This is a genomic window from Pseudorhodoferax sp. LjRoot39, assembly GCF_964253035.1.
Classification (GTDB): domain Bacteria; phylum Pseudomonadota; class Gammaproteobacteria; order Burkholderiales; family Burkholderiaceae_C; genus Pseudorhodoferax.
In genome coordinates, this window is record NZ_CAXUQL020000001.1 from 2,436,829 (window position 1) to 2,547,212 (window position 110,384).

The 110,384-nt window shown below is 69.5% G+C and carries 102 protein-coding genes and 1 tRNA gene (1 of these 103 running past the window's edge); 50 read left to right on the forward strand and 53 right to left on the reverse strand.

From position 1 onward, the window contains the following. Positions 1–28 precede the first annotated feature (28 nt). The 5 genes from ACSQ4M_RS11545 to ACSQ4M_RS11565 all read left to right on the forward strand — a co-directional run bounded on the left by ACSQ4M_RS11545 (position 29) and on the right by ACSQ4M_RS11565 (position 6,001). The gene (locus ACSQ4M_RS11545; RefSeq protein ID WP_436189669.1) at positions 29–1,561 is read left to right on the forward strand and encodes a diguanylate cyclase; all 1,533 of its coding nucleotides are present in this window, start codon (positions 29–31) and stop codon (positions 1,559–1,561) included. A 77-nt stretch (positions 1,562–1,638) separates the two neighbouring features. Continuing rightward, the gene (gene rodA, locus ACSQ4M_RS11550; RefSeq protein ID WP_436189670.1) at positions 1,639–2,793 is read left to right on the forward strand and encodes a rod shape-determining protein RodA; all 1,155 of its coding nucleotides are present in this window, start codon (positions 1,639–1,641) and stop codon (positions 2,791–2,793) included. Between the two features lie 38 nt (positions 2,794–2,831). Then, entirely contained in the window at positions 2,832–4,304 is a 1,473-nt protein-coding gene (tldD, locus tag ACSQ4M_RS11555; RefSeq protein WP_436189671.1) for a metalloprotease TldD, read from the forward strand. A gap of 196 nt (positions 4,305–4,500) precedes the next feature. Next, positions 4,501–5,619, forward strand: coding sequence for a 3-deoxy-7-phosphoheptulonate synthase (locus ACSQ4M_RS11560; RefSeq protein ID WP_436189672.1), 1,119 nt, complete (start codon positions 4,501–4,503; stop codon positions 5,617–5,619). A gap of 70 nt (positions 5,620–5,689) precedes the next feature. Continuing rightward, positions 5,690–6,001 (forward strand): hypothetical protein, encoded by a 312-nt coding sequence (locus ACSQ4M_RS11565; RefSeq protein ID WP_436189673.1) that lies wholly within the window; start codon positions 5,690–5,692, stop codon positions 5,999–6,001. On the opposite strand, the gene mpl is transcribed toward ACSQ4M_RS11565, so the two are convergent. Next, positions 5,995–7,392 carry a UDP-N-acetylmuramate:L-alanyl-gamma-D-glutamyl-meso-diaminopimelate ligase gene (mpl, locus tag ACSQ4M_RS11570; RefSeq protein ID WP_436189674.1) on the reverse strand — a complete coding sequence of 466 codons (1,398 nt, stop codon included), beginning with the start codon at positions 7,390–7,392 and terminating at the stop codon, positions 5,995–5,997. The genes ACSQ4M_RS11565 and mpl overlap by 7 nt on opposite strands. 56 nt (positions 7,393–7,448) lie before the next feature. On the opposite strand from mpl, the gene ACSQ4M_RS11575 reads away from it, so the two are divergent. From ACSQ4M_RS11575 to ACSQ4M_RS11605, 7 genes are all read left to right on the forward strand, one after another. Beyond that, positions 7,449–8,045 (forward strand): hypothetical protein, encoded by a 597-nt coding sequence (locus ACSQ4M_RS11575; protein ID WP_436189675.1) that lies wholly within the window; start codon positions 7,449–7,451, stop codon positions 8,043–8,045. Next, entirely contained in the window at positions 8,042–8,590 is a 549-nt protein-coding gene (locus tag ACSQ4M_RS11580; protein WP_436189676.1) for a TlpA family protein disulfide reductase, read from the forward strand. Before ACSQ4M_RS11575 ends, ACSQ4M_RS11580 begins: the two co-directional genes overlap by 4 nt. Before the next feature lie 123 nt (positions 8,591–8,713). Beyond that, complete coding sequence (accB, locus tag ACSQ4M_RS11585) at positions 8,714–9,166, forward strand: acetyl-CoA carboxylase biotin carboxyl carrier protein (RefSeq protein WP_436189677.1); 453 nt, start codon at positions 8,714–8,716, stop codon at positions 9,164–9,166. 10 nt (positions 9,167–9,176) lie between these two features. After that, positions 9,177–10,526: an acetyl-CoA carboxylase biotin carboxylase subunit gene (accC, locus tag ACSQ4M_RS11590; RefSeq protein ID WP_436189678.1), complete on the forward strand. Its 1,350-nt coding sequence runs from the start codon at positions 9,177–9,179 to the stop codon at positions 10,524–10,526. A 5-nt stretch (positions 10,527–10,531) separates the two neighbouring features. Further along, entirely contained in the window at positions 10,532–11,431 is a 900-nt protein-coding gene (gene prmA, locus ACSQ4M_RS11595) for a 50S ribosomal protein L11 methyltransferase (RefSeq protein WP_436189679.1), read from the forward strand. An 8-nt stretch (positions 11,432–11,439) separates the two neighbouring features. Beyond that, the gene (locus tag ACSQ4M_RS11600; RefSeq protein ID WP_436189680.1) at positions 11,440–12,672 is read left to right on the forward strand and encodes a DUF3426 domain-containing protein; all 1,233 of its coding nucleotides are present in this window, start codon (positions 11,440–11,442) and stop codon (positions 12,670–12,672) included. 23 nt (positions 12,673–12,695) lie between these two features. Next, the gene (locus ACSQ4M_RS11605; RefSeq protein WP_436189681.1) at positions 12,696–13,598 is read left to right on the forward strand and encodes a carbohydrate kinase family protein; all 903 of its coding nucleotides are present in this window, start codon (positions 12,696–12,698) and stop codon (positions 13,596–13,598) included. A gap of 69 nt (positions 13,599–13,667) precedes the next feature. Here the strand turns inward: ACSQ4M_RS11605 and ACSQ4M_RS11610 are convergent, their stop codons facing one another. The 8 genes from ACSQ4M_RS11610 to ACSQ4M_RS11645 form a co-directional block, all read right to left on the reverse strand. Beyond that, the gene (locus ACSQ4M_RS11610) at positions 13,668–14,246 is read right to left on the reverse strand and encodes a histone (RefSeq protein ID WP_436193996.1); all 579 of its coding nucleotides are present in this window, start codon (positions 14,244–14,246) and stop codon (positions 13,668–13,670) included. A gap of 178 nt (positions 14,247–14,424) precedes the next feature. Next, complete coding sequence (locus ACSQ4M_RS11615) at positions 14,425–15,678, reverse strand: ribonucleotide-diphosphate reductase subunit beta (protein ID WP_436189682.1); 1,254 nt, start codon at positions 15,676–15,678, stop codon at positions 14,425–14,427. 150 nt (positions 15,679–15,828) lie between these two features. Further along, complete coding sequence (locus ACSQ4M_RS11620) at positions 15,829–18,780, reverse strand: ribonucleoside-diphosphate reductase subunit alpha (protein ID WP_436189683.1); 2,952 nt, start codon at positions 18,778–18,780, stop codon at positions 15,829–15,831. A gap of 307 nt (positions 18,781–19,087) precedes the next feature. Continuing rightward, positions 19,088–19,681 (reverse strand): 1,6-anhydro-N-acetylmuramyl-L-alanine amidase AmpD, encoded by a 594-nt coding sequence (ampD, locus tag ACSQ4M_RS11625; RefSeq protein WP_436189684.1) that lies wholly within the window; start codon positions 19,679–19,681, stop codon positions 19,088–19,090. Next, positions 19,671–21,104 carry a sigma-54-dependent transcriptional regulator gene (locus tag ACSQ4M_RS11630; protein WP_436189685.1) on the reverse strand — a complete coding sequence of 478 codons (1,434 nt, stop codon included), beginning with the start codon at positions 21,102–21,104 and terminating at the stop codon, positions 19,671–19,673. The genes ampD and ACSQ4M_RS11630 overlap by 11 nt, the downstream gene beginning before the upstream one ends. A 3-nt stretch (positions 21,105–21,107) precedes the next feature. Next, the gene (locus ACSQ4M_RS11635; protein WP_436189686.1) at positions 21,108–22,811 is read right to left on the reverse strand and encodes a sensor histidine kinase; all 1,704 of its coding nucleotides are present in this window, start codon (positions 22,809–22,811) and stop codon (positions 21,108–21,110) included. Between the two features lie 230 nt (positions 22,812–23,041). Further along, the gene (locus ACSQ4M_RS11640) at positions 23,042–23,263 is read right to left on the reverse strand and encodes a PP0621 family protein (RefSeq protein WP_436189687.1); all 222 of its coding nucleotides are present in this window, start codon (positions 23,261–23,263) and stop codon (positions 23,042–23,044) included. Continuing rightward, positions 23,260–24,072 carry a cytochrome C assembly family protein gene (locus ACSQ4M_RS11645; RefSeq protein ID WP_436189688.1) on the reverse strand — a complete coding sequence of 271 codons (813 nt, stop codon included), beginning with the start codon at positions 24,070–24,072 and terminating at the stop codon, positions 23,260–23,262. Before ACSQ4M_RS11645 ends, ACSQ4M_RS11640 begins: the two co-directional genes overlap by 4 nt. Positions 24,073–24,159: 87 nt before the next feature. Here ACSQ4M_RS11645 and ffh point away from each other — a divergent pair, with 87 nt between their 5' ends. Then, a complete protein-coding gene (ffh, locus tag ACSQ4M_RS11650; protein ID WP_436189689.1) occupies positions 24,160–25,551 on the forward strand; it encodes a signal recognition particle protein in 1,392 nt (463 codons plus the stop codon). A 58-nt stretch (positions 25,552–25,609) separates the two neighbouring features. Here ffh and ACSQ4M_RS11655 read toward each other — a convergent pair whose 3' ends face one another. From ACSQ4M_RS11655 to ACSQ4M_RS11710, 12 genes are all read right to left on the reverse strand, one after another. Beyond that, on the reverse strand, positions 25,610–26,398 hold the full coding sequence (locus ACSQ4M_RS11655) for a PEP-CTERM sorting domain-containing protein (protein WP_436189690.1): 789 nt from the start codon (positions 26,396–26,398) through the stop codon (positions 25,610–25,612). A gap of 68 nt (positions 26,399–26,466) precedes the next feature. Beyond that, positions 26,467–28,548, reverse strand: coding sequence for a LamG-like jellyroll fold domain-containing protein (locus ACSQ4M_RS11660; RefSeq protein WP_436189691.1), 2,082 nt, complete (start codon positions 28,546–28,548; stop codon positions 26,467–26,469). A gap of 146 nt (positions 28,549–28,694) precedes the next feature. Then, the gene (locus ACSQ4M_RS11665; RefSeq protein WP_436189692.1) at positions 28,695–29,408 is read right to left on the reverse strand and encodes a class I SAM-dependent methyltransferase; all 714 of its coding nucleotides are present in this window, start codon (positions 29,406–29,408) and stop codon (positions 28,695–28,697) included. 83 nt (positions 29,409–29,491) lie between these two features. Continuing rightward, a complete protein-coding gene (locus ACSQ4M_RS11670; protein ID WP_436189693.1) occupies positions 29,492–30,406 on the reverse strand; it encodes a LysR family transcriptional regulator in 915 nt (304 codons plus the stop codon). Between the two features lie 7 nt (positions 30,407–30,413). Next, positions 30,414–31,475 (reverse strand): purine-nucleoside phosphorylase, encoded by a 1,062-nt coding sequence (locus ACSQ4M_RS11675; RefSeq protein WP_436189694.1) that lies wholly within the window; start codon positions 31,473–31,475, stop codon positions 30,414–30,416. A 159-nt stretch (positions 31,476–31,634) separates the two neighbouring features. Next, positions 31,635–33,680, reverse strand: a complete 2,046-nt coding sequence (gene mdoH, locus ACSQ4M_RS11680) for a glucans biosynthesis glucosyltransferase MdoH (RefSeq protein WP_436189695.1) — start codon at positions 33,678–33,680, stop codon at positions 31,635–31,637. A 223-nt stretch (positions 33,681–33,903) separates the two neighbouring features. Then, a complete protein-coding gene (locus ACSQ4M_RS11685) occupies positions 33,904–35,316 on the reverse strand; it encodes a sigma 54-interacting transcriptional regulator (RefSeq protein ID WP_436189696.1) in 1,413 nt (470 codons plus the stop codon). 1 nt (position 35,317) lies between these two features. Next, positions 35,318–35,992 (reverse strand): hypothetical protein, encoded by a 675-nt coding sequence (locus ACSQ4M_RS11690; protein ID WP_436189697.1) that lies wholly within the window; start codon positions 35,990–35,992, stop codon positions 35,318–35,320. Then, complete coding sequence (locus tag ACSQ4M_RS11695; RefSeq protein WP_436189698.1) at positions 35,982–37,400, reverse strand: ATP-binding protein; 1,419 nt, start codon at positions 37,398–37,400, stop codon at positions 35,982–35,984. Before ACSQ4M_RS11695 ends, ACSQ4M_RS11690 begins: the two co-directional genes overlap by 11 nt. Continuing rightward, positions 37,397–38,749, reverse strand: coding sequence for a tRNA (N6-isopentenyl adenosine(37)-C2)-methylthiotransferase MiaB (gene miaB, locus ACSQ4M_RS11700; protein WP_436189699.1), 1,353 nt, complete (start codon positions 38,747–38,749; stop codon positions 37,397–37,399). The genes ACSQ4M_RS11695 and miaB overlap by 4 nt, the downstream gene beginning before the upstream one ends. A gap of 67 nt (positions 38,750–38,816) precedes the next feature. Then, positions 38,817–39,236, reverse strand: a complete 420-nt coding sequence (locus tag ACSQ4M_RS11705) for a hypothetical protein (protein WP_436189700.1) — start codon at positions 39,234–39,236, stop codon at positions 38,817–38,819. Positions 39,237–39,241: 5 nt separating this feature from the next. Continuing rightward, positions 39,242–40,198, reverse strand: coding sequence for a LysR family transcriptional regulator (locus tag ACSQ4M_RS11710; protein ID WP_436189701.1), 957 nt, complete (start codon positions 40,196–40,198; stop codon positions 39,242–39,244). 114 nt (positions 40,199–40,312) lie between these two features. On the opposite strand from ACSQ4M_RS11710, the gene ACSQ4M_RS11715 reads away from it, so the two are divergent. The 5 genes from ACSQ4M_RS11715 to uraD are packed head-to-tail and all read left to right on the forward strand — an operon-like array spanning position 40,313 to position 45,148. Then, positions 40,313–41,290, forward strand: a complete 978-nt coding sequence (locus tag ACSQ4M_RS11715) for a Bug family tripartite tricarboxylate transporter substrate binding protein (protein ID WP_436189702.1) — start codon at positions 40,313–40,315, stop codon at positions 41,288–41,290. A 25-nt stretch (positions 41,291–41,315) separates the two neighbouring features. Next, positions 41,316–41,771 carry a tripartite tricarboxylate transporter TctB family protein gene (locus ACSQ4M_RS11720; protein ID WP_436189703.1) on the forward strand — a complete coding sequence of 152 codons (456 nt, stop codon included), beginning with the start codon at positions 41,316–41,318 and terminating at the stop codon, positions 41,769–41,771. Positions 41,772–41,783: 12 nt separating this feature from the next. Continuing rightward, positions 41,784–43,283, forward strand: a complete 1,500-nt coding sequence (locus tag ACSQ4M_RS11725) for a tripartite tricarboxylate transporter permease (RefSeq protein ID WP_436189704.1) — start codon at positions 41,784–41,786, stop codon at positions 43,281–43,283. 21 nt (positions 43,284–43,304) lie between these two features. Beyond that, a complete protein-coding gene (locus ACSQ4M_RS11730; RefSeq protein WP_436189705.1) occupies positions 43,305–44,282 on the forward strand; it encodes an ABC transporter substrate-binding protein in 978 nt (325 codons plus the stop codon). Further along, positions 44,282–45,148, forward strand: a complete 867-nt coding sequence (gene uraD / locus ACSQ4M_RS11735; RefSeq protein ID WP_436189706.1) for a 2-oxo-4-hydroxy-4-carboxy-5-ureidoimidazoline decarboxylase — start codon at positions 44,282–44,284, stop codon at positions 45,146–45,148. Before ACSQ4M_RS11730 ends, uraD begins: the two co-directional genes overlap by 1 nt. Here uraD and ACSQ4M_RS11740 read toward each other — a convergent pair whose 3' ends face one another. Next, positions 45,149–46,378, reverse strand: a complete 1,230-nt coding sequence (locus tag ACSQ4M_RS11740) for an MFS transporter (RefSeq protein ID WP_436189707.1) — start codon at positions 46,376–46,378, stop codon at positions 45,149–45,151. It lies immediately after the preceding gene. A gap of 110 nt (positions 46,379–46,488) precedes the next feature. Between ACSQ4M_RS11740 and ACSQ4M_RS11745 the strand changes: the two genes are divergently transcribed. Beyond that, positions 46,489–47,448, forward strand: a complete 960-nt coding sequence (locus ACSQ4M_RS11745; protein ID WP_436189708.1) for a LysR substrate-binding domain-containing protein — start codon at positions 46,489–46,491, stop codon at positions 47,446–47,448. Next, positions 47,445–49,568 (forward strand): FUSC family protein, encoded by a 2,124-nt coding sequence (locus ACSQ4M_RS11750; RefSeq protein ID WP_436189709.1) that lies wholly within the window; start codon positions 47,445–47,447, stop codon positions 49,566–49,568. Before ACSQ4M_RS11745 ends, ACSQ4M_RS11750 begins: the two co-directional genes overlap by 4 nt. A 3-nt stretch (positions 49,569–49,571) precedes the next feature. On the opposite strand, the gene ACSQ4M_RS11755 is transcribed toward ACSQ4M_RS11750, so the two are convergent. The 9 genes from ACSQ4M_RS11755 to ACSQ4M_RS11795 form a co-directional block, all read right to left on the reverse strand. Beyond that, positions 49,572–50,192: a hypothetical protein gene (locus ACSQ4M_RS11755; protein WP_436189710.1), complete on the reverse strand. Its 621-nt coding sequence runs from the start codon at positions 50,190–50,192 to the stop codon at positions 49,572–49,574. A 25-nt stretch (positions 50,193–50,217) separates the two neighbouring features. Next, positions 50,218–51,063, reverse strand: a complete 846-nt coding sequence (locus ACSQ4M_RS11760) for a M48 family metallopeptidase (RefSeq protein ID WP_436189711.1) — start codon at positions 51,061–51,063, stop codon at positions 50,218–50,220. After that, a complete protein-coding gene (locus tag ACSQ4M_RS11765) occupies positions 51,060–51,803 on the reverse strand; it encodes a lysophospholipid acyltransferase family protein (RefSeq protein WP_436193997.1) in 744 nt (247 codons plus the stop codon). Before ACSQ4M_RS11765 ends, ACSQ4M_RS11760 begins: the two co-directional genes overlap by 4 nt. Before the next feature lie 91 nt (positions 51,804–51,894). Continuing rightward, on the reverse strand, positions 51,895–52,482 hold the full coding sequence (gene gmhB, locus ACSQ4M_RS11770; RefSeq protein WP_436189712.1) for a D-glycero-beta-D-manno-heptose 1,7-bisphosphate 7-phosphatase: 588 nt from the start codon (positions 52,480–52,482) through the stop codon (positions 51,895–51,897). A 7-nt stretch (positions 52,483–52,489) separates the two neighbouring features. Beyond that, a complete protein-coding gene (glyS, locus tag ACSQ4M_RS11775; RefSeq protein WP_436189713.1) occupies positions 52,490–54,607 on the reverse strand; it encodes a glycine--tRNA ligase subunit beta in 2,118 nt (705 codons plus the stop codon). A gap of 7 nt (positions 54,608–54,614) precedes the next feature. Next, a complete protein-coding gene (gene glyQ / locus ACSQ4M_RS11780; protein ID WP_436189714.1) occupies positions 54,615–55,523 on the reverse strand; it encodes a glycine--tRNA ligase subunit alpha in 909 nt (302 codons plus the stop codon). A 72-nt stretch (positions 55,524–55,595) separates the two neighbouring features. Next, positions 55,596–57,137, reverse strand: a complete 1,542-nt coding sequence (gene lnt / locus ACSQ4M_RS11785) for an apolipoprotein N-acyltransferase (protein WP_436189715.1) — start codon at positions 57,135–57,137, stop codon at positions 55,596–55,598. Next, a complete protein-coding gene (locus ACSQ4M_RS11790) occupies positions 57,134–58,024 on the reverse strand; it encodes an HlyC/CorC family transporter (RefSeq protein WP_436189716.1) in 891 nt (296 codons plus the stop codon). The genes lnt and ACSQ4M_RS11790 overlap by 4 nt, the downstream gene beginning before the upstream one ends. 90 nt (positions 58,025–58,114) lie before the next feature. Then, positions 58,115–58,834: a GNAT family N-acetyltransferase gene (locus ACSQ4M_RS11795; RefSeq protein WP_436189717.1), complete on the reverse strand. Its 720-nt coding sequence runs from the start codon at positions 58,832–58,834 to the stop codon at positions 58,115–58,117. 185 nt (positions 58,835–59,019) lie between these two features. On the opposite strand from ACSQ4M_RS11795, the gene ACSQ4M_RS11800 reads away from it, so the two are divergent. Continuing rightward, entirely contained in the window at positions 59,020–59,442 is a 423-nt protein-coding gene (locus ACSQ4M_RS11800) for a hypothetical protein (protein WP_436189718.1), read from the forward strand. A 6-nt stretch (positions 59,443–59,448) separates the two neighbouring features. On the opposite strand, the gene ACSQ4M_RS11805 is transcribed toward ACSQ4M_RS11800, so the two are convergent. Together ACSQ4M_RS11805 and ACSQ4M_RS11810 are read right to left on the reverse strand one after the other, a co-directional pair. Then, positions 59,449–59,922, reverse strand: a complete 474-nt coding sequence (locus ACSQ4M_RS11805) for an Lrp/AsnC family transcriptional regulator (RefSeq protein ID WP_056663203.1) — start codon at positions 59,920–59,922, stop codon at positions 59,449–59,451. Between the two features lie 49 nt (positions 59,923–59,971). Further along, positions 59,972–60,862 carry an esterase/lipase family protein gene (locus ACSQ4M_RS11810; protein WP_436189719.1) on the reverse strand — a complete coding sequence of 297 codons (891 nt, stop codon included), beginning with the start codon at positions 60,860–60,862 and terminating at the stop codon, positions 59,972–59,974. Positions 60,863–60,963: 101 nt separating this feature from the next. Here ACSQ4M_RS11810 and ACSQ4M_RS11815 point away from each other — a divergent pair, with 101 nt between their 5' ends. The 3 genes from ACSQ4M_RS11815 to ACSQ4M_RS11825 all read left to right on the forward strand — a co-directional run bounded on the left by ACSQ4M_RS11815 (position 60,964) and on the right by ACSQ4M_RS11825 (position 63,606). Then, positions 60,964–62,652 carry an AMP-binding protein gene (locus ACSQ4M_RS11815; RefSeq protein ID WP_436189720.1) on the forward strand — a complete coding sequence of 563 codons (1,689 nt, stop codon included), beginning with the start codon at positions 60,964–60,966 and terminating at the stop codon, positions 62,650–62,652. A 62-nt stretch (positions 62,653–62,714) separates the two neighbouring features. Further along, positions 62,715–63,494, forward strand: a complete 780-nt coding sequence (locus ACSQ4M_RS11820; RefSeq protein WP_436189721.1) for an enoyl-CoA hydratase — start codon at positions 62,715–62,717, stop codon at positions 63,492–63,494. 35 nt (positions 63,495–63,529) lie between these two features. Further along, positions 63,530–63,606, forward strand: a tRNA-Met gene (locus ACSQ4M_RS11825). Positions 63,607–63,720: 114 nt separating this feature from the next. Here the strand turns inward: ACSQ4M_RS11825 and ACSQ4M_RS11830 are convergent. The 3 genes from ACSQ4M_RS11830 to ACSQ4M_RS11840 all read right to left on the reverse strand — a co-directional run bounded on the left by ACSQ4M_RS11830 (position 63,721) and on the right by ACSQ4M_RS11840 (position 66,185). Beyond that, positions 63,721–63,924: a hypothetical protein gene (locus tag ACSQ4M_RS11830; protein WP_436189722.1), complete on the reverse strand. Its 204-nt coding sequence runs from the start codon at positions 63,922–63,924 to the stop codon at positions 63,721–63,723. A 90-nt stretch (positions 63,925–64,014) separates the two neighbouring features. Beyond that, a complete protein-coding gene (locus ACSQ4M_RS11835) occupies positions 64,015–64,248 on the reverse strand; it encodes a hypothetical protein (RefSeq protein WP_436189723.1) in 234 nt (77 codons plus the stop codon). A gap of 959 nt (positions 64,249–65,207) precedes the next feature. After that, positions 65,208–66,185, reverse strand: a complete 978-nt coding sequence (locus tag ACSQ4M_RS11840; protein WP_436189724.1) for a tripartite tricarboxylate transporter substrate binding protein — start codon at positions 66,183–66,185, stop codon at positions 65,208–65,210. 194 nt (positions 66,186–66,379) lie between these two features. Here ACSQ4M_RS11840 and ACSQ4M_RS11845 point away from each other — a divergent pair, with 194 nt between their 5' ends. The 5 genes from ACSQ4M_RS11845 (at position 66,380) to ACSQ4M_RS11865 (ending at position 72,540) form a co-directional block, all read left to right on the forward strand. Then, positions 66,380–67,264, forward strand: coding sequence for a transporter substrate-binding domain-containing protein (locus ACSQ4M_RS11845; protein WP_436189725.1), 885 nt, complete (start codon positions 66,380–66,382; stop codon positions 67,262–67,264). A gap of 37 nt (positions 67,265–67,301) precedes the next feature. Next, the gene (locus ACSQ4M_RS11850) at positions 67,302–68,054 is read left to right on the forward strand and encodes a hypothetical protein (RefSeq protein WP_436189726.1); all 753 of its coding nucleotides are present in this window, start codon (positions 67,302–67,304) and stop codon (positions 68,052–68,054) included. A 164-nt stretch (positions 68,055–68,218) separates the two neighbouring features. Further along, positions 68,219–69,106: a transporter substrate-binding domain-containing protein gene (locus tag ACSQ4M_RS11855; RefSeq protein ID WP_436189727.1), complete on the forward strand. Its 888-nt coding sequence runs from the start codon at positions 68,219–68,221 to the stop codon at positions 69,104–69,106. Positions 69,107–69,116: 10 nt separating this feature from the next. After that, on the forward strand, positions 69,117–70,967 hold the full coding sequence (locus tag ACSQ4M_RS11860) for an ATP-binding protein (protein WP_436189728.1): 1,851 nt from the start codon (positions 69,117–69,119) through the stop codon (positions 70,965–70,967). 235 nt (positions 70,968–71,202) lie between these two features. After that, the gene (locus ACSQ4M_RS11865) at positions 71,203–72,540 is read left to right on the forward strand and encodes a sigma-54-dependent transcriptional regulator (protein WP_436189729.1); all 1,338 of its coding nucleotides are present in this window, start codon (positions 71,203–71,205) and stop codon (positions 72,538–72,540) included. Positions 72,541–72,598: 58 nt separating this feature from the next. Here ACSQ4M_RS11865 and ACSQ4M_RS11870 read toward each other — a convergent pair whose 3' ends face one another. The 4 genes from ACSQ4M_RS11870 to ftsY all read right to left on the reverse strand — a co-directional run bounded on the left by ACSQ4M_RS11870 (position 72,599) and on the right by ftsY (position 77,295). Beyond that, entirely contained in the window at positions 72,599–73,042 is a 444-nt protein-coding gene (locus ACSQ4M_RS11870; RefSeq protein ID WP_436189730.1) for a peptidase dimerization domain-containing protein, read from the reverse strand. 17 nt (positions 73,043–73,059) lie between these two features. Next, positions 73,060–74,793, reverse strand: coding sequence for a peptidase M20 (locus ACSQ4M_RS11875; protein ID WP_436189731.1), 1,734 nt, complete (start codon positions 74,791–74,793; stop codon positions 73,060–73,062). A gap of 329 nt (positions 74,794–75,122) precedes the next feature. After that, positions 75,123–76,019 carry an amino acid ABC transporter substrate-binding protein gene (locus ACSQ4M_RS11880; protein ID WP_436189732.1) on the reverse strand — a complete coding sequence of 299 codons (897 nt, stop codon included), beginning with the start codon at positions 76,017–76,019 and terminating at the stop codon, positions 75,123–75,125. Positions 76,020–76,203: 184 nt separating this feature from the next. After that, the gene (ftsY, locus tag ACSQ4M_RS11885) at positions 76,204–77,295 is read right to left on the reverse strand and encodes a signal recognition particle-docking protein FtsY (RefSeq protein ID WP_436189733.1); all 1,092 of its coding nucleotides are present in this window, start codon (positions 77,293–77,295) and stop codon (positions 76,204–76,206) included. 29 nt (positions 77,296–77,324) lie between these two features. On the opposite strand from ftsY, the gene ACSQ4M_RS11890 reads away from it, so the two are divergent. Both ACSQ4M_RS11890 and ACSQ4M_RS11895 read left to right on the forward strand, forming a co-directional pair. Then, positions 77,325–78,770: a M16 family metallopeptidase gene (locus ACSQ4M_RS11890; RefSeq protein WP_436189734.1), complete on the forward strand. Its 1,446-nt coding sequence runs from the start codon at positions 77,325–77,327 to the stop codon at positions 78,768–78,770. A gap of 8 nt (positions 78,771–78,778) precedes the next feature. Beyond that, entirely contained in the window at positions 78,779–80,104 is a 1,326-nt protein-coding gene (locus ACSQ4M_RS11895) for a M16 family metallopeptidase (protein WP_436193998.1), read from the forward strand. On the opposite strand, the gene ACSQ4M_RS11900 is transcribed toward ACSQ4M_RS11895, so the two are convergent. Beyond that, a complete protein-coding gene (locus tag ACSQ4M_RS11900) occupies positions 80,101–80,988 on the reverse strand; it encodes a LysR family transcriptional regulator ArgP (RefSeq protein ID WP_436189735.1) in 888 nt (295 codons plus the stop codon). The genes ACSQ4M_RS11895 and ACSQ4M_RS11900 overlap by 4 nt on opposite strands. An 87-nt stretch (positions 80,989–81,075) precedes the next feature. On the opposite strand from ACSQ4M_RS11900, the gene ACSQ4M_RS11905 reads away from it, so the two are divergent. The 3 genes from ACSQ4M_RS11905 to coaD are packed head-to-tail and all read left to right on the forward strand — an operon-like array spanning position 81,076 to position 82,837. Beyond that, on the forward strand, positions 81,076–81,690 hold the full coding sequence (locus ACSQ4M_RS11905) for a LysE/ArgO family amino acid transporter (RefSeq protein ID WP_436189736.1): 615 nt from the start codon (positions 81,076–81,078) through the stop codon (positions 81,688–81,690). 9 nt (positions 81,691–81,699) lie between these two features. After that, complete coding sequence (gene rsmD, locus ACSQ4M_RS11910; protein WP_436189737.1) at positions 81,700–82,302, forward strand: 16S rRNA (guanine(966)-N(2))-methyltransferase RsmD; 603 nt, start codon at positions 81,700–81,702, stop codon at positions 82,300–82,302. A gap of 40 nt (positions 82,303–82,342) precedes the next feature. Beyond that, on the forward strand, positions 82,343–82,837 hold the full coding sequence (coaD, locus tag ACSQ4M_RS11915; protein WP_436189738.1) for a pantetheine-phosphate adenylyltransferase: 495 nt from the start codon (positions 82,343–82,345) through the stop codon (positions 82,835–82,837). Positions 82,838–82,841: 4 nt separating this feature from the next. Here coaD and ACSQ4M_RS11920 read toward each other — a convergent pair whose 3' ends face one another. Next, positions 82,842–83,543, reverse strand: coding sequence for an alpha/beta fold hydrolase (locus tag ACSQ4M_RS11920; RefSeq protein ID WP_436189739.1), 702 nt, complete (start codon positions 83,541–83,543; stop codon positions 82,842–82,844). Positions 83,544–83,617: 74 nt separating this feature from the next. Between ACSQ4M_RS11920 and ACSQ4M_RS11925 the strand changes: the two genes are divergently transcribed. From ACSQ4M_RS11925 to ACSQ4M_RS11945, 5 genes are all read left to right on the forward strand, one after another. Beyond that, positions 83,618–84,316: a histidine phosphatase family protein gene (locus tag ACSQ4M_RS11925; protein ID WP_436189740.1), complete on the forward strand. Its 699-nt coding sequence runs from the start codon at positions 83,618–83,620 to the stop codon at positions 84,314–84,316. Between the two features lie 88 nt (positions 84,317–84,404). Continuing rightward, positions 84,405–85,214, forward strand: coding sequence for a CHAP domain-containing protein (locus tag ACSQ4M_RS11930; protein ID WP_436189741.1), 810 nt, complete (start codon positions 84,405–84,407; stop codon positions 85,212–85,214). A 145-nt stretch (positions 85,215–85,359) separates the two neighbouring features. Then, positions 85,360–86,316, forward strand: a complete 957-nt coding sequence (locus ACSQ4M_RS11935; RefSeq protein WP_436189742.1) for a Bug family tripartite tricarboxylate transporter substrate binding protein — start codon at positions 85,360–85,362, stop codon at positions 86,314–86,316. 59 nt (positions 86,317–86,375) lie between these two features. Continuing rightward, entirely contained in the window at positions 86,376–86,804 is a 429-nt protein-coding gene (locus ACSQ4M_RS11940) for a cupin domain-containing protein (protein ID WP_436193999.1), read from the forward strand. Between the two features lie 8 nt (positions 86,805–86,812). Then, positions 86,813–87,976, forward strand: coding sequence for an acyl-CoA dehydrogenase family protein (locus ACSQ4M_RS11945; RefSeq protein ID WP_436189743.1), 1,164 nt, complete (start codon positions 86,813–86,815; stop codon positions 87,974–87,976). Here ACSQ4M_RS11945 and ACSQ4M_RS11950 read toward each other — a convergent pair. Together ACSQ4M_RS11950 and ACSQ4M_RS11955 are read right to left on the reverse strand one after the other, a co-directional pair. Then, positions 87,874–88,614, reverse strand: coding sequence for a hypothetical protein (locus ACSQ4M_RS11950; RefSeq protein ID WP_436189744.1), 741 nt, complete (start codon positions 88,612–88,614; stop codon positions 87,874–87,876). The genes ACSQ4M_RS11945 and ACSQ4M_RS11950 overlap by 103 nt on opposite strands. Before the next feature lie 11 nt (positions 88,615–88,625). Beyond that, on the reverse strand, positions 88,626–88,931 hold the full coding sequence (locus ACSQ4M_RS11955; protein ID WP_436189745.1) for a hypothetical protein: 306 nt from the start codon (positions 88,929–88,931) through the stop codon (positions 88,626–88,628). 78 nt (positions 88,932–89,009) lie between these two features. On the opposite strand from ACSQ4M_RS11955, the gene ACSQ4M_RS11960 reads away from it, so the two are divergent. Both ACSQ4M_RS11960 and ACSQ4M_RS11965 read left to right on the forward strand, forming a co-directional pair. Further along, complete coding sequence (locus ACSQ4M_RS11960; RefSeq protein WP_436189746.1) at positions 89,010–89,903, forward strand: LysR family transcriptional regulator; 894 nt, start codon at positions 89,010–89,012, stop codon at positions 89,901–89,903. Positions 89,904–90,084: 181 nt separating this feature from the next. Beyond that, positions 90,085–90,915 (forward strand): outer envelope protein, encoded by an 831-nt coding sequence (locus ACSQ4M_RS11965; RefSeq protein ID WP_436189747.1) that lies wholly within the window; start codon positions 90,085–90,087, stop codon positions 90,913–90,915. 34 nt (positions 90,916–90,949) lie between these two features. Here ACSQ4M_RS11965 and ACSQ4M_RS11970 read toward each other — a convergent pair whose 3' ends face one another. After that, positions 90,950–91,840 carry a 23S rRNA (adenine(2030)-N(6))-methyltransferase RlmJ gene (locus ACSQ4M_RS11970; protein ID WP_436189748.1) on the reverse strand — a complete coding sequence of 297 codons (891 nt, stop codon included), beginning with the start codon at positions 91,838–91,840 and terminating at the stop codon, positions 90,950–90,952. Positions 91,841–91,919: 79 nt separating this feature from the next. Between ACSQ4M_RS11970 and ACSQ4M_RS11975 the strand changes: the two genes are divergently transcribed. From ACSQ4M_RS11975 to ACSQ4M_RS11995, 5 genes are all read left to right on the forward strand, one after another. Next, the gene (locus ACSQ4M_RS11975) at positions 91,920–93,461 is read left to right on the forward strand and encodes a serine/threonine protein kinase (protein ID WP_436189749.1); all 1,542 of its coding nucleotides are present in this window, start codon (positions 91,920–91,922) and stop codon (positions 93,459–93,461) included. A gap of 180 nt (positions 93,462–93,641) precedes the next feature. After that, positions 93,642–94,070, forward strand: coding sequence for a 50S ribosomal protein L13 (gene rplM / locus ACSQ4M_RS11980; protein WP_056898361.1), 429 nt, complete (start codon positions 93,642–93,644; stop codon positions 94,068–94,070). Between the two features lie 11 nt (positions 94,071–94,081). Next, the gene (rpsI, locus tag ACSQ4M_RS11985) at positions 94,082–94,474 is read left to right on the forward strand and encodes a 30S ribosomal protein S9 (protein WP_056671974.1); all 393 of its coding nucleotides are present in this window, start codon (positions 94,082–94,084) and stop codon (positions 94,472–94,474) included. Between the two features lie 148 nt (positions 94,475–94,622). After that, the gene (gene erpA, locus ACSQ4M_RS11990) at positions 94,623–94,985 is read left to right on the forward strand and encodes an iron-sulfur cluster insertion protein ErpA (protein ID WP_056671977.1); all 363 of its coding nucleotides are present in this window, start codon (positions 94,623–94,625) and stop codon (positions 94,983–94,985) included. Positions 94,986–95,050: 65 nt separating this feature from the next. Next, the gene (locus tag ACSQ4M_RS11995; RefSeq protein ID WP_436189750.1) at positions 95,051–95,542 is read left to right on the forward strand and encodes a GFA family protein; all 492 of its coding nucleotides are present in this window, start codon (positions 95,051–95,053) and stop codon (positions 95,540–95,542) included. Here ACSQ4M_RS11995 and ACSQ4M_RS12000 read toward each other — a convergent pair whose 3' ends face one another. After that, positions 95,543–96,472, reverse strand: a complete 930-nt coding sequence (locus tag ACSQ4M_RS12000) for a DMT family transporter (RefSeq protein ID WP_436189751.1) — start codon at positions 96,470–96,472, stop codon at positions 95,543–95,545. It abuts the gene before it with no gap. A 75-nt stretch (positions 96,473–96,547) separates the two neighbouring features. Between ACSQ4M_RS12000 and ACSQ4M_RS12005 the strand changes: the two genes are divergently transcribed. From ACSQ4M_RS12005 to ACSQ4M_RS12015, 3 genes are read left to right on the forward strand one after another with little or no spacing between them, the layout of a single operon-like run. Continuing rightward, positions 96,548–97,531 carry a diacylglycerol/lipid kinase family protein gene (locus ACSQ4M_RS12005; RefSeq protein WP_436189752.1) on the forward strand — a complete coding sequence of 328 codons (984 nt, stop codon included), beginning with the start codon at positions 96,548–96,550 and terminating at the stop codon, positions 97,529–97,531. Beyond that, positions 97,528–98,334, forward strand: coding sequence for a metallophosphoesterase family protein (locus tag ACSQ4M_RS12010; protein WP_436189753.1), 807 nt, complete (start codon positions 97,528–97,530; stop codon positions 98,332–98,334). The genes ACSQ4M_RS12005 and ACSQ4M_RS12010 overlap by 4 nt, the downstream gene beginning before the upstream one ends. Then, positions 98,327–99,148 carry a phosphatase PAP2 family protein gene (locus tag ACSQ4M_RS12015; RefSeq protein WP_436189754.1) on the forward strand — a complete coding sequence of 274 codons (822 nt, stop codon included), beginning with the start codon at positions 98,327–98,329 and terminating at the stop codon, positions 99,146–99,148. Before ACSQ4M_RS12010 ends, ACSQ4M_RS12015 begins: the two co-directional genes overlap by 8 nt. Here the strand turns inward: ACSQ4M_RS12015 and ACSQ4M_RS12020 are convergent. The 7 genes from ACSQ4M_RS12020 to ACSQ4M_RS12050 form a co-directional block, all read right to left on the reverse strand. Then, positions 99,121–100,749 (reverse strand): MFS transporter, encoded by a 1,629-nt coding sequence (locus ACSQ4M_RS12020; RefSeq protein ID WP_436189755.1) that lies wholly within the window; start codon positions 100,747–100,749, stop codon positions 99,121–99,123. The two genes, ACSQ4M_RS12015 and ACSQ4M_RS12020, sit on opposite strands and share 28 nt — an antisense overlap. 4 nt (positions 100,750–100,753) lie before the next feature. Then, positions 100,754–101,224, reverse strand: coding sequence for a CreA family protein (locus ACSQ4M_RS12025; protein ID WP_436189756.1), 471 nt, complete (start codon positions 101,222–101,224; stop codon positions 100,754–100,756). 4 nt (positions 101,225–101,228) lie between these two features. Continuing rightward, a complete protein-coding gene (gene minE, locus ACSQ4M_RS12030) occupies positions 101,229–101,489 on the reverse strand; it encodes a cell division topological specificity factor MinE (RefSeq protein ID WP_056671990.1) in 261 nt (86 codons plus the stop codon). A 5-nt stretch (positions 101,490–101,494) separates the two neighbouring features. Further along, positions 101,495–102,307 carry a septum site-determining protein MinD gene (minD, locus tag ACSQ4M_RS12035; RefSeq protein ID WP_436189757.1) on the reverse strand — a complete coding sequence of 271 codons (813 nt, stop codon included), beginning with the start codon at positions 102,305–102,307 and terminating at the stop codon, positions 101,495–101,497. 31 nt (positions 102,308–102,338) lie between these two features. Then, positions 102,339–103,088, reverse strand: a complete 750-nt coding sequence (minC, locus tag ACSQ4M_RS12040) for a septum site-determining protein MinC (protein ID WP_436189758.1) — start codon at positions 103,086–103,088, stop codon at positions 102,339–102,341. 77 nt (positions 103,089–103,165) lie between these two features. Continuing rightward, the gene (gene cphA, locus ACSQ4M_RS12045; protein ID WP_436189759.1) at positions 103,166–105,748 is read right to left on the reverse strand and encodes a cyanophycin synthetase; all 2,583 of its coding nucleotides are present in this window, start codon (positions 105,746–105,748) and stop codon (positions 103,166–103,168) included. A 47-nt stretch (positions 105,749–105,795) separates the two neighbouring features. Further along, a complete protein-coding gene (locus ACSQ4M_RS12050) occupies positions 105,796–108,036 on the reverse strand; it encodes a cyanophycin synthetase (RefSeq protein WP_436189760.1) in 2,241 nt (746 codons plus the stop codon). Between the two features lie 83 nt (positions 108,037–108,119). Between ACSQ4M_RS12050 and ACSQ4M_RS12055 the strand changes: the two genes are divergently transcribed. Beyond that, on the forward strand, positions 108,120–110,384 hold the 5' portion of the coding sequence (locus tag ACSQ4M_RS12055; protein WP_436189761.1) for an ABC transporter ATP-binding protein. The gene runs 27 nt beyond the window's last position; 2,265 of the gene's 2,292 nt are visible here — the first part of the coding sequence; the start codon lies at positions 108,120–108,122; the stop codon falls past the right edge of the window.

Here is a 110,384-nt window from a genome sequence, read left to right on the forward strand (position 1 = left end):
GCTTTCGACCCTGCCTGCCCGCCTTCCCATGCTCGACCGATCGCCCAGCGAAATCGCCAGAGAAGCCTTCAAGCGGCTGGCCGAGAAGCGCCTGCCACCCACGCCCGAGAACTACCAGACGCTCTACCACGAGGTGGCGGGCACGCTGCCGCCGGCCCACTTCCCATCCGAGTCCCTGCGCCAGATCGCGGCCGCCATGCCGGCGCGCAACCCCGGCCAGGAGAAGCAACTGGGCCTGCTGGAGTCGGCCATCGGCCAGCGCAGCTGGGACAAGGTCGAGGCCGCGCTGGTGGCCTATGGCAGCTTCGCGGTCGGGCCTTCTTCTTTCGCTGCGCTGGAGCCCGTCGCCGCAGGTCCGGAGCCGGATGCGGCCACCGTGCTGGTGCTGGAGCAGGTGGCGCGGCTGATCGAGTGCGCGCAGCCGGCCCTGGGCAAGGAAGATGCCCGCTTTGCCGAGCAGACGGCCGAGGTGCTGCAGCTGCTGCGCCGGCCACAGCTGCAATTGCGTGACGCGCGCTCGGTGTTGGGCAACTACGCGCTGCGGCTGTCATTCGCGGCCGAGGACCAGGCCGAGATCCGCAACGGCCTGCTGAGCCTGCTGAACCTGGTGTTCGAGAACATCGGCGAGCTCTGCGTGGACGACCGCTGGATGCGCGGCCAGATCGATGCGCTGCGCAGCGCCGCCACGCCGCCGCTGAACCTGCGCCGGCTCGACGACGTGGAACGCCGGCTCAAGGACGTCATCTTCAAGCAGACCGAGGCCAAGGGCCGCGCCTACGAGGCGCAGCTGCAGATGCGCCAGCTGCTGGCCACCTTCGTCGACCGCCTGTCGCTCATGACCGAGAGCAGCAGCACCTACCACAGCAAGATCGAGCAGTGCGCGCGGCAGATCGAGCAGGCGACCTCGCTCGAGGAACTGGGCCCGGTGCTGCAGGAGGCCATCGCCGCCACGCGTGCGATGGCGCGCGACACCGTGCACTCGCGCGACGAGCTGCAGGCCATGCGGGCCAAGACCCAGGAGGCCGAGGCGGCGATCACCAAGCTGCATGTGGAGCTGGACCGCGTGAGCGCGCTGGCCCGCCACGACGCGTTGACCGGCGTGCTGAACCGCCGAGGCCTGGACGAGACGCTGCAGCGCGAGGTGGCCACGGCGCGGCGCAAGAGCCAGGCGCTGTGCGTGTCGCTGCTGGACGTGGACAACTTCAAGCGCCTGAACGACCAGCTTGGCCACGATGCCGGCGACAATGCCCTGCAGCACCTGACCGAGGTCGCGCGCATGGCGATCCGGCCGCAGGATTCGCTTGCCCGCTACGGCGGCGAGGAGTTCGTGATCGTGCTGCCCGACACCGTGCTGGCCGACGCCATTGCCATCCTCACACGCCTGCAGCGCGAACTGACCACGCGCTACTTCCTCAACGGCAAGGACAAGGTGCTGATCACCTTCAGTGCCGGTGTGGCCCAGCTGGGCGACGAGGAGGCCGTGGCCGACGCGCTCAAGCGTGCCGACGCGGCGATGTACCTGGCCAAGCGCACCGGCAAGAACCGCGTTCTCGGAGGCTGATGCCCGGGTGATCGCGGTGCCATCTGCGCCGCGGCCTGCGCGCGCCGGATAATCCGCGCTCGGTTTTCTTCTCTTCCATGGCCGCTGTTCTCGACAATCCCCCGCTGTGGCGCCGTGCGCTGCCGCTGTTTCGCGGCTTCGACGCGCTGCTGGCTTTCGCCGTGCTGCTGCTGTGCGCGGCCGGCCTGCTGGCCATGTACTCCTCGGGCTACGACCATGGCACGCGCTTCGTCGACCATGGCCGCAACATGCTGCTGGCCGGCGCCATCCTGTTCGTGGTCGCCCAGGTCCCGCCGCAGCAACTCATGAAGTTCGCCGTGCCCGTCTACGTGGTGGGCGTGGTGCTGTTGCTGGGCGTGGAGTTCTTCGGCATCACCAAGAAGGGCGCGACGCGCTGGATCAATGTCGGCGTGGTGATCCAGCCCAGCGAGATCCTCAAGATCGCCACGCCGCTGATGCTGGCCTGGTGGTTCCAGCGCCGCGAGGGGCACCGCCAGCCGTTCGACTTCGTCGTGGCGTTCGCGCTGCTGGCCGTGCCGGTGCTGCTGATCATGCACCAGCCCGACCTGGGCACCTCCATCCTGGTGGCGGCGGCCGGCATGTCGGTGATCTTCTTCGCCGGCCTGCCCTGGCGGCTGATCGTGCCGCCCGTGCTGCTGGGCGTGATCGGCATTGGCCTGCTGGTCTGGTTCTCGTCCGACCTGTGCCAGGACGGCGTGCGCTGGGTGGTGCTGCGCGAGTACCAGCAGCAACGCATCTGCACGCTGATGGACCCCACGCGCGACCCGCTGGGCAAGGGCTTCCACATCCTGCAGGGCATGATCGCGATCGGCTCGGGCGGTGTGTTCGGCAAGGGCTTCATGCAGGGCACGCAGACGCACCTGGAATTCATCCCCGAGCGCACCACCGACTTCATCTTTGCCGCCTACTCGGAAGAGTTCGGCCTGCTCGGCAACGGCTTCCTGATCCTGGCCTTCGTGTTCCTGATCCTGCGCGGCCTGGTCATCGCGCTGGAAGCGCCGACGCTGTTCTCGCGGCTGCTGGCGGGGGCCATCACGCTGATCTTCTTCACCTACGCCTTCGTCAACATGGGCATGGTCAGTGGCATGCTGCCCGTGGTGGGCGTGCCGCTGCCCTTCGTGAGCTACGGCGGCACGGCCATGGTCACGCTGGGCTCGGGGCTGGGCATCCTGATGTCCATCGCCAAGTCGAAGCGGCTCTTGCAGACCTGACAGCGGCGCGGCCATCGGGGGACTCCTAGAATGTCCCGATGATCTCCCGCGAACCCACCCTGGCCCGCATCGCCACCGCCCAGCAACTGTTGCTCGATCCCTTCGGCCTGACGCCTGCGCACCTGCAGCGCGCGCTGGCCGAGATCCAGGCGCACAAGGTCGACGACGCCGACCTGTACTTCCAGTACACGCGCAGCGAGGGCTGGAGCCTGGAGGAGGGCATCGTCAAGACCGGCTCCTTCAGCATCGACCAGGGCGTGGGTGTGCGCGCGGTCAGCGGCGAGAAGACGGCCTTCGCCTATTCCGACGACATCTCCGAGGCCTCGCTGCTGGACGCCGCGCGCACCGTGCGCGCGATCTCCGCGGCCGCGCAGAACAGGCGCGCCAAGCTGCCGGCGCAGAAGATCGCCCGCAGCCGGTCGCTGTACGACGGCCTGGACCCCATCGCCACGCTGGACAGCACGGCCAAGGTCAAGCTGCTGGAGCAGGTGGAGCAACGCGCCCGCGCCAAGGACCCGCGCGTGGTGCAGGTCATGGCGGGCCTGGCCAGCGAGTACGACGTGGTGCTGGTGGCCCGCGCCGACGGCACGCTGGCGGCCGACGTGCGCCCGCTGGTGCGCCTGTCGGTGACCGTGATCGCCGAGGCCCAGGTGGCCGGCCAGACGCGCCGCGAGGTCGGCTCCAGCGGTGGCGGCGGCCGTTTCGGCCTGGCGTACTTCGACTCCGCGCGCATCGACGAGTACGTGGACCAGGCCGTGCAGGCCGCGCTGACCAACCTGGAGGCCCGCCCCGCGCCGGCCGGCGAGATGACCGTGGTGCTGGGTGCCGGCTGGCCCGGCATCCTGCTGCACGAGGCCATCGGCCACGGTCTGGAGGGCGACTTCAACCGCAAGGGATCGAGCGCGTTCAGCGGCCGCATCGGCCAGCGCGTGGCGGCCAAGGGCGTGACCGTGCTGGACGACGGCACCATCGCCGACCGCCGCGGCTCGCTCAACGTGGACGACGAGGGCAATGCCAGCCAGCGCAACGTGCTGATCGAGGACGGCATTCTCAAGGGCTACATCCAGGATGCGATGAATGCGCGCCTCATGAAGGTCAAGCCCACCGGCAACGGCCGGCGCGAGAGCTACGCCCACATCCCGATGCCGCGCATGACCAACACCTACATGCTGGGCGGCGACAAGGAGCCGGCCGAAATCATCGCCAGCATCAAGAAGGGGCTGTACGCGAGCAATTTCGGCGGCGGCCAGGTCGACATCACCTCGGGCAAGTTCGTGTTCTCGGCGAGCGAGGCCTTCTGGGTCGAGAACGGCAAGATCCAGTACCCGGTCAAGGGCGCGACGCTGGTCGGCAACGGTCCGGACGCCCTGACGCGCGTGTCCATGATCGGCAACGACATGAAGCTCGATTCGGGCGTGGGCACCTGCGGCAAGGAAGGCCAGAGCGTTCCCGTCGGCGTGGGCCAGCCCACGCTGCGCATCGACGGCCTCACGGTCGGCGGCACGGCCTGATGCAATCGGTGTGCTAGAGTCGCGCCCGATGTCTGCCTCCCGCGCGTTTTACTTTGCCTACTTTTGGTTCCCGGAATCCGGCGGACGAGAGGCGCGCGCGTAAAGCAGGCTGCAAGAACCTCCAAGAACCGCCGGTACCGCAAGGACCGGCGGTTTTTTTTGGCCCCAACGATTCCACAAACCACAGGAAGAGACCATGAGTACGCAGCAGACCCCCGACGCCTGGTACGCGAACGTCGACAAGACCAGCCAGACCGACGACGAACGCATCAAGGACATCAACGTGCTCCCGCCTCCCGAACATCTGATCCGCTTCTTCCCGATCCGCGGCACGCCGGTCGAGGCGCTGATCAGCCGCACCCGGGCCCGCATCCACGACATCATGGCCGGCAAGGACGACCGCCTGCTGGTCGTCATCGGCCCCTGTTCCATCCACGATCCGGCTGCTGCGCTGGAGTACGCGCGCCGCTTGAAGCCGCTGCGCGACAAGTACGCGGACGACCTGGAGATCGTCATGCGCGTCTACTTCGAGAAGCCGCGCACCACGGTGGGTTGGAAGGGTTTGATCAACGATCCGTACCTGGATGAGAGCTATCGCATCGACGAAGGCCTGCGCATCGCGCGCCAGCTGTTGATAGATATCAACCGCCTGGGCCTTCCGGCAGGCAGCGAGTTTTTGGATGTGATCTCACCGCAGTACATCGGCGACCTGATCGCCTGGGGCGCGATCGGCGCGCGGACCACCGAAAGCCAGGTCCACCGCGAGCTGGCCTCGGGCCTGTCGGCCCCCATTGGCTTCAAGAACGGCACGGACGGCAACATCCGCATCGCGACCGATGCCATACAGGCGGCCGCGCGCGGCCACCACTTTCTGTCGGTGCACAAGAACGGGCAGGTCGCCATCGTGCAGACCAACGGCAACAAGGATTGCCATGTGATCCTGCGCGGCGGGAAGGCGCCCAACTACGATGCCGCCAGCGTGGCCGCGGCCTGCAAGGAGCTGGCAGCCGCCGGCATGCAGCCCAACCTGATGGTGGACTGCAGCCACGCCAACAGCAGCAAGCAGCACGAGAAGCAGACCGAGGTGGCCGGCGACATCGCGGCCCAGATTGCCGGCGGTTCGCGACAGGTGTTCGGCGTGATGGTGGAAAGCCACCTCGTGGCCGGCGCGCAGAAGTTCACGCCGGGCAAGGACGACGTGCGCGCGCTGGCCTACGGCAAGAGCATCACCGACGCCTGTCTGGGCTGGGAGCCCTCGGCCGACGTGCTGGAGACGCTGGCCCGGGCGGTGGCCAAGCGCCGCGCGGCGGCCTGACGTCGGGTTTGCGTCGATTGCCGCGGCCCGGTGCCACGGCGATGCTGCGGGCTTTTTCCAGGGAGGCGCCATGCGCAGTGAAGTGTCCGTGCGGCTGGCCGGTGGCCAGGAACTGCGTTTCGACCTCGAGGACGCCACGCCCATGCTGCAGGAGCAGGCCCGCGGCTGGCTGGACGCGCAGTTCGTGCAGCTGGAGTGCGAGCCGCTGCGTGCCACCGGCAAGGTGCTGCTGGCCGACAAGCTGGTCGCCATTGCGCGTGCCGCCAGTCCCGAGCTGCTGGCCGACCCGCAGTGGTTCGCGAGCTTCGCGCGCGCCGCCAGTGCGGCGCTGGCCAAGCCGGTCGTGCGGCTCGACCTGGACCAGCTGACCGTCAGCTACTGAGCGAAGCGCGCCCTGAGCGCATCGAGCAGGCGGGCGTGCACGCCGCCGAAGCCGCCGTTGCTCATGCACAGCAGGTGGTCGCCGGGCTGCACGGCCGCCAGCACCTGGGCGAGCAGCTGGTCGATGCTGTCGGCCACCTGCAGGCGTGTGCCCATGCTCGCCAGCGCCTCGCGCGGGTCCCAGCCCAGTCCGGCCGCATGGCAGAACGCCAGGTCGGCCGATTCCAGGCTCCAGGGCAGCTTGGCGCTCATGCTGCCCAGTTTCATGGTGTTGCTGCGCGGCTCGAAGATGGCGAGGATGCGGCCGCCGGCCGGGCCGATCTGGGCGCGCAGGCCGTCCACCGTGGTGCGGATCGCAGTCGGGTGGTGGGCGAAGTCGTCGTAGACGCGCACCGTGCCGCCGCCGGCCGCGACTTCGCCACGCAGTTCCATGCGCCGACGCACGTTCTCGAAGCGCTGCAAGGCCTCGGCCGCCACCGCTGGCGCCACGCCCAGGTGCTCGGCCGCAGCAATGGCGGCCAGCGCGTTCATGCGGTTGTGCAGGCCCGACAGCGACCAGTGCACCTGGGCCACGGGCCGGCCCTGGTCGAGCACGTCGAAGCGCTCGGCCGTGCCCTCTGCTGTGAAGCGCCCGCCAGCGCCGAAGCCCACGGTCTCGCTCCAGCAGCCCTGGGCCAGCACGCGGCCGAGGCTGGCTTCCTCGGCGTTGACGACCACGCGCCCCCGGCCCGGCACGGTGCGCACCAGGTGGTGGAACTGGCGCTCGATGGCGGCCAGGTCGTCGAAGATGTCGGCGTGGTCGAACTCCAGGTTGTTCAACACGGCCGTCCGCGGGTGGTAGTGCACGAACTTGCTGCGCTTGTCGAAGAAGGCCGTGTCGTATTCGTCGGCCTCGATCACGAAGCAGCCACCGGGCGCGCCGAGCCGGGCCGAAATGCCGAAGTTCAAAGGCACGCCGCCGACCAGGAATCCGGGGTTCAGGCCGGCGCATTCGAGCACCCATGCCAGCATCGAGGTGGTGGTGGTCTTGCCGTGCGTGCCGGCGATGGCCAGCACATGCCGGCCCTGCAGCAGCTGCTCGGCCAGCCACTGCGGGCCGCTGGTGTAGGCCGCGCCCGCGTCCAGGATGGCCTCCATGAGCGGGAACTTGGGCGTGCCGTCGGGCAGGCGCGCGCGCGAGACCACGTTGCCGACCACGAAGACGTCCGGCGCGAGCGCCAGTTGGTCCGCGCCGAAACCTTCGATCAGCTCGATGCCAAGCGCCCGCAGCTGGTCGCTCATGGGAGGGTAGACGCCGGCATCGCAGCCGGTCACGCGGTGGCCGGCACTGCGCGCAAGCGCCGCCAGGCCGCCCATGAAGGTGCCGCAGATGCCCAGGATATGGATGTGCATCGCGGGATTCTAGGAGTGGTGCCAGGGCTGTTCGGGCGCGGCGCACAATCCGCCCCATGGACAACGCAAGTGCAGAGATCGCGGCCGTCGCGGCGCGCCTGGTGGTCGACGACGGGCTGGAGTGGGGCGCCGCCAAGCGCCGTGCCGTTCAGCAGCTGGGCCTGGGGTCGCGCGTGCGGCTGCCGGGCAACGATGAACTGGAAGATGCAGTGCGCGAGCACATTGCGATCTTCTGCGCCGACACCCAGCCCCGGGAGCTGGTCGCGCTGCGCCGGCTGGCGCTGACCTGGATGGAGCGGCTGGAGTCCTTCCGCCCTCACCTGGCCGGCGCCGTGTGGCATGGGACGGCGACGCGCCGCTCCGACATCTATCTGCAGCTGTTCTGCGACGACCCGAAGTCGGCCGAGATCATGTTGATCGACCGTGGCGTGCGCTACGCGCCCAGCACCGTGCCCGGTTTTCGCGGCGATCCTGTCGAGGCGCTGAGCCTGCAAAGCCAGTGCCCCGATCTCGGCGAGACCATCGGCGTGCACCTGCTGGTGCACGACCTGGGTGAACTGCGCGGTGCCTTGAAGCCCGATGCGCGCGGCCGCGCGCCGCGCGGCAGCCTGCAGGCCGTGCGCAAGCTCGTCGCGCAGGAGGCCACGGCATGAGCGGGCGGACTTTTTCTCCTGCCCGGCGTGGCGTGCTGCTGGCCGCCGGTGCCGTGGCGCTGGTGGCCGGCGCCGGCTCTGCCTGGTGGTTGCGCCGGACGGGTGCGGCGGTTCCGGCCGAAAGCGCCGGTCTGTGGGCGCTGCAAAGCGAGCGACCCGAAGGTGGAACGCTGCCCATGGCCGCCTTCAAGGGGCGTGCGCTGCTGGTCAACTTCTGGGCGCCGTGGTGCCCGCCCTGCGTCGAAGAACTGCCCATGATCGATGCCTTCTTCCGTCAACACGCGCCGAACGGCTGGCAAGTGGTAGGCCTGGCCGTCGACAAACCCGCTGCCGTGCAGAAGTTCCTTGGCAAGACGCCGGTCGCTTTCCCGGTCGGCATCCTGGGCCTGGCGGGCCTGTCGGTGGTCAAGGAACTGGGGAACGCCGCGGGCGGTTTGCCCTTCACCTTGGTCCTGGATGCGACCGGACATGTGGCCGAACGTAAAATAGGGCAAATCACCCCCCAAGATTTGCAACGTTGGGCGACGCAAATCCGCGTTTCCTAGTCCCACCGACGCTAATCTGTTCGCCGTTGATCGGCGAAGAACATCAAAATTGCCTGCAATAGGCGAAAGTTCGCTGGATTTGAGTTAGATTCCAGCCTTTTCGTCTGGGCGACAGGAGCCTCCATGGATTTACGCAAACTCAAGACCTTGATCGACCTGGTCTCGGACTCCAACGTCTCCGAACTGGAAATCACCGAAGCCGAAGGCAAGGTGCGCATCGTCAAGGGTGTCCCGCCGGGCCCGGTGGCCTATGTGGCCGCACCAGTGCCGGCCGCCCAGCCCGTGGCGGAGGCCGCTGCGGCACCCGCTGCCATTGCACCTGCTGCTGCACCGGCCATCAAGGGCCATGTGGCCAAGTCGCCCATGGTGGGCACCTTCTACCGCTCGCCCAGTCCCGGCGCCAAGGCCTTCGTGGAGATCGGCAGCACGGTCAAGGAAGGCGAGACGGTCTGCATCATCGAGGCCATGAAGATCCTCAACGAGATCGAGGCCGACAAGGCCGGCACGATCACCCAGATCCTGTGCGAGAACGGCCAGGCCGTCGAGTACGGTCAGCCGCTGTTCGTCATCGAATAAGCCGTTTCTCATGTTCAAGAAGATCCTCGTCGCCAACCGCGGCGAAATCGCCCTGCGGATCCAGCGCGCCTGCCGTGAGCTGGGCATCAAGGCCGTGATGGTCTATTCCGAGGCCGACCGCGACGCCAAGTACGTGCGCCTGGCCGACGAGGCCGTCTGCATCGGCCCGCCGCCCTCTGCCCAGAGCTACCTCAACATGCCGGCCATCATCTCGGCCGCCGAAGTCACCGATGCCGAAGCCATCCACCCCGGCTACGGCTTCCTGAGCGAGAACGCCGACTTCGCCGAGCGCGTCGAGAAGAGCGGATTCCAGTTCATCGGCCCGACGCCCGAGAACATCCGCATGATGGGCGACAAGGTTTCGGCCAAGCAGGCCATGATCAAGGCCGGCGTGCCCTGCGTGCCGGGCTCCGACGGCGAGCTGCCCGACGATCCGGTGCAGATGCGTCGCATCGCCAAGACCGTCGGCTATCCGGTCATCATCAAGGCAGCCGGCGGTGGCGGTGGACGTGGCATGCGCGTGGTGCACACCGAGGCGGCGCTGGTCAATGCCGTGCAGATGACCAAGGCCGAGGCCGGTGTGGCCTTCGGCAACCCGGCCGTCTACATGGAGAAGTTCCTGCAGAACCCGCGCCATGTGGAGATCCAGATCCTGGCGGACAAGCACAAGAACGCCGTGTACCTGGGCGAGCGCGACTGCTCCATGCAGCGGCGCCACCAGAAGGTCATCGAGGAGGCGCCCGCACCGGGCATCCCGCGCAAGCTGATCGAGCGCATCGGCGAGCGTTGCGTGGCAGCCTGCAAGCGCATCGGCTACCGCGGCGCCGGCACCTTCGAGTTCCTGTACGAGAACGGCGAGTTCTATTTCATCGAGATGAACACCCGCGTGCAGGTCGAGCATCCGGTGACCGAGCTGATCACCGGCGTGGATGTGGTGCGCACGCAGATCATGGTGGCGGCTGGCGAGAAGCTGCCGTTCACGCAGCGCCAGATCGAGATCCGCGGCCATGCCATCGAGTGCCGCGTGAACGCCGAAGACCCGTACAAGTTCACGCCCTCGCCGGGCCGCATCACGACCTGGCATCCGCCGGGCGGGCCGGGGGTGCGGGTGGATTCGCATGCGTACACGAACTACTTCGTGCCGCCGAACTACGACTCCATGATCGGCAAGATCATCGTGCACGGCGACACGCGCGAGCAGGCCATGGCGCGCATGCGCACGGCGCTGGCCGAGACCGTCATCGAGGGCATCAACACCAACATCCCGCTGCACCGCGAGCTGATGGTGGACGCCAAGTTCATGGCGGGCGGCACCAACATCCACTATCTGGAAGAGTGGTTGGCGCAGCACAAGCGGTGAGCTCCATGTTCGAACTGCGCCTGCTGTGCCCGGAGGACCGGGTCGAGACCCTGAGCGATGCGCTGGAAGCGCTGGACGCGCTGTCGGTCAGCGTCGAGGACGCCGACGGCGACACCGAGGCCGAGCACGCCCTGTTCGGCGAGCCCGGCATGCCCCCACCGGCCGAGGGCTGGCAGCGTTCGCGTCTGGTGGCCTTGTTCGCCACCGAGGCGCTGGCCGACGAGGCCGCGTTGCTGCTGCAGGCGCAGGATTTCTTCCCGGGCTGCACGCTGCAGGGCGTGGGTGCCGTGCCCGACGAGGACTGGGTGCGCTTGACGCAATCGCAGTTCGCGCCGGTCGAGATCACGCCGGCCTTCTGGATCGTGCCCACCTGGCACGAGCCGCCGGCCGCGGCGCAGCACGTGCTGCGGCTGGACCCGGGCCTGGCCTTCGGCACCGGCACGCACCCGACCACGCGCATGTGCCTGCGCTGGATCGCCAGCCGCGGTGCGGGTGGCGACTGGGGCCGCGTGCTGGACTACGGCTGCGGTTCCGGCATCCTGGCGATCGCGGCAGCCAAGCATGGCGCCAGCGCCGTCGATGCCGTCGACATCGACGAGGCGGCCGTGCAGGCCACCGGCGACAACGCCCATGCCAACGGCGTGCAGCTGCGTGCCGGCCTGCCCGATGCCGCGAACGGGGTCTACCAGGTGGTGTTGGCCAACATCCTGGCGACGCCGCTCAAGATGCTGGCGCCGCTGCTCAGCGCCCATGTGGCGCCCGGCGGTGCCCTGGTGCTGGCCGGCATCCTGGCGCGCCAGGCCGACGAGCTCAAGGCGGCCTACGCGCCGTATCTGTCGTTGCAGGTGGCGGACGAGGAAGACGGCTGGATCCTGATGACGGCCACGCGCGGCGCGCCACGCTGACCGCGTCCATGGCCCAGCTGATCACACGCTGCCCTGCATGCGGAACCCGCTTCAGGGTCGTGCCCGATCAGCTGCGCATTTCCGAGGGCTGGGTGCGCTGCGGCCATTGCGCCGAAGTCTTCGACGCTGGCCTGCACCTGGGCGCCCCTGAGGAGGCTGCAGCCGCGGCGCTGCCGACGGCCGAGTCTGTGCCCGCAGCGCCGGCGCTGCCGCAGGCGCCGCCTGCCGAAACCGCGGCTCAGGCATTGGCGCCCGAGCACGCGGCGCCGCCGCCCGTGGCCGACGATGACGTGCCCCCGTGGCTGCCCCATGCGCCCGCCGAGATTCCCGTCACCGATTCCGTCGCGTCGCTGGAGCAGGACCTGGCCGACTACGTGCAGGCGCGGGCCGCTGCGCCGGGACCCGGATCCGGCACTGGCTCGCCCGGGCCGGGCACGGCCTTCGTGCCGGAACTGCACCGCGTCAGCGCCGAGCCGGTCGGCGCCACCGGTCCGGCCCCCATTCCGGCCGATCGTCCGGGCCGCCTCGTGGTGTCGCTGGCGGAAGAGTCCGCACCCGTTGCGCTGCGGACTGCCAGCGCCGGCCACGCCATGCCGCTGCCGCTGCGCGCGGCCGCAGAGGACGCGCCGCGGCCTGCCCCGTCGCCTGCGCGCGTGGTGGCCGCACCGCCCGTGCCCCGGCCCGTTCCGCTGGATCCGGCGCATGCCGAACTCTCGTTCCTGCGCGATGCCGTGCCCGTGCCACCGATGGTGGCGCCGGCCGCGGCGCCACGCACGCGCCTGCTCTGGTCCCTGACTGCGGGCCTGGCCGGGGTGTTGCTGCTGTGGCAGTGGGCCGTGCACGAGCGCGACCGCCTGGCCGCCACGGCGCCCGGCCTGCGGCCGCTGCTGAACGTGCTGTGCGCACCGCTGTCCTGCAGCGTCCAGCCACTGCGCCGCATCGACGCCATCGTCATCGACGGCTCCGCCTTCCAGGCTCTGGGTGATGGCGGCTTCCGGCTCAGCCTGACGCTGCGCAACCGGGCCGCGCATGCAGTGGCGCTGCCGGCCATCGCGCTGACGCTGACCGACATCGCCGAGCAGCCCGTGCTGCGCCGCGTGCTGATGCCGCAGGAACTCGGCAGCCCGCCCGCAGCGCTGGATGCCCATGGCGAATGGACGGCCAGTGCCGACCTGCAGATCGCCGACAACGCGGGCCGCGCGCGCGTCGTTGGCTACCGGCTCGACCCCTTCTATCCCTGACCTTCCACCTTCCAGGAGTCTCCATGGCCAGCATCATCTGCGGCTCGCTTGCGTTCGACACCATCATGCGATTCGAGGGGCGGTTCTCCGACCAGATCCTGCCCGACCAGATCCACAACCTGAACGTGTCGTTCCTGGTTCCCAGCCTGCGGCGCGACTTCGGCGGCTGTGCCGGCAACATCGCCTACGCGCTCCAGCAACTCGGTGGCGACCCGCTGCCCATGGCCACGCTGGGCACCGATGGTGCCGACTACCTGCAGCGCTTGAAGGACCTGGGCATCGCCACCGACTACGTGAGCGTGGTGGAGGGCAGCTACACGGCCCAGGCCATGATCATGACGGACAGCGACAACAACCAGATCACGGCCTTCCACCCCGGCGCCATGATGCATGCGCACCAGACGCGCATCGCAGCGCGCGGCGACGTGAAGCTCGGCATCGTCTCGCCCGACGGGCGCGACGCCATGCTGCAGCACGCCGAGCAGTTCGCCGCCGCCGGCATCCCCTTCGTCTTCGATCCGGGCCAGGGCCTGCCGATGTTCGATGGCGCCGCGCTGCGCCATTTCGTCTCGCTGGCCACCTGGGTCACCGTCAACGACTACGAGGGCAAGATGCTCAGCGACCGCACCGGCCTGGGTTTCGCCGAACTCTCGCGCCAGGTGCAGGGGTTGGTGGTCACGCTGGGCGGCGAGGGAAGCGAGGTCTGGGTCGCGGGCGAGCGCACACTGGTCGCGCCGGTGCGTGTGGACGAACTCGTCGATCCCACGGGCTGCGGCGACGCCTACCGCGGCGCTTTGCTGTTTGGGCTGGAGCGTGGCTGGCCGCTGGCGCGTTGCGCTGAACTGGGCAGCCGCATCGGTGCCCTGAAGATTGCCCAGCGAGGCCCGCAGAACTACAGCGTGGACCGGGCCGCATGGGGTCTGTGAGCGGGCCATGAAATGAAAAAGCCCGGGGCCTTGCGGCACCGGGCTTGGTCGCGCCTTGCAGCGCAACGCTCAGGGCTTGCTGGCCGTCGGGAACGGCCAGGCGGCCTGCGGGTTCAGCGTGGTCTGCGTGGACGCTGCAGGGGCAGCGGCAGCAGGCACAGGGGCCGCTTTCTTTGCAGGTTTCTTGGCAGCAGCCTTCTTGGCGGGGGCGGCCTTGGCAGTCGCCTTCTTGGCCGGAGCGGCCTTCTTGGCAGCAGCCTTCTTGGCGGGAGCAGCGGCCTTCTTCGCCGGAGCAGCAGCCTTCTTGGCGGGCGCAGCCTTCTTCGCCGGAGCAGCAGCCTTCTTGGCAGGAGCGGCCTTCTTGGCGGGCGCAGCCTTCTTCGCCGGTGCGGCCTTCTTTGCCGGTGCAGCCTTCTTCGCCGGTGCAGCCTTCTTCGCCGGTGCCGCCTTCTTGGCGGGCGCAGCCTTCTTCGCCGGTGCGGCCTTCTTCGCCGGTGCGGCCTTCTTCGCAGGCGCAGCCTTCTTGGCCGGTGCAGCGGCCTTCTTCGCAGGCGCAGCCTTCTTGGCCGGAGCGGCCTTCTTTGCCGGAGCAGCGGCCTTCTTCGCCGGGGCGGCCTTCTTCGCGGCCGGTTTCTTCGCAGTTGCCATGGTTTTCTCCTTGATCGGATTACAAAGAGCACTTGCGGCGCGTTGGGGCGCCACAAGCGATGCATGGCGTTGGGGCCAAAAGCCCCAGCGCCATGGATTCAGGACACGTGCACGCCGGCACTCTGTCGGTGCTACTCGGGGGGCGTGACGTGCGGTGGAACATGTTGTTGTCGGTGTCTCAGTCCCAGGACAGCGCGCCGCCGGACTGGTACTCGATGACGCGTGTCTCGAAGAAGTTGCGTTCCTTCTTCAGGTCGATCATCTCGCTCATCCAGGGGAACGGGTTCTCTTCGTTCGGGAACAGCGCTTCCAGGCCGATCTGCGTGGCGCGCCGGTTGGCGATGTAGCGCAGGTAGCCCTTGAACATCGAGGCGTTCATGCCCAGCACGCCGCGCGGCATGGTGTCCTCGGCGTAGCGGTACTCGAGCGCGACGGCCTTCTCGAACAGCGCCTTGATCTCGGCCTTGAACTCGGGCGTCCACAGGTGCGGGTTCTCCAGCTTCAACTGGTTGATCAGGTCGATGCCGAAGTTGCAGTGCATGGACTCGTCGCGCAGGATGTACTGGTACTGCTCGGCCGCGCCCGTCATCTTGTTCTGCCGGCCCAGCGCCAGGATCTGCGTGAAGCCGACGTAGAAGAACAGGCCCTCCATCAGGCAGGCGAACACGATCAGGCTCTTGAGCAGGGTCTGGTCGTTCTCGGGCGTGCCGGTGTGGAAGTTCGGGTCCATGATCGCCTCGATGAAAGGGATCAGGAACTCGTCCTTGTCGCGAATCGACTGCACCTCGTTGTAGGCGTTGAAGATCTCGGACTCATCCAGGCCCAGCGACTCGACGATGTACTGGTAGGCGTGCGTATGGATCGCTTCCTCGAAGGCCTGGCGCAGCAGGAACTGCCGGCACTCGGGCGCCGTGATGTGGCGGTAGGTGCCCAGCACGATGTTGTTGGCGGCCAGCGAGTCGGCGGTCACGAAGAAGCCGAGGTTGCGCTTGACGATGCGGCGCTCGTCCTCTGTCAGACCGTTCGGGTCTTTCCAGAGCGCGATGTCGCGGTTCATGTTCACTTCCTGCGGCATCCAGTGGTTGGCGCAGGTGGCGAGGTACTTTTCCCATGCCCACTTGTACTTGAACGGCACCAGCTGGTTGACGTCGGTCTGGCCGTTGATGATGCGCTTGTCGGCCGCGTTCACGCGGTGTGTGCCGGCACCCGCTGCTGCGGCGGGGCGCGGTGCGGCCACTGGCGGCAGCGCCACATCGGGCAGGCGCGATGCAGTCGCAGGCGTGTCGAAGGAGGAGGCTTGGACCGCGGCCGTTGCGGCGGCGGAGACAGCGTTCACGGAATTGGGAGAGACCGCTGCCTCGCGGTGTCCCGTGGACCCGCTGTGTTGTGTCGATGGCGAGGAGGGCTTGACTTCGTCGTCCCAGGTAAGCATAGATTTTCCAGTGCCGAGATTATGAAAGCGGCGCCCTGAAAAGCAAAGGCTTCACCTGGGCGCCGTGCATGTTTGTTGCTCCAGTGCATCGCAAAAACGCGCAGGCGCATGCGATGCAAAGGGGCTGCGCGTCAGCGCTTCATCGCGGTCTTATTGGCAAGCTTCGCAGGTGGGGTCGTCCACACCGCAGAACTTCACATCGGTCGCGGCCGAAGCGGCCAGCGGCGCATTCATCTGCGCGTCCATCTGGGCGCGTGCCTTGGCGGCTGCGGCGTCGAGCGCGCTCATGCTCGGTGCGGCATTCGCACCCGAGGACACGGCGTTCAGACGGCCCGGTGCCACGGTCGATTTCTCGGCGTGCGTGGCGCTGCGCGTGCGCAGGTAGTAGGTGGTCTTGAGGCCACGCGTCCAGGCCAGCTTGTAGGTGTCGTCCAGCTTCTTGCCCGAGGCCCCGGCCATGTAGATGTTCAGCGACTGGGCCTGATCGATCCACTTCTGGCGGCGTGCCGCGGCTTCGACCAGCCAGGCCGGCTCGACCTCGAAGGCCGTGGCGTACAGCGCCTTGATCTCCTGTGGCACGCGGTCGATGGGTTCGAGCGAACCGTCGAAGTGCTTGAGGTCCATGACCATCACGTCGTCCCACAGGTGCAGGCGCTTGAGGTCGGCCACCAGGTAGTGGTTGATGACCGTGAACTCGCCCGACAGGTTGGACTTGACCGACAGGTTGCCGAAGCAGGGCTCGATCGACGCGTCCACGCCGATGATGTTGGAGATCGTCGCGGTCGGGGCGATGGCCACGCAGTTGGAGTTGCGCATGCCGTCCTGCTTGATCTTGGCGCGCAGGCCGTCCCAGTCCAGCGTGGCCGAGCGGTCCACTTCCACATAGCCGCCGCGGGCCTGTTCGAGCAGGTTCAGCGAGTCCATGGGCAGGATGCCCCTGTCCCACAGCGAACCCTTGAAGCTGGAGTAGCGGCCGCGTTCGGCTGCCAGCTCGGTCGAGGCCCAGTAGGCGTAGTAGCAGACCGCTTCCATCGAGGTGTCGGCGAACTGCACGGCGGCATCGCTGGCGTAGGGGATGCGCAGTTCGTACAGCGCGTCCTGGAAGCCCATCACCCCGAGGCCCACCGGGCGGTGGCGCAGGTTGGAGTCGCGCGCCTTCTTCACGGCGTAGTAGTTGATGTCGATCACGTTGTCGAGCATGCGCATCGCCGTCGAGATCGTCTTCTTGAGCTTCTCGTGGTCGATGGACTTGCCGTTGGGGCCGTCCTTCAAGTGCTGCAGCAGGTTCACCGAACCCAGGTTGCAGACGGCGGTCTCGGTGTCGCTGGTGTTCAGCGTGATCTCGGTGCACAGGTTGGACGAGTGCACCACGCCCACGTGCTGCTGCGGCGAGCGCACGTTGCAGGCGTCCTTGAACGTGATCCAGGGGTGGCCGGTCTCGAACAGCATCGACAGCATCTTGCGCCACAGGTCGGTGGCCGGGATGGTCTTGCTGGGCTTGATGTCGCCGCGCGCGGCCTTCTCTTCGTAGGCCACGTAGGCCTTCTCGAATTCGGTGCCGAAGAGATCATGCAGGTCGGGCACGGAGGAGGGGGAGAACAGGGTCCACGTGCCCTTCTCCATGACGCGGCGCATGAACAGGTCGGGGATCCAGTTGGCCGTGTTCATGTCGTGCGTGCGGCGGCGGTCGTCGCCGGTGTTCTTGCGCAGCTCCAGGAACTCCTCGATGTCCAGGTGCCAGCTTTCCAGGTACGTGCAGACCGCGCCCTTGCGCTTGCCGCCCTGGTTCACGGCCACGGCCGTGTCGTTGACGACCTTGAGGAATGGCACCACGCCCTGCGATTCGCCGTTCGTGCCCTTGATGTGGCTGCCCAGCGCGCGCACGCGCGTCCAGTCGTTGCCCAGGCCGCCCGCGAACTTGGACAGCAGTGCGTTTTCCTTGATCGACTCGTAGATGCCGTCCAGGTCGTCGGGCACGGTGGTCAGGTAGCAGGAGGACAGCTGCGAGCGCAGCGTGCCGCTGTTGAACAGCGTCGGCGTGGAGGACATGAAGTCGAACGAGGACAGCACCTCGTAGAACTCGATGGCGCGCGCCTCACGGTCGATCTCGCCCAGCGCCAGGCCCATGGCCACGCGCATGAAGAAGGCCTGCGGCAGTTCGATGCGGGTCTTCTTGACGTGCAGGAAGTAGCGGTCGTACAGGGTCTGCAGGCCCAGGTAGTCGAACTTCTGGTCGCGCTCGGCCTTCAGGGCCGCGCCCAGCCGGGCCAGGTCGTACTGCTGCAGCTTCTCGTCCAGCAGGTCGTTCTCCACGCCCTTCTTGATGAACTGCGGGAAGTAGTCGGCGTAGGCCGCGCCCATGTCGGCCGGTGCCACTTCGCGGCCCAGGACCTCCTTGACGATGGTGTGCAGCAGCAGGCGGGCCGTGGCGTAGGTGTAGTCCGGATCCTTCTCGATCAGCGTGCGGGCGGCCAGGATGGCGGCCTTGAACACCTCTTCGAGCGGCACGCCGTCGTACAGGTTGCGCATGGTCTCGGCCACGATGGGCTCGGGCTTGACGTCCGCGCCCAGGCCGGCGCAGGCGTCGGCGATCAGCTGTTGCAGGTCGGCCAGGTTCAGCGCCACACGCTCGCCGCCGTCCAGCACATGCAGCGTCGGGGCAGCGGCCGGTTGCTCCTGCTCGCCCTGGCGGTGGCGTTCCTGCGCGCGGCGCTCGCGGTACAGCACGTAGGCGCGTGCGATCTCGTGGTGGCCGCCGCGCATGAGGCCCAGCTCGACCTGGTCCTGCACGTCCTCGATGTGGAAGGTGCCGCCGCCCGGGCGCGAACGCACCAGCGCGCGCGTGACGGCCTGCGTGAGGCCGTCCACGGTCTCGCGCACGCTGGCCGAGGCCGCACCCTGGGTGCCATGCACGGCCAGGAAGGCCTTCATCATGGCCACGGCGATCTTGTTCGGCTCGAACGGCACGACGGCGCCGTTGCGGCGGATGATCTGGTAATGCGCCAGCGCGTTCGGTGCAGTGCTGCCGGCCGTGGTGGCGCGCGCTGCGGCGGCCGTGGGAGACAGTTGCGAGGCGGATGGGAGGTGAGCTGCAGTTTGCATGGCTTCCTTGTGGTGCTGGGTACGGGATCGAAATCTGGCGGTGTGTCGTCACCGCAAACGGGGCCCGGCGGCAGCAAAAGCGCGTTTTGGGCCGGGCCCCATATCTAGGGTCCGGCGGCATTCTAGCCACTACAGGTAGCGTGTTGCGCGGCTTTTTGCAGGGCATGTTCGAAACCTCGCCGCAGCGCCAGCAACGGTGCGCCATGGTCGCGCAAACCTGAGGTTTCATGCGGGATGGCGCCCCATTCCGCCTTGCAACCGGCATGGTTGCTGGGCCTGGCCCAGCCGCGTCCTGTTGCCACCCGTACTAGATGGGGGCGGATCCACGCACCGCAAGCGGAAACCAGTCGGCCGGCCAGCCCGTGTCGTGCTGCAGCGCGGCCCAGTCGAAACCCGGTCCGGGGTCCTGCTTGCGGCCCGGCGCCACATGCTCGTGGCCGGCCACATGGGCGATCGGGTAGCGCTGGGCGAGCGCGGCGCACAGGCTGGCCAGGGTGTCGTACTGGGCCGGCTCGAAGCGCTCGCCCTCCAGGCCTTCGAGCTCGATGCCGATGGAGTCGTCGTTGCACTCGTCGCGGCCGCGCCAGTGCGAGCGGCCGGCATGCCAGGCCCGCGCATCGGCGTCGACGAACTGCCAGAGCTCGCCGCCGCGGCGGATGAAGAAGTGCGCCGACACCTGCAGGCCGCGGATCTGCGCGAAGTAGGGGTGGGCGTCCCAGTCGAGCCGGTTGTCGAACAGCGCCAGCACCTCGTCGCCGCCGTACTGGCCCGGCGGCAGGCTGATGGAGTGCAGCACCACCAGATCGATGCGCGCACCGGCCGGGCGCGGCCCGAAGTTGGGCGATGGCTGGTGCCGCGCGAAGCGGTACCAGCCGCCCTGCCACAGCGCGTCACTCGTCATGGGGTTCGTTGTCCTGCGGCGTGGCGATGTTGAGCCGCGCGATGCGGTAGCGGATCTGCCGCAGAGACAGCCCCAAACGGGCTGCCGCCGCCGTGCGGTTGAAGCCGGTCTCGTGCAGCACGCGCACGAGGATGGCGCGCTCCTGCCGGTCCAAGTAGGCCTGCAGGTCGCTGGGCGTGGCCTCGTCGCCTGCCGGCAGGGGCGCCAGTGCCTGGCTGCCGCTGTCGGGGAAGTCGGCGCTGAGTTCATCGCCCTCGCTCATGGCCACGGCACGGTGCAGCAGGTTCTCGAGCTCGCGCACGTTGCCGGCCAACGGATGCTGCTGCAGCTCGGCCAGCAGCGCGCTGGAAGGCGGCGGCACCTGCATCCCGGATTCGTGCGCGATGCGGCCCAGCAGGGCCGTGCACAGCGCCGGCAGGTCGTCGCGGCGCTCGCGCAGCGGCGGCACCACGATCTCGATCACGTTCAGGCGGTAGTACAGGTCCTGGCGGAAGCGGCCGGCCTTGACCTCGGCCGCCAGGTCCTTGTGGGTGGCGCTGACGATGCGCACGTCGACCGTGTCCTCCTGGGTGGAGCCCAGCGGCCGCACGCTGCGCTCCTGGATCGCACGCAGCAGCTTGGACTGCATGGCCAGCGGCAGGTCGCCGATCTCGTCCAGGAACAGCGTGCCGCCGCGCGCGGCCTGGAAGTAGCCCAGCCTGTCGGCCAGCGCGCCGGTGTAGGAGCCCTTCTTGGCGCCGAAGAATTCGGCCTCGAGCAGGTTCTCGGGAATGGCGCCGCAGTTCACGGCGACGAGCGGCGCGGCGGCGCGGTGGCTGGCGGCGTGCAGGGCCTGGGCCACGAGCTCCTTGCCGGTGCCCGATTCGCCGCGCACCAGCACCGGTGCCATGCTGCGCGCCACCTTCAGGATGCGCTGCTTGACCAGGCGCATGGGCTCGGACTCACCGACCAGCCGCTCCAGCGCGGGTGCCGCATGGGCCGCGCCATCGGGCTGGGCGCTGCGCGCAGCCGGGCGCGGCAGCACCGCATCGTGCTCCTGCAGGGCCGAGGCCACCACGGCGCGGAACTGCTTGAGATCCACCGGCTTGGTCAGGTAGTCGAAGGCGCCGGCCTTGAGCGCTTCCACGGCGTTCTCGGCCGAGCCGTAGGCCGTGATGACGATGCAGCGCTCGGCGCGCTGCTGCGCGCGCAGCTCCTGCAGCAGCGTGAGGCCCAGCCCATCGGGCAGCCGCATGTCGGTGATGACGGCACGGAAGCGCTGCGCCTGCAGCGCCGCCTGCGCTTCGGCCAGGGTGCCGGCGGTCTCCACGCGGTGGCCCTCGCGCAGCAGCGTGAGCTCGTACAGCGTGCGCAGGTCGGGCTCGTCGTCCACCACCAGGACGCTGGCAGGTTGCGCGGAAGGGGCTTGCGTGTGCGGTGGCATGGCTCAATGGGCGGGCGGGGTGCGCTCTGCGGGCTTCGGGGGACGGAACTGCACGGAGAACTCGTTGCCCTGGACGCTGGCGCCTTCGAGCTGCCGTGCGCTGCGCTGATAGCCGATGCTGGCGCGGTGGCGCTCACAGAGTTCGCGGCAAATGTACAGCCCCAGTCCGCTGGAGCGGCTCTCCGAGGAGAAGAATGGCTCGAACAGGTGGCGTTCGACCGATTCCTCCAGCGGCGCGCCGTCGCTCCAGACCTGCAGGCTGGACTGGCGCTCGGCCGACAGCCGCGTCGTCACCTGGATCGCGGCCGGCCGTTCGCTGGCGTAGCGCAGCGCGTTGTCCAGCAGGTTGACCAGCACGCGGCGCAGGTGCTCGCTGTCGAAGTCCACCGGCAGGCCCTGCGTGGCCAGCGCCAGCTGCACGCGGCGGCGCTGCGGCGCACGCCGGACCCAGTCCGCACAGATGTCCTGCACGCTGGCGTCCAGCAGCAGGCTGGGTGGCGCGGTGCGGCCGGCCTCGGGCACGCGGGCCACGTCCAGCACCTCGTCGACGATCTTGGCCAGGCGCTGCGCGTTGTGCTGGATCATCTGCGTGAGCTGGCGCTGGCCGGGCGACTGCAGTTCCTCGTCCAGCAGCGCATTGGCCTGGACGATGGCGGCCAACGGGTTGCGGATTTCATGCGCGACGGCGGCGGACATGCGGCCCATGGCCGCCATCTTCTCGGTGCGCGTGCGCGCCTCGGCCTCGCGCAGGTCGTGCAGGAACATCACGCACAGCCGCTCGTGCGCGCGGCCCGGGGCCTCGGTCATGCGGGTGTGCACGCGCAGGCGCCGGGCGCCGCGGCTGGCGCTGCGCAGCGTCAGGTCGGCCGCCTGCGGCGTGGCCTGCTCGAACGTGGCGCGCGCCAGTTCCAGCAGTGGCGCCCAACTGGGCTGCGCGTCCAGCGTGGGCCGCAGGCCCGCCGCGTCCAGGCCCAGCAGTGCCCGCGCCGCCGGGTTGGCGGTGCGCATGCGGTTGTGCGTGTCCACCACCACGACGCCGTCGGTCTGCGTCTCCATCACGAGCTGGTTCACCTGGGCTTGCAGCCGCGCGGCGTGCAGGCCGGCGAGCGCGAGCTGCTCCTCGCGCATGAGCCGGGCCGCCAGCTGGTTGGCCAGGAAGGCCACCAGCAGGTAGCCCAGGCCGGCCAGGCCGGCCTGCAGGTAGCGCCCCGTGCTTTCGGTCAGGCCGTGCGCGGAGGCCCACCAGGTCTCCAGCAACAGCAGCAGGGTGATGGCCAGCGCCATGCCGATGGCCATGGGCCGCGTGCCCAGCACCGCCGTCAGCAGCACCGGCACGCCCAGCAAGGGCGTGTAGCTGATGGTGCCGGACTGGAACAGCTGCAGCAGCGCAATGGCCAGCACGTCCATGCCCACGGTCAGCAGCCAGGTCGGATCGAGCGCATGGCGCGGCAGGCGCGGGCGCGCCAGCAGCCGCGTCGCCATCGCACTGGCCAGGTACAGCGCGCACATGGCCAGCACCCAGGCCGGCACGGTGCCCGTCAGCGCGTACTGCGTGGCCTGCAGCAGCAGCAGGGCCAGTGCGATCGTGACGCGCGCCGTCATGAAACCGTACCAGGCACGTGTCATGGCCAGGTCGCCGACCGGCGGCAGGACCGCGGTGCGCGGATCGAAGTCGGACGGTGGCCAGGCGTCGTCGAGGGCGGTCACGCCGTCTCAGAAGCTGTGAATGAACCGATCGCGTCCACGACGGGGTGCGCCGGGCCACAGGCGTAGGCGCAGTCCGCCGCCCGGGCTCGTGCCCGGGCAAGGACTGCAACGCCCGCATGTGGCTTGGCGCGCCCCGGCCCGAAGGGCGAGGCCCTGGGAGCAGCGGTCGCAACGTGAGAAGTTCGTCATTGGGGGCCTCGCGTGGGCGTGAGCGGTTCGTTCACAGCTTCTCAGCCCTCGATCTGGCGCCGGTGCTCTTTGCTGCAGTACACGCCGCGCGGACTGCGCTCGGCGTCGGCCAGCGGCAGGTGCAGGCCGCAGGCGGCGCAACGCACCATCTCGGCCGGCAGTGCGTTGCGGGCACGCGGCTTGGCCGGCGGTGGCGGCGGCCGGCGCGAGCGCCACAGCCAGACGCCGAAGGCCACCACCAGCAGGACGATCAGGAACTTCATGCGGCCCCCCGGCCGATCAACACTTCGAGCACGAAACGCGAGCCCACATAGGCCAGCAGCAGCAGCGCCGCACCCGCGTAGAGCACGCGCACGGCGGTGCGGCCACGCCAGCCGAAGCGCGCGCGGCCGACCAGCAACACCGCGAAGGTGAGCCAGGACAGTAGCGAAAACACCGTCTTGTGGTCCCAGCGCCAGCGGCCGGCGCCCGCGCCGTAGAGCGACTCGCCGAAGAGCCAGCCGGCCGCCAGCGTGGCCGTCAGCAGCACGAAGCCGGCCTGCACGAAGCGAAAGGTCAGCCGCTCCAGCGTCAACAGCGGCACGCCACTGAACGAGGGGCCGGCGTCGCGCATGGCGCGCTCGCTGCGGCGCATCAGCCAGGCGTGCAGCACGGCCGCCGCGAACAGGCCATAGCAGGCGATGCCCAGGGCCCAGTGCAGCGGCAGCCAGGGCGAGGCGTTCTCGTGCAGGGGCGTGCCCGGGAACACCAGGGCCATCAGCACCGCCACGGCGCCGAAACCGGCCAGCGCCCAGTGCGCACGCAGCTGCGGGAACACATGGCTTTCCACGGCGTAGACCGTGAGCACCAGCCAGGCCGTGACCGACAGCGCCGGCGCGAAGCCGAAGCGCGGCGTGGCCGTGAACCACAGGCCCCAGCACAGCAGCAGCGCATGCAGCACCCAGGCCGGCAACAGCGCGTGACGGCTGCGCTCGGGCTGCAGGCGCGAGGCGACCGCCGCCGGCACCGCATAGGCCGCGGCGGCGGCGGCCGACAGCAACACGGTGGCCATGGAGGCGCTCGCTAAAATCATGGGCTCAGTTTACCGGCACACCTTCCGGGCGCCGGCCGCTTCTCCCTTCCCCCAACTGCGCTCCTTGTGCTGGCGCAAAGGACCTCCATGGCGTCCGCTCTCACCGAAAAACTCTCGCGTCTGGTCAAGGAGATCCGCGGCCAGGCCCGCATCACCGAAGCCAACGTCACCGACATGCTGCGCGAGGTGCGCATGGCGCTGCTGGAGGCCGACGTGGCGCTGCCCGTGGTGCGCGACTTCATCGCCCGCGTGAAGGAAAAGGCCCTCGGCCAGGAGGTGCTGGGCTCGCTGTCGCCGGGCCAGGCCCTGGTCGGCATCGTCAACCGCGAGCTGGCCACCACCATGGGCCAGGGCCTGCCGGGCGCCGAGCTCAACCTGGCGGCCCAGCCGCCCGCCGTGGTGTTGATGGCCGGCCTGCAGGGCACGGGCAAGACCACCACCACGGCCAAGCTGGCCAAGCTCCTGACCGAGCGGCGCAAGAAGAAGGTGCTGACCGTCTCGGCCGACGTCTACCGCCCGGCCGCCATCGAGCAGCTCAAGACCGTCACCAAGCAGGCCGGCGCCGAGTGGTTCCCGAGCACGGGCGAGCAAAAGCCGGTGGACATTGCGCGCGCGGCGCTGGACTACGCGCGCAAGCACTACATCGATGTGCTGCTGGTCGACACGGCCGGCCGGCTGGCCGTGGACGAGGCGCTGATGCAGGAGATCCGCGAGCTGCATGCCGCGCTGAACCCGGTGGAGACGCTGTTCGTCGTCGACGCCATGCAGGGCCAGGACGCCATGAACGTGGCCAAGGCCTTTGGCGAGGCCTTGCCGCTCACCGGCATCGTGCTGACCAAGACCGACGGCGACTCGCGCGGCGGTGCCGCGCTGTCGGCCCGCCATGTCACGGGCGTGCCGATCAAGTTCGCCGGCACCAGCGAGAAGATCGACGGGCTGGAGGTGTTCGACGCCGAGCGCCATGCCGGCCGCGTGCTGGGCATGGGCGACATCGTGGCCCTGGTCGAGCAGGTCACGGCCAACGTGGACATGGCGGCGGCGCAGAAGCTGGCGGCCAAGGTCAAGAGCGGCGAGGGCTTCGACCTGAACGACTTCCTGGCGCAGATCCAGCAGATGAACCAGATGGGCGGCCTGTCCAGCCTGATGGACAAGCTGCCCACGCAGATGTCGGCCAAGGCCGGCCAGGTCGACATGGACCGCGCCGAGAAGGAGATCCGCCGCAAGCAGGGCATCATCCACAGCATGACGGCGCTGGAGCGCAGGAAGCCCGACCTGATCAAGGCCACGCGCAAACGCCGCATCGCCGCCGGCGCCGGCGTTCAGGTGCAGGAGGTCAACCGCCTGCTCAACGAGTTCGGCCAGATGCAGGACATGATGAAGAAGATGAAGGGCGGCGGCCTCATGAAGATGATGAAGCGCATGGGCGGCATGAAGGGCCTCATGGGCGGCGGGGGCGGCATGCCCAAGCTGCCGTTCTGAAGGCCATCCTCCTGCCGAGCCCGCGACGCGCCAGCGCCGCGGGCTTTTTCATGGCGTTTTAGACCTTGCGCCGGGCGCGCCAGCCCAGGGCCGCGAGGCCGGCCAGCACCAGCGCCATGCCCGAGGGCTCGGGCACTTCGCTGGCCAGCGTGTAGTTGGCCAGCGTGGCCAGCTGCTCGGCGCTGAGGCCTTCCAGGCGCGGTGCGTCCAGCAGGGCGAGGCCGGTGGCCTGCGCCAGCACCACGTCCCCGTCGCTCGGGCCGTTCTCGTCGCTGGCGAGGAAGGCAAAGTTCAGCAGGCTCAGCACCTCGCCGGGCGCGATGGTGACCGAGAAGCTGACGTTGTAGCGGTCCGGGCTGATCGACGCGATGCCCAGGCCGTTGTTGCCCGAGACCAGTGCCAGCACCGGGTCGCTGCCGCAGTGGCCGGTCCAGTCGTCTTCGCAGCTGACGACCAGGCCGTTCTGGTTGTAATGGACGAGTTCGTCGCCGTCCGAACCCAGGTTGCCGAAGAAGTTCAGCGTGGTGGTGATGACCTGGCTGGAGGTGTTGGCGAAGCTGTCGAAGAAGCGGAACACGTTGCCGCTCAGCAGCTCGACCTGGCGCGATTGCGTGAGGCCGGCCGTGCCGCTGTTGTAGAAGCCGAAGGCGTCGAAGGCGCCGTTGCCGCCGTCGACGACCCAACCCAGGGCGGCGTTGCTCGGCGAGACGGTGCCGCCCGGGCCGGTGTAGCTGCTGCCGTAGCCGCTGCCGTTGAAGATGCTGGCGGTGGCCTGCACGGGCGCAGCATGCGCGCTGATGCCGACCAGCAGCGACGCTGCCGTGGCCAGGAGGATGCGAGAAAACATGGGGAACTCCAGAACGTAAGGAAGCAGGCGGCCCGCGCGCGCAGGCTGCCTCGGTGCATGGATGTGCGTCAGCTGCGGCGGGCCGTCAGCCACTGCGTCGCCGGCAGCGGCCGGCCGACCAGGCGGATCTCGCCGATCCAGCCGTAGTAGCCGTCCGTGAGCACGGTGTCCCACCAGCCGGCGCCGACGATCCAGGGGTTGTTGACGCTCAGCGAGCGCGTGCCCGTTTCCGCGTTGGCGATGTTGCGCAGCACCGGCGCGCCGTCCACGTACATCGTGGTCGTGCGCGTGGCCGGGTCGTTGACGATGGCCACGTGGTACCAGGTGTTGCGGATCAGCTCACCGGACCAGGCCGTCTGTGGGTACTGCGCGTTGCTGGCCGGCACGATCTCCCACTGCACTTCGCGCAGGCTGGAGATGGCGAACAGCACGCTGGAGGCTTCCGGGTCGCCACCGCGGAAGCCGCCCGGCACGTTGCCGCGCCGGCCGACGCGGCCGAGCAGGTTGGCCCAGCGGTGCTTGTTCGAATCCCAGTCGGTCGGCAGCTTGATGAAGGCCTCGATGGTGTAGCCGCTCCAGAAGCTGCGGTTGTTGATGGACGCGCCCACCTGGGTCAGGAAGGCGTTCAGGCGGTCCACTGTCTTGTCGCTGTTGAGGAATCGCACGCTGCCGGGCGCCGACGACAGGTAGTGCCTGTCGGTGGACCAGACCACGTCGCCCAGCTGTGCGGCACCCGCGGGCGCGGCGCGGTACATGTGCTGGCCCACGTGCTGGCCGCTGGTGGTGATGTTGGGCAGGGCCTCGCCCACGCGCACCACCTGGCCTTCGGCGATGCCGGCCGGCGCGCGCCAGTGCGCGTAGTTGTCCTCGCCCGCGATGAGCGGGAAGTCGTTGGCGTCCGCCGGCGGGCGCTGCACCGTGGGCTTGGGCTCCACGTAGCTGGCCAGGAACTCGCTGCGCACGCGCGGCAGGATGGCCGTGCCCGTGGTGGCCAGCAGCGGGCGCCAGCGCAGAAAGCCCGCAAAGCGCTTCTTGAAGTTGATCGGGATCGTGAAGCGCTGGTTGGCCGCGCTGAGCTCGGCGAAGTCGAACTGCGTCAGCGTGCTGGCCGGCTTGCCGACGACCCAGGGCGAGAACGACATCACATCGATCTTGTTGGCGCTGAAGTCCACCTCGTACAGGCGCATCATGGCGTTGCCGCCCTGGTAATCCATCTGGTAGTCCACCACCATCTGGTGCACCTCGTTGCCGAAGTTGTTGAACTTCTTAAGGTAGGCCGCGCCGTGGTGGTGGCCGTTCAAGGTCATGAAGATCTGGTCGTTGTCGCAGATCAGCCTGTCCCACAGCATCTTGCCGTAGTCGGTCTCGGCCGGCGTGATGCCATCGGCCGCGATGTTGAGCAGCTGGTGGTTGGACAGGATGACCGGCAGCGTGGGGTTGCGGCGCATCACGTCGCGGGCCCAGGCGATGGCCGCGTCGGAGACGCGCCAGGACAGCGACAGCACCATGAACTGCACGCCATGCGCGCTGAACACGTGGCATTCGTTGAAGCCCGAGCTGTCGCGCTCGTGGAAGCTGCTTTGGCGGGCGGCGCGGTTCGTCGGGAACCACTGCAGGTAGGGCTCGGCGGCCAGGTTGCGCTGGGCATCGGTGCCGAAGCCCTGGTCGCTCGGGCCGTGGTAATCGTAGTCGGCCAGCACGTCGTGGTTGCCGGCCAGGATGGAATAGGGGACGCTGGCATTCTCCAGCTGCCGCATCGCCTCGTCGGCCACGCGCCACTGGTTGGGCTTGCCGACCTGGTCGACCACGTCGCCCAGGTGGATCACGAAGGGGATGTTGTAGGTGCCCGCGTTGTTGGCGATCCAGCTGGTCTGCGCGGCATAGGGTGTGGAGCCGTAGCGGTTCTGAAACTGCTGGCCCTCGTCGGTCGTCGCGTAGCGCGCATAGAACTGCGTGTCGGGCAGCACGGCGATCGCGAAGCTCGTGACGGCCGCCTGCGCCGCCTGCGCGGCCTGCAGGAAGCCGCCGCCCACCGCCATGGCCGAGAAGCCGGCCGCGCCGCGCAGCATGCTGCGGCGGTCGCTGGCGAAGGGGTGCGTTGGTGTTGTCGCGACGTCCTGTTCGGTGGCGTCGCGTGGTTCTTGGGTCATTGCACTGGAGCGGTTGTGGGCGCTTGCCCGGAGCCGCGCAGTGTCGACAGTGCGCACGACAAGGCCGTGACACGGCATGACGCTGCCATGACATGCGGCGCCGCGGTGGCGGCAGCTGTCCGCACAAGTGCGGACGCCGCTGCGGCTCAGTTGCGAAAGGCGATCCAGCCGGTCCAGAACAGGCTGGAGAAGAAGCGCTCGGCCCGCGCGAAGCCCGCCGCTTCCAGCAGTTGCAGCGAGGCCGCTTCCGTGGCCGGCGGGTCGGCGCCCTGCAGGATCTTCGCGAGCTTGGCCTGCACCTCGTCCGGTCCGGCGCCGGCCATGCGCCAGCGTTCGGCCCAGGCCTTGAGCAGCAAGGGGCGGCTTGCATAGGTGTGGCTGTTGCCGGCCAGGACCAGCGGCGCGCCGACGGGCAGGCGCGCGGCGATGGTGTGCAGCAAGGCCTGTTTGGCGGCGTCGCCGCCCTGGTGGTGCAGCACGCCGATCAGGGTCGCGGCGTCGAAGCGCCGGGCCGCCGGCAGATCCTGCACGCTGCCGTGCACGGCCTCGGTCTGGCGGTCCAGGCCCAGGCTGCGCAGGCGGTCCATGGCCTGGTCCAGCATCTGCGCAGAGGGGTCGACGGCCGTGCAGCGCCAGTGCGGCTGCAGCCGGGCCAGGCACTGGATCTCCTGTGCCGTGCCGCCGGCACCCACCACCAGCACGTCGCGCGGGGCCTCGTTGCCGCGGTCCGGGTCCAGCGCGGCCGACAGCAGGCAGGCGGCGAGCTCGTGGCAGGCTTCGTAGCCGGCGAGTGCGATGCGGCTCTGGCGTTCGTACTCGGCGGCGCGTTCGGCGTCGAATTTGGCTGCGGGGTCGTGCATGGTTGCCAGCATAGGCGCGCGGCGTGCACCGCGGCATCTGGGTTGCAGACCCCCGCGCTCGTGCCCTGCGCAGGCGGCGCCGGCTACAGCGCGGCGGCTTCCTGCTCGAGCTGCGCCAGCCGGCGTGCGAGCCGCCCCACGAAGTTCTGCGTGAGCTGCGGCAGCGCGCGCTGGGCCGGCACCACGATGCCGACCTGCAGCTGGTTCAGCACCGGCAGCGCGAACGGCCGCCAGACCAGCTCGCCGCGGCGCAGCTCGTCCAGCAGCGCGATCTTGGAGAAGGTCGTGATGCCCTTGCCGGCCATGACCAGACGCTTGACCAGGGGCGTGGAGTTGCAGGTGGCGACCGGCTCCATGGCCTCCCAGAAGGCCGTGTACTCGGCCGACAGCGTGGGACCGAACACCGGCTGCGCGCCCGAGCGGATGAAGGGGTGGCGTGCGCAATCGCGCAACGCGACGCGCGCATGGCCGGCCAGCGGATGGCCCGGCGGCATCACCACGCCCAGGGGCAGGTGCGCCAGGCTCACGGCCACCGCGCCGGCCGGCAGCCGCGTGACGAAGCTGACGCCGAGGTCGACCTGGCCCGAGGCCACGAGCTGCGGCACCTCCATGGGCTGGGTCGAGACGATGGTGTAGGTCGCGGCGGGGAACAGTTGCGAGAACTCCTCCACCGCGGCGGGCAGCAGGTCCTCGAAGCACGAGTCCATGGCTGCCAGCTTGATGTGGCCGCTGCGCTCGCCGCGCAGCGCGTCCAGTTCGGTGCGCAGCACCTGGTAGCCGTGCAGCGTCTCCTGCGCATGGCGCAGCAGCCGCTCGCCGGCCGGGTTCAGCCGCATGCCGCCGGGCAGGCGGTCGAACAGCTCCGTGCCCAGCTCCTCCTCCAGGTTCAGGATCTGGCGGTTGATGGCGCTGGCCGCCACGTGCAGCCGCTCCGATGCCTTGCGCACCGAGCCGCTGCGGGCCACCTCGATGAAGTATCGGAGGACGCTGGCGTGCATGCAGGGGTCAGCGCGGCGGCACGCCGCCCGCCCATTCGGGCCACTGGCTCACGATGTGGTCGACCACGCGCTCGCCCACGCGCGCGATGTTCTCCACCGTCTCGGCGAAGCCGCCTGCGGTTTCGCCGGGCGCGGGGTCCAGGTGCTGCAGCGTGGTCTCGCGCGGGTTGCCCTGGTCGAAGTTGACGGCGCCGCGCAGGCTCATGATGCGGTCCGTGCCATGGGTGCGCTGGATGACCAGCGTGATGGCGGCGGCCTCCATCTCGGTGATCACGTAGTCGTCGGCGCCGTAGAGCCTGGCGATGTACTGCGCCTGGTTCGACAGGCCGGGGCCGTGGAAGAAGGTGTCGCCCGTCATGTGCGTGCCCAGCCCGACCGAGGGCGCCTGCCGCGCGCGCGGCTCGGGGTAGCGCAGCCGGTAGGCGCGCGCGCTGTCCGAGTCCAACAGCTGCGTCTTGGCCGACAGTTGCATGGCCCAGGCCTGCAGCGCCGGGTTGAGCTGGAAACGCCGGTAGGTCTCGTAGCCCTTGCGCGGCATGAAGGTCGGCGCGCCCGGCGTGTTTTCCTCGGGCGCCCAGCGGTGGCCCAGATCGTAGTCCACCAGCCAGCTGCCCCAGAACACATCACCGATGGTGCCGCGCGAAGGCGGCGTGCCGGCCACGCCCGTGACCAGGTAGTAGGCCTGCGAGAAGTCGAAGGCCGGGTTCAGCAGGATGGCCTGCATCGAGGCCGAGGAGTTGACCTTGCCCATGCCCAGCACGGCGCCGCAGACGCCATCGCTGTTGCAGTACACGGGCGCGATGGCGCCGGGCACGCGGACCGGCGTGGCGGCCTTCCAGTAGCGCTCGTACCAGTGCTGGAACTCGCCCGCGCGGTCGCCCGTGTTCTGGCCGATCTCGAACATGGCGGCGACGAAGACCTTCACGCGCACCGGCGCGGCGGCCTGGGTGCGGGCCGGCGCCGCGCTCGCGGATGTCGCGGAAGGGGCGGGGCCGCTGGCGCAGCCGGCCAGCAGGGCGGCTGCGGCCAGCCAGGCCAGGGTGGATCGCGGGGCGCGCAGGGAGTGCATGGGATTCGCCTTGTGATGGTGGGAATGGGGCCGCATCGTAGGCACACGGGGTGCTGCTCTCAAGCGCTGATTTTCGCGCTGGCCGTGCGCAAAAAGCGCACAGGCCGCAGAAACAGAAACGCCCCTCGGCGAGGGGCGTTTCTGCGGAGCCGGGGAAGCTCAGGCGGCCAGGGCCAGCGGCTGCTGGCGCAGCGGCAGCTTGGCGTGCATCCAGGCGCGGCGCAGCACGGCGGGCGACCAGCTTTCTTCCGGGATCAGCAGCCAGCGCTGGCGGCGCATGGCGGCGCCCAGGTCGCTGCGGCTGGTCAGCACGCTGGCCGGGATGGCCAGCAGCAGCGGCAGGCCCACCGGGATCAGCCAGACCAGCGCGCTCGGGTCGATCAGCGCGATGCCGACGGCCAGCAGGGCGATGATGCCGCTCATGGGGGCCAGGCTGCGGGCCGCATCGCGCCAGCGCAGGGCTTCGGCGTCCCGCGGGGGCGACTTCCATTCCAGCTTCACGCCGGTCAGCGCGACCAGCACGAACAGCGAGTGGGCCAGCATGCGCACCGGCGATTGCAGCATGGCCAGCACGCTTTCCAGCGCAGCGCTCTTGACCAGGCCGGCGGTGCCGCCGTAGCGGCGTTGCTCACCCTGGATCAGCACGGCGGCGATGCCCAAGAGGCGCGGCAGGAACAGCACGGCCAGGGTCCAGATCCACAGGCCGATCAGCTCGGCCGGGATGGCCGACAGGGCGTGGCTCACGCTGGCCAGGCCGGTGGCCTGGGCATGGCCGGACAGCCACAGCGCGGTGCCCAGCGTCATGAAGGCCAGCCACAGCGGCGCCGACAGGTAGGACATGGTGCCCGTGATGAACATCGCGCGGTGCACACCGGCGATGCCGGGTTCGGCCATCAGGCGGGCGTTCTGCAGGTTGCCCTGGCACCAGCGGCGATCACGCTGCAGCTCGGACAGCAGGTCCGGCGGTTGCTGCTCGTAGCTGCCGATCAGGTCGGACACCAGCCACACATGGAAGCCGGCGCGGCGCATCAGCGCGGCTTCGACGAAGTCGTGCGACATGATGCCGCCGGCCAGGCCGCCCGTGCCCTTGATGGGGGCCAGTGCGCAATGCTCCATGAAGGGCTTGACGCGGATGATGGCGTTGTGGCCCCAGTAGTGGGACTCGCCCAGCTGCCAGTACTGCATGCCCAGCGTGAACAAACGGCCGGTCATGCGCGAGGCGAACTGCTGGGCGCGCGCGTGCAGGGTCTGGTGGCCGATCGATTGCGTGGCGGTCTGGATGATGCCGGCGCGGGGATGGGCTTGCATGAGCTTGACCATGGAGGTCAGGCAGTCGCCGCTCATGACGCTGTCGGCGTCCAGCACGACCATGTACTTGTAGTCCTTGCCCCAGCGGCGGCAGAAGTCGGCCACGTTGCCGGCCTTGCGGTGCGTGCGGCGGGTGCGCAGGCGGTAGTAGACCTCGATGGCCGGGGCGCCGTTGGCCTCGGCGGCCAGCACGGCGCGCAGGTCTTCCCAGGCGGCGCGCTCCGCGCGGCGCTTCTCGGGGTCGTTGCTGTCGGACAGCACGAACACGTCGAAGGCGCGGCCATGGCCCGTGGCCAGCACCGATTCACAGGTGGCGCGCAGGCCGGCGAACACGGTGGCCACATCCTCGTTGCAGATCGGCATGATGATGGCCGTGCGCTCGTCGGCGCCGGTCGGCATCGCGTGGTCGCGTACTTCCTTGGCCGACAGCGCGTGCTTGTCACCGCGCAGCACGACGAAGAAGCCCATCAGCGCCGTGCCGAAGCCCGACACGATCCAGGCCGACAGCAGCGCGAACAGCGACAGCTGGCCGACTTCGAGCAGCAGGCTGTCGTAGTCGGGTTGCATGCTGGCGAACAGGCCGGTGGCCAGTGCGGTGGTCAACAGCACGATCAGCATCAGCGCCATGCGGCGGCGGCTGGCGGCCTGCTGCCAGGCTTCAGGGGCGGGGCTGGCGGCCTTGGCGGCAGCCGGGCGCACGCCGGGGATGGACATCAGCAGCGCCGTGCCCACGCTGTTCCAGAAGCCGCGCCAAGGGCGGGGCGTCATGGAGCCGCGGTTCACGGGCGGTGCGGTGACGGAATTTGGGTGGCGCTCGGCGCGTAGCGGGCTGCGCTGTTTGTCCCAGGCACGACCGACGATTTGCCGGCCGACGCGGGCGACGTTGGGTTGTTCCATGGTGTTCTCGCGGTGAGAGGAGGAGGAAGAGACGGAGCTCATATGCCTGTCTCAGTGCAAACCCCATGCCAACGCTAGAACTTGTTATGAATCAACGGCTTATCTGTGTTTTTCGGGGTTTTTGCGGGTCTGGCCGGAAAACGGCCCCCAAAACCCCGGTTTTTGTCGCCGAACAGCGACAGGTCACGGCCGGTGTGGGGCGATATCCAGGAAAAACAAGGACTTAGCCTTGTCGCGGTTCGGCGACGGTCTCGCCGGAAGCCGCAGAATCCCCTTTGAACAGCCCCGGCGTGAGCTCGTGCTTCTGCATCAGCCGGTAGAACTCGGTGCGGTTGCGGTCGGCCAGCCGGGCCGCATCGGCGGCGTTGCCGTCGGTCAGCTTCAGGAGGTTGATCAGGTACTCGCGCTCGAACTTGCGCTTGGCCTCGGCGTAGGGCAGCACCTCGATGGCGGGCTGGCGCAGCGCGCGCTGCACCAGGGCCAGCGGCACCAGCGGCGTGGTCGACAGCGCGCAGACCTGCTCGACCACGTTGTGCAGCTGGCGCACGTTGCCGGGCCAGGCGGCGGTGGTCAGCGCCTTGAGCGCTTCAGGGGCGAAGCCCGACAGGCGCTTGCTGTACTTGGTCGCCAGCGTCTGCAGGAAGTGCTGGGCCAGGAGCGCGATGTCCTCGCGCCGTTCACCCAACGGCGGCAGCGTGAGCGTGACCACGTTGAGCCGGTAGTACAGGTCCTCGCGGAACTCCTTGGCGGCCATGGCCACCTCCAGATCGCGGTGCGTGGCCGACAGGATGCGCACGTCCACCGGGATCGACTGGCTGGAGCCCAGCGGCCGTACCGCCCGCTCCTGCAGCACGCGCAGCAGCTTGACCTGCAGCGCCAGCGGCATGTCGCCGATTTCGTCGAGCAGCAGCGTGCCGCCGTCGGCGGTCTGGAACAGGCCCTTGTGGTTGGTCACGGCATCGGTGAAGGCGCCGCGCATGTGGCCGAACAGTTCGGACTCCAGCAGCGCCTCGGGGATGGCACCGCAGTTCACCGCCACGAAAGGCTTCTTGGCGCGGCTGCTGGCCTTGTGGATGGCACGGGCCAGCAGCTCCTTGCCGGTGCCGCTGTCGCCCAGCATCAGCACGCTGGCGTCGGACTGGGCCACCATCTTGGCCTCGGCCAGCACCTCGGCCATGCGGGCCGAGCGGCTGACGATCTCGTCGCGCCAGCTCTCGTCGTGCCCGCCCTTGGGCACGACGGCGGCCGTGGGCGCCGACAGCGACAGCGCCTGGGCGATCTTGTCGAGCAGGGCCTTGCCGTCGAAGGGCTTGGTCAGGTAGGTGAACACGCCGCGCGCCGTGGCCTCCACGGCGTCGGGGATGGTGCCGTGCGCGGTCAGCAGGATCACGGGCAGGGCCGGGTGCCGCGCGCGCACGAGATCGAACAGCGCCAGGCCGTCGCGGCCGGGCAGCTGCACGTCGGACAGCACCAGCTGCGGCTGCTCGATGTCCAGCTGGTTCAGCGCGGCCTCGGCCGAGCCCACGGCCGTGACGCGGTAGCCGGCGGCCGTGAGGCGCATGGACAAGAGGCGCAGCATGTCCGCGTCGTCGTCGACGACGAGGATGTTGGTGCGTGCGGATTCGGTGGCCGGCATGTCAGGGCTGGCCCGGCGGGGGGCGGTGGCCACCGTTGGGCGGCGGGCGCGAGGTCAGGCTGCGCTCGATGGCGCGCACGGCCTCCAGCCGCTCGGTCAGCTGGTCGATGCGGCGCTGCTGCTCGCGCAGCTGCTGGGCCTGGCGGTCCAGGGCTTCTTCCACGCGGCGCTGCTCGGCATAGCGCGCCACCAGCATGCCGGCCAGCGGGTACAGGCCGCGCGCCTCCTCGCGCGGGTTGCCCAGCACGCGCTGGGCCAGGCCCTGGGCGCGCACCAGGTCGGCCGGCACGCGGGTCTGCGCGAGCGTGATGGCCAGCTGCAGTTCCTCGGCTGGCTGGCGCTGCGGCTCGGGGATGTCCGACAGCCGCGTGAGCTCCTGCGCGAGTTCGGCCGGCGCCATGCGGCGCACGCGGTCGGCATACACGAGCAAGGCCTGGGCCACGGTGCTGCTGTCGGTGCGCACGCCGCCGGGCTGGCCGCCCTGTACGGGCAGCGGTACGGCCGATTCGACCGGCGGCACGGCGGGCGGCGGCGGCACCGGGGCCAGCGCGGGCGGCGGTGGCGGCGGTGCGGGCGGCGGCGCGGGTGGCGGGGCCACGCAGCCGGCCAGCAGCGCCGCGGCCAGCGCGCACAGCAAGGATGAGGACGCGCGGGCCGCGCGTGGTTCAGGACACATGGGGTAGTTCGATGCGGAAATGGGCGCCGGCCGGGCCGGGCAAGAGCGCCATCTTGCCACCATGCGCGGCGACGTACTCGTGGACGATGGAAAGGCCGATGCCCGTTCCTTTCACGGCGCCCTCGGGCTGGCGCTGGCCGCGGAAGAAGGGCTCGAAGATGCGGTCGCGGTCGGGCTCGGCCACGCCGGGGCCTTCGTCCTGCACATCGATCTGCACGAGTTGCTCGTGCTGCTGCAGCTGGATCAGGATGCGGCCGCGGACCGGCGAGAAGCGGATCGCGTTGGACAGCAGGTTGGCCAGCACCGTGCCGATCTTTTCCGCGTCCACCCGCGTCGTGAGGCTCTCGCCCTCGACCTGCACCGTGAGCTGGTTGGCGCGCCACTGCAGGCGCTGGGCGTCGACCTGGGCCTCGATGAGTTCCAGCAGGTCTACGCGCTCGCGCTTGAGCTGGCGCGCCTCGAAGGCCGCGGCGTTGAAGCGCAGCAGCGCCTCGATCTGGCTCTGCAGCTGCACCGTGTTCTGGCGCAGGATGCCGGCGACCTCGCGCTGGTTGTCGTTGAGCTCGCCGGCCACGCCTTCCTCGAGCAGCGAGACACCCTCGCGCAGTGCCGCCAGCGGCGTCTTGAGCTCGTGCGAGATGTGGCGCAGGAAACGCGCCTTATCGGCATCGAGCTCGGACAGCCGCAGCCGCAGCCAATCGAGCTGCTGGCCGATGCGGTGCACGTCGGACGGGCCCTGGATCTCGATGGCCTGGTCCAGCCGGTTCTCGCCCAGGCCCACGATGGCGCGTTCCACGCGCTTGAGCGGGCGCGCCAGCCACAGGCCCAGCGCGATGGCCAGCAGCACGGCCAGCACCACCATGCCGATCACCTGCTGCGTGAGCTGCATGCGGCTGGCGTCCAGCTCGGCGTTGAGCGCCTGGCGGCGCTGCTCGATGGCGGCCTGCATCTGCTGCGCCAGCGTGACGTTGAGCACGTCGAGTTCGCGGAACTCGGCCGCCACGGCGCGCTCGCGGTCCAGTGCGGTCTCGGCCGGGCCCTCCATGAGCTGCTCGATCCTGCCCATCTGGCTGCGCCAGCGCGCGGCCAGCGCCGGCGGCAGGTCGGCGGGCTGCAGGCCGGCCACCAGGCCCTGGGCCTCGCGCGCGCTGTCGGCGAAGCGCCGGCGCAGCAGCGCGTCGCTCAGGATCAGCGACTGGCGCGCGGCCCGCTCGGCCGTGGCGCTGCGCTCGCTGAGCGTCTGCGCCACGCCGTTCAACTGCAGCGTGCGCGCCGAGAAGCCGAGGCTGCGCTGCATCAGTACGTCGAAGGTGAACACCGCGCGCACGGCCACGCCGCCCAGCAGCGCGGCGATCAGCAGGAAGGCCAGCAGTAGCAGCTGGCGGAAGGACAGGCGCGGGCGCGTCACGCGGCCGGCGCGGTCTCGCGCGTGCAGACCTCGCCGCGCAGCGAGTACGACATGGCCTCGGTCACGCGCACATCCACCATCTGGCCGACGAGGCGCTCGGGCCCGGCGAAGTTGACGACGCGGTTGCATTCGGTGCGGCCCATGAGTTCGGGCTGACCGGCGTGGCTGCGCTTGGACGGGCCTTCGACCAGGATGGCCTGCACCGTGCCCACGCGGCGCGCGGCGATGGCCCGCACGTTGGCGTCGACCACGCCCTGCAGGTGCTGCAGGCGCTTCAACTTGACCTCGTGCGGCGTGTCGTCGTGCAGGTTGGCGGCCGGCGTGCCGGGGCGAGGGCTGAAGATGAACGAGAAGCTGTTGTCGAAGCCGATGTCGTCGATGAGCTTCATCATCTTGCCAAAGTCCTCCTCGGTCTCGCCCGGGAAACCGACGATGAAGTCGCTGCTCATCGCCATGTCGGGCCGGATCGCACGCAGCTTGCGCACGGTGGACTTGTACTCCATGGCCGTGTAGCCGCGCTTCATGGCCATCAGGATGCGGTCCGAGCCGTGCTGCACGGGCAGGTGCAGGTGGCTCACGAGCTTGGGCACGCGGGCGTAGGCCTCGATCAGCCGCGGCGTGAACTCGTTCGGGTGGCTCGTCGTGTAGCGGATGCGCGCGATGCCGGGGATCTCGGCCACGGTCTCGACCAGCATGGCGAAGTCGGCGATCTCGGCCGTGTCGCCCATGCGGCCGCGGTAGGCATTGACGTTCTGGCCCAAGAGCGTGACCTCGCGCACGCCCTGGTCGGCCAGGCCGGCGATCTCCACCAGCACGTCCTCGAACGGGCGGGAGACTTCCTCGCCGCGCGTGTAGGGCACGACGCAGTAGCTGCAGTACTTGGAGCAGCCTTCCATGATGGAGACGAAGGCCGTGGCGCCTTCCACGCGCGCGGGCGGCAGGTGGTCGAACTTCTCGATCTCGGGGAAGCTGATGTCGACCTGGGCGCGGTCCAGCGTGCGGCGCTGGCGCAGCAGCTCGGGCAGGCGGTGCAGCGTCTGCGGGCCGAACACCACGTCCACATAGGGCGCGCGCGCGATGATGGCCTCGCCCTCCTGGCTGGCCACGCAGCCGCCCACGCCGATCTGCACGCCCTTTTTCTTGAGGTGCTTGACGCGGCCCAGGTCGGAGAAGACCTTCTCCTGCGCCTTCTCGCGCACCGAGCAGGTGTTGAACAGGATCAGATCGGCTTCGTCCACATCCTGCGTGGGCTCGTAGCCCTCGGCGGCATGCAGCACGTCGGCCATCTTGTCCGAGTCGTACTCGTTCATCTGGCAGCCGAAGGTTTTGATGAAGACTTTTTTCGTCATGGCGTTCTCGCGGGGAAATGGCGGACAGGCGGCTGGCGGCCGCTCTTGGTCAAGGGGAGGGCGCTGCTTACTGCCCGTACCTGGGCAGCAGGTGGAACGGCGTCTTGCCGTCGTCCTTGGGCCGGGTGTCCTCTTCGGAGGCGAAGAGGAAGTTGCGTTCGCGCGTGGCGCTGTCGCGCTTGAGCGCAGCCTCCTGCTGGTTCAGCAGCCAGACCTGGTGGACCATGCCGCCCGGCTCGCGCGTGTAGTTCACGACCAGGCGCTCGCCGACGAGGGCGGCCGACATCACGAGCTCGTTGCGCACGCCCAGGATGCGCGCACCGGGCGAGAGGCGGTCGGCCTTGCCATCGAGCAGGATGTCGGGCGGCTGGACGACCTGGAAGGTTCCGCGCAGGGCGGCGGCCGGGAATTCGCGCACCTGGGCCTGGGCAGCCGTGGCGAGGGCAAGTGTGGCAATGAGCGCGAGTGCGGTGCGGCAGCGGTTCATGGTGTTCATCCAGAGGCTGGGGGCGCAATTCTAGAAGCCCCCTCGCGGCTGGCCGCCAATGCCCGTTCGATGGCTGCCTGCAAATGCTCGGCCACCACCTTGACCAGCGGCCCCGGCGGACGCGTCGCGTCCACCGCGATGCCGATGGTCTGGGGCTCTGCGCCCTTGTCGCGCACGGGCACGAAGCGCAGCAGGCCGGCGGCCAGTTCGGGCGCGGCATCGAGCTCGGAGGTGAACACCACATGGCGCCCGCCCAGGGCCAGCTGCTTGACCAGCTGCAGCGAATTGCTCTCGAAGCGCCCGCGCGCCTCGGTGAACAGCCAGCCGTACTGCGCGTCCAGGTAGCGCCGGATGGCCAGGGCGCGGCTTTGCAGCGCCACCGGGTAGGCGGCGGCCTCCTGCAGGCTGACCGAACGCGCGCCGGCCAGCGGGTGGCTGGGCGCGACGACGCAACCGAACGGCAGTTCGGTGCGCCACAGCACCAGCACCTCGCGCCGCGGCGGCAGGTTGAAGGCGGCCACCAGGTCGGCCGTGCCGGCCATCACGGCGGCCAGCGCCTCGTCGGTGCTGCCCAGGTTGACGGACAGCGAGATCAGCGGATGGCTCTCGCCCAGCGCCGCGACCAGGGGCGGCAGCACGCTGGTGGAGTGGCTGTCCATGGCATACAGCGTCACATGGCCCTGGTGCACGCCCTGGTAACGGCGGATCTCGCTCTCCAGACGGCGCTCGTCCTGGCGCCAGCGCCGTGCCAGTGTGACCACGGCGTCGCCGGCCACCGTCAGCCGCATGCCGCGCGGCAAGCGCTCGAACAGCGGCGCGCCGAGCTGCTCCTCCAGTTGCAGGATTTGCCGGTTGATGGCCGAGGCCGCCACGTGCAGCTCCTTGGCCGCGGCCTGGATGGAGCCGGAGCGCGCCACCTGGTCCAGGTAGCGCAGGTTGGCGGAAACGAGGGATTGCGGCATGGGTCTGGAGCATACGGATTTTTCGAATGCAGCACTTCGAAATCGGTGATGGACGGCAATGCAGCCGATTTCTACGATCCGTCCCATTCCCGCATCCCACCCAAGGAAATCGCCATGTCGCTCCGCACCTTGTCCGCCCTGGCCACGCTGGCCGTCCTCGCTTTTGCACCGGCCCAGCAGGCGGCAGCCCAGGCCGCGAGCTGGCCCAGCAAGCCTGTGCGCATCGTCGTGAGCTTCCCGCCCGGGGGCACCAGCGACATCGTGGCGCGGCTGGTGGGCCAGCACCTGAGCGAGAAGCTCGGCCAGCAGTTCCTTGTCGACAACCGGCCCGGCGCCGGCGGCACGCTGGCGGCCGACATCGTGAAGAAGGAAGCACCGGACGGCTACACCCTGATCCTGGCCAACAACGCGCCGTTCACGATCGCGCCAACGCAGTTCAAGAAGATCCCGTACGACCCGCTCAAGGACTTCACGCACGTGGCCTACATCGGCGCCTCGGCGCCCGGCCTGCTGGTGCAGCCCGCGCTGGGCGTGAAGGATTTGAAGGGCTTCATCGAACTCACGAAGAAGGAGACCAAGCTCAGCTATGGCTCCAGCGGCGTGGGCTCGATCAGCCACATCCTGGGCGAGGGCGTGAAGAAGAAGGCCGGCATCACCATGGTCCACGTGCCCTACAAGGGCAGCGCCCCGGCGATCCAGGACTTCAAGGCCGGCGTGCTCAAGACCTACTACGACCTGCTGGCGCAGAACATGCCCATGGTCAAGGCCGGCGAGGCCGTGGCCATCGCCGTGGCCGCGCCCAAGCGCATCTCGCAGGCGCCCGAGGTGCCGACCTTCCGCGAGCAGGGCCTGGACATCGTGCTGGAAAACTGGCTCGGCGTGTCGGGCCCGGCCGGCATGCCGGCCGACCTGACCAGGAAGATCCACGACGCCGTGGCCGAGGCCGTGGCGCTGCCGGCCGTCCGGGACAAGCTGTCCGGCTGGGGCGTGGACACCATCGCGATGACGAGCGCGGACTACACGAAGTTCGTCGGCGAGCAGATCGAGGTCTGGAAGCCCTTGATCATCGAAGCCGGCGCGCAAGAGAAGTAAGCAGTCCGCACACCGGAGCACCGCCATGCAACTGCTGCGTGCCCTGGCCTGGCGCCAGGACCTTCTGGCCGGCCTGTTCGTGCTGGTTCTCGGCCTGGTCTGCCTGGCCGCCGTGGGCGACCTGGAGATCGGCAACGCCACCGAGATGGGCCCGGGCTACGTGCCGCGCGCACTGGCCTGGATGCTGGTCGCTGCGGGTACGGGCATGGCCCTCACGGGGGCGCGCCGCGTGGCGGTCGAACCCGTGGCCATCGTGCTGCGGCCCGTGCTCATGCTGTCGCTGGCCGTGCTGCTGTTCGGCACCATGGTGGACCGGCTGGGCATCGTGCTGGCGGTGATCGTGTCCACGGCCGTGGCCTCGCTGGCCAGCAACATCAGCCGTCGGCGCGAGACCCCGCTGGTCTGCGCGGTGCTGGCTGCACTGGCCGCGCTCGTGTTCGTCAAGGGCCTGGGCCTGGCGATTCCCATCTGGCCGCGTTGAGCAGGAGCCGCCATGGAACTCCTCTCCAACATCGCCATGGGCCTGCAGGTGGCCGTGCTGCCGCCGAACCTCCTGTTCTGCTTCGTCGGCGTGCTGCTGGGCACGCTGATCGGCGTGTTGCCCGGCATCGGCGCGGTGGCCACCATGGCCATGCTGCTGCCCATCACCTTCCACCTGCCGCCGGCCACCTCCCTGATCATGCTCGCCGGCATCTACTACGGCGCGCAGTACGGCGGCTCGACCACGGCCATCCTGGTCAACCTGCCGGGCGAGGCCAACTCGGTCGCCACCACGCTGGACGGCTACGCCATGGCGCAGAACGGCCGCGGCGGCGCGGCGCTGGCGATCGCGGCCATCGGCTCCTTCGTCGCGGGCACGGTGGCCACGCTGCTGATCTCGGTGTTCGGCCCCGGCATGGCGGCGCTGGCGCTGAAGTTCGGCCCGGTCGAGTACTTTTCGCTGATGCTGCTGGGCCTGGTCTGCTCCATGGTGCTGGCCAACGGCTCGCTGCTCAAGGCCGTGGTCATGATCGTGTTCGGCATGTTCCTGGGCCTGGCCGGCACGGACGCCAACTCGCCCATGCCGCGCCTGACCTTCGGCGTCATGGAGCTGGCCGACGGCATCGACTTCGTGGCCATCGCGGTCGGTCTGTTCGGCCTGACCGAGATCATGCTCAATCTCGAGCAAAAGCCGCGCGAGGTGCAGGCCGTGCCCATGCACGAGCTGCTGCCGACCCGGGAGGAACTGAAGGAAAGTGTCGGCCCCATCCTGCGCGGCACGCTGCTGGGCTCGGTGCTGGGCGTGCTGCCCGGCGGTGGCGCGCTGCTGGCCTCGTTCGGTGCCTACGCGTTGGAGAAGAAGCTGAGCCGCACGCCCGAGCGCTTCGGCAAGGGCGCCATCGCCGGCGTGGCCGCGCCCGAATCGGCCAACAACGCGGGCGCGCAGACCTCGTTCATCCCGCTGCTGACGCTGGGCGTGCCGTCCAACGCCATCATGGCCGTGATGGCCGGCGCCATGACCATCCAGGGCATCGTGCCCGGCCCGCAGGTGATGACCGAACACGCCACGCTGTTCTGGGGAATGATCGCCAGCATGTGGGTCGGCAACCTGATGCTGGTGGTGCTGAACCTGCCGCTCGTGGGCCTGTGGGTCAAGCTGCTGCAGGTGCCCTACCGGCTGCTGTACCCGGCCATCGTGTTCTTCTGCGCCATCGGCATCTACAGCATCAACAACCGGGCGCTGGACGTGTACCTGGCGGTCGGCATCGGCCTCGTCGGCTACCTGATGGTCAAGCTCGGCTTCGAGGCCACGCCCTTGGTGCTGGGCTTCATCCTGGGGCCGATGATGGAGGAGAACTTCAAGCGCGCGATGCTGCTGTCGGGCGGCGACGCGCAGACCTTCGTCGAGCGCCCGATCAGCGCCGGCCTGCTCGTGGCCGCGGCGCTGATGCTGGCCGCCATGGCCTTGCCCAGCGTCAAGCGCACCCGCGCCGAGGCGCTGAAGGAAGACTGAACCATGCAAGAGGAGACACCCATGCCCGAGCCACTGCGCCTGCGCTTCATCCTGAACACCTTCTACTCCGGCCCGCAGGCCTGGTTCTTCGTGGCCGAGGACAAGGGCTACTTCCGCGAGGAAGGCCTGGCCGTGGAGTTCACCGAGGGGGACACGCTGGCCAACGCCGTGCCGCGCCTGGCCGACGGCCTGTACGACGCGGGCTACGGCGACATGAACGCGCTGGTCGAGTGCGCGGCCAGCCGGCCCGACGAGGCGCCGGTCGCCGTCTTCGCCATGCACAACCGATCGCCGTACACCATCGCCGTGCCGGCCGCTGGAGCGGTGCTGGCGCCGCAGGACCTGGCCGGCAAGCGCCTGGTCACGCACCCCAACGATGCGGCCTGGCGCATGTTCCCCGAGTTCTGCGCGGCCTGCGGCATCGCGCCGGACAGCGTGTCCATCGAAGTCTCGGCGCTACCGCACAAGGACATCGTGCCGCTGATGCTGCAAGGGCGTTGGGACGGTTTGTTCGGCTTCGTCAACACCATCCGCGCGCAGACCATCGAGGCCGGGCTGGATGCCGACCGGCTGCTGCGCCACTTCGAGTGGCAGCACCACGTGCCCTCGCTGTACGGCGCGGCGCTGATGGTCACGCCGACGCTGCGCGATGCGCACCCCGGGGCCGTGGCGGGCCTGGTGCGGGCCGTGAACCGGGGCCTGGCTGACACCGTGGCCGATCCCGACGCGGCCATCGCAGCCGTGGCGCGGCGCAACCCTGGCCTGGACCGGGTGGCCAACCGGGCCCGCCTGGTCGGCACGCTGGGGCTGGAGATGGCGCATCCCGAGGGGGCACGCATCGGCATCGGCGCGGTCAACCCCGAGCGGCTGACGGCGACCGCCGCGCTCATGGCGCAGGCCAAGGCGCTGCCGTCCGTGCCGGCCGCCGCACGCCTGTTCGACGCCGGCTTCCTGCCGCCGCTCGCCGCGCGCGTGCGCACGCTGGCGCAGGTGCTGTGATGGCGGCCTTGCCCACGTTGGCGCAGCTCAACGCTGTGGACACCACCGCCTTCCTGGCCCACCTGGGCGAGGTGTTCGAGCACGCGCCCTGGGTGGCCGCGGCCGTCGCCCTACAGCGGCCGTTCGCGAGCACGGACGCCTTGCACCGCGCCATGCTGGCGGCCGTGGCCGCGCGTCCCGAGGAGGCGCGCGTGGCGCTGTTCAATGGCCATCCCGAACTGGCCGGCGCGGCCGCACGCCTGGGCCAGATGACGTCCGACTCGGTGCGCGAGCAGGGCGGCCTGGCGCTGGGCGCTCTGGGTGCCGAAGACGGTGCGCGTTGGGATGCGCTGAACACGGCCTACCGCGTGCGCTTCGGCTTCCCGTTCATCCTGTGCATCAAGCGGCACACGCGCGCCACGGCGCTGGCCGCCTTCGCGGCGCGCCTGGCCAACGACCGCGCCACCGAACTGGCCAGCACGCTGGCCGAGATCGGCCGCATCACGCGGCTGCGGCTGGCCGAGCGCATCGCGGACCATGGCCTGGACGGCCTGCACGGCAGCGTGGTGGTGCAGGTGCTGGACAGCCAGCACGGCCGGTCGGCCGAAGGCCTGCGCCTGGCGCTGCACGATGCCGATGGCGCGCCGCTGGCCGAGGCCGTGGAGGAGGGCCGCGGCCTGACCCTGCTGGCCGGCGCCCCGTTGCGCATGGGCCGTTACGAACTGCGCCTGCACCTGGGGGATTACCACCGGCAACGGGGCGCTCCGGACGCCTTGCTGGATGTCGTGCCTGTCGCCTTCGCCATCGATGCGCCCGAGGCCGCCTACCGGTTCACGCTGTCGGTCGCGCCCTGGGCCTACAGCCTGGTCTGCGTGCGCGAAGGCTGATCAGCAGCAGGCCGCGGCGTGCGGCACGTCCTGCCGGGCGCCACGCCGGGCGGACCACAGCACCAGCAGCAGCGCCAGGACGGCGACGGCGGCGCCCGCGACCATCACGGCCGCGTAGCCCAGCCCTGCGCTCAGCACGGCGGCGCCCATGGCCGCGCCCACCGCGTTGCCCAGGTTGAACGCGCCGATGTTGACGGCCGATGCCAGGCCGGGCGCCTCGGCCGCCGCGCGCATCACGCGCATCTGGATCGGTGGCACGACGGCGAACGCGCCGATGCCCCAGACCAGCACGCCGACAGCGGCGCCGATGTGCGTCTGCGCCAGCCACGGGAAGGCCAGCATGCTGGCCGCGATCAGCAGCAGGAAGCCGATCAGCGTCTTGTCGACCGAACGGTCGGCGAACTTGCCGCCCAGGCTGTTGCCGATCGTGAAGCCGACACCGGCCAGCGCCAGCAGGCCGGTGATGAGCGCGGGCGAGGCCGCATTGAAGGTCTTGAGCGCGGGCGAGATGTAGGTGTAGAGCGCGAACATGGCGGCCGAACTCAGCACCGTGGTCAGCATGGCGGCCAGCACCACGGGCCGCGTGAGCACCCGCAGTTCGGCCCGCACATCGGTGCGCGCCCGCGCCGCGTGGTCGCGCGGCAGTGCCAGGCGCAGCGCGAGCATGGCCAGCACGCCCAGCGCCGCGATGGCGGCGAAGGACTGGCGCCAGCCCACGCTGTCGGACAGCCAGGTCGCGGCCGGCACGCCGCCGATGTTGGCCAGCGTGAGGCCCATGAACATGGTGGCGACCGCGCTGGCCTGCTTGTTCGGTGGCACCAGGCTGGCCGCGACGACGGCGCCGATGCCGAAGAAGACGCCGTGCGTGAGGCTGGTGACCACGCGCGCCACCATCAGGCTGGCGTAGCCGGGCGCCAGCGCCGACAGCAGGTTGCCCAGCGTGAAGATGGCCATCAGCACCATCAAGGCCTTGCGCCGCGACCAGTGGCCCAGCAGCAGCGTCATGAAGGGGGCGCCCAGCGTCACGCCGATGGCGTAGGCCGAGACCAGCAGGCCGGCGGACGGGATGGACACGTCCACGCCCTCGGCGATGGACGACAGCATGCCCATGGGGCCGAATTCGGTCGTGCCGATGCCGAAGGAGCCGATGGCCAGGGCCAGCAGCGGCCCCGTGGCGCTGCGGGCGGGGCCGCTGGCTGCGGCCTGGGTGGAGGAGGTGGTGGCGTGCATGGCGGGCAGGGTGGTGCGACTAGGGATAACCCGGAGATGGCGATTGTGATGACGCACACCTTTCCAGTAAACGGCAGAATTTCGAAAATACTTTTGCTGTGATTGGGAAAATGAAGCTGACACTCGAAGAAGTCACCGTGTTCCTGACCGTCGTGGACACGGGCTCGCTGACCGCCGCGGCCGAGCACCTGGGCCAGCCCGTCTCCACCACGAGCCGGCTGCTGGCGCGGCTCGAAGACAAGCTGCAGACCACCTTGCTGCGCCGGACCACGCGGCGGCTGGACCTGACCGACGAGGGCTGCAACTTCGTGCACGACGCGCGCCAGATCCTGGAGTCGGTGCGCGTGGCCGAAGACCGGCTCATGGAGCGGCGCGGCCGGCTGGCGGGCCCGCTGCACATCGATGCGGCCTCGCCCTTCGTGCTGCACGTGCTGGTGCCGCTGCTGCCGGGCTACCGCGCGCTGCACCCGGGCGTGGACCTGGTGCTCAACAGCAACGAGGGCTTCATCGACCTGCTGGAGCGCCGCGTGGACCTGGCCATCCGCATCGGCGAGCTCAAGGACTCGACGCTGCACAGCCGCTTGCTGGGCCAGGTGCGCAACCGGCTCGTGGCCAGCCCGGACTACCTGGCCCGCCGCGGCACGCCGGCCGACGCCGAAGCGCTGCGTGCGCACGAACTGCTGGGTTTCAGCCAGCCCGAGGCGCTGAACCTGTGGCCCGTGCAGTACGCCGATGGCCGCCCCGCGCGCATCCAGCCCACGCTGCTGTCGTCCAGCGGCGAGACACTGCGCCAGATGGCGATCGCGGGCATGGGCATCACTTACCTCAGCGACTTCATGACCGCGCGCGACATCGCGCAGGGCCGGCTCGTGGAGGTGCTGCCGCAGGCCACGCTGCACAGGCCGCGGCCCGTGCACGCGGTCTACCACCAGCAGTCGGCCGTGTCGGTGCGCATCGCCTCCATGGTGGGCTACCTGGCCGAGGCCATGCGGGCGCCCGAAGCCGAATGGGCAAGCTATGTGGCACCCGCGGCGTCTAAGATCGCCGGCCCCATGGAGGACCCGCGTTGACTTCCCCCTTCGAAGCCATCCGCCGCTGGCTGGTGCAACTGCCCGCCTACGGCCTGAACGGCATCGGCACGGCGCTGGGCGTGCTGCTCGTGCAGTTGCTGGCTGGCGCGCTGGGCGGCCTTCCGGCCTCGCTGCTGGCTTCGGGCGGCGCCATCTACGCCAGCCTGGCCGACACGCCGAACCCGCCGCACCGCACCTGGCGGCGCGTGGCGATGGCTGCGGCCGTGGGCCTGGTCTCCAGCGTGCTGGTCACGGCCTTGCGCGGCCATGCCGTGGTGCTGGGCGGGCTGGTCGCCGTGCTGGCCTTCGGTTCGAGCATGCTGCTGGCCTGGGGCCCGCGCGCCGGGCCGATCTCCTTCGTGCCGGTGCTGGCCATCGTGTTCACCATGGCCGGGCCGGCGCCGGGCTCCTGGCAGGTCCAGGTCGAGCACGCACTGTGGACGACCTTCGGCAGCCTGGTCTACCTGGGCTGGGCGCTCATGGCTTCGCGCTGGCTGCAGCCGCGCTACCGCGCGCTGGCGCTGGCGGCCGTGGTCGAGGGCACGGCCGCGCTGCTGCGCTCACGCGCCGCCATGCTGTCGGCCGGCCCGCGCGAGATCTCTGGCGCGCTGCCCTTGCAGGACTGGATGCAGCGGCAGGTGGCGCTGGACGAGCGCCTGCAGCCCGCGCGCGACCTGCTGTTCCCGGCCACCGAGGCGAGCGGCGCGCAGCGCCAGATCGCGATCCTGCTGCACGCCATCGCGCTGCGCGACACGCTGCTGGGCAGCGAACTCGACCTGGACCTGCTCGGCGACGATGCCGCGGCCGAGCGGCTGCGGCTGGCGCTGGCGGCGCGCATCGCGGCCACGGCCGACACGCTGGGCTGGCTGGCCCAGGCCGTGCAGTGGGACCGGCCCATGGCCGCCGCGCCGGTCGGCGACCAGGGCCTGCCGGCGGCGCTGGCCGCCTTTGCCGACGATCCACGCCGCAGCGCGCTGGCGGCCGCCCTGGGCGAGCGGGCCCAGCACATCGCCGACGATCTCGCGCGCATGCTGCAGACCTGGCGCGGCCAGGCCCAGCCCACGCCGCTGAGCGCGGCCGAACTGCAGTTCTTCGTCTCGCCCGAAGGCTGGCCGCTGGCCGCGCTGGCACCGCACCGGCGGCTGTCCTCGCCGATCCTGCGCCAGGCCTTGCGCAGCGCCGCGGCGCTGGGCACGGCCTACTTCCTGGCGCTGGCGCTGCCCTGGGCTTCGCACCCGCACTGGCTGGTGCTCAGCGTGGCCGTGGTGCTGCGCGGCAACCTGGACCAGACCCTGGCCCGGCGCGATGCGCGCGTGGCCGGCACCGCGCTGGGCTGCCTGCTGGTGCTGCTGTTCGCCTGGCTGGGGCAGACCTGGCTGTCGGGCGTGGCCTTCCTGCTGGCCGTGGGCGTGGCCCACGCCTTCGTCAATGTGCGCTACCTGGTCACGGCCACGGCGGCCACCATGATGGCGCTGCTGCAGGCCCACATGGCACACCCGGCCGGCGGCTACGCCATCGGCGAGCGCCTGGCCGATACGCTGCTGGGCGCGCTGCTGGCCTGGGGCTTTTGCTACGTGCTGCCCGCCTGGGAGCGGCGCAGCCTCGCGCGGCTGGTCGCGCGCGTGCAGGAGGCCGCGCGTGTGCTCGCGGCCGAGGCGCTGCGCTGGCCCGAGGCTGGCCAGTCCGACCTGGCGCTGCGGCTGGCGCGGCGCGAGTTCTACGAGGCGATCGGCTCGATCGCCGCCAGTGCCCAGCGCAGCCACGCAGAGCCCACGCGCGTGCAGCTGCCGGTGCCGGCCATGGCCACGCTGCTCACGCGCTGCCATGTGCTGCTGGCGCAGCTGTCGGCCGTGCGCACCATGCTGGAGCGAAGGCGCGAGCGGCTCGACGAGCCCTCGGCGCGCCAGGCGCTTGTGGCGGCGCAGGCCGAGGTGGCAGGGGTGCTGGCCGGCACCGTGGAAGCCGGCGTGGGCGGCCTGGCCGATCCGGGCCTGGGTTGGCCCGATCCGCAGGCGCCGCTGCTGCCCTGGCTGCAGCGCCGGCTGCAACTCGTGGTGCAGGGCGCGCGTGGCGTGCGGCAGGCGGCCACCGCGGTGCAGGCGGCCGGCGCGCGCCGCTGAGGATCAGGCCGGGGGCAGCCCCAGCAGTTCGCGGTAGTCGTGGGCGGTCTGCGGCGAGGCCGTGTCCAGCGCCTGCTGCCAGGCGGTCTGGTGGCGCAGCACCAGGCGTGCGTCGGCCACGGCCTTGGAGCGGCAGAACCAGTGGCAGGTGTGCTGCATGAGCAGCAGCTCGGCCATCATGCGGCGTGCCAAAGTCTTCTCGCTCAACCCCGCGCTGTTGGCCGCCACCTCGGCGATGCCGCGTGCATGGATCTTGAAGGCCTCGCGCACGTCGAACATCCGGTAGCGCGGCAGCAACTGCTGGGCCCACGGAATCCACATCGGCAGCTTGCTGACCTGGGCCTGCGGCGCGGGCATGGTGGCGACATCGGTGGCGAAGCGCTGGAACTGGCCGGCCAGCGCCTGTTCGGTGCCGGCCAGCACGCCGCGCACCTGGCGCGCGCGCTCCGCGTCGGCCTCGCCGAGCCAGCGCAGGTAGCCGTCGGTCAGCGCCTCCATCTGCTGTTCGATCTGGTAGGGGCGCAGGTACTGCGCGAGCAGGGCCACGCGGGCCTGCTGTTCGCGCGTCTTGCGCACCTGCGCGGCGATGCCCAGCACGGCCAGCAGCAGCAGGAGTTCGGTCATGGGCGCGCGCTCCGCGCGAAAGAGGTCATGGCCATTGGGGGATGGGCTCGTCCTTGAGTTGGCCGCGCAGCGCGGCGTAGTCGGGCACGATGGAGGCCACCGTGTCCCAGAAGCGGGGGCTGTGGTCCATCACGCGCAGATGGCTCAGCTCGTGCACGACCACATAGTCGATGATGGACAGGCGCAGGTGGACCAGCCGCCAGTTCAGCCGGATCGAGCCGCTGCTGCTGGCGCTGCCCCAGCGTGTGCCGGCACTGGACAGTGTGAGCTTGGTCCATTGCACGCCCAGCTGCGGCGCGTAGTGCTGCAGCCGTTCGGTGAACAGGCGCTTGGCCTGGCGCATGAGCCAGGCCTGCACGGTGTCGCGGATCTGCTCGGGCGCGGCATGGCCGGGCAGGGCCAGTTGCAGCACGCCGCGCTCGGCGTCCAGTGCAGCGCCGCCGCTGCCCGCGAAGCGGTGGCTGGGGTCGAGTTCGAGCCGGATGGGCTGGCCCAGGAAGGGCAGGGCCGCGCCGTCCTGCCAGACGATGCGGGCGTCGGCCATGCGCTGCTGGCGCGTCTGGGATTCGCCCAGCTTGCGCAGGATCCAGCCGCTCTTGTCGCGCACGGCCGTGTCGATCTCCGGGAGCGGCACCCAGCGCGGCGCGCTGACGACCAGACCGTCGGCCGCGACCACGAAGCCGATGGTGCGGCGCTTGGCGCGCTTGAACAGGTAGTCCACCACGGCCGGGCCGAGCAGGGCCTGGCGGTTGGCCTGCGGATGCGAGAAGCGCACGGCCGCCACCGGGTCCGGCAGCGCCGCCGCGGGCGCCTGGGCGGGCGCGGCGGGCGGCGCGAAGAAGTCGAGCGCCAGCTGGACCAGGGGCTTCACTTGAGTCCTGGATAGGCGTCGGGGTCGAGCCGGTGCATCTCGGCCTCGATCCAGGCCTGCACCTCGCGCATGAGCTCGTCGGCCTTGCGGCCCTCGGTGGGAATCGGCTTGCCGATGGAGATGTCGACGATGCCGGGCCGCTTGACGAAGGCCTTGCGCGGCCAGCACTTGGCCGAGGTGACGGCGATCGGCACCACCGGTGCGCCGCAGGCGATCGCCAGGCGCGTGCCGCCGGACTTGTAGTTGCCCACGCCACCGCGCGGGATCCGCGTGCCCTCGGGGAACATGATCACCCAGTTGCCCTGCTTGAGCAGGCGGCGGCCCTGCTGCACCACCTTGGCGAAGGCGCGCGAGCCGTCCTTGCGGTCGATGTGGATCATGTCCATGCGCGCCATGGACCAGCCGAAGAACGGGATGTAGAGCAGCTCGCGCTTGAACACGTAGGCCAGGGGGTGCGGCATGATCGCCGGCATCACCAGCGTCTCCCAGGTCGACTGGTGCTTGACCAGCAGCACGGCGGCGTCCAGCGAGCCATGCGGCAGGTTCTCGAAGCCCGTGATGCGGTTGCGGATGCCCAGGATCCACTGGCCGCCGCTGACGGCCGTCTTGAGCCAGCCGGCGCAGATCCAGTACATGCGTGTGGGGCTCACGAACACCGAGGCGATGATCGCGAACGTGGCCCAGGGCACGATGGTCACGACCATCCAGACGAGGTGCAGCACCGAGCGCACGAAGGCCAGCAGCCAGGCGCTGGGGGACAAACCGTTTCTCATTCGAATACCTCACCCTGGCGGGTAGCGGTGCGAGCCTCTTCGGGCGGCCGGGCGGGGCTCATGGTGCGGGGGCGGGGCGTTGCAGCAGTTCGCGCGCGGTCAGGAATTCGGCGAAGGCAGCCAGGTCCTGGTGCACGATGGTGTGGGCGGGAAAGTCGCTGGGCAGCGGCGGCGCCGTGCCCTGGTCGGCCAGGGCGGCGGCCTTGCCGGTCAGCACCAGGTGCGGTTCGCAGCCGGCCGCCACGCCGGCCTGCAGGTCGCGCGCGCTGTCGCCCGCGGTGGGCACATCCCTGAGGTCCACGCCCAGGCGTTCGCCGATCTGCTGGAACAGCCCAGGCTGCGGCTTGCGGCAGGCGCAATGGTCGTCGGGCGTGTGCGGGCAGTAGAACACCGCGTCGATGCGGCCGCCCAGCGTGGCCAGCGCCTTGTGCATCTTGGTGTGGATGGCGTTGAGCGAGACGACATCGAACAGGCCGCGGCCCAGGCCCGACTGGTTGGTGGCGACCACCACGTGCCAGCCGGCGTGGTTGAGCCTGGCGATGGCTTCCAGCGCGCCGGGCAGCGGCTCCCATTCCTCGGGCGACTTGACGAACTCATCGCTGTCGACGTTGATGGTGCCGTCGCGGTCCAGGATGACCAGTTTCATGGCGGGTCTAGGCCAGGCGCGAGAGGTCGGCGACGCGGTTCATCGCCGCGTGCAGGGCCTTGAGCAGGCCCTGGCGGTTCAGGCGCAGGTCGGCCTGCTCGGCGTTGACCATCACGGCGTCGAAGAAGGCGTCCACGGGGGTGCGCAGCGCGGCCAGGGTCTGCAGCGAGGCCGTGTAGTCGCCGGCCTCGAACTGCGCGTCGGCCACGGGCGCGGTGCGCTGCAGCGCGGCGTACAGCTGCTTCTCGGCGGACTCCTGCAGCAGCAGCTCGCTGACGTGGGCGTCGACCTCGCCGGCCTTCTTGAGGATGTTGGACACGCGCTTGTTGGCGGCGGCCAGGGCCGCAGCCTCTGGCAGGGCGGCGAAGGCGCGCACGGCCGCCAGGCGCTTGGGAACCTCGCCCAGGCGCGCGGGACGCAGTGCCAGCACGGCGTCGACTTCCTGGGCGCTGTAGCCCTGCTCGCGCAGGCTGCCGGCCAGGCGTTCGTCGAGGAAGTTCAGCAGCGCCTCGGTCGGATCCTGGATCTTGTCGCCGAAGGCCGGCACGGCGGCGCGCACGAGCGCCTCGGGTGCGAGCGGCAGATTCTTCTCGGACAGCATGCGCAGCACGCCCAGTGCATGGCGGCGCAGCGCGAACGGGTCGCGGTCGCCGGTGGGCAGGTTGCCGATACCGAACATGCCGACCAGCGTTTCCAGCTTGTCGGCCAGTGCGACCACCAGGCCCACGTCGTTGCGCGGCAGCGCGTCGCCCGCGAAGCGCGGCTTGTAGTGGTCTTCGATGGCGTCGGCGACAAAGGGGAGCAGGCCATCGTTGAGCGCGTAGTAGCGACCCATGGTGCCCTGCAGCTCGGGGAACTCGCCGACCATGTCGGTCACGAGATCGCTCTTGGCCAGTTGCGCGGCCTGGTCGGCCTGGGCCGCCAGCTCTGCGCCGCCGAGTTGCTGCGCGATGGCTGCTGCAATCGCCCGCACGCGCGCGATGCGCTCGCCCTGGCTGCCCAGCTTGTTGTGGTAGACCACCTTGTCCAGCCCTGGCACGCGGGCGGCCAGCGTCTTCTTGCGGTCCTGGTCGTAGAAGAACTTGGCATCGGCCAGGCGCGGGCGCACCACGCGCTCGTTGCCACCGGTCACGGCGCTGGCGTCTGCGGGACGGATGTTGCTGACCACCAGAAAGCGGTTGGTGAGGCGGCCCTCGGCGTCCAGCAGCGGGAAGTACTTCTGGTTGGCCTTCATCGTGAGGATCAGGCACTCCTGGGGCACGTCCAGGAACTCGGGCTCGAAGGCGCAGACCAGCACGTTGGGGCGTTCGACCAGGGCCGTCACTTCGTCGAGCAGGGCCTCGTCTTCGATGGGGCGCGCACCGCCGCCGACCTGGGCGGCTGCGGCGGCCAGCTGGCGCGCGATCTCGGCGCGGCGCGCGTCGAAGCCGGCGATCACAGAGCCGTCTTCGGCCAGGGTGTCGGCATAGCGGTCGGCGTGGGCCAGCACCACGGGCGATTTCGCGGCCTCGAAGCGGTGGCCCTGCGTGCTGTTGCCTGCCTTCAGGCCCAGGGCCGTGACAGGCACGACTTCGCTGCCGTGCAGCGCCACCAGGCCATGGGCCGGGCGCACGAAGCTCACGCTGGTCCAGCCCGGCAGTTCGCAGCCTTCTTCGAGCTGGTAGCTCATGACCTTCGGGATCGGCAGCTTGGCGATGGCTTCGAGCAGCGCCTTCTGCAGGCCCTCGGCCAAGGCCACACCGGCCTGCACGCTGTCGAAGAACAGCGCCTCGGCTTTGCCGTCGGGCGCGCGCTTGAGTTGCGGCACGGCCGAAGCGTCGGCGCCCAGCGTCGCCAGGCGCTTGAGCAGCGCGGGCGTGGGCTGGCCATCGGCCGTCAGGCCCACGGCCACGGGCATGAGCTTGGTCGATTGCGGCTTGTCGGCCGCGCGCGCGAGCACTCCCGTGATGTGGGCGGCCAGGCGGCGCGGCGAGGCGAAGGCGGTCAGCTGCGCATCGGCACCGGCCAGGCCCTGGGCGCGCAGTTGCTCCAGCAGCTGGGCGGCGAAGGCATCGCCGAGCTTGCGCAGGGCCTTGGGCGGGAGTTCTTCGACGAACAGTTCAACGAGAAGGTTCTGGGCAGTCATAGGGTTCTCAGGCCGCCTTCTTCGGAGGAATCTGCGCGACCCATTCGCGCGGTGCCATCGGGTAGCCCAGGCGCTCGCGGCTGTCCACGTAGCTCTGCGCCACGGCGCGCGCCAGGTTGCGGATGCGGCCGATGTAGGCGGCGCGTTCGGTCACGCTGATGGCGCCACGGGCGTCCAGCAGGTTGAAGCTGTGCGCGGCCTTGAGCACCTGCTCGTAGGCCGGCAGCGCGAGCTGCTGCTCCATCAGGTGCTTGGCCTGCTTCTCGTGCGCATTGAAGGCCGTGAACAGGAAGTCGGCGTCGGAGTGCTCGAAGTTGTAGGTGGACTGCTCCACCTCGTTCTGCTTGTAGACGTCGCCGTAACTGAGGCCTTCTGTCCACTGCAGGTTGTAGACGTTGTCCACGCCCTGCAGGTACATGGCCAGGCGCTCCAGGCCATAGGTGATCTCGCCCGTGATGGGCTTGCAGTCGATGCCGCCGACCTGCTGGAAGTAGGTGAACTGCGTCACCTCCATGCCGTTGAGCCAGACCTCCCAGCCCAGGCCCCAGGCGCCCAGCGTGGGGTTCTCCCAGTCGTCCTCGACGAAACGGATGTCGTTTTTCCTGAGGTCGAAGCCCAGTGCCTGGAGCGAGCCCAGGTACAGCTCCAGGATGTTGCTGGGCGCGGGCTTGAGCACCACCTGGTACTGGTAGTAGTGCTGCAGGCGGTTGGGGTTCTCGCCGTAGCGGCCGTCCTTGGGGCGGCGGCTGGGCTGCACGTAGGCGGCCTTCCAGGGCTCGGGGCCGAGCGCGCGCAGGAAGGTGGCGGTGTGCGAGGTGCCTGCGCCCACTTCCATGTCGTAGGGCTGGAGCAGTGCGCAGCCTTGCTCGGCCCAGTACGTCTGCAGCTTGAGGATGATTTGTTGGAATGACAGCATCGATGCGGAGCCGGGCCGCAGGCCGGCAATGTGGTCGAAAGCGGCGCGCCGTGGGCGCGCAAACCGCAGATTCTACGGGCGCGGCCTGCGCCACAGCGCCAGCGCCACGACAGCCAGCGCCAGGCCCCACAACGGCGACAGGCCGAAGCGCCCGGCCCACCAGGCGAACGGTGTGATGTCGGTGCGGCCATAGACCTCGCCGGTCAGCACCTCGCGCGTGAGCCGCGGCAGCGCGTGCGTGACCCTGCCTTGCGCGTCGATGATGGCGGTGGCCCCGGTGTTGGTGGCGCGCAGCATCGGCCGGCGGAACTCCAGCGCGCGCATGCGCGAGATCGCCAGGTGCTGGTCGATGGCAATGCTGTCGCCGAACCAGGCGATGTTGCTCATGTTCACGAAGATGGTGGGCGCCCTGGCCGGGTCGACGAAGCGCGCCGCGAGTTCCTCGCCGAACAAGTCCTCATAGCAGATGTTGGGCGCGAGCCGCTGCGCCCCCAGCACCATGGAAGCCTGGCCCACATCGCCGCGGCGGAAATCGCCGAGCGGGATGTTCATCATCTCGGTGAACCAGCGAAAGAACGGCGGAATGAACTCGCCGAAGGGCACCAGGTGGTGCTTCGCGTATTCGTAGTGGGCCGTGCGGCCCGGGGTGAAGCCTACCGCCGCGTTGATGTAGCCGCTGCGCATGTCGCCCATGGGCATGCCGATCAGCGCGGTCTGCCCGCCCGCCGCGAAGCGGGCCTGCAGCGCCTGCCAGTAGCCGATGGGCAACTGCTCGGGCAGCAGCGGCAGCGCGGTTTCGGGTGCGACCACCAGTGGCGCCGAGGCCAGGTTGAGCTGCTGGCCGTACCACTGCAGCGACTGCTCGATGCCGATGCCGGGCTCGAACTTCACGTCCTGCGGGATGTTGCCTTGCAACAGGCTCACGCGCAGCGGCTCGGCGATCACGGCGCTCTCAGCCGCCGGCTGGAGGCGGCCCAGTCCGAAGGACAGCGCGACCACGGCCACCAGCGCCAGCGCAGCCGGCAGGCGGCCCTGTGCCGAGGCAGCGACCGAGGCCAGCAGCGCGGCCGCCAGCGCGGCGATGGCCGTGATGCCGTAGACGCCGACCCAGGGCGCGAAGGCGGCCAGCGGACCATCCACGTGCGCATAGCCCGCCGCGCCCCAGGGGAAGCCCGTGAACAGCAGGCCACGCGCGAGCTCGGCCAGCGTCCAGAGCGCGGCCCACAGCAGCGCGCGGCCGAGCGGGTCGCGGATGTTGCAGTGGCGCACGATGCCGGCGGCCAGCGCGTAGTACAGCGCGAGCAAAGCGGCCAGTGCCGCCACCGACAACACCGCGAGCACGGCCGGCAGCCCGCCGTAGACATGCAGCGAGATGAACAGCCACCAGAAGGTGCCGCCCAGCCAGGCCAGCGCGAACAGGAAGCCGCGCAACGCCGCGGCGCGCGTGCTGGGCGCGCTGTCGACGAGGCGAACCAGCACCTCGAGCGCGAACAGCTGCAGCCACCACTGAGGCTGGCCGTCCCAGGGCGCGGAGATGGACAAGGCATGGGCCCCGCCGGCCAGCAGCGCACCCGCCATGGCCACCCAGGCGCCTGGCAGGGCGCGCAAATTCATGGGGCGGAGTCGCCGGCTTCGGTCGCGGGAAACACCTTGAACCAGCGCACCGCGCCGCCCTTGGTGTGCAGCACCAGGAAGCGCAGGCCGGCCAGGTCGTGGCTCTCGCCGCGGCGCGGCACGTGGCCGACCTCGTGCGCGATCAGGCCGCCGATGGTGTCGAAGCGGTCATCTTCCGGGCCGGTCTGCAGCGTGACCGCGAAGGCTTCTTCGACGCGCTCGACGGGCGTGTCGCCGCTCACGCGGTAGGTGCGGTCGGCCAGGCCGAAGATGTCGCCATGGTCTTCCACGATGTCGAACTCGTCCTCGATCTCGCCGACGATCTGCTCGAGCACGTCCTCGATCGTGATGAGGCCGGCCACGCGGCCGAACTCGTCGATGACCACGGCCAGGTGGTTGCGGTTGCCGCGGAACTCGCGCAGCAGGTCGTTCAGGCCCTTGCTCTCGGGCACGAACACGGCCGGGCGCAGCAGCGCGCGCAGGTTCAGTTCGGGAGCCCGCTGCAACTTGAGCAGGTCCTTGGCGAGCAGGATGCCGATGATGTTCTCGCGCTCGCCCTCGTAGACGGGGAAACGCGAGTGCGCCGTGTTGATGACCTGGTTCAGCAACTGCTCGTAAGGCGCGTCGATGTCCAGGCAGTCCATGCGCGTGGCCGCCACCATCACGTCGCCGGCCGTCTGGTCGGCCATGCGGATCACACCTTCGAGCATCACGCGGGCGTCGGGCCCGATGATGTCGTTCTGCTCCGCGTCGTTGAGTGTTTCGATCAATTCCGCCCGCGAATCCGGGCCGGGATGGATGAATTCGGCCAGGCGTTGCAGGAAGCTGCGCTTGTCTTCGCGCTCGAGGCTACCGGGCGCGGAGCGCCCAGGATAGGGGTCTGACACTGACGGGGGTGCACGGCGTGCGGCTGTGGGGGAACCGCAAGGATAGCGGATCGCCGCCGGGGCACCCAGCCCGGCATGCGCCGGCAGCGCTCAGCGGCCGGACTTTTGGCGCGCGCCCTGCACACCCTGGCGCACTTCCTGTAGGCCTTGCAGGAAGCCGCGGAACTGGTGGGCCTGGGCCTTGAGGTGGTAGTCCGTGAGGCCCAGGTGCTGCTGCACGAGTTCGTTCACGCGCGAGTCCAGCGTGGCGGCCGGCAGGCGCAGGAAGGCCTCGGACTCGGAGCCGTCGCGCTCGACCGTGGCGCCAGCGTTGCGCGCGATCTTGAGCATGGCCGTGTTCTCGCTGAGCGCGTGGATGAACAGGCTTTGCACGCCCTCGTTGCGGGCATGCATGACGGCGCGCTCGAACAGGCGTGCGCCGTAGCCGCGCCCGCGCACATGCTCGGACACCGACACGCCGAACTCCGCGCACGAGGTCAGCGAGGGATCGATGGAGAAGGCCAGGTGCGCCATGGCGATCAGTTCGAGCCGGCGGTTGTAGATGCCGAAGATCTCATCGCGCGTGAAATCCAGGCTGTCGACATAGCGACGCACATGCTCGTCGGCGGCTGCGTAGCCGAAGCGCAGGTAGCGGTCGTGCGGGCTCAAGGCCATCAGGTGGCGGGAAATGCGTTCCCGGTGCTCCGGGCCCAGGGAGCGGATCGGCACGATGACCGGGGTGGTGCGGCGTTTGTCGGCCCCGTCGCGCCCATGGGCGCGCGCGATGCCGTCAACCGCGGACGGTACAGGGGTTTGGGTGTTATGCTGCATTGCAGCAATATACGACCAACGCGTCTTCGTCGCAGGCAGTACCGCACGGATTTCTGCCCAGACTGAAGGTCAATTGGCACCACGCAACAAACGAAACAAAGCTTGGTGCGGGCTGCAATCTGGCTGTAACCAGCCGTTTGGATACTGCGGCACATGAAGTTGGTCCCGCAGCAGGAGAACCCCCCGTGTTTTTGACGACTCTCGGCAGTGCTTCCGGTGATCGCTCGGATTCCGCGCAGCGTGCTATACGCCAGGGCTGGTTGCGCTGGCCATGGTCCCGACGGGACGGCCGGCTGGAGGAGATCCGGCGCCTGATGCTGGCCCAGCTCGCGACCGTGGCCAATGCGGAGCAGCGGGCGAGCCTTGCCGTCCGCATCAAATCGGCCGCCGATCCGGAGGCCCTGTGGGTCTTGCGTGGCGATTGGATGGCAGCGCTTGCGGACCACGAGGGCCTGCTGCTGGCGCGCCAGCGCATGAGCGACGTGAGCTTCATGTTCTCCGGCCTGCTGGACCGGGAGGAGCATGCGCGCACCGGCCTGGAGGTGCTGCGCACCGACATGCCGCGTGGCCTGGTGCGCAACGCGGCGCAGCTGCGCGCCGACCACTGAGACTGGCTACAGCGGCAGGGCGGTGGTGGCCTTGACGCGGTCCAGCACGAAGCTGGTCTTGCAGTCCTGCACGCTGGGGTGCTTGAGCAGGGTGCCCATCACGAAGCTGCGGTAGTGCGCCATGTCGCGCACCACCACGCGCAGCAGGTAGTCCATGTCGCCCGTCAGGGCCTCGCATTCCACGACCTCGGGCCAGGTGACGACGCTGGCGCGGAACAGGTCCATGGGGTTGCGCTTGTGTGTCTCGGCCAGCTTCTCCAGCCGCACGTTGAGATAGGCCGTCAGCGCTAGGCCCACGGATTCGGGCTTGACGAGCGCCACGTAGCGGTCGATCACACCGCTGTCCTCCAGCCGCTTGACACGCCGCAGCACGGCGCTGGCCGACAGGCCCACCTGCTCGGCGATCTGCTCGTAGGTGGCGCGGCCGTCGGTTTGCAGCGCGTTCAGGATCTGGCGATCCAGCTTGTCCAGCGTTTCCAAGGCCGCTCCTGCTTCGAAGGAAATGGGGAAGGGGATTCTGCCGCTGGATTCAGGCGGCGCGCACGAGCTGCAGGCTGTCGTGCAGCACCCGTTCCTGGAAGGCCAGCGCCACGTGGGGATGGCCTGGCACGAAACGGTTGTCGGCGCCGGTCCGCGCGGCCGTGGACACCGGGAACACCACGTTGTCGCAGTTGGAATACCAGCAAGTGAAGGGCACGGGTGGGGTCTGGAGCTCGTCGCGCGCGAGCCGGACCAGCCAGCGGCTGTTGCGCTCCATCTGGCGTGCGTTCTCGCCATGGCCCAGCTGCGCCATCCAGGTGCCGCTGTGCGGGCTGGCGATCGTGACCACACGCGCCACGCGGTCCGCAGCCCCTGGCGTGCGCAGCCAGGCGCGCGCCGCCAGGCCGCCCATGCTGTGGCACACCAGCACCGGCGCCTGGCCAGTTGCCGCCATGAGCCTGGCCACAGCGGCATCGATGGCCGGCACGTAGGCATCGATCGATCCGGTCACAGGCTCCAGGCTCACGGCGATGTGGGGCAGGCCCAGCGCGCGGGCGCGCCGCATCCAGGGTGCCCAGAAACCGCGGTTGCAGAACAGGCCGTGCACGAACACCACGCCGCGCTCCCGCGTGCCTGGCGGCAGGTGGTCGGGCTCGGCATGCTCGCGGAACGGTTGGCGCCAGAAGAACACCTGCACGCCACTGCGCCATTCGGCCCACCAGGCTGCCAGCAACTGCGCCGGCGTCGGCTGTGGCGCGGGATCGTTGTGCTGGCGGGCCAGCAGCGCGAACTCGCAGGCCAGCAGGGCGCCGTAGCCGAGCGCCGGCAATGCCAGGCCGGCCAAGGCCAGCAGCGGCGACGAGGACCACCAGCCCAGCAGCCAGGCCAGGGCCAGCGAGGCGAGAAGCAGGCAGAGCAGTCGTTGCAGGCGTGCGAGCATGGGCGCGGTGCAGTGGGGCAGCTTGCATTGTCGTCCTAGGGCAAGCCCCGCTGGCGGTGGCGCAGGCGCTGAGCACAATGCCGCCGCACAAGGAGATGCAGATGGCAAAGCCCTGGTTGGACAGCTACCCCCCGAACGTGCCGCACGACGTGGATGTGGCGCGCTACCGCTCACTCGCCCAGTTGCTGGAAGAGTCGTTCAAGAAGAATGCAGCGCAGCCGTTCTCGGTGTGCATGGACTGCTGGATGTCCTACCGTGAGCTCGACGAGGCCTCGGCCGCCGTCGGTGCCTGGCTGCAGGGCTTGGGCTTGGAGGAGGGCGCACGGGTGGCCATCATGCTGCCCAACATCCCGCAGTTCGCGGTGACCATGGCCGGCGTGCTGCGCGCGGGCTATACCTGCGTGAACGTCAACCCGCTCTACACGGCGCGTGAGCTGGCGCACCAGCTCAAGGACTCCGGCGCGAGCGCCATCGTGATCCTGGAGAACTTCGCGCACACGCTGGAGAGCGTGATCGCCGAGACGCCGCTGCGGCATGTGGTCGTGGCCTCGATGGGCGACATGCTGGGCAAGTTCTACGGCCCGTGGGTCACCTTCGCCGTGCGCCACCTGGCCAAGATGGTGCCGGAGTTCCGGCTGCCGCTGGACAGTGGGCGCACCGCCACATCGTTCCGCACGGTGCTGGCCGAAGGCGGCCGGCGCAGCCTGCGACCGGGCCAGGCCACGCTGGACAGCATCGCCTTCCTGCAGTACACGGGCGGCACCACCGGCGTCTCCAAGGGGGCGGTGCTGACGCATGCGAACGTGATCGCCGGCGTGCTGCAGTCCGAGGCCTGGTTCTCGCCTGCGCTGGCGCGCGTGGGTGATCTGCGCAAGGTCAACAGCATCGCGGCACTGCCGCTGTACCACATCTTTGCGCTGACGCTGTGCCTGCTGGCGATCCGGTTGGGCGCGCACCTGACGCTGGTGCCGAATCCGCGCGACATCGGCAAGTTCGTCGACACGCTCAAGGCCCGGCCGTTCCATCTTCTGCCCGGCGTCAACACCCTGTTCAATGCGCTGTTGCAGCATCCGCAGTTCAAGCACCTGGATTTCTCGCAGCTGTGCGTCACGCAGGCTGGCGGCATGGCCGCCTCCGAAGGCACGGCGCGGCAGTGGTTCGAGGTGACGGGCTGTCCCATGATCGAAGGCTGGGGCATGAGCGAGACGGTGGCCATCGGCACCAACAACCCAGTCACGGCGACGGCCTTCAGTGGCAGCATCGGCCTGCCGCTGCCCGGCATCGACATCGCCATCAAAGACGACGACGGCCAGTCGCTGGCGCAGGGCGAGCCCGGTGAAATCTGCATCAGCGGCCCGAACGTGATGCGCGGCTACTACCAGCGCCCCGACGAGAGCGCGACCGCCTTCACGACCGACGGTTACATGCGCACCGGTGACATCGGCACCATGGACGCGCAGGGCTACTTCCGCATCGTCGACCGCAAGAAGGACATGATCCTGGTCAGCGGCTTCAATGTCTTTCCGAACGAACTTGAGAATGTCATCTCCTTGTGTCCCGGCGTGGTCGAATGCGCTGCCATCGGCATCCCGGACGAGAAGCAGGGCGAGGCCATCAAGGTGTTCGTGGTGCGCAGCGACCCTTCGCTGTCGGAAGAAGACGTGTCGCGCCACTGCCAGGACAACCTGACCGGCTACAAGCGGCCCAAGCACATCGAGTTCCGCGACGAGCTGCCCAAGAGCAACGTGGGCAAGATCCTGCGGCGTGAGCTGCGTCGCGAAAGGGTCTGAGAGATGTGGAACTGCTCGGTATAGTCGTCGGCGTTTTTGCTGTTCGACACATCGGAGAGACCATGGAGTACGAGACCATCACATTGCGTGTGGAAGCCGGCAAGGTCGGCATCGTCACGCTGAACCGTCCCAAGCAGCTCAATGCGCTGAACGACCAGCTCATGAACGAGCTTGGCGATGCGCTCAAGAAGCTGGACCAGGACGAGAGCATCGGCTGCATCGTGCTGACGGGCAGTGAGAAGGCGTTCGCCGCTGGGGCCGACATCGGCGCCATGGCCAAGTACAGTTTTGCAGACGTCTACAAGGGCGACTACATCACGCGCAACTGGGAGCAGATCCGTGGCATCCGCAAGCCCGTCATCGCGGCCGTCAGCGGCTTTGCTCTGGGCGGCGGTTGCGAACTCGCGATGATGTGCGACTTCATCATCGCGGCCGACAACGCCAAGTTCGGCCAGCCGGAGATCAAGCTGGGCGTGATCCCCGGCGCGGGCGGCACGCAGCGCCTGCCGCGCGCGGTCGGCAAGGCCAAGGCGATGGACATGGCCTTGACGGGCCGCATGATGGACGCCACCGAGGCCGAGCGCTCCGGCCTGGTCAGCCGCGTCGTGCCGCTGGACAAGCTGCAGGAAGAGGCTTTGGGTGCTGCCTTGTCGATCTGCGACTTCTCGCAGATCGCCGTGATGGCGGCCAAGGAGTCGGTCAACCGCGCCTTCGAAAGCGGCCTGTCCGACGGCGTGATGTTCGAACGCCGGCTGTTCCACGGCCTGTTCGCTACGGCAGACCAGAAGGAAGGCATGGACGCCTTCATGAACAAGCGCAAGGCTGGTTTTATCAACAGTTGAAGCCAGCGCGAAATTCGCGCTATAATATGCGGCTTGGCGCTTTAGCTCAGTCGGTTAGAGCGATGGAATCATAATCCACAGGTCCGCGGTTCGAATCCGTGAAGCGCCACCAAAATTCAAAGCCTCTGGAGTCGATGACTCCAGAGGCTTTTTCGTTGGCGGTACGCGACTGCCGCGACATCATCGCCGTGCCTGCGTCAGCAGGGTGCGGCGATGCCCTTCGATGCTAGGCGGTTGCCGCTTGGCGGACGGGTTGGATGTCACGCGATTCAACCCAGTGGCTTCCCGTGCCGTGCGCCTCCAGTGCTTCGGCCAGTCGGTTTTTCAACAGCCACCGGTTCATCAGCGAGCCTTCCATCCACTCGCAGACGAAGCGTTGGCCCTGGTGCTGCGCCGCTTCGCGCGTACTTGAAATGCGAATTTGTTTCATGGTGCGCGAGGGTAACCATGACGCCGTATTTCTAATGTGACATGCTGCACATCTTTTGCATGGCGCATGCGCGCGAGGCGCTGCCGATGGTCAGGCCTTGCCGTTGCGTTTGGCGATCACTGCCATCACGGCAACTGCTGCAACCACTTCCCACATGCCGCCATGGTCGCCGCTGAACGTCGATATGGCCCACGAAGCAGCAACGTCAGGGAGTGCTCGAACCGGCTGAAGGTCGGGATATGCGCCCAATGCGCATGCCGCAGAGACGGCAAGCAGCGATGCAATGGCGATCAAGAGGCGTTTCATCAGCTGGATGGAGGTCATCGTTCAACTCAAGCAAGCAGTGTGCCACCATTGAGGATCAGATACTTGCCGGCGCTTCTGGGCTATTCGCAGGCAGGCTGTAACGTTGGCCGTCATCAGTCCTTTCCTACATTGCTGAGCGAGGGGGTCGCCGCGCAGCCTTGGTCCGATTGTCGTTTGTGATTGGCGGCGGTGCCGCACGTCGAGCAACCTCGAAACCAAGCGTGTATTGAGTGTTCTTTGTCGGATTTTTTTACATAATGACTCCACGCGGCTGCAGTGCGGAAGGTTGCCTGTTGATTTCATTGCAGTCACGCGCATGGCGCGGATGTTGCATCGAAATGCGTTGGGCCTGGGCGGAAAGAATGCCCAGGTGCACCTGATGCGCGCTTGGCACGCCCGCTGACGACCTGATTACCGAACCGGATTCTTCAAGCATGAGCGATCAAACCAGGAGCGACAGTTCGAAGCCCGTACCGCCTGCATCGGCGGCCGTCGAACCCAGGACCCACGTGAACAGCGCGATGACCGTCCCCTATGTGCCGAGCAAAACGGTGCCGGTTCGGGCTGGAGCCGATGACCACAAACGGCATGCCACCAAGGGCTTGCCGACTTAGGCAGGTTCGCATTCGGCAAACTCCTCCAAGCCCCGCGGTAGCGGGGCTTTTTCTTGGGTGTCCCTTGTTTGTCGGGCTGACGTTTGCCCATTGCGGTCTGGGACAACCCACGCCGACGGACTGGCAAGAAGCGGCCAGTTACGCAAAACGCCAGTCGGTCAAATGACGGACTGGCTTCGATCTGGCTGCGTTGGGGAATTTGGTCGTGGACTCTTACGCGGTCCACGTTTACGGCACTTTCGCATGCAGGACCACTCTGCGTTTTTCGTCGTGAGCGATCTTGTCGACGTGCCGCCGTGAGATTCGGCGTTGCCTGGCCAGGCGGTTCTCTGATTGGGAAATCAGGGAACTGCGTATTGTAGCTCAGTCTGGCTTGGCCCCAGATGCCTTGACCACCTTGGCCCATTTCGCGGTCTCGCTCTGCATCAGCGCCATCAGGGCGTCAGGCGTGCCGGGGTTCGGATCCAGGCCCAGGGTGGCCAGTTTCGCCTTCACATCGGGCAGGGCCAGCACGCGCGCGACTTCCTGGTTGATGCGCAGTTGGATGTCGCGCGGCATGCCCGCCGGCCCCAGCAGGGCGAACCAGGAGGTGGCCTCGAATCCCGGCAAGCCGGCTTCCGCGATCGTCGGAATGTCCGGCGCGGCGGGTGATCGTTGCGCGCTGGTCACGCCCAACGCCTTGAGCTCGCCGGACTTCACGAGCGGCAGCGCCGACGGCATGTTGTCGAAGATCATCGCGATGCGTCCGCCCAACAGGTCCGGGATCGCCTGGGCACGGCCCTTGTACGGCACATGCTGCATCTTCACGCCTGCCAGCGTGTTGAACAGTTCGCCCGACAGGTGGATCGAGGTGCCGCTGCCCGATGAACCGAAGGCCAGCGGCTCGCGTTTGGCCAGTGCCACCAACTCCTGCACGTTGTGGGCCGGCACCGCCTTGTTGACGACCAACAGGTTGGGTGTGCTGGCCAGGAAGCTGATCGGCGTGAAGTCCTTGAGGTTGTTGTACGGCATCTTGTCGTACAGCGCTGCGTTGATGGCGTGTGTGCCCACCGTGCCCAGCACCAGTGTGGCGCCGTCGGGCGGGCTCTTGGCCACCATGTCGGCGCCGATGTTGCCGCCCGCGCCGGGCTTGTTGTCCACCGTGACGGGCTGGCCCAGCGCACTCCACTTGTCGGCTAGCAGGCGTGCCAGCGTGTCCGGCGCGCCGCCGGGTGGGAAGGTGACGACGATGCGGACCGGCTTGCTCGGCCAGGCCGCCGGCTGCGCCGTGGCGGGCAGGCTGCCCGCCACGAGGGCGAGCAGGGCAGTGGACAGCAGCAATCGGCGTGGGGCGGTCTGCATGGTGGCGGGTCTCCTTGTGTTGTGTGCGAGGCCGCCAGCGTAAGCAAGGCGCGCCGTGCGTGTGAGCGGGTTTTACCGGCCCACTCGGCGGTGACTTACAGCGCGATCCCGCGCTTGGCCTCAGGCATATCCCTTGCTTCCAAGGCGGGCCGCCTGCCTACACTGCAAACCCCATCCGCTTGCCGAGGAATCCCATGCCCGCCGTGTCCCGCCTGAGCGCCATCGCCCTGTGCTGTGTCAGCCTGTCTGCCGTCCATGCCGACACCTTGAAGAAGGTGGCCGACAGCAACAAGATCACCGTGGCATACCGCGAATCCTCGGTGCCGTTCAGCTACCTGGCCGGTTCGACCAAGGCCGTGGGCTTCGCGGTCGATCTGACCGATGCCGTGGTCGAGGCCGTCAAGAAGAAGCTGAACAAGCCCAACCTGGAGGTCGGCGCCATGGCGGTGACCTCGCAGAACCGCATTCCGTTGCTCACCAACGGCACCATCGACCTGGAATGCGGCTCGACCACCAACAACACCGCGCGCGGCAAGGACGTGAGCTTCGCCATCAACCACTTCTACACCGGCACCCGCCTGCTGGCGAAGAAGTCGTCGGGCATCAAGAACTACGCCGACCTTGCCGGCAAGACCGTGGCCACGACGACCGGCACCACCAACGCCCAGGTCATCCGCAAGTACAACCAGGACAACAGCATCGGCATGACGGTGGTGCTGGGCAAGGACCACGACGACTCGCTGCTGCTAGTGGAGAGCGACCGCGCCGTCGCCTTTGCGATGGACGACATCCTGCTGTTCGGCCTGCGCGCCAACTCCAAGATGTCGGAACAGCTCGAAGTCGTCGGCGATTCGCTGCAGGTCGAGCCCTATGCCTGCATGGTGCGCAGGGACGACCCTGCCTTCAAGGCGCTGGTCGACGGCGTGTTCTCCGATGCCATGAAGTCGGGCGAGTTCGAGCGGCTGTACAACAAGTGGTTCATGTCGCCGATCCCGCCGCGCGGCATCAACCTCGGCCTGCCGATGAGCCAGCAGCTGCGCGACAATCTGAAGTCCCTGAGCGACAAGCCCGCGATGTAGGTCCGCGTGCGGCACCGGCGGGGTCTGCAACCCCTTGATGCCTTCCCACCGCCTTTTCTTCTGCATTGCCGTGTTCCTGGCGCTGACAGCGACAGCGCAACCTGCGCCGGCCACCTTCCACATGGTGCAGCGCATCGACGAGATGCTGGTCGGCGTGGACGCCATCGCGCTCGATGTGGTCGACCGCGACCATGTGGCCGGCACCTATTTCCTCGTGCATGCGCAGCGGCCCTCGCCGCTGGTCGGCTACGCCAACTATGTGGTCGATTGCCGCACGCCGCAGCGCATCGCCATTCTCGATTCGGTCATGCCGTCGGGCCGGCTCGAGCCCGAGCAGCCCTTCGTCCAGCCACCGCGCCGCAGCGGCCGGACCGACCTCACGCGCCTGGTGTTCGAGCCGGTGCACACCATGGACGGCACCGCCCTGGTGGCCCGGTTCAGTTGCGAGGCCAGCGGCGCGCCGGGCCGTGCTGCGCAGATCGCGGCTGAACTCGCGGCGCGCGGCAGCCCGCCCGACAGCCGCAGCCTGTACTGCCAGATGCAGCCCGATGCCGGGCAGGCGGCGCGCCGTGTGGAGGTGCGCTACAGCGCGGCCGAGAACGCCGTGGCCGTGAACGGGCAATGGCTCAGTTCGGGTTTCGTCGCCGGCGACGAGGTGGTGTTCGGCGTCGGTGCGCAATGGCGCGTGGACACGCGCAAGCGCCACGCCCGCCTGCTGCGCGACAACGGCCGCCAGCTGTTCAAGGGCGATTGCGACACGCGGCCTGAATCCATGCCGAGCGGCCGTTGAGCGTGCCCGAACGGATTTCCGTGCACCCCGCCGTCGGCTGGACGGAAAACCGTTCGCGCTCGACTGCAGCCGGCCTGCGTGCAAGGGCGCCGCTGCATGCGGCCACGCTTGGCACAGTGCGTGCTGGCACGTGCCCTTTGCCATTGCCTGCCGCGCGCCTGCCCATGCTGCGTTTCCTGTTTCTGTTCGCCACCTTGCTCTGCTGTGCCCACGTGGCGACTGCCCAGTCCATCGACACCCTCAAGCGCATCGCCGACACCGGCACCATCAACCTGGGTCACCGCGAATCCTCGGTGCCGTTTTCCTACTACGACAACCGGCGCCAGGTGGTCGGCTACTCGCACGAGCTGATGCTCAAGGTGCTGGAGGCCCTCAAGACCGAGCTGAACCTGCCTGCGCTCACGCTCAAGCTGGTGCCGGTCACGCCGCAGAACCGGTTGGCGCTGGTGCAGAACGGCGCGGTCGACATCGAATGCGGCTCGACCACACACAACCGCGAGCGGGCGCGCCAGGTCGCCTTCTCGGTGTCCATCTTCAAGATCGGCACGCGGCTCATGGCGGCGCGCGATTCCGGCATCCACGACTTTCCCGACCTCGCCGGCAAGCGCGTGGTGGTCACGGCCGCGACCACGTCCGAGCGCCTGCTGCGCCTGTTCAACGAGGGCATCGGCCGCAAGTTCAGCATCGTCGTCGCCAAGGACCATGGCGAGTCGTTCGCGATGCTGGAAGGCGGCCGGGTCGACGCGTTCATGATGGACGATGCGCTGCTGTACGGCGAGCGCGCCAAGGCCCACGAGCCCGAACGCTGGGTGGTCGTGGGCTCGCCCATGTCCTCTGAGGTCTATGGCTGCATGATGCGCAGCGGCGACCGCGAGCTCAAGCGCATCGTCGATGCCGCGCTCACCCAGCTGATGCAGTCCGGCGAAGCCATGCGCATCTACGCCAAGTGGTTCGAGCGGCCGATTCCACCGCGCGGCCTGAACCTCAACTGGCCGGCCTCGCCGGACCTGGTCGAGTTGTACCGCGCGCCGAACGACCAGCCGGTCGACTGAAACGGAGCGCGTGCCGGACCAGAACCACCGTTGGCGTGCGGCATGGCGCCTCCTGGCCGCCGCCGCCGCACTGGCGCTGATGGGCGCTTGCGCGCTGCTGTCGTACCGGCATGGCGAGCGGGCGGGCGTGCGGCAGTTGCAGGCTGAGGCCAACCACCGGCTGGACCTGTTCGCCTCCGCCGTGGAGGGCATGGTCAAGCGTTCCGAGCACGTGCCCGCGACCATCCAGCTGAACCCCGAGATCCTGGCATTGCTGCGCGCCCCGAAAGAGCCGGCCCGGGTGGCCGCGGCCAGCGCGTATCTGCGCCGGCTCAATGCGCACGTGGGCAGCATGGCAGCCTTCACGCTGGACATCCGCGGGGTGGTGGTGGCCTCCAGCAACGACAGCCATCCTGACGACAGCATGCTCGGCATGGACGTGTCGTTCCGCCCCTACTTCCTGGAGGCCTTGTCGGGCCGCGTCGGCCGCCACTTCGCCATCGGCGTGAACGGTGACATGCCCGGCTACTTCGTCTCGCACCCGATCCGTGACGGCGCGCATGTGGTGGGCGTGGCCGCCATCAAGATCAGCCTGGAGCCGATCGACCAGACCTGGGCCATGGTCGGTGCACCGGCACTGTTGGCCGATGCCAACCGCATCGTGATCCACAGCTCGCACCTGCCCTGGCGTTACACCGCGCTGGCGCCACTGACGCTGGAGCAGCGCGTGGACATGCAGCTCACGCGCACCTACAGCGACCTGCAGATCCAGGAGTTCCCGCTGGTGCCGCGACTGGACCAGCAGGCCGAGCGCCAGCGCATCGACGAGCAGCTGGTGCTGACGCGGCCGCTGGACGGCATGGACTGGCGCGTGATGCTGTTCCTGGACCTCAAAGACGTGCGCCACGCTGCGCTGGTGCAGGGTGCCATGTCGGCCGTGGCCGCCGCGTTCCTCGTGCTGCTGGTGCTGGTGCTGGTGCAGGCGCGCCGCATCCAGCGCCAGCGCCGCGAGGGCCGGCGCCTGCTGGAACGCGCCAACGCCGAACTGGAATCCAAGGTCGCGGCCCGCACGCAGGACCTGCTGGGGGCCAACGCCTCGCTCAAGCGCGAGGTGCGTGAGCGCGAGCAGGCCGAGCAGTCGCTGCGCGCCGCGCAGAACGAGCTGGTGCAGGCCGCCAAGATGGCCGTGATGGGCCAGCTGGCCGCCGGCATCACGCACGAGCTGACGCAGCCGCTGGGTGCGATCCGCACGCTGTCGGGCAACGCCGAGGAGTTCCTGCGCCGCGGCCAGATGGACCCGCTGGCCGGCAACCTGCAGATCATCGGGCGGCTGACCGACCAGATGGGCAACATCATCCAGCCGCTCAAGGCCTTCGCGCGCAAGTCCGATGCCGTGCACGGCGCCACCGACATCGGCCAGACCTTCGGCAACGCCCTGTTCCTCTACGGCCTGCGGCTGCGCAAGATGCGCGTCCAGGTGGTCAGTGCCTGCGCGCCCGGCACGGTGTTCGCCTGGTGCGACGCCAACCGCCTGGAGCAGGTGCTGATCAACCTGATCGGCAACGCGCTGGATGCCATGGCGGCGGCGCCCGAACCCTGCCTGGAGCTGCGCGCCGGCAGTGTCTCGCCCACGCAGGGCGGCGGCCGCTGGACCTGGATCGACGTCGAGGACAACGGCGCCGGCCTGTCGCTCAAGGCGCGCGAGCAGCTGTTCGAACCCTTCTTCACCACCAAGGCGCCCGGCGCCGGCCTGGGCCTGGGCCTCGTGATCTCGCGCGACATCGTGCGCGGCTTCGGCGGCGACATCCTGGTGTCCGACCGCCAGGGCGGCGGCACCTGTTTCCGGCTGCAGATTCCGGCCGAAGCCCCAGCACCACCATGACCCTAGATTCGGCAGTTGACCGCTCGCAACCCTCTGGAAAGCCGCATGAACACTGAGCTTGGCGTCTTCGATCACGTTCGCCTTCTGGGTGACAACGCTATGCACCCGCCAGCACCGCGCTCGCCGCGCCATGCGGCGTTGCTCCTCCTTGCGCACAGTAGTGCGCCGCGTCGTCGCGCCTTGCCTGGCATGCCGATCACGGCACCGTCGGGCGCATCCAACTGCCGAATCTAGGATGAACCATTCCGAGCTTTCCGTCCTGATCGTGGAGGACGATCCCCATGTGCAGCTGGGCTGTGTGCAGGCCATGCAACTGGCCGGCATCGCGGTGCGGGCGGTCGCATCGGCCGAAGAGGCGCACGTTCTGCTGCCACCCGGTTTCGCGGGCATCCTGGTCACCGACATGCGTCTGCCCGGTCAGGATGGGCTGGAGCTGATCCGCTGGTGCCGCCAGCGCGATGCCGACCTGCCGGCCATCATGATCACCGGCCACGGTGACATGGGACTGGCCGTGGAAGCCATGCGCAGCGGCGCCTACGACTTCATTCCCAAGCCGTTCTCGCCCGAAGCGCTGGTCGAGGTCGTGCGCCGTGCGCTCGACAAGCGCGCACTGACGCTGGAGGTGCTGGCGCTGCGCAAGTCGCTGGCCAGCCGCGCCGGCCTGGAGAGCCAGCTGATCGGCAACTCGTCGCAGATGCAGCGTGTGCGCCACTTGATCGGGGAGGTGGCCGATTCGCCGGTGGACGTGCTCGTGCATGGCGAGACCGGCACCGGCAAGGAGGTGGTGGCCCAGGCGCTGCACACCCACTCCACGCGCCGCAGCAACCCCTTCGTCGCGCTCAACTGCGGCGGCATGCCCGACAACCTGCTCGACAGCGAGCTGTTCGGCCACGAGTCCGGTGCATTCACGGGCGCGCAGAAGCGGCGCATCGGCAAGATCGAGCACGCGCACCAGGGCACGCTGTTCCTGGACGAGCTGGAGTCCATGCCCACGGGCATGCAGATCAAGCTGTTGCGCGTGCTGCAGGAGCGGCGCGTGGAGCGGCTTGGTTCCAACGAAGGCATGCAGGTCGACGTGCGCGTGGTGGCCGCCACCAAGGAGAACCTGCTGCAGCGCGCCAGGGACGGCGGCTTCCGGCTCGACCTGTACTACCGGCTCAACGTCGTCACCCTGGAGCTGCCGGCACTGCGCGAGCGCCGCGAGGACGTGCCGCTCTTGACCGAGCACTTCATGCTGCTGGCCGCCAGCCGCTACAACCGGCCGCACCGGGGCGTGTCGCAGGAACAGATGCGCCGGCTCATGGCGCACGACTGGCCCGGCAACGTGCGCGAGCTGCGCAACGTGGTCGATTGCCTGGTGCTGGGCATTCCGAGCAGCGTGCTCGGTGCCCCGATGGGCGCCGCCGCCGAGGTGGAACCGCCGTCGCTGACCGAGATGGTCGAGGGCTACGAGCGCGACCTGATCGCTGCGGAGCTCAGCCGCAACCAGGGCAACGTGGCGCACAGCGCGCGTGCGCTGCGCCTGCCCAAGACCACGCTCAGCGACAAGATCCGCAAGCACGGGCTGTCCTGAACCCGGACGTGACAAGGCGCGGCCGGGGCCGCGCCTTGTCTGCGGAGCGTCGTGCAGCCTACTTGCGCGTGACGCTGGTCCGGATCGTCGCCGGTGCGCCGGCAGTGAGATCGCCGGCCTTCACGTTGCGGAAGGCGTTCTCCGCATCGGCGCCGGCCGTGGCCAGCTCGGTCAGCTTGCTGACCAGCTGGTCGTAGGCGCTGGCGTCGGAGGCTTTCAGGCGCAGCGTGATCAGCCCGTCGGAGGCGATGCTGTTGACCGAGTTGCCACCCGTCAGGTTCGTGATCACGTAGCTGCCTGCCGGCAGGCCGGCCTTCTGGATCAGGATGACGGTGCGGCCCGCGGCGTGCACGGCGCTGGTCCGGCCGTAGTTGCCGCTGCTGTGGCCGCCCGGCCCCTGGAAGTTGATGTCCACGGTGCCGCTTTGCTGGGCTGCGGCGCTCAGGCAGAGCAGGCCGAGGCCCGCGAAGCTGGCGAGCGAAGCGAAGGCTTTCTTCATCATGTCGGTGCTCCCTTGTCTTAGCGGTTGACTTCGCGTGTGCGGGCGCCGATCGGCTTGGCCGAGGGCTCGACGATGCTGCCGTCGGCGGCATGGAAGCCCGAGACCAGCAGTGCGGCCGTCAGCACGCGGTGCATGCGCGAGACTTCCACCGCCGGATCGCCGCGCGTGCCCCATTCCCAGAACGCGTGGCCGCCGGCGCCGGCGGCATTCGATGACAGGCTGAAGTTGTAGGTCGGAATGCCGGTGTTGGCCGGCACGTTGTCGTTCAGGCTGCTGGAGCCTGTGCTGACCGCGAGCGAGGTCGACGTGCCGGTGACGATGCCGGCCTGCAGGCCGGCATGGATGGCGACGTTGTCCGGCTTCGGCAGCACGAATGCCGGGCGCAGGCCGTACCAGACCTGTTCCATGGTCACCGCTTGCGCGCTGTTGCCGGCGACACCGCGGCGCGCGTTCTCCGCGTCGACCGCGGCCTGGAACTTCGGCCGGATGACGTCGCGGATCTCGTTGAGCACTTCGGTCGTCGGCGAGCGCATGTCGACTTCGATCGAGCAGCTCGGCACCACGTCGCTGCCGGCCGCCGGGGCTTCGCAGCTGGCGCGTCCCACGGTGTAGGTCGTGCGCGGGGCGCCCTGGCGCAGCTCGGACGGCGTCTTGACGTCGGCGATGCTGGCGATGGCCGCGGCCATGGCTTCCACGGCGCTGGCCGGGTCGCTGCCCGGCGTGACGGGCGCCTTGTACTTCATCTCGTAGCGGTAGCTGCCCAGGAAGTTGACGGCGCCGCCGCCTTCCAGGCCGAAGTAGGTCACGAAGTTCAGCGGGTTGGAACCGGTGCCCAGGTCCTGCTCGAAGCCGAACAGCTGCTTCATGCCGGCCAGGTTGCCCTTGCCTTCTTCGCCGGCCGTGCCGCAGATCCAGACGTCGTAGACCGGCTTGATCTTGTGCTTCTTCATGGCCGCGGCCAGGACGAAGGCGTTGGACGTCGAGCTCATCATGTCGCCGTAGCCCGGCACATAGATGCGCAGCCCACCGTTGGCGGCAGCGGCCTCGGCATTCGTGAACCACTTGCTCGCCAGCGCGTAGTTCGCGTCCTCGACGATGCGGCCGCTGGCGCTGAAGGCGAGCTCGTCGGGAATCGCGGCGAGCTGTGCCGTGGTCTCGACGACCGCCTGCGAGAACGGCTGCAGCTTGAAGTGGTTGAATGGGTCGGTGGCCGGTGGCAGCGTCTCGGGGTTGACGACGTCGGAGTGCCCCTCGACCAGCACCTTGGGGTACTGGCCCTTGTAGTTCTCGGCGCCGGCGCGGGTCGCGTACGAGCCCTTGATCACCACGCAGGTGTTGTAGACCGGCAGGCCGTCGACGATGTTCACGTCGGTGTTGTCCATGTGGCCGTCGGCCCGCGTCATGATTTCGTCTGGCGCGAAACCCCACTCTGCGGCCATCCGGCGGTGCACCTCGACGGCCCGGACATGCTCTTCGCGAGAAGGTGCGGGGATGCGTGTGAGCTCCAGGAACTGGTGCCAGCGCGCCTTGGCTGCTTCAGGCGTGCGCTGCTCGTTCAGCAAGGCGGTGATCTGCGGATCGGCGGCGATCTTGGCGGCCGCGGCCACGACTTCCAAGGGAATCGTCGCGGTGTTGGGGGCTGGCGCCGGTGTGGGTGCGGGGGCCGGGGCGTCGTCGCCGCCGCCGCAGGCCGCCATGGCGGCCGCAGCGGTTGCCATGACAAGCAGCCTCAGGTTCTTCAGTTTGTCCATTGGTTCTCCCTAGGTCATCGTGATCCGTGAATGAAGAGGCGGGCGTGCCGCCGCAGCGTTGCCATGCCTGTGTGGTACGACACGGCTCAACCGCAAAGTACATGCCACGGTGTGACGCGGCGCGGCGGATGCGCCGATGCCCTTGGCGCAGCAGGCGATCGGGGGTGCGCACAGGCGCGCCGATGCTGGCGCAAGCGACGGAAATCCGGCGCCGCAGGCGATTGCCCGTGCGGCTTTCCGACGCTTGCCGCGCCGCGGGCCGCGGCCAAAAAAAAGGGCGGGAAGAGGCCTTCCCGCCCGCGCGCCGAAGCGTGCCGTTCACCGTCGCATCAAGGCAGCTTGTACTCTTCCATGGGCTTGTCGTTCGGGTTGGCCCAGGCTTCCTTGGTGGCTTGCGACATCGGCAGGCCCACCTTGGTGTTGGTCGGCGGAACAGGCTGCATGAACCATTTGTCGTACAGCTTGGCCAGCGAGCCGTCGGCGATCTGGCGCTTGATGCTGTCGTCCACGGCCTTCTTGAAGGCCGGGTCGTCCTTGCGCAGCATGCAGGCGATCGGCTCGACCGACAGCACTTCGCCAACCATCTTGTAATCGGCCGCGTTGCGCGACTTGGAGGCGTTGGCGGCCAGGATGGAGCCGTCCATCACGAAGGCATCGGCACGGCCCGACTCCAGCAGCAGGAAGCTGTCGGCGTGGTCCTTGCCCATCAGTTCCTTGAACTCCATGCCTTCGGCACGCTTGTTCTTGCGCAGGGTCTGGACCGAGGTGGTGCCGGTGGTCACGGCGACCGTCTTGCCCTTCAGGTCGGCGATGCCGTTGATGCCCGAGTTGGCCTTGGTCAGGATGCGCACCTCCTCCACGTAGGTCGTCATGGCGAAGGACACGTCCTTGGCGCGCGTGGCGTTGTTGGTGGTGGAGCCGCACTCCAGGTCGACCGTGCCGTTCTGTACCAGCGGGATGCGGTTCTGCGAGGTCACGGGCGAGTAGGTGATCGTCAGCTCCTTGCCGGCGGCCTTGGACAGGTCGGCCACGATGCGCTCGCCCATCTCGGTATGGAAGCCCACGTACTTGCCGTTGCCCAGCGTGTACGACAGGCCGGACGAGTCGCGCACGCCCAGGCTGATGGCGCCGCTGGACTTGATCTTCGCCAGGGTGTCGCTGCCTTGCGCAACCGCGCTGCCGGCCGCCAGTGCCGCGCAGCACATGGCGAGGATGTGTTTCTTCATTGAGGTCTGCTCCTATGGAAAAGCTGTGGGGTAACGCCGCTACCGCGAAATGGCGGCGGACGTCCTGTCACAGCAGCTTGCGTGCCATGGAGAAGCAGGCGAAGACCAGGGCGCCGGGGCCCAGGATCGGACTGCGGCCGAACGGAAATCCGTCGATCGGGTGCCGCGCCGTACGGCGTACCGTTCAGCCCAGCAGGGCCTGCGCGAACTCGCGCGCGTCGAAGGTCTCCAGGTCTTCCAGCTTCTCGCCCACGCCGATGAAGTAAACCGGCACGGGCCGCTCCTGCGCGATGGCGGCCAGCACGCCGCCCTTGGCCGTGCCGTCCAGCTTGGTCACGATCAGGCCGGTCAGGCCGATCGCATCGTCGAAGGCCTTGACTTGCATCAGCGCGTTCTGGCCGGTGTTGCCGTCGATGACCAGCAGCACCTCGTGCGGCACGCCGGTGCCGGCGGTGTCGGCCTTGACCAGCGTGCGGCGGATCTTCTTGAGCTCTTCCATCAGGTGCAGCTGGGTCGGCAGGCGGCCGGCCGTGTCGACCAGCACCACGTCCTTGCCGCGCGCACGGCCGGCGTTGACGGCGTCGAAAGCCACGGCCGCCGGGTCGCCGCCCTGCTGGCTGATGATCTCCACGTAGTTGCGGTCGGCCCAGACGGCCAGCTGCTCGCGCGCGGCGGCGCGGAAGGTGTCGGCCGCGGCCAGCAGCACCGAGGCCTTGTGCGTCGCCAGGTGCCGCGTGAGCTTGCCGATCGAGGTGGTCTTGCCGGCGCCGTTGACGCCGGCCACCATCACCACGGTGGGCTTGTGCTCGCCGATGACCAGCGGCTTTTGCAGCGGCCGCAGCAGGTCGGCGATGGCATCGACCAGCAGCTCGCGCACGGCGGCCGGCTCGGTGGCGCGGGCCTCCTTCACGCGGCGGCGCAGGTCGTTCAGCAGCACCGTCGTGGCCTTCACGCCGGTGTCGGCCATCAGCAGGGCCTCTTCGAGCTCCTCGTACAGCGCCTCGTCGATGCGCGTGCCGGTGAAGACGGTGGTGATGCTGCTGCCGGTCTTGCGCAGGCCCAGCTTGAGCCGGTCCACCCAGCCCGTGCGCGTTGCGGGCTCGGCCTCTTCGGCGGGCGGCGGTTCCGGCATGGGCTCCGGCCTGGCGCCGAAGGGATTGCGCAGCCAGGTCCGGCCGGCGGGCTCGCCGGGTTCGGGCGCCGCCGCCGGGGCGGGCGCCGCTTCAGCGGGGGGCTGCTCTGGCGTGGGTGGCTTTTTCTTGAAAAAACTGAACATTTGGGGCGTTCTTAGAATCGGATGATTCTATGAAACGCATTCTTTCAGCGTCTGCCATGGCCTTTGCGCTGGCCTGGGTGACGAGTGGCCTGCAGGCCCAAACCGCCGCTACCGCGCCGTCCCCGGCCACCGGCGCCAGCGCCGCGTCCGCAGCCCAGCAATTCCAGCTGTCCAACGGCATGACCTTGATCGTCAAGCCCGACCGGCGCGCGCCCACGGCCGTGCACATGGTCTGGCTGCGCGTGGGCAGCATGGACGAGGTGGACGGCACCAGCGGTGTCGCCCACGCGCTGGAGCACATGCTGTTCAAGGGCACGGAGAAGCTGCAGCCCGGCGAGTTCTCGCGCCGCGTGGCCGCCATGGGTGGTTCCGAGAACGCCTTCACCTCCTACGACTACACCGGCTACTACCAGCAGATCCCGGCCGGCCGGCTCGAAGAGGTGATGCGGCTGGAGGCAGACCGCTTCGCCCACAACCGCTGGGCCGACGACGAGTTCACGCGCGAGCTGGCCGTCATCAAGGAAGAGCGGCGCATGCGCACCGACGACAACCCGCGCTCGCGGCTGTACGAGTCGCTCATGGCCATGACCTTCCAGGCCGCGCCCTACCGCCGACCCATCATCGGCTGGATGGGCGACCTGGACAGCCTCACGGCCGGCGACGTGCGCGGCTTCTACCGCCAGTGGTATGTGCCGGCCAACGCGGCCGTGGTCATCGCCGGCGATGTGGACGTGGCCCAGGTGCGGGCGCTGGCCGAGCGCACCTACGGCGCCATTCCGGCCGCCGCCGTGCCCGGCCGCAAGCCGCGCGAGGAGCCGGCGCAGCGCGGCATTCGCCGGCTGGAACTCAAGGCGCCGGCCGAGCAGTCCTACCTGGCGATGGCCTTCAAGGTGCCCCAGCTCACGACGCTGCAAGCCAGCGACGACGCGCTGGCGCTGACCGTGCTGTCGGCCGTGCTCGACGGCTACCCCGGCGCGCGGCTGGAGCGCGCGCTGACCCAGGGCCCCGACCGCCTGGCCGACAGCGCCGGCGCCAGCAACGGCCTGATGGGCCGCGGCCCGCAGCTGTTCGTGCTGGACGGCGTGCCGGCCCCTGGCAAGACCACCGAGCAACTGGAGGCCGCGCTGCGCGAGCAGGTGGCCCGCGTGGCGCGCGAGGGCGTCAGCGCGGCCGAGCTCGCCCGCGTGAAGACGCAGTGGGTGGCCGGCCAGGTCTACAAGCGCGATTCGCTGTTCAACCAGGCCCGCGAACTCGGCAGCCAATGGACCACCGGCTTTGCGCCCGATTTCTCCGACCGGCTGATCGAGCGGCTGCGTCAGGTCACGGCCGAGCAGGTGCAGGCCGTGGCGGCACGCTACTTCGGCGACGACCAGCTCAACGTGGCCGTGCTGCGGCCGCAACCCGTCGATCCAGCCACCCGCAAGAACGCACCTGCCGGTGCGCGCCAAGCCCCCTCCAGCGAGCCGAGCCGATGAACACGTTGATGTTTTCCGTGCGGCTGTCCCTGGCCGCATCCCTGCTCGTGGCCGCCGGCTGGGCCAGCGCCGCCATTCCGCTGCAGCGCTGGACCCAGGCCAGCGGTGCCGAGGTCTATCTGGTGGAGAGCCCCGGCATTCCCATGGTCGACGTGCAGCTCGACTTCGATGCCGGCTCGCGCCGCGACCCGGCCGCGCAGGCGGGCCTGGCCGATGCCACGGCGGGGCAGGCCAACAAGGGCATTGCCGCGCAGGGCAAGGAGCCGGCCCTGGACGAGAACGCGCTGGGCGAAGCCTGGGCCGATCTGGGGGCCTCGTTCAGTGCCAGCGCCAGCCGCGACCGCATGAGCTTCTCGCTGCGCACGCTGACCTATCCGGACCTGCTGCCCAAGGCCGTCGCGCTGGCAGCGCGCCAGCTGGGGGCGCCAGCCTTCGATGCCGCCGTGTGGCAGCGCGACCGCGAGCGCATCGGCGCGGCGCTGCGCGAGTCGTACACGCGGCCCGGCCCGGTGGCCAGCCGCGCCTTCCAGGAGCTGGTCTACAGCGGCCATCCCTATGGCCGCGAGACCACGGAGCCGACCCTGGCCGCCATCTCGGTCGACCAGCTGCGCGCCTTCTATGCCCAGAGCATCCTGCCCTGCCGCGCCAAGGTCAGCGTGGTGGGCGCGGTGACGCGCCAGCAGGCCGACCAGCTGGTGCAGGCCTTGCTCGCCCGGCTGCCGCAGACCGCCTGCGCGCCGCTGCCCGCGGTCGGCGAGGTGCCGGCGCTGGCCAAGGCCGAGGAGCGCCGCATCCCGTTCGCGTCCAACCAGGCCCAGGTGATCATCGGCCAGCCCGGCATCCGGCGCGACGACCCGGATTTCTTCGCCGTGCTCGTGGGCAACCACATCCTGGGGGGCGGCGGCTTCACCTCGCGGCTCATGCACGAGGTGCGCGAGAAGCGCGGGCTGACCTACGGCGTGTCCAGCGACTTCTCGCCGGGCCGCCATGCCGGCGCGTTCACGGTCGGCCTGCAGACCCGTGCCGACCAGGCCAACGCGGCCATGGCCGTGGCGCGCGAGACGCTGGCGCGCTTCGTCGCCGAGGGCCCGACCGACGAGGAGCTGAAGGCGGCCAAGGACAACCTGGTCGGTGGCTTCGCGCTGCGGCTGGACAGCAACCGCAAGCTGCTCGGCAACGTGGCCAACATCGCCTGGAACGGCCTGCCGCTGGACTACCTGGACACCTGGACGCAGCGCGTGCAAGCCGTCACGACGGCACAGATCCGCGCCGCGTTCGCACGCATGCTGCAGCCCGAGCGCATGGTGACAGTGGTGGTCGGCGGCGCTTCCTAAGCGAGCGCGGAGCGCGCCGCCGCCCCGACGGCGCGGCCCAGCCCATCCAGCAGTGCCGAGGCGGCGCGCGCGTGTTGCCAGTACAGCGGCACGTCCAGCGGCGTGTCCGGCACCAGTTCCACCAGCCGGCCGGCCGCCAGCAGCGGCTGCACCAACGGCAGCGGCTGCATGCCCCAGCCCATGCCGGCCAGCCCGGCCTCGATGAAGGCCTGCGGCGAAGGCAGCAGATGGCAGGGCAGCGGCACCGCCTTGCGGCATTGCCGGCGCACCCAGCGGGTTTGCAGCTGGTCCTTGCGGTCGAACAGCAGGCTGGGCGCCAGCGCCAGGCTGCGCGCCTGCACGCCGTCGGCGAAATGCCGGGCCATGAAGTCCGGGCTGGCCACAGCCAGGTAGCGCAGCGTGCCCAGCGCCTGGCTGTTGCAGCCGGCCGCCGGCTTGGCCAGGGCCGTCACGGCGGCCAGCACGGCGCCGCTGCGCAGGCGCTCGGCCGTGTGGTCCTGGTCGTCCACGGTGAGTTCCAGCAGCACCGGTGCCGTGGCTGCGTACTGGGCGGCGGCGGGCGCGAACCAGCTGGCCAGGCTGTCCGCGTTCACCGCCACGGGCAGGCGCGCGCGCTCGGCGGTCGGCGCGGCCACCGGCAGCACGTCCTGCAGATCGTGCTCCAGCAGGCGCACCTGGGCCAGGTGGCGGCACAGGTGCTGGCCGACTTCGGTGGCGCGGCAGGGCTGGCCGCGCACCACCAGCGCACAGCCCACGCGCTCTTCGAGCAGGCGCACGCGCTGCGAGACGGCCGAGGGCGTCACGTGCAGCGCCTGGGCGGCGCGCTCGAAGCTGCCTTCGCGCACCACGGCGGCCAGCGCAGCCAGGGCGGCATAGTTCAGCACAGCGTCTCCCGTCGATGAAGAAAAACTGAAGCGAGTTTAGAAGTTTGCGCTGGCCTGCGGGATGCCGCGCCGGCATGCTCCGCACCCATGTCTGCATTCCTCCAGGGCTTTTCGCTGAGCCTCGCCTTGATCGTCGCCATCGGCGCACAGAACGCCTTCGTGCTGCGCCAGGGCCTGCGCCGCGCCCATGTGCCGCAGACCGTGCTGTTCTGTGCGCTGGCCGATGCGCTGCTGGTGGCCGCCGGCGTCTACGGCATGGCGGGCCTGCTGGGCGCGCAGCCCTTTCTGGCGCGCGCACTGGCGGCGCTGGGCGCCGTGTTCCTGGCCGGCTATGGCCTGTGCGCGCTGTGGCGCAGCCGGCGCCCGGCGGCGCTGCAGGCGGCTGCCGCCTCGGCGGGTGGCCGGGCGGCCGTGCTGGCCCAGGCCGCGGCGTTCACGCTGCTGAACCCGCACGTGTACCTGGACACGGTGCTGCTGGTCGGCTCCGTCGGCGCGCAGCATGCAGCGCTGGCGCGCGTGGCCTTCGTGGCCGGCGCGGCGCTGGCCAGTGCCGGCTGGTTCGCGGCGCTGGGCTTTGGCGCGCGCTGGCTGGCGCCGGTGTTCGCGCGTCCGCGCGCCTGGCAGTGGCTGGACCGCTGCATCGGCGCCACCATGCTGGCGCTGGCCGCGGGGCTGGCGCTGCGGGCTGCCGGCGTCGCGTAAGCTCGCCGCATGTCCCGTCCCACTGCCCAAAAGACTGCCCAGAAGACCCCCGCCCAGGCCCGCCCGCACGAAGTGCGCATCATCGGCGGCCAATGGAAACGCACCAAGCTGCCCGTGGCCGACAAGCCCGGCCTGCGCCCCACGCCCGATCGTGTGCGCGAGACCCTGTTCAACTGGCTGGGCCAGGACCTCACCGGCTGGCGCTGCCTGGACATGTTCGCGGGCACCGGCGCGCTGGGCCTGGAGGCGGCCTCGCGCGGTGCCTTGGAGGTGTACCTCTTCGAGACCGATGCGGCCCTGGTGGCCCAGCTGCTGCAGTTCAGGACCCGGCTCGGCGCCACGGCGCTGCAGATCGTGCGCGGCGACGGCGTGGCGCTGGCGGGCCGCCTGGCCGCCGGCAGCATCGACCTGGTGCTGCTGGACCCGCCCTTCGACACCACGCAGTACGCGGCCGCCGTGGCCGCCGCGCTGCGCGTGCTGACGCCGGCAGGGCAGCTGTACCTGGAGGCGCCCGAGCACTGGGCTGCCGAGAAGCTCGCCGGCCTGGGCCTGGTGGAGCGGCGCCACCTCAAGGCCGGTGCCGTCCATGCGCATCTGCTCGGCCGCGCATAATCGCGCCGCCCGAGACAAGTCCGCCCTGGAGGAGCCGCCCATGAGCAAGCACGTGATCGCCGTCTACCCCGGCACCTTCGACCCGATGACGCTGGGCCACGAGGATGTGGTGCGGCGCGCGGCCCAGCTGTTCGACACCGTGATCGTGGCGGTCGCGGCCGGCCACCACAAGAAGACGCTGTTCTCGCTGGAGGAACGCATCGAGATGGTGCGCGAATCGGTCAAGCCCTACCCGCAGGTGCAGGTGGAGAGCTTCTCGGGCCTGGTGCGCGACTTCGTCGTGGCCAAGGGCGGCAAGGCCATGGTGCGCGGCCTGCGCGCCGTGACCGACTTCGACTACGAGTTCCAGCTGGCCGGCATGAACCGCACGCTGATGCCCGATGTCGAGACTGTGTTCCTGACGCCGGGCGACAAGTACCAGTTCATCTCCAGCACCTTCGTGCGCGAGATCGCCACGCTGGGCGGGGAGGTCGAGAAGTTCGTCTCGCCCTACGTGCTGCGCTGCCTGCTGGCCAAGGTGGGCCGCGCGGGCTGAGCCTTCAAGACAGCCGCGCCAGCCAGTCGATCAGCAAGGTGTTGACGGCCGCCGGCTGTTCCATCGTCAGCATGTGGCCGCACAGCGGCAGCAGGTGCAGCTCGGCCTGCGGCACGAGCGCGGCGATCTCGCGCGCGCAATCCGGCGGCGTCAGGCTGTCGGATGCGCCGCTGGCGACCAGCACCGGGCAGCGCAGCGCCGGCAGGTGCGTGCGTGCGTCGGGCCGGGCCATCACGGCGCGGTTCTGGCGCACCAGCTGCATGGCACCCACGCGCAGCACCATCTCCAGGTAGCTTTTCGCCAGGGCCTTGAGCTCCGGGTGGTGCCGGTCGAAGGCGAAGGGCACGTTGGCGCGCAGCACCTCGTCGGCACGCCCGCTCTCGAACAGCCCGATGGCCTGCTCGCGCAGCTGGCGCATGTCCGGCGTCTCGGGCCGCGCCGAGGTGCCCAGCAGAGCCAGGCCGCGCACGCGCGCCGGGGCCTGGCGCGCAGCTTCCATGGCGACCATGCCGCCCATGGAAGCACCGCACAGCACCAGCGGACCGGCGTGCTCGGCCAGCAGGCGCCGGGCCATCTCCTCGATGCTGGCGCTGCGTTCGGCCACGTCCGTGACGCTGGCGTTCCAGTGCGTGGGCAGGGCCTGCAGCTGCGCATGCCAGAGCCCGGCATCGCAGGCCAGGCCGGGGATCAGGATCAACTTGTCCATTTGTGCTCAGAATCAACGATAGAACTCGTGCAATGCCTGAGCTTATCCGTGGGCGGCTTTCGGATAATCCTGGCATGACCCGTCTGATTCTCGTGCGCCATGGTGAAACCGAGTGGAACCGCCAGCTGCGCTTTCAAGGGCAGGTGGACGTGCCGCTGAACGCCACCGGCCACGAGCAGGCGCTGCGTGTCGCGCGGCGCCTGGCCTGCGGCGAGGTGCACCGCGTGGTCAGCAGCGACCTCGCGCGCGCGCGCCAGACTGCCGCCCCGCTGGCCGAGCTGCTGGCGCGGCGCGGCGGGCCCGACCCCATCGAAAGCGCGGCGCTGCGCGAGCAGAGCTTCGGCCTGGTCGACGGCATGGGCGTGGACGAGATCAAGCGCCTGCACCCGGCGGCCTGGAACGACTGGGTCGACTTCCGTGCGGACTACGCCTTCGAGGGCGGGGAGAGCACGCGCCACTTCCATGCCCGGGTGCTGCAGGGCCTGCGCGACCTGGCCAATGCCCATGCCGGCCAGACCCTGGTGGTGGTCACGCACGGGGGCGTGCTCGACATGGTCTGGCGCAGCGCGCGCGGTCTCTCGCTGGACGGGCCGCGCCAGGCCCACATCCCGAATGCCGGCGTGAACCAGGTACAGGTGCTGGTCAAGGACGACGCGCACCGCCTGGACATCCTCGACTGGGCCGACATCGCCCATCTGGAGGGCATGCCGCCGCAACCGGTCTACGACCAGGCGCGGCTCGCCGAGATCCGCCAGCGCGTGCCGCTGGCCTGACGCGGGGCGGTGCCCTCGGCGCATCCTCAAGGCAGGGGATGTGCGGCCTGGCGGCGCGGAGCAGGATCGGCCGCACAGGAGAACTGCCATGCCCACGACGAATCCCCGCCCGTTTCCCAAGCGCCTGATCAAGAAGGGCGAGGCCGATGCGACGGTCGTCAAGGCCGTGCAGGCGGAACTCAAGAAGCGCGGCTACGGCCCCTTCACGGCGGGCGTGTTCGATGCGCAGATGGTGGCCGTGGTCAAGCTGTTCCAGGCCCAGAACGTGGACAGCCAGGGCAACGCCCTGGTGGTCGATGGCGAAATCGGCCGCTTCACCTGGGGGGCGCTGTTCGGTGTTCCTGCAGCTACTGCATCGCCGACGCCGCCGTCGCCGTTGATGTTGCAGGCGCTGGGTATGGCCGCTTCGCAGATCGGGCAGATGGAGGCCCCGCTCGGCAGCAACCGGGGGCCGATGGTCGATCTGTACCTCAAGGAAACTGGCGTCCCGCTGACCGGCAGCCCGGACACGCGCGCGTGGTGCATGGCCTTCGTCTACTGGGCCTTCGAACATGCGGCGCTGAATCTGGGAACCACCAACGTGGCGCCCAGGACCGCCGGCTGCCTGGACCATTGGGGGCGCGCCCGCTTCGTACCCGGCGCGGTCCGGATCACGAGCGCCGAGGCCTTGGCCGATCTCTCGCTCGTCAAGCCGGGGCAGGTGTTCATCTGCGATTTCGGCCATGGACTCGGGCATGCCGGCATCGTGGAGCGGGTGCTGCCCGATGGCCGTCTCGTGACGGTCGAAGGCAACACCAACAACGACGGCAGCCGCTCGGGGGTGGGCGTGTTCCGGCTGGAGCGCCGCAAGCTCAGCGACAAGCTGCTCAAGGGCCTGGTGGATTACAGCGCCTGCTGAGCAGCACGGCGCCCGCGGCTGCGGCGGGCGCAGGCCAAGCATTCGCACAACGAATGCTTCCAGCCGAAATTTCAATTGGACGCCAATGCTTGGCCCCGGGGAAGATGCGGGCGCGTTCCCATTCCCACCCCCGAGGAGACAAGCCATGTGGAGACACCGCCGCCTGCTGCTGGCGCTGCTTGCCGCCGTGCCGTTCGGCAGCCTGCAGGCCCAGAACACCCAGCCCCTGACCCTGGTCGTGCCGTTTGCCGCCGGCAGCGGCACCGACGCCGTGGCCCGCACTGTGGGCCAGCGCCTGGCCGAGAAACTGGGCCAGCCCGTGCTCATCGACAACAAGCCCGGCGCCAATGCCCAGGTCGCGGCCCAGTACGTGGCCAAGGCCAAACCCGATGGCCTCACGCTGTTCATGACCACCAACACCTCGCACTCGGCCAACCCGGCCCTGTACAAGGAGCTGCGCTATGACCCGATCAAGGACTTCACGCCGATCGCGCGCGTGGGCGAGCTGCCGTTCGCGCTGGCCGTGCACCCGGCCGTGCCCGCGAAGACGCTGGCCGAACTGATCGCCTACGCGAAGGCCAACCCCGGCAAGCTCTCCTACGCCACGCCCAACAGCACCTCGCTGGTGGCCATGGAAACGATCAAGCGCATCACTGGCATCGACATCGCGCAGATCCCCTACAAGAGCAGCCCGCAGGCCATGACCGACCTGGTCGGCGGCCAGGTGCAGGTCTATGTGGCCGACCTGGGTTCGGGCATGGCGATGCTCAAGACCGACAAGATCCGCGCGCTGGCCATCACCACGGCGCGCGAGTCGCAGATCCTGCCCGGCGTGCCGCCCGTGGGTGCCACGGTGAAGGGCTTCGACCTGACCTCCTGGAACGGCATCTTCGGCCCGGCCGGCCTGCCCAAGCCTGCGGTGGACCGCATCAACGCCGCACTGCAGCAGGTGCTGGCCGAGCCTGACACGCAGGACAAGCTGCGCCAGCTGGGCTTCGAGGTCTGGCCGTCGAAGACGCCCGAGGAGTTCACCCAGTACGTGGCCGACCAACTGGCGCACTGGGGCCAGCTGATCCGCCAGGCTGGCGTGAGACCCGAATGAACGCAGCGCGCAGCACGGTCGAATGGCAGGCGCTGCTGGACGCAGCCGACGTCCCCAACATGCCCCTGCCGGACCCGGCCGACCAGCCAAGCCCCCGAGGAGACCTGCCCGTGAGATCACCCCTGTTCGTGCGCAGCAGCGAAGTGCCGAGCTACAGCCCGGCCAACCACGACCACACCCACAACCAGCGCCTGATCGGCCCGGCCAACGGCGCCCGGCACCTGGAGGTGGTGCTGGGCACCATCGGTGCGGGCGGCGGCGCGCTGCCGCACGCGCACCCGGGCATGGAGCAGGTCTGCTACCTGCTCGAAGGCCAGGCGCGTGCCGAGGTCGGGGGCGAGGTGTTCGAGATGCAGCCTGGCGACTGCTGCCTGTTCCCGGCCGACGCCCTGCATGTCTTCACCGTCACGAGCGCGCAGCCGGCGCGGCTGCTCGTCATCTACAGCCCGCCCTACGGCGAGAACCCGGCGCTGGTGCGCCGCCCCTGAGAGGCCTCATGGACTTCAACCTGAGCGAACAACAGCAGCAGATCGTCGACGCCGTGCAGCGCGTCTGCGCGCCCTTCGACGCCGACTACTGGCTGCGCCGCGACCGCGAGGGCGGCTTCCCCGACGACTTCCACCAGGCCATGGCGCAGGCCGGCTGGCTCGGCATCGCCATGCCCGAGGCCTACGGTGGAGCCGGGCTGGGCATCACCGAGGCCGCGCTGATGATGCACACCATCAGCGCCACGGGGGCCGGCCTGTCGGGCGCCTCGGCCGTGCACATGAACATCTTCGGCCTGCACCCGGCCGTGGTGTTCGGCAGCGACGCGCAGAAGCAGCGCTGGCTGCCGCCCTTGATCGCCGGGAGCGACAAGGCCTGCTTCGGCGTGACCGAGCCCAACACCGGCCTCAACACGCTGCGCCTGAAGACGCGCGCCGTGCGCCAGGGCGACCATTACCTGGTCTCGGGCCAGAAGGTCTGGATCTCCACGGCCCAGGTGGCCAACAAGATCCTGCTGCTGGCCCGCACCACGCCTGTGGAGGAGGCGCGCGGCAGCGAGGGCCTCAGCCTGTTCTACACCGACCTGGACCGCAGCACGGTGGAGGTGCGCGAGATCGAGAAGATGGGCCGCAAGGCGGTGGACTCCAACCAGGTCTTCATCGACGGCCTGCGCATCCCGGTGGAGGACCGCATCGGCGAGGAGGGCAAGGGCTTCAGCTACATCCTGCACGGCCTGAACCCCGAGCGCATCCTGATCGCGGCCGAGGCCATCGGCCTGGGCCGCGCGGCGCTCGCGCGTGGCACGCAGTACGCCCAGGAGCGCGTGGTGTTCGACCGGCCCATCGGCCAGAACCAGGGCATCCAGCACCCGCTGGCGAAATCGTGGATGGAACTGGAGGCTGCCCACCTCATGGTGCACAAGGCGGCCAGCCTCTACGACGCCCACCAGCCCTGCGGCGCCGAGGCCAATGCCGCCAAGTACCTGGGTGCCGAGGCCTGCTTCCACGCCTGCGAGAACGCCATCCTCACCCACGGCGGCATGGGCTACGCCAAGGAGTACCACGTGGAGCGCTACATGCGCGAGGCCTGGATCCCGCGGCTGGCGCCTGTCAGCCCGCAGCTGATCCTGTGCTTCATCGCGGAGAAGGTGCTGGGCCTGCCGAAGTCGTACTGAGTTCCGCCAGGGCCTGGAGCAGCCGCTTGGGCTGCCCGGGCTTGAACAGCACGGGCACGCCCGAGTCGTGCACGCGCTGCAGGCGTTCGGGCGCGGTTTCGCCGGTGACCCGCAGCAGGCCCGGTGCGCTGCCCGCGCGCGCATGCAGGCGCAGCGCGGCGTCCAGGCCGTCGGCACCGGCCGCGAGCCCCGCTCAGCGCGTTGACGGCGCGCATCAGCCGCTGCGCATGCGGCTGGCTCGCATGGCCTCGCAGTTCACGCTCGAGCACCACGCCGAACAGCGCGACCGCGTGCAGAGGCTGGCGCAGGTCGTGGCTGGCGGCGGCGAAGAAGCGCGTCTTCTCTTCGCTGGCCTGCTGGGTGATCCGCACCTGCTGCGCCAGCGCCTCCTTCTCGAAGCGCGTGGCCAGCGCGATGGTCAGCAGCTTGTGCTGGGCGTGCGCGAAGTGCAGCGTGGCGCCCACGTGCAGCACGGCGCAGGCCGCCAGGAACAGGTGGATGGTGTCGGCGCGCCAGGCCAGGGCCGTGATGAGCCCGACCGTCATCGGCACGATGAAGGCCAGCACCGAGGGCCAGCGCGGCGCCACCGAGGGCACGCCGCCGCTGCACAGGCCCAGCATGGTCAGCATGGTCAGCATCATCAGCGCCGTCAGCGGCAGGCTGTCGGCCGGCAGGAACAGCCAGGGCGCCAGGCCCAGAAGGCGCTGCGCTCGGCCGCGTGCGGGTCGCGGAAGTAGGCGTGGATCAGCGGGTAGCGCAGCACCTGGATGAAGTGCAGGCCCAGCCAGATGAGGATGCCGCCATCGCGCGTCTGCCAGTACAGCAGGGCGCACAGGCCCCAGGCCAGCAGCACGTCGATGGCGGTGGAGGCCGGCATGGTGGCGTACAGCGCCGCCACCTGCTCGCGCAGCACGCGCGCATCGGTGCTGGCGGAGGGCGGGGAGGGCTCGGGCATGGAGCGCCATGTTAGGGCGCCCTGGCCGGTGCCGGGACGCACGATACTGCCGGCCCGTCCACCCGTGCCGCCCCTGCCGTGAAACTGCACCTGCTGCGCTACTTCGTCGTCCTTGCCGAGGAACTGCACTTCGGCCGTGCCGCCCAGTGCCTGGCCATCACCCAGCCGCCGCTGAGCTCGGCCATCAAGGCGCTGGAGGAGGAGCTCGGCGTGCGCCTGCTCGAGCGCAACAGCAAGCAGGTGACGCTGACGCCGGCCGGCGCGGCCTACCTGGCGCAGGCGCGGCTGGTGCTCGAGCGCGTGGCCGCGGCGCGCGAGGCGGCCCAGGCCGTGGCCGCGGGCATGCGCGGCCGGCTGGAGCTGGGCATGACCGGCTCCATGGTCTACCGCGAGGTGCCGCGCATCGTCGAGACCTTCAGCGCGCGCCGGCCCGACATCGAGGTCAATCTGCGCGAGATGTCCTCGGCCGAGCAACTGGAGGCGCTGCGCCACGGCCAGATGCACGCCGGCTTCCTCAACGCCAAGGCCTTTCCGGCGGCACTGGCCAGCCTGCCCCTGGCCGACGACCGGCTGGTCTGCTGCCTGCCCGAGGCGCATCCGCTCGCGGGCGAGAAGAGCATCGACTTGAAGCGCCTGGCCGACGAGAACTTCGTGATGTTCGCGCGCGACGTGGCACCGGCCAACTACGACAACGTGATCGCGGTGTTCAACCGGGCCGGCATCCATCCGCGCACGCGCCATGCGGCACGGCAGTGGCTGACGGTGGTGGCCATGGTGGCGGCCGGGCTCGGCGTGGCGCTGGTGCCGGCCTCGCTGGCGCAGGCCGGCATGCGCGGTGCACGGCTGGTGCCTGTGCGCGGCCTGGTGCCGCTGACGGTGGGCGCGCTGGCCTGGCGCAAGGAGGACGCCGGCCTGGCCGTGCTGGCCTCGTTCGTCGCCGTCGCGCGCGAGTTGCTGGCCGCACCGCCTTGATGTTCCCGGCCCGACGCACGCGGATGGGTGCGCGCCGCGGCTGCGCGATATATGCAATTCCGTATCGCGTCCGCAATGGAAGTCGGATGTTCTCGGTGCCGGGCATGGCTACGATGGTCCACGCAGTACATGGCACGTTGGTTGCTGTGACGGCTGTGCGACAACAACAGGAACCTTCCCCATGCACCAAAACCACTACATCTTCCGTTTCGCGGCCGCCGCCGCACTGACCTGCGCAGCCATCGGTGCCCAGGCCGCCGACTGGAGCGACACCTCCATGGGCGTGCGCTGGGGCACCAAGTTCGCCGAGCCCTACAACAGCCAGGACATCGAGAAGACCATCGTCAACTTCACGCATGCCAGCGGCTACAAGTACGGCAGCAACTTCCTCAACGTCGACTTCCTGATGTCCGACGGCAAGGACAGCAATGCGCAGGAGATCTACGTGGTCTACCGCCACACGCTGGACCTGGGCAAGGTCACGGGCAAATCGCTGGCGTTCGGTCCGGTCAAGGGCCTGGGCCTGACGGCCGGCTTCGACGTGAACACCAAGAACGACCCCGGCTACGGCTCCAAGAAGCGCATGGTGGTGGTCGGTCCCACCCTCATGATGGATGTGCCAGCCGGCTTCCTGAACATCGGTGTGTACGCGCTGTGGGAGAGCAACAAGCCGGTCGGCGTCGCCGAGCGCTATTCGTACGACGTGCATCCCATGCTGAATGTTGTCTGGGGCATCCCGGTGGGCAACACCGGCCTGTCGTTCGAGGGCTTCCTGAACTACATCGGCGACAAGGGCTACAACGAATTTCCTCCTGGCAACAACCCGACCTCGCCCGAAACCAACCTCGACATGACGCTGTTCTACGACGTGTCGCCGCACATCGGCGCCAGCAAGAATTCGTTCCGCGTGGGCGTCGGCTACCAGTACTGGCGCAACAAGTTCGGCAACCCGCACAGCGTGCCGGGCTCGCTGGCCAAGACGCCGATGATCCGCGCCGACTACCACTTCTAAAGCAGCAGCAGCGGCGGCGGCGCTGTCCCGCCGCTCAGCCGCCCTGCGTTTCCAGCGTGTGGGTGGCGTTCTCGTCCTGCGCCAGCAGCTTCGCGAGCAGCGGCAGTGTCTGTTCCAGCGCCGGCTTGAGCGTGTAGGGCGGGTTCACGATGAACACGCCGCTGCCCGGCAGGCCCGGGCGGCGCTCGCCTGCGGCCACCTGCTTGGCCGCCTTGACGGTCAACGTGGCGTGCAGCCAGGGCTTGCCCGCGCGCGTGGCCACGCTCTTGAGCTTGCGCGGCAGGATGTGCGCCTCGTTGCGCGCGATGATGGGGTACCAGACCATGCTGCTGCCCGTCGGAAAGCGCTGCAGCGCCATGGTCTGCAGCTCGACCACGCGGCCGTAGTCGCTCTTGAGTTCGTAGCTCGGGTCGCACAACAACAGTGCGCGGCGCGAGGGCGGTGGCAGGAAGCGGCGCACGCCTTCGAAGCCGTCCTCGCGGAACACCGCGATCTGGCGGCCGGCTTCCAGCTGCTCGATGTTGGCCTGCAGCGTCTTGCCGTCCGTGGGATGCATCTCGAACAGCTTGAGCCGGTCCTGCGGGCGCGCGAGCCGGTGCATCACGAAGGGCGAGCCCGGGTAGATGCGGTGGCCGCCGTTCGGGTTGAAGCCGGCCAGCAGCTCCATGTAGTCGGTCAGCGCGGCGGGCCAGTCCTTGCGCTCGGCGGCTGGCACCTGCAGCAGCCGCAGCACGCCATCGGCCGCTTCGCCGCTGGTGGCGGCGTAGTCGCCATCGAGCCGGTACAGGCCGGCGCCGGCGTGCGAGTCCAGCAGGGCCAGCGCGGTCTCCTTCTCGGCAAGGTGGCGCAGGGTGGCGACCAGGACCAGGTGCTTGAGCACGTCGGCGTGGTTGCCCGCATGGAAGGCGTGGCGGTAACTGAACATCGGCCAATGGTACCGGTGCCGGGTGCCGCGGCGGGCGCCCTCTACACTGGCCGGCGTTGCCGCCTGCCAGCCCTGCCCCGTGAACGCCGCCGCCCACCATCTCTTCCAGGGTTTGCCGCCCGGCACGCGGCTGGCCGAGTTCGAGCTGCACGGCCTGCTCGGGGCGGGCGGCTTCGGCATGGTCTACCGCGCCTACGACCACTCGCTGCACCGCACGGTGGCGATCAAGGAGTACCTGCCGGGCGGTTTGGCCGACCGCGTCGGCCAGGTGGTGACGCTGCGCACCGGGGCGGATGCGCAGCGCTTCGAGGAGGGCCTGCGCTCGTTCATGAACGAGGCCCGGCTGCTGGCGCAGTTCGACCACCCCGCGTTGGTGAAGGTGCTGCGCGTCTGGGAGCAGAACCGCACGGCCTACATGGCGATGCCGCTGTACCAGGGCGTGACGCTCAAGGAAGCCTGCGCGCAGATGCGCACCCCGCCACCCGAACCCTGGCTGCGCAAGCTGCTGTGGTCGGTGCTGCAGGCGCTCGAACTGCTGCACCGCCGCGACACGGTGCACCGCGACATCTCGCCCGACAACATCTTCCTGCAGGACATCGGCCCGCCCGTGCTGCTGGACCTGGGGGCGGCGCGCCAGGCGCTGGGCCAGGACCCGCCGCAGCACACCGCCATCCTGAAGGTGAACTACGCGCCGATCGAGCAGTACGCCGACGCCGAAGGCATGCGCCAGGGGCCGTGGAGCGATGTCTATGCGTTGGCGGCCGTGGTCTACGGCTGCCTGAACCAGGCGCCGCCTGTGCCGGCCAGCGTGCGCGTGCTGCGCGACAGCCTGCGCCCGCCGGCCGAGCTGGTGCGGGCGTTGCACAGCGTGCATGGCCTGGCGTACTCACCGGCGCTGGTGCAGGCACTGACGGCCGGGCTCGCGCTCGATCCGCAGCGGCGGCCGTGCGACCTGGCTGCGTTCGGCGCGCTGCTGCAATTGCAGCCGGTGCCAGGCATGGAGCGCTTCGACTGGCGAGCCGAGCTCGGCCCCGGCTGGCAGGCGCCGCGCCGGCCGACGGGCCCGTTGCACCAGGACGCGCCCACGCAATGGCAGGCGCCGCTGGAGAGCCGCACCATGGACACCATCGTGCCTGCGCCTGCCGCCAGGCCGGCCGCGGTGCCGCCGTCCATGGCGTCGCGGCCAGCCCCGGGCCACTGGGGGCCCAGGGCCGGGGTGGCTGCGCTGATCCTGGGTCTGCTGGTGGCCGTGGGCATCGTGGCCTCGCCTGGCAATCCGCCCCCGGCAGAGGCGGTGCTGGCGCCGGCCAAAGCGCCAGCGGAGGTCGGGGCCCCGGTGGAGGTGGCAACGCCGCCACCGGCGCCCGCGCCGATGCCGCCTGCACCGCCGGCGCCCGTGGAGCTGCCGACCCAAGTCGCCGCGCCCCCGGCGGCGCGCCGTCCAGCGCCCCCGGCCGCGCCGCGCGCGCTGTCGGCCGAGCAGATCTGCCCCGACAGCAACTTCCTCACGCGGCCGATGTGCCTGTTCCGGGCCTGCCAGCAGGCGCCCTATGCGGCCATGCCGGTATGCGTTGAAAACGCACGGCGCCTGCGCGACAACCAGCGCCCTTATGGCCCCTAGTTGGCGCGGCCGCCGGTTCTGCCTATAATGCGCGGTTTCGCAGCGACTGGCTGGCTCCGCGGCGAAAGGGCATGAAGTGCGCAAGTACCGGGTTGCCCAAACCCACCTAAGAGGCTCCTTCAGAGAAGCACCGACCGTGGAAAAGAGCCGCCCAAACCTGTCTTTTTAAAGAAGAGAAACATGACTACTTTCAGCGCAAAGCCCGCTGAGGTCGTGCATGAATGGTTTGTGATTGACGCGACCGACAAGGTCCTCGGACGAGTAGCCAGCGAAGTTGCTCTCCGTTTGCGCGGCAAACACAAGGCCATCTACACGCCTCACGTCGACACCGGCGATTTCATCGTGATCGTCAACGCAGCCAAGCTGCGCGTGACCGGTGCCAAGACCCTGGACAAGGTGTACTACCGCCACTCCGGTTTCCCCGGTGGCATCACGGCGACCAACTTCCGCGACATGCAGGCCAAGCACCCCGGCCGCGCGCTGGAGAAGGCTGTCAAGGGCATGCTGCCCAAGGGCCCGCTGGGCTACGCCATGATCAAGAAGCTGAAGGTGTACGGCGGCGCGGAACATCCGCATACCGCCCAGCAGCCCAAAGCCCTGGAAATCTGAGGAGCCGCGCAATGATTGGTGATTGGAACAATGGCACCGGCCGACGCAAATCCAGCGTTGCCCGTGTGTTCCTGAAAAAGGGCAGCGGCAACATCACGGTCAATGGCAAGGACATCAAGGCCTATTTCGGCCGTGAGACCTCCATCATGATCGCGAAGCAACCCCTGGTGCTGACCAACCATGTCGAGACCTTCGACATCCAGGTCAACGTGCACGGTGGCGGCGAGTCCGGCCAGGCCGGCGCCACGCGCCACGGCATCACGCGCGCGCTGCTCGACTGGGACGCGACGCTGAAGCCGCAACTGAGCGCTGCCGGCTATGTGACCCGCGACGCCCGCGAAGTGGAACGCAAGAAGGTCGGTCTGCACTCTGCACGCCGCCGCAAGCAGTTCTCCAAGCGCTGATCGCGCCCTGGCGAACCCGAGAAAAACCGCCCGCTGGGCGGTTTTTCTTTTTGTGAAAGACCGCACCTGCGAAGCCGGCAAATCGGCCGCGCGGGGCGCCCGTCGGGCGTTTGCATTAGCATCGCCCGACCATTTCTGGAGCACCCCCATGAGCGCAGTCGCCGAAAACATCGAAGTCATGCCCGATCCCATCGTGTTCACCGACGCCGCAGCGGCCAAGGTGGCCGATCTGATCGCCGAGGAAGGCAACCCTGAGCTGAAGCTGCGCGTGTTCGTGCAGGGTGGCGGCTGCTCCGGTTTCTCGTACGGCTTCACGTTCGACGAGATCAGCAACGAGGACGACACGACCATGACCAAGAACGGCGTGTCGCTGCTGATCGATGCGATGAGCTACCAGTACCTGGTCGGCGCCGAGATCGACTACAAGGAAGACCTGCAAGGCGCCCAGTTCGTGATCAAGAACCCGAACGCGACCACCACCTGCGGCTGCGGCTCGAGCTTCTCGGTCTGATCGCCACCTGCTCCCTGTCCTGAACCGCCGGCCTTGTCCGGCGGTTTTTGCTTTTGGAGGCCTGCATGCAACTCGAAGGCTCCTGCCACTGCGGCAGCGTCCGCTTCTCGGTGGCGTCGTCCTCGCCGGTGCCGTTCATGCGCTGCTACTGCGCGATCTGCCGCAAGACGGCCGGCGGTGGCGGCTACGCGATCAACCTGGGCGCCGATGCCGGCACGCTGAAGGTACGCGGCAAGCGTTACCTGCGCAAGTACCAGGCCGTCCTGCGCGAAGAGGGCCAGCCCGACCGCCAGAGCAGCGGCCAGCGGCACTTCTGCGGGCGCTGCGGCAGTGCGCTGTGGCTGTGGGATCCGCAGTGGCCCGAGCTCGTGCACCCGCACGCGAGCGCCATCGACACACCGCTCCCCGTGCCACCTGAGAACGCGCACATCCTGCTCGATTCCAAGGCCAACTGGGTGGCGGTGGAGGGCAAGCGCGGCGACCCGCGTTTCGACAGCTACCCCGACTTCTCGCTGGCCGAATGGCATGAGCACCATGCCGCCCGCAAGAAGAACTAGCTAACCGAGTTGGCGCGCGCGGCGCTCCTGCTGCACCAGGTACAGCCCGCTGGCCACGATGATGGCCGCGCCCACCAGCGTCGCGGCGTCGGGCAGCGTGCGCCACAGCAGCCAGTCCAGCCCCACGGCCCAGGCCAGCGCCGCGTACTCGAAGGGTGCGACCACGGCCGCCTGGCCGTGGCGGAAGGCTTCGGTGATGCACATCTGGCCGATGAAGCCGGTGACGGCCAGCGCCACGATGGTCCAGGCATGTTCGGCCCGCAACGGCACCCAGCCGCGCGCGGCCAGCGCGCCTGCACCCACGGCGATCAAGAGCGTCATCCAGAACACCAGGCTGCCGTTGGAATCGGTGCGCGTCAGCACGCGGCCCGTGATCGCGGAGACGGCGTAGCAACACGCGGCGGCCAGCACCGCCAGCGCGCCCCAGCTCAGCAAGGCGTCCTGGTCCGGGCGCAGCGCCACCAGCACGCCCAGCATGCCCGCCGCCAGCGCCAGCCAGTGCGAACGCCGCACACGCTCCTTGAGCACGGGCACCGAGAGCAGCGCGATCAGGATCGGACCGATGAAGAACAGCGTGTAGGCCACGGCCATCGGCAGGGTCTGCAGGCCGTAGGCGAACAGCGAGAGCATGGCCACGCCCAGCACGCCGCGCAGCAGATGCAGCGGCCAGCGCACCTGCAGCACGCGGCCTGCCTCGCCGCGCCACCACAGGTACAGGCAGACCAGCGGCAGGCCGGCGATGCCGCGCAGGGCCGCCACCTGCACGGCAGGGTAGTGGGCGGCCAGCAGCTTCATGACCGCGTCCATCCAGGCGAAGAAGCTGATCGCCGCAAGCATGGCCAGGATGCCGCGGGTGTTGTCGTGGGAGCGAATGGCCAGGTCTCCGGTGCGCCGGGGCGGCGCGAAAGGCCGCGATTGTCCACGTTGCACCAGAACTGTGCGCGCGGTTCGGCCGCGGCCCTGTCCGACATGCGGCCATGCAGCGCGCTGCTAAGCTGCCCGCCCGTGAACCAGACCTCTCCCGCTGCCGCCACGCCGCCCGAGTTCGCAGCCGACGGCCCGCTGGTCATCGTGCTCAATGCCGGTTCCGGCCGTTCCGATGCCGACGACACCCAGCGCACCATCTCCGGCATCCTGGATGCCGCCGGTCGGCCGCACGAGGTGCTGCGCATCGAACGCGGCATGGACGTGGCCCAGGTCGCCGCCGAGGCGGTGCGCCGCGCGCAGGGCCGCCAGGGCGCGGTCGTCGCGGCCGGCGGTGACGGCACGCTCAACGCCGTGGCCCAGGCCGTGCTGCCGGCCGGCCTGCCGTTCGGCGTGCTGCCGCAGGGCACCTTCAACTACTTCAGCCGCACGCACGGCATCACCTCGGACACCGAGCAGGCCACGCGCGCCCTGCTGCGGGCCAGGCCCGCGCCGGTGCAGGTAGGGCAGGTCAACGAGCGGCTGTTCCTTGTCAACGCCAGCGTGGGCCTGTACCCGCAGCTGTTGCAAGACCGCGAGGCCTACAAGCAGCGCTACGGGCGCAGCCGTCTGGTGGCGCTGTGGTCGGCACTGGTCACGCTGCTGCACGCGCACCGGCCGCTGCGGCTGCAGCTCGAATGCCAGGGGCGCCAGCAGTCCGTGCGCACCTCCACGCTGTTCGTGGGCAACAACGGCCTGCAACTGCAGCAGATCGGCGTGCCCGAAGCCGGCCTGCTCGCGCAGGGGCAGTTGGTGGCCTTGGTGCTGCGCCCGGTCGGCACGCTGGGCATGCTGGGCTTGATGATGCGCGGCGCCTTCGGCCGGCTCGGCGAGGCCGAGGATGTGTTGCGCTTCGGGTTCGAACGCCTGGCCATGCGGCCGGCCGCGCCGCGCCGCACGGCGCGCGTCAAGGTGGCCACCGATGGCGAGATCTGCTGGCTGCGCGCGCCGCTGAACTTCCGCGTCTCGCCGCAGCCGCTGTGGCTGCTGACGCCCATGCCGCAGGACCGGGTGGAGCCCGCGTGAGTGCATTGCTGCAGATTTCCGACACGCATTTCGGCACCGAGCGCGCGCCCGTGGTCGAGTCGCTGCTGGCGCTGGCTGAACAGCTGGCGCCCGAGCGTGTGCTGCTGTCGGGCGACATCACGCAGCGTGCCACCGTTGGGCAGTTCGCTGCCGCCCAGGCGTTCTGCGCGCGGCTGGGCCGGCCCGTGCTCGCGATTCCGGGCAACCACGACATCCCGCTCGTCAACCTGGCGGTGCGCCTGCTGTGGCCCTATGCGCGCCACCGGCGGGCCTTCGGTGCCGATCTCGAACCCGTGCATGCCAGTCCCGACTGGCTGGTGGTCTGCGTGAAGACCACGCGCCGCTGGCGCCACCAGCATGGCCAGGTCTCGCCCGAGCAGATCGCGCGCGTGGCGGCACGGCTGCGCCAGGCCGCGCCCGGCCAGTTGCGCGTGGTGGTCGTGCACCAGCCCGTGGCCGTGCCGACGCCGCGCGATGCGGGCGATCTCCTCCGGGGCCACGAGGCCGCCGTGCGGGCCTGGGCTGCGGCCGGCGCCGACGTGGTGGCCGGCGGCCACATCCACCTGCCCTATGTGCTGCCCTTGCATGCGCTGCACGCCGGCCTGGCGCGGCGCATGTGGTGCGTGCAGGCCGGCACGGCCCTGTCCTCGCGGCTGCGCCGCGAGGCCAACAACTCGGTCAACGTGTTGCACCGGGGGGCGGGTGCGGCGCGCGTGGAGCGCTGGGACTTCGACGAAGCCACGCAGCGCTTCGCCTGCGTGGCCCGCCATGCGCTGGACCTGGACCGGAGCACCCATGTCTGAGGATGCGTTGCGTGCGCAGGTCCTGGCCGAATGGCTGGGCCAGCATGCGCTGGTGGCGGCCGGCGGGGGGCTGCTGGCCATGCTCGCCGGCGCCGGCCTGCTGTTCACGGCGCTGCGCCACCTGCACCTGCGCGCCCCCCGCGCGTGGTTGCCGCCCTGGGCCTGGCTGGGCCTGTGGTTCACGTTGGGCGGCGGTTTCATGCTGGCCACGGCAACGCTGTTCGCCGAGGCCATGGAGGCCATGGACGCCGACGAGGAGCTGGGCCTGTTCGACCAGCGGCTGGCCGCAGCCCTGTCGCAGCGCTTGCCCGCGGCCGCCTTGCGCGTGGTCGGCACGGCCACGCACCTGGGCGATCCGCTGACCCTGGTCGCGCTCGTGGTGCTGGTGGCCGTGGCCCTGCTGTGGCGCGGCCAGCGCTGGCTCGCGCTGGGCTGGGTCGTGGCCTGCGCCGGCAACGGCCTGCTGAACCAGGGCCTCAAGCGCGTCTTCGCGCGCGTGCGGCCGCTGCACGAGCATGGCTTCGCCGTGGCCGACGGCTACAGCTTTCCGAGCGGCCACACCTCGGGCTCGGTCGTGGTCTACGGCATGCTGGCCTACCTGTGCGTGCGCCTGCTGCCCGCGCGCTGGCATCTGCCGGCTGTGCTGCTGGCGATGCTGCTGGCCTATTGCATGGGCGTGAGCCGTGTGCTGCTGCAGGTGCATTGGGCCAGCGACGTGCTGGCCGGATTCGCGTCCGGCCTGGGCTGGCTGGCCATCTGCATCGCCGCCGTCGAACTGCGCCGGCGCTATGTGCGCGGCGTGTCGATGGCGTAGCGCGTCACGCGTGGCGGCGCTTCTTCCAGGTGGAAGGCGAGCTTGCGTTCGCGCAGCGCGATGTCGGCGCCGGTCACGCGGTCGAAACGGCGCAGGTGCTCGGTCCAGGACTCGTCGACGATCTGCTCGGTGTAGTGCCCCGGATCGCTGATGTCGCGCAGCAGATGCCACTCGAGCGCGCCCTGGGCCAGGCGGCTGCGCCGGCTGTCCTGCATCACGCGCTCGAAGTCGGCCGCGCGCGCGGGGTCGATGCGGTAGTCGATGCTGACCAGCACATGGCCCGTGGCCGGTGGCTGCGCAGCCACTGGAACCGGCAGCGCGTGCGAGGGCGACAGGTCTTCCTCGATCTGCAGGTCGACCACGAAGCGTGTCGCCAGCCACATCGCGGTGCCGCCCGTGAGCGCTGCCACCAGCAGGCTCAGCTGCACGGTGCCGAGCGCGGCCACCTGGCCCCACAGCCCGGCACCGAACGCGCTGGCACCCATGATCGCCATCTGGTAGATCGACATGCCGCGGGCGCGCACCCAGTCCGGCAGCGCCAACTGGGCCGAGACCGACAGCGAGTTGGCCGTGGCGATCCAGGCCATGCCGGCCACGAACATGGCAGGCACCGCCACCGCCACGTTGGACGCGAAGGCCATCACCAGCGTGGCGCCCGACTGCAGCAGCGTGCCGTACAGCACGACCTGGTCGCGCGCCAGCCACTGGCGCAGCCGCGGCATCAGGAAGGCCGTGGCGATGGCGCCCATGCCCATGGAGGCCAGCAGCACCGTGAAGGTGGCGGCGTCGCCGCCCTGCAGGCCGCGCGCGACCAGCGGCAAGAGCGCAATCAAGGCCGTGGAATGGAAGAAGAACAGCGCGATGCGCAGCAGCACGGCTTTGAGCCGCGGCGACTGGCGCACGAATTGCACACCCACGCGCATGGCGCTCCACAGGCGCTGGCGGCCCAGCGGGTCGGGTTTGTGCTCGCGCTTCCAGCGCATGAGCATGCAGGCCGAGGCCAGCGAGAGCACGGCGTTGAGCACGAACACCGCGGCGCTGCCGATGCTGGCGATCAGCGCGCCGGCCAGCAGCGGGCCGACGATGCGCGAGGCATTCATGGTGATGCCGTTGAGCGCCAGCGCGGCGGGCAATTGCGCGCGCGGGATCAGCTCGGGCACCACGGCCGAGTAGACCGGCCAGCGCATCGCCAGGCCGATGCCGTTGGCGAAGGTCAGCAGCAGCAACAGCGGCGGCGTGACCGTGCCTGTCAGCACCGTGGCGCACAGCAGCAGCGCCACGCTGGCCACCCAGAACTGGGTCGTGATGTAGAAGCGGCGCCGGTCCACGATGTCGGCCAGCGCGCCGCTGGGCAGGCCGAACAGGAACACCGGCATGGTGGCCGCCGTCTGCACCAGCGCCACCCAGACCGGCGAGGTGGTCAGCGAGGTCATGAGCCAGGCCGCCGCCACGTCGTTCATCCACATGCAGATGTTGGACGCGAGCCAGACCAGCCACAGCATGCGGAACACCGGCCAGCGCAGCGGGGCCAGTGTGGAGAGGTCGGCGTCGGGGGACGAGGCCTCGTCGGGTGTCAGGACCGAGGGGCGCTCTTCGGGCATCCGCTTACTTGACCGGCAGCGGCGTGGCGCGGTCGACCGGCACGGCCGTGATGGCGTTCTGCGGCGAGCCTTCGACCAACCGGTCGGAGTAGGTCAGGTAGACCAGCGTGTGGCGCTGGCTGTCGACCATGCGCACGATGCGCAGGCGCTTGAACAGCACCGACATGCGCTCGCTGAACACCTCTTCCTGGGCCGGCAGCGGCTGCGGCACGTTGATCGGGCCGACCTGACGGCAGGCGATGGAGGCTTCGGCCTTGTCTTCGGCCAGGCCGACGGCGCCTTTGATGCCGCCCGTGCGCGCACGCGAGACATAGCAGGTCACGCCCTGCACGCGCGGGTCGTCGTAGGCGTCGACCACGATCTTGTGGTTGGGCCCCAGCCACTGGAACGCGGTGTCGACCTCGCCCACTTTCTGCGCATCGGCGCGCGTACAGGCCAGCACCAGCAAGGTGCTCAGGAGCAGCCAGGCCCGCATGGTCTCAGCGCCCCTCGGGCAGTTCGATCTTGACCTCGAGCACTTCCAGCGTGTCCTGGCGCTCCAGGTTCACCTTGATGTGCTCCTGGTTGACCGCGACGTACTTGGAGATCACGGCCACGAGCTCGCGTTGCAGCTCCTGCAGCATGTCGGGCTTGAGCCCGCCGCGGCTGCCGCGCTCGTGCGCCAGGATGATCTGCAGCCGCTCCTTGGCGACGTTGGCGGTCTTCTTCTTCTCCCCGAGCAGAAAGGACAGAAAGGACATCGGCCTTACCTCCCGAACAGTCGCTTGAAGAAACCGGGCTTCTCGGCGTCGACGAAGCGCATCGGCTTGTCCTCGCCGAGGAAGCGGGCCACCACGTCCTTGTAGGCTTCTGCCACGTCGGTGTCCTTGCCGTGGATGGCGGGCACGCCCTGGTTGGAGGCCTGCAGCACGGCTTCGGATTCCGGGATCACGCCGATCAGCGGGATGCGCAGGATGTCCTGGATGTCCTCCAGCGACAGCATCTGGCCGTCGGCCACGCGGTTGGGGTTGTAGCGCGTGATCAGCAGGTGTTCCTTGATCGGATCGCCGCCTTCCATGGCGCGCTTGGTCTTGGAGCCCAGCATGCCCAGGATGCGGTCGGAGTCGCGCACCGAGGAGACCTCGGGATTGGTCACGACCAGCGCGTAGTCGGCGAAGTGCATGGCCATCAGCGCACCGGTCTCGATGCCGGCCGGCGAGTCGCAGACGATGTACTCGAAGCCCATCTCGGACAGGTCCTTGAGCACCTTCTCCACGCCGTCCTGCGTCAGCGCATCCTTGTCGCGCGTCTGCGAGGCGGCCAGCACGAACAGGTTGTCGCACTGCTTGTCCTTGATCAGCGCCTGGTTCAGGTTGGCCTCGTTGTGGATCACGTTGATCAGGTCGTAGACCACGCGGCGCTCGCAACCCATGATCAGGTCCAGGTTGCGCAGGCCGACGTCGAAGTCGATGACGACGGTCTTGTGGCCCTTGAGTGCCAGGCCGGAGGAAAAACTGGCGCTGGTGGTGGTCTTGCCCACACCCCCCTTGCCGGAGGTGACCACGATGATCTTGCTCATGGAATGGAGGTCCTTTTTCTAAGGGATGGATTCAGATGGGGTCCAGCACCAGGCTCTCGCCGGCCAGGCGCACCTGGGCGGGCTTGCCCAGCACGTCGGCAGGCAGGGCGACTTCGCTGGTGCGGTAGATGCCGGCGATGGAGATCAGCTGGGCCTCCATGCAGGTGCTGAAGATGCGGGCGTCGGTGTTGCCGCGCGCGCCGGCAATCGCACGTCCGCGCAGCGGCGCATACACATGGATGTTGCCGTCGGCAATGATCTCGGCGCCGAAGTTGACCACCTGCAGCACGATCAGATCGCAGCCGCGGGCGTAGACCTGCTGGCCCGAGCGCAGCGGCCGGTCGATCACCATGGTTCCGCTCGCCGGGGCGGCCACGGCCGGTGCCGCCGCCGGTGCCGGCACTGGCGCGGGCGCCGGGGCATCGCCGGGCACCGCCACGGCGGACGAGGAGATCTCCGGCAGGTCCATCAGGCCGACGGCCGCTGCGGTTTCCTTGTGCGCCAGGCTGCCGCCATGGATGCCGAAGGGGCGCAGCCGGTAGTGCTTGAGCAGCGTCAGCAACACCGAGAAGCTGAGCGGCGTGGGGTCCTGCGCGATCTGCGTCAGCACGATCACGGCCGGGTCTTCGTCGAAGAAGTCGGGGGTTTCGCCGAAGCGGGCCTGCAGTTCCTGCGACAGCGTGGCGAGGTTCGGGGTCTTGAGCACCACCGTGATCAACGGCAGGCTGGCGCTCTTCAAGTCGAAGCTGGCACGTGCGTGCCCTGCAGGTGCAGCGGACATGGGGGACGGTTTCGACAAATGGCGGATTTTAGCCTGCGGGTCCGCCCCGCAGGCCGCACGGAAACCGTATCGAAACGTCAGGCCGGCACGCTGGACGCTTCGTCGACGCAGCGCGCCAGATGGGCCAGGGCTTCCTCGACCTGGTCCACCAGCACCAGGCACAGGTCGCCGGGCTGCAGCTGCGCCAGCGCATGGTCGATGGCCTTGAACTCGCCGTGGATCTCTTCCACCTGGCGTGCACGACTGGCTTGCACCAGGCCCTGGCGCAGCAGCGCCAGCACCTCGCCGTCGGCGCGGCCGCGCTGGCAGGCATCCTGGTACAGGATGACGTGGTCGAAGGCGTTGCCCAGGATGGCGGTCTGCTCGCGGATGTCCTCGTCGCGCCGGTCGCCAGCGCCGCTGATGACCACGCTGCGCCGCTGCGCCGGCATCGCGTCGACGGCCGCGACCAGGGCGCGCATGGCGTCCGGGTTGTGGCCGTAGTCGGCGATCACGGTGGCGCCGCGGTAGTCCATCACGTTGAAGCGGCCGGGTGCGTTGTCGGCGTCGTTGGCGAAACTGGCCAGCCCGCGGCGCACCGCGTCCCAGGACAGGCCGGCGGCCCAGGCCGCAGCCACCGATGCCATCGCGTTCTCGACCTGAAAGCCGATGGCGCCGCCCCGCGTGATCGGGATGTCGCGCAGCGCGATCGTCTCGCGCCAGGAGCCCACCGCCGCGACGAGGTGGTCACCGTCCACGTGCACGGTGCGCCGGCCCTGGGCACGGTGCGTGGCCATGACCGGGTGGTGGCGGTCGGCCGCGAAGAAGATCACCTGGCCCGGGCAGGTGGCGGCCATGGCCGCCACATTGGGATCGGCGGCGTTGAGCACCGCGTAGCCGTTGGTGGCCACGTTCTGCACGATCACGCGCTTGAGCACGGCCAGGTCTTCCACCGTGGTGATGTAGTTCAGCCCCAAGTGGTCGCCCGCGCCGATGTTGGTGACCACTGCCACCTGGCACTGGTCGTAGCCCAGGCCTTCGCGCAGCATGCCGCCGCGCGCGGTCTCGAATACGGCGGCATCCACGTCGGGGTGCATCAGCACGTTGCGCGCGCTGCGCGGGCCGCTGCAGTCTCCGCTGTCGATCTGGCGCCCTTCCACGTAGACGCCGTCGGTGTTGGTCATGCCCACGCGCAGGCCGGCGGCCGTGAACAGGTGGGCGATCAGCCGCGTGGTGGTGGTCTTGCCGTTGGTGCCGGTCACGGCCACCACCGGGATGCGGCCGTCCTCGCCAGCGCCGTACAGCGTGTCGACGATGGCCCGGCCCACGTTGCGCGCTTTTCCGTACGAGGGCGACAGGTGCATGCGCAGGCCCGGTGCGGCATTGACCTCGACGATGCCCCCGCGCTGCTGCTCCAGCGGCTTGAGCACGGTTTCGCTGACCAGGTCCACGCCGCAGATGTCCAGGCCGACCATCTGGGCGGCGGCCACGGCTTGCGCGGCGATGTCCGGGTGCACGTCGTCGGTCACGTCCGTGGCGGTGCCTCCGGTGGACAGGTTGGCGTTGTTGCGCAGGATCACGCGCTGGCCCTTCCTGGGCACGGAGTCGGGCTCCAGGCCCTGTACACCGAGCCGCGCGATGGCGATGTCGTCGAAGCGGATCTTGGTCAGTGCGGTGGCGTGGCCATCGCCACGGCGCGGGTCGGCGTTGACGATGTCCACGAGTTCGCGCACGGTGTGCTCGCCGTCGCCGGTCACCTGGGGCGGGTCGCGCCGCGAGGCGGCCACGAGCTTGTCGCCGACCACCAGCAGGCGGAAGTCGCTGCCGGGCAGGTACTGCTCGACCATGACTTCGCCATGTTCGGCCGCGGTGGCGAAAGCGCCGTCCAGGTGTGCGCGGGCTGTGATGTTGACCGTCACGCCCTTGCCCTGGTTGCCGTCCTGCGGCTTGACGACGACGGGCAGACCGATCTGCTGGGCCACGGCCCAGGCCTCGTCGGCGCTGGCGACGGGGCGGCCATGCGGCACCGGCACGCCGGCGGCGTGCAGCAGCTTTTTGGTCAGATCCTTGTCCTGGGCGATGGACTCGGAGACGGCACTGGTCGCGTCGAGTTCGGCGGCCTGGATGCGGCGCTGCTGCGAGCCCCAGCCGAACTGCACCATGGAGCCGCGCGTGAGCCGGCGGTAGGGAATGCCGCGCGCCACGGCGGCGTCGACGATGCAGCCCGTGCTCGGGCCCAGGCGCTCGTCCTCGTCCAGCGCGCGCAGTTCGGCGATCGCCGCGTCCACGTCAAAGGCCTGGCCCTGCAGCGTGGCCTGGATCAAGGCCTCGGCCAGTTCCAGTGCGCGGCGGCCCACGGCCTCCTCGCTGTAGCCGACCACGACCTGGTAGATGCCAGGCTCCAGCGTGGCCGCCGTGCGGCTGAAAGTGACCGGGCAGCCGGCCTGCGCCTGCAGCGCCAGCGCCGCGCTCTCTAGCACGTGCGCCAGCGCCACGGGACCGGTGTTGGGGCCCGAACGCAGCGTGCCGATGGTCGGAAAGCGCGCGCGCACGGCGATCTCGAAGCCCGGCAGTTCGACGATGGAGCGCTCGGGCGGCGCGCAGGAGACGATGGCCTCGAGCGCCGTGTGCCGGCTCCACAGATTCGGGCCGCGCAGGGCCCGCACGCGAGAGATGTGCATGGTGTTGTCTCGTGCTTGCACGAAGCTGTTGTCGTCGGTGGAGGGCATCAGCGCGCGGCCAGGGTCTTGGCGGTACGGGTGGTCGATCCGGGATCGAGTTCGAAGGTCTTGAGGCCGGCGGAGATCAGGTCCGGCGAGATCTGCAGTGCCCAGGCCGCAGCGACGGCCGCCAGCACGCTGCAGACCAGCTTGTCGTCGCGCATGGTCTTGCCGCGGCGCGCGGTCAGCTGCTGGATGCCGGCCAGCGCCGTCACGCTGCTGCCCTGGGCCAGCACCAGCTGGCCCTGCTGCATCAGCACGGCCCGGCCGCCGTTGGCGCGGTGCGCCATGATGGCCGGCAGTTCTGCCTCCTTGCCGTACAGGATGACCTGGCCGTCGCACAGCGAAGCCAGTGCGGCCACGCGCGCGTCGCTGGCGTTGAGCACGGCCACGCCATCGGACAGCACCACGTCGACCTGGGTGCGCAGCACGCGGGCGAGCTGGTCGCTCTCCTGGATGTCGAATTCGGCCAGGGTGCTGGCGCCGCCCATGTCGGTCACGATGCCGACCTGGCAGCGGTCGTAGGCCAGGCCGTCGCGCAGGATGGAGGCCGGGCCGTTCTCCAGCACGGCGGCGTTGATCGCGCGGTTCATGAGCAGGCGGTGGCCGCTGTCCCAGCCAGCGCAGTCGCCGGCGTCCACGCGGCGGCTGTCCAGGAACAGGCCGTCGCTGCAGGCCAGGCCGACGCGGCGGCCCGACAGGTGCAGCAGCCAGGCCACCAGGCGCGCGATGGTGGCGGTGCCCAGCGTGCCGGCCACGCCGACGATGGGGATGCGGCCGTCTTCGTCCTCGGCGAACAGGTGGTCGACGATGGCCTGGCCGACCGGGCGCGGTGCACCCTCGGCGGGCTTGAGGTGCATGAGCAGGCCGGGGCCGGCGTTGACCTCGACGATGGCGCCGCCCTGGGCCTGCAGCGGCTTGCCGATGTCTTCGGCCACCAGGTCGATGCCGGCGATGTCCAGGCCGACCACGCGCGCGGCCAGTGCCGCCGCGTGGGCCACCTCGGGGTGCACCTCGTCCGTGCAGTCGATCGCCACGTTGCCGGTGCGCTGCACCAGCACGCGCCGGCCCTTGGCCGGCACCGCCGCGCCGTCCAGGCCCTGGCGCTCCAGCAGCAGGCGCATCACGCCGTCTTTTTCGAGGTCGATGGTCTCCAGCGGGAACTCCTCGGCATCGCCGCGGCGCGGATCGCTGTTGAGCTGGCTGTCGATCAACTGGACCACGCTCTGGCGGCCATCGCCCGTGATGGACAGGCTCTCGCCCCGCGCCGCCGCCACGACCTTGCCGCCGACCACGAGCAGGCGGTGCTCGTCGCCGCGGATGAAGCGCTCGACGATGACTTCGCTGCCTTCGGCATCGGCGACGCCATAGGCCTTCTCGATGTCGGCCTGCTCGGACAGGTCCAGGCTCACGCCGCGGCCATGGTTGGCGTCCGAGGGCTTGACGACCACGGGCAGGCCGATGTCCTGCGCCGCCTCCCAGGCCGCGGCCGGGCTGTCGACCACCTGGCCTGCAGGCACCGGCACGCCGCAGGAGGCCAGCAGCGTCTTGGTGAGATCCTTGTCGTGGGCGATGCCTTCGGCGATCGCGCTGGTGCGGTCGGTTTCGGCGGTCCAGATGCGGCGCTGGCGCGCGCCATGGCCCAGCTGCACGAGGTTGCCGTCGTTGAGCCGGATGTGCGGGATGCCGCGGTCGCCCGCAGCCGCCACGATGCAGGCCGTGCTGGGCCCGAGGTAGCAGTCGTCGACCTTGGCGCGGATCTGGGCCACGGCCACGGGCACCGCGAAGGCCTCGCCATGGATTGCCGCCGCCAGCAGCCGGTGGCCGCAGGCCAGGGCCGTGCGCGCCACCTGCTCGTCACGCGCGCGGAACACCATGCGGTAGACGCCGCGCTGCGAGGTGCTGCGGGTTTGCCCGAAGCCGGTCGGCATGCCGGCCAGGTTCAGCAGCTCGATGACCACATGCTCCAGCACGTGGCCGGCCCAGGTGCCCTCGACCAGACGCTGCAGGAAGCCGCCGCGCTCGCCCACGCCGCAGTGGTGCTCGACCAGGGCCGGCAGCATGGCCACCAGGCGTTCGGTCAGGCCGGGGATCAGGTTGGACGGAAAGTCTTCCAGCTCGCCCAGGTCCAGCCAGACCTCCAGGGCCGAGCGGTAGGTCCAGATGTTGGGGCCACGCAGATAGCGGATGCGCAGCAGCTGGATGTCGGCCGCGCGCGAGGGGGCGACCGGTGAAGGGCTTGTCGTCATGCGGAGCGCCTGGCGCGTTGTGGTTGGCCGCCGGGCTGGGCCCGATGGGCTTCGGCGAGAATTTCGCGCCTCATCTGTTCAACATGCATCTTCCACATCAGGTCGGCCTTTCCAGTTCTACGCTCCAATCCGCCCTCAAGGCCGAACTGGCAGGCGGTGAAAACGTAACAGCCAGCGTGGCGGTTGACCTGGATGCGCAACTGCGTTTTGCGCCAGGTCTGCTGGCGCTGACGGAGCAGCGCCTCCTCGCTGTCACCTGCGAGACAGGTTCGCCGCAGGTCCACAGCTGGCCTTTGGCGGCGGGTCTGGAACTGCGCCACTCCGATCACGCCGGCGTCGGCCAACTCGAGCTGCACGACGGCCGCCAGCGGCTGGCGCACTGGCGGTTCACGCTGGGAGCGGACCCGCAGGCGCTGCGCCTGCTGCGCCAGTTCGAACGCCGCGGCAACCAGGATCCGGCCGACGAGGACGAGGGCAGCACCTGCCCGACCTGCCACGCGCCGCTGCCTGCGGACAGCGAAACCTGTAGCGTTTGTTTCCGCGAGTTGCATACGCCGCCGTCCACCTGGGTGCTGTTGCGACTGTGGCGCTTCGCCCATCCCTACCGCATGCAACTGCTGCTGGGCTTCGTGCTGACGCTGGCCTCCACGGCCGCGACGCTGGTGCCGCCCTACCTGACGATCCCGCTCATGGACGAGGTGCTGATCCCGTTCCAGAACGGCCAGCAGATCGCTCCCGGCACGGTGCTGATGTACCTGGCCGGCCTGCTGGCGGCGGCGCTGCTGGGCTGGGGCCTGAACTGGTGGCGCACCTACCTGCTGGCGCTGGTGTCCGAGCGCATCGGCGCCGACCTGCGCACCGCCACCTTCGATCATCTGCTGCAGCTGTCCCTCGACTACTTCGGCGGCAAGCGTACCGGCGATCTGATGTCGCGGATCGGTTCGGAAACCGACCGCATCTGCGTTTTCCTTTCGTTGCATGCGCTCGATTTCGCGACCGACGTGCTCATGATCGGCATGACGGCGGCGGTCCTGTTCTCCATCCACCCTGGCCTGGCGCTGGTCACGCTGCTGCCGCTGCCCTTCATCGGCTGGATGATCCACGTGGTGCGCGACCGCCTGCGCACCGGCTTCGAGAAGATCGACCGGGTCTGGTCCGATGTCACCAGCGTGCTGGCCGACACCATCCCCGGCATCCGCGTGGTCAAGGCCTTCGCCCAGGAAGGGCGCGAGGCCCAGCGCTTTCGCGACGCCAACCAGCGCAACCTGGAGGTCAACGACCGGCTCAACAAGACCTGGTCGCTGTTCACGCCCACGGTCTCGCTGCTGACCGAGATCGGCCTGCTCGTGGTGTGGGCCTTCGGCATCTGGCTGGTGGCGCACCAGCAGGTCACGGTCGGCGTGCTGACCGCCTTCCTCGCCTACATCGGCCGCTTCTACACGCGGCTCGACTCCATGAGCCGCATCGTCTCGGTCACGCAGAAGGCGGCCTCGGGCGCCAAGCGCATCTTCGACATCCTGGACCACCGCTCCAACGTGCCCGAGCCGGCCGAACCCGTGGCCCTGCCGGCCGGCGGCCTGCGCGGCGGCCTGCAGATGGACGGCATCGCCTTTCGCTACGGCAACCGCTCGGTGATCCGCAACCTGTCGCTGGACATCCGCCCCGGCGAGATGATCGGCCTGGTCGGCCACAGTGGCTCGGGCAAGAGCACGCTGGTGAACCTGATCTGCCGCTTCTACGACGTGAGCGAAGGCGCCATCCGCGTCGACGGGCTGGACCTGCGCCGCCTGCGCGTGGCCGACTACCGGCGCCACATCGGCCTGGTGCTGCAGGAGCCCTTCCTGTTCTTCGGCACCATCGCCGAGAACATCGCCTACGGCCGGCCCGACGCCACGCGCGCCGAGATCGTGGCTGCGGCGCGCGCCGCCCATGCGCACGAATTCATCCTGCGCCTGCCGCAGGGCTACGACTCGCTCGTCGGCGAGCGTGGCCAGGGCCTGTCGGGCGGCGAGCGCCAGCGCATCTCGATCGCACGCGCGTTGCTGATCGACCCGAAGATCCTGATCCTGGACGAGGCCACCTCGGCCGTGGACACCGAGACCGAGAAGGAAATCCAGAAGGCGCTGGACAACCTCGTGCAGGGCCGCACCACGATCGCCATCGCGCACCGGCTGTCCACCTTGCGCAAGGCCGACCGGCTGGTGGTCATGGACCGCGGCCAGGTCGTCGAGGTCGGTCCGCACGACGAACTCATGGCGCGCCAGGGCGCCTACTGGCGGCTGTACGAGGCCCAGGTGCGGCGTGTGGACGCCGACGGCGATGCGCTGGCCGAGGTGCCGGCCAGCCAC

Excerpts from the sequence above, each read along its gene's own strand:
- ACSQ4M_RS11940 (WP_436193999.1), top strand. The coding sequence starts at position 86,376 with ATGCCCCTGCCGGACCCGGCCGACCAGCCAAGCCCCCGAGGAGACCTG.
- accB (WP_436189677.1), top strand. The coding sequence starts at position 8,714 with ATGGATTTACGCAAACTCAAGACCTTGATCGACCTGGTCTCGGACTCC.
- cphA (WP_436189759.1), bottom strand. The coding sequence starts at position 105,748 with ATGCACATCTCTCGCGTGCGGGCCCTGCGCGGCCCGAATCTGTGGAGC.
- ACSQ4M_RS11855 (WP_436189727.1), top strand. The coding sequence starts at position 68,219 with ATGCTGCGTTTCCTGTTTCTGTTCGCCACCTTGCTCTGCTGTGCCCAC.
- ACSQ4M_RS11560 (WP_436189672.1), top strand. The coding sequence starts at position 4,501 with ATGAGTACGCAGCAGACCCCCGACGCCTGGTACGCGAACGTCGACAAG.
- ACSQ4M_RS11655 (WP_436189690.1), bottom strand. The coding sequence starts at position 26,398 with ATGTTTTCTCGCATCCTCCTGGCCACGGCAGCGTCGCTGCTGGTCGGC.
- ACSQ4M_RS11645 (WP_436189688.1), bottom strand. The coding sequence starts at position 24,072 with ATGATTTTAGCGAGCGCCTCCATGGCCACCGTGTTGCTGTCGGCCGCC.
- ACSQ4M_RS11545 (WP_436189669.1), top strand. The coding sequence starts at position 29 with ATGCTCGACCGATCGCCCAGCGAAATCGCCAGAGAAGCCTTCAAGCGG.
- lnt (WP_436189715.1), bottom strand. The coding sequence starts at position 57,137 with ATGAATTTGCGCGCCCTGCCAGGCGCCTGGGTGGCCATGGCGGGTGCG.
- rpsI (WP_056671974.1), top strand. The coding sequence starts at position 94,082 with ATGATTGGTGATTGGAACAATGGCACCGGCCGACGCAAATCCAGCGTT.
- ACSQ4M_RS12050 (WP_436189760.1), bottom strand. The coding sequence starts at position 108,036 with ATGACGACAAGCCCTTCACCGGTCGCCCCCTCGCGCGCGGCCGACATC.
- ACSQ4M_RS11950 (WP_436189744.1), bottom strand. The coding sequence starts at position 88,614 with ATGCTGACCATGCTGACCATGCTGGGCCTGTGCAGCGGCGGCGTGCCC.
- ACSQ4M_RS11665 (WP_436189692.1), bottom strand. The coding sequence starts at position 29,408 with ATGCACGACCCCGCAGCCAAATTCGACGCCGAACGCGCCGCCGAGTAC.
- ACSQ4M_RS11615 (WP_436189682.1), bottom strand. The coding sequence starts at position 15,678 with ATGCTTACCTGGGACGACGAAGTCAAGCCCTCCTCGCCATCGACACAA.
- ACSQ4M_RS11930 (WP_436189741.1), top strand. The coding sequence starts at position 84,405 with ATGCCCACGACGAATCCCCGCCCGTTTCCCAAGCGCCTGATCAAGAAG.
- ACSQ4M_RS11600 (WP_436189680.1), top strand. The coding sequence starts at position 11,440 with ATGGCCCAGCTGATCACACGCTGCCCTGCATGCGGAACCCGCTTCAGG.
- ffh (WP_436189689.1), top strand. The coding sequence starts at position 24,160 with ATGGCGTCCGCTCTCACCGAAAAACTCTCGCGTCTGGTCAAGGAGATC.
- tldD (WP_436189671.1), top strand. The coding sequence starts at position 2,832 with ATGATCTCCCGCGAACCCACCCTGGCCCGCATCGCCACCGCCCAGCAA.
- ACSQ4M_RS11820 (WP_436189721.1), top strand. The coding sequence starts at position 62,715 with ATGGAGTACGAGACCATCACATTGCGTGTGGAAGCCGGCAAGGTCGGC.
- ACSQ4M_RS11745 (WP_436189708.1), top strand. The coding sequence starts at position 46,489 with ATGAAGCTGACACTCGAAGAAGTCACCGTGTTCCTGACCGTCGTGGAC.
- rodA (WP_436189670.1), top strand. The coding sequence starts at position 1,639 with ATGGCCGCTGTTCTCGACAATCCCCCGCTGTGGCGCCGTGCGCTGCCG.
- ACSQ4M_RS11810 (WP_436189719.1), bottom strand. The coding sequence starts at position 60,862 with ATGCTCGCACGCCTGCAACGACTGCTCTGCCTGCTTCTCGCCTCGCTG.
- ACSQ4M_RS11675 (WP_436189694.1), bottom strand. The coding sequence starts at position 31,475 with ATGCACTCCCTGCGCGCCCCGCGATCCACCCTGGCCTGGCTGGCCGCA.
- ACSQ4M_RS11715 (WP_436189702.1), top strand. The coding sequence starts at position 40,313 with ATGTCGCTCCGCACCTTGTCCGCCCTGGCCACGCTGGCCGTCCTCGCT.
- minD (WP_436189757.1), bottom strand. The coding sequence starts at position 102,307 with ATGAGCAAGATCATCGTGGTCACCTCCGGCAAGGGGGGTGTGGGCAAG.
- ACSQ4M_RS11895 (WP_436193998.1), top strand. The coding sequence starts at position 78,779 with ATGTTTTCCGTGCGGCTGTCCCTGGCCGCATCCCTGCTCGTGGCCGCC.
- ACSQ4M_RS12020 (WP_436189755.1), bottom strand. The coding sequence starts at position 100,749 with ATGCCCGAAGAGCGCCCCTCGGTCCTGACACCCGACGAGGCCTCGTCC.
- ACSQ4M_RS11685 (WP_436189696.1), bottom strand. The coding sequence starts at position 35,316 with ATGCCGGCCACCGAATCCGCACGCACCAACATCCTCGTCGTCGACGAC.
- minC (WP_436189758.1), bottom strand. The coding sequence starts at position 103,088 with ATGTCCGCTGCACCTGCAGGGCACGCACGTGCCAGCTTCGACTTGAAG.
- mpl (WP_436189674.1), bottom strand. The coding sequence starts at position 7,392 with ATGCACATCCATATCCTGGGCATCTGCGGCACCTTCATGGGCGGCCTG.
- ACSQ4M_RS11630 (WP_436189685.1), bottom strand. The coding sequence starts at position 21,104 with ATGCCACCGCACACGCAAGCCCCTTCCGCGCAACCTGCCAGCGTCCTG.
- ACSQ4M_RS12015 (WP_436189754.1), top strand. The coding sequence starts at position 98,327 with ATGTCTGAGGATGCGTTGCGTGCGCAGGTCCTGGCCGAATGGCTGGGC.
- ACSQ4M_RS11970 (WP_436189748.1), bottom strand. The coding sequence starts at position 91,840 with ATGTTCAGTTACCGCCACGCCTTCCATGCGGGCAACCACGCCGACGTG.
- ACSQ4M_RS11815 (WP_436189720.1), top strand. The coding sequence starts at position 60,964 with ATGGCAAAGCCCTGGTTGGACAGCTACCCCCCGAACGTGCCGCACGAC.
- erpA (WP_056671977.1), top strand. The coding sequence starts at position 94,623 with ATGAGCGCAGTCGCCGAAAACATCGAAGTCATGCCCGATCCCATCGTG.
- ACSQ4M_RS11880 (WP_436189732.1), bottom strand. The coding sequence starts at position 76,019 with ATGAAGAAACACATCCTCGCCATGTGCTGCGCGGCACTGGCGGCCGGC.
- prmA (WP_436189679.1), top strand. The coding sequence starts at position 10,532 with ATGTTCGAACTGCGCCTGCTGTGCCCGGAGGACCGGGTCGAGACCCTG.
- ACSQ4M_RS11690 (WP_436189697.1), bottom strand. The coding sequence starts at position 35,992 with ATGTGTCCTGAACCACGCGCGGCCCGCGCGTCCTCATCCTTGCTGTGC.
- ampD (WP_436189684.1), bottom strand. The coding sequence starts at position 19,681 with ATGACGAGTGACGCGCTGTGGCAGGGCGGCTGGTACCGCTTCGCGCGG.
- gmhB (WP_436189712.1), bottom strand. The coding sequence starts at position 52,482 with ATGAAACTGGTCATCCTGGACCGCGACGGCACCATCAACGTCGACAGC.
- ACSQ4M_RS11670 (WP_436189693.1), bottom strand. The coding sequence starts at position 30,406 with ATGCACGCCAGCGTCCTCCGATACTTCATCGAGGTGGCCCGCAGCGGC.
- accC (WP_436189678.1), top strand. The coding sequence starts at position 9,177 with ATGTTCAAGAAGATCCTCGTCGCCAACCGCGGCGAAATCGCCCTGCGG.
- mdoH (WP_436189695.1), bottom strand. The coding sequence starts at position 33,680 with ATGGAACAACCCAACGTCGCCCGCGTCGGCCGGCAAATCGTCGGTCGT.
- ACSQ4M_RS11710 (WP_436189701.1), bottom strand. The coding sequence starts at position 40,198 with ATGCCGCAATCCCTCGTTTCCGCCAACCTGCGCTACCTGGACCAGGTG.
- ACSQ4M_RS11935 (WP_436189742.1), top strand. The coding sequence starts at position 85,360 with ATGTGGAGACACCGCCGCCTGCTGCTGGCGCTGCTTGCCGCCGTGCCG.
- ACSQ4M_RS11575 (WP_436189675.1), top strand. The coding sequence starts at position 7,449 with ATGGACAACGCAAGTGCAGAGATCGCGGCCGTCGCGGCGCGCCTGGTG.
- ftsY (WP_436189733.1), bottom strand. The coding sequence starts at position 77,295 with ATGTTCAGTTTTTTCAAGAAAAAGCCACCCACGCCAGAGCAGCCCCCC.
- ACSQ4M_RS11945 (WP_436189743.1), top strand. The coding sequence starts at position 86,813 with ATGGACTTCAACCTGAGCGAACAACAGCAGCAGATCGTCGACGCCGTG.
- ACSQ4M_RS11620 (WP_436189683.1), bottom strand. The coding sequence starts at position 18,780 with ATGCAAACTGCAGCTCACCTCCCATCCGCCTCGCAACTGTCTCCCACG.
- ACSQ4M_RS11730 (WP_436189705.1), top strand. The coding sequence starts at position 43,305 with ATGCCCGAGCCACTGCGCCTGCGCTTCATCCTGAACACCTTCTACTCC.
- ACSQ4M_RS11920 (WP_436189739.1), bottom strand. The coding sequence starts at position 83,543 with ATGGACAAGTTGATCCTGATCCCCGGCCTGGCCTGCGATGCCGGGCTC.
- ACSQ4M_RS11925 (WP_436189740.1), top strand. The coding sequence starts at position 83,618 with ATGACCCGTCTGATTCTCGTGCGCCATGGTGAAACCGAGTGGAACCGC.
- minE (WP_056671990.1), bottom strand. The coding sequence starts at position 101,489 with ATGTCCTTTCTGTCCTTTCTGCTCGGGGAGAAGAAGAAGACCGCCAAC.
- glyS (WP_436189713.1), bottom strand. The coding sequence starts at position 54,607 with ATGACTGCCCAGAACCTTCTCGTTGAACTGTTCGTCGAAGAACTCCCG.
- ACSQ4M_RS11755 (WP_436189710.1), bottom strand. The coding sequence starts at position 50,192 with ATGACCGAACTCCTGCTGCTGCTGGCCGTGCTGGGCATCGCCGCGCAG.
- ACSQ4M_RS11580 (WP_436189676.1), top strand. The coding sequence starts at position 8,042 with ATGAGCGGGCGGACTTTTTCTCCTGCCCGGCGTGGCGTGCTGCTGGCC.
- ACSQ4M_RS11995 (WP_436189750.1), top strand. The coding sequence starts at position 95,051 with ATGCAACTCGAAGGCTCCTGCCACTGCGGCAGCGTCCGCTTCTCGGTG.
- ACSQ4M_RS11965 (WP_436189747.1), top strand. The coding sequence starts at position 90,085 with ATGCACCAAAACCACTACATCTTCCGTTTCGCGGCCGCCGCCGCACTG.
- ACSQ4M_RS11905 (WP_436189736.1), top strand. The coding sequence starts at position 81,076 with ATGTCTGCATTCCTCCAGGGCTTTTCGCTGAGCCTCGCCTTGATCGTC.
- ACSQ4M_RS11830 (WP_436189722.1), bottom strand. The coding sequence starts at position 63,924 with ATGAAACAAATTCGCATTTCAAGTACGCGCGAAGCGGCGCAGCACCAG.
- ACSQ4M_RS11890 (WP_436189734.1), top strand. The coding sequence starts at position 77,325 with ATGAAACGCATTCTTTCAGCGTCTGCCATGGCCTTTGCGCTGGCCTGG.
- ACSQ4M_RS11845 (WP_436189725.1), top strand. The coding sequence starts at position 66,380 with ATGCCCGCCGTGTCCCGCCTGAGCGCCATCGCCCTGTGCTGTGTCAGC.
- coaD (WP_436189738.1), top strand. The coding sequence starts at position 82,343 with ATGAGCAAGCACGTGATCGCCGTCTACCCCGGCACCTTCGACCCGATG.
- ACSQ4M_RS11565 (WP_436189673.1), top strand. The coding sequence starts at position 5,690 with ATGCGCAGTGAAGTGTCCGTGCGGCTGGCCGGTGGCCAGGAACTGCGT.
- ACSQ4M_RS12025 (WP_436189756.1), bottom strand. The coding sequence starts at position 101,224 with ATGCGGGCCTGGCTGCTCCTGAGCACCTTGCTGGTGCTGGCCTGTACG.
- ACSQ4M_RS11840 (WP_436189724.1), bottom strand. The coding sequence starts at position 66,185 with ATGCAGACCGCCCCACGCCGATTGCTGCTGTCCACTGCCCTGCTCGCC.
- miaB (WP_436189699.1), bottom strand. The coding sequence starts at position 38,749 with ATGACGAAAAAAGTCTTCATCAAAACCTTCGGCTGCCAGATGAACGAG.
- ACSQ4M_RS11955 (WP_436189745.1), bottom strand. The coding sequence starts at position 88,931 with ATGCCCGAGCCCTCCCCGCCCTCCGCCAGCACCGATGCGCGCGTGCTG.
- ACSQ4M_RS11720 (WP_436189703.1), top strand. The coding sequence starts at position 41,316 with ATGCAACTGCTGCGTGCCCTGGCCTGGCGCCAGGACCTTCTGGCCGGC.
- glyQ (WP_436189714.1), bottom strand. The coding sequence starts at position 55,523 with ATGCTGTCATTCCAACAAATCATCCTCAAGCTGCAGACGTACTGGGCC.
- ACSQ4M_RS11660 (WP_436189691.1), bottom strand. The coding sequence starts at position 28,548 with ATGACCCAAGAACCACGCGACGCCACCGAACAGGACGTCGCGACAACA.
- ACSQ4M_RS11705 (WP_436189700.1), bottom strand. The coding sequence starts at position 39,236 with ATGAACCGCTGCCGCACCGCACTCGCGCTCATTGCCACACTTGCCCTC.
- uraD (WP_436189706.1), top strand. The coding sequence starts at position 44,282 with ATGGCGGCCTTGCCCACGTTGGCGCAGCTCAACGCTGTGGACACCACC.
- rsmD (WP_436189737.1), top strand. The coding sequence starts at position 81,700 with ATGTCCCGTCCCACTGCCCAAAAGACTGCCCAGAAGACCCCCGCCCAG.
- ACSQ4M_RS11870 (WP_436189730.1), bottom strand. The coding sequence starts at position 73,042 with ATGATGAAGAAAGCCTTCGCTTCGCTCGCCAGCTTCGCGGGCCTCGGC.
- ACSQ4M_RS11725 (WP_436189704.1), top strand. The coding sequence starts at position 41,784 with ATGGAACTCCTCTCCAACATCGCCATGGGCCTGCAGGTGGCCGTGCTG.
- ACSQ4M_RS11875 (WP_436189731.1), bottom strand. The coding sequence starts at position 74,793 with ATGGACAAACTGAAGAACCTGAGGCTGCTTGTCATGGCAACCGCTGCG.
- ACSQ4M_RS11795 (WP_436189717.1), bottom strand. The coding sequence starts at position 58,834 with ATGCAGCATAACACCCAAACCCCTGTACCGTCCGCGGTTGACGGCATC.
- ACSQ4M_RS11850 (WP_436189726.1), top strand. The coding sequence starts at position 67,302 with ATGCCTTCCCACCGCCTTTTCTTCTGCATTGCCGTGTTCCTGGCGCTG.
- ACSQ4M_RS11610 (WP_436193996.1), bottom strand. The coding sequence starts at position 14,246 with ATGGCAACTGCGAAGAAACCGGCCGCGAAGAAGGCCGCCCCGGCGAAG.
- rplM (WP_056898361.1), top strand. The coding sequence starts at position 93,642 with ATGACTACTTTCAGCGCAAAGCCCGCTGAGGTCGTGCATGAATGGTTT.
- ACSQ4M_RS11640 (WP_436189687.1), bottom strand. The coding sequence starts at position 23,263 with ATGAAGTTCCTGATCGTCCTGCTGGTGGTGGCCTTCGGCGTCTGGCTG.
- ACSQ4M_RS11865 (WP_436189729.1), top strand. The coding sequence starts at position 71,203 with ATGAACCATTCCGAGCTTTCCGTCCTGATCGTGGAGGACGATCCCCAT.
- ACSQ4M_RS11740 (WP_436189707.1), bottom strand. The coding sequence starts at position 46,378 with ATGCACGCCACCACCTCCTCCACCCAGGCCGCAGCCAGCGGCCCCGCC.
- ACSQ4M_RS11605 (WP_436189681.1), top strand. The coding sequence starts at position 12,696 with ATGGCCAGCATCATCTGCGGCTCGCTTGCGTTCGACACCATCATGCGA.
- ACSQ4M_RS11835 (WP_436189723.1), bottom strand. The coding sequence starts at position 64,248 with ATGACCTCCATCCAGCTGATGAAACGCCTCTTGATCGCCATTGCATCG.